The organism is Neorhizobium galegae (assembly GCF_021391675.1).
GTDB classification, from domain to species: domain Bacteria; phylum Pseudomonadota; class Alphaproteobacteria; order Rhizobiales; family Rhizobiaceae; genus Neorhizobium; species Neorhizobium galegae_B.
The window spans coordinates 3,769,213-3,882,829 of sequence record NZ_CP090095.1 but is presented as its reverse complement, the minus strand read 5'-3'; the positions used below and the strand labels follow the sequence as shown (position 1 = coordinate 3,882,829).

105 protein-coding genes and 5 pseudogenes (2 of these 110 running past the window's edge) are annotated in these 113,617 nt (G+C 61.3%); 62 read left to right on the top strand and 48 right to left on the bottom strand.

Features of this window, described 5'->3' with window-relative positions; translation table 11 throughout:
- A pseudogene (gene istA / locus LZK81_RS19030) lies at positions 1-503 on the bottom strand (IS21 family transposase); its annotated part reaches 991 nt to the left of the window's first position; the annotation flags it as partial.
- Positions 504-646: 143 nt separating this feature from the next.
- Between istA and LZK81_RS19025 the strand changes: the two are divergent.
- The gene (locus LZK81_RS19025) at positions 647-931 is read left to right on the top strand and encodes a formyltransferase family protein (RefSeq protein ID WP_233954262.1); all 285 of its coding nucleotides are present in this window, start codon (positions 647-649) and stop codon (positions 929-931) included.
- Positions 932-1,112: 181 nt separating this feature from the next.
- Here the strand turns inward: LZK81_RS19025 and LZK81_RS19020 are convergent, their stop codons facing one another.
- Complete coding sequence (locus LZK81_RS19020) at positions 1,113-2,780, bottom strand: PAS-domain containing protein (protein WP_233954261.1); 1,668 nt, start codon at positions 2,778-2,780, stop codon at positions 1,113-1,115.
- Positions 2,781-3,098: 318 nt separating this feature from the next.
- Positions 3,099-3,347: pseudogene (locus LZK81_RS19015) on the bottom strand (winged helix-turn-helix transcriptional regulator); the annotation flags it as partial.
- Positions 3,348-3,393: 46 nt separating this feature from the next.
- On the opposite strand from LZK81_RS19015, the gene LZK81_RS19010 reads away from it, so the two are divergent.
- Positions 3,394-4,104, top strand: coding sequence for an IS6 family transposase (locus LZK81_RS19010; protein ID WP_233956621.1), 711 nt, complete (start codon positions 3,394-3,396; stop codon positions 4,102-4,104).
- Between the two features lie 52 nt (positions 4,105-4,156).
- Here the strand turns inward: LZK81_RS19010 and LZK81_RS19005 are convergent.
- Positions 4,157-5,146 (bottom strand): annotated as a pseudogene (locus tag LZK81_RS19005) (IS256 family transposase); the annotation flags it as partial.
- A gap of 98 nt (positions 5,147-5,244) precedes the next feature.
- On the opposite strand from LZK81_RS19005, the pseudogene LZK81_RS19000 reads away from it, so the two are divergent.
- Positions 5,245-5,789: pseudogene (locus LZK81_RS19000) on the top strand (IS6 family transposase).
- 131 nt (positions 5,790-5,920) lie between these two features.
- On the top strand, positions 5,921-6,553 hold the full coding sequence (locus LZK81_RS18995) for an alpha/beta hydrolase (protein WP_233954260.1): 633 nt from the start codon (positions 5,921-5,923) through the stop codon (positions 6,551-6,553).
- 51 nt (positions 6,554-6,604) lie between these two features.
- On the opposite strand, the gene LZK81_RS18990 is transcribed toward LZK81_RS18995, so the two are convergent.
- The gene (locus tag LZK81_RS18990; protein ID WP_233954259.1) at positions 6,605-7,489 is read right to left on the bottom strand and encodes a LysR family transcriptional regulator; all 885 of its coding nucleotides are present in this window, start codon (positions 7,487-7,489) and stop codon (positions 6,605-6,607) included.
- Positions 7,490-7,644: 155 nt separating this feature from the next.
- Here LZK81_RS18990 and LZK81_RS18985 point away from each other — a divergent pair, with 155 nt between their 5' ends.
- The 7 genes from LZK81_RS18985 (at position 7,645) to LZK81_RS18955 (ending at position 14,176) form a co-directional block, all read left to right on the top strand.
- Positions 7,645-8,295: a hydrolase gene (locus LZK81_RS18985; RefSeq protein ID WP_233954258.1), complete on the top strand. Its 651-nt coding sequence runs from the start codon at positions 7,645-7,647 to the stop codon at positions 8,293-8,295.
- A gap of 80 nt (positions 8,296-8,375) precedes the next feature.
- Positions 8,376-9,119, top strand: a complete 744-nt coding sequence (locus tag LZK81_RS18980; protein ID WP_233954257.1) for a MoaF-related domain-containing protein — start codon at positions 8,376-8,378, stop codon at positions 9,117-9,119.
- A gap of 135 nt (positions 9,120-9,254) precedes the next feature.
- Positions 9,255-10,295, top strand: a complete 1,041-nt coding sequence (locus LZK81_RS18975; protein ID WP_233954256.1) for an LLM class flavin-dependent oxidoreductase — start codon at positions 9,255-9,257, stop codon at positions 10,293-10,295.
- Positions 10,296-10,322: 27 nt separating this feature from the next.
- Entirely contained in the window at positions 10,323-11,204 is an 882-nt protein-coding gene (locus LZK81_RS18970) for an SDR family NAD(P)-dependent oxidoreductase (protein ID WP_233954255.1), read from the top strand.
- A gap of 72 nt (positions 11,205-11,276) precedes the next feature.
- Positions 11,277-12,212 carry a pirin family protein gene (locus tag LZK81_RS18965; RefSeq protein ID WP_233954254.1) on the top strand — a complete coding sequence of 312 codons (936 nt, stop codon included), beginning with the start codon at positions 11,277-11,279 and terminating at the stop codon, positions 12,210-12,212.
- A gap of 91 nt (positions 12,213-12,303) precedes the next feature.
- The gene (locus tag LZK81_RS18960; RefSeq protein ID WP_233956620.1) at positions 12,304-13,554 is read left to right on the top strand and encodes a DUF5996 family protein; all 1,251 of its coding nucleotides are present in this window, start codon (positions 12,304-12,306) and stop codon (positions 13,552-13,554) included.
- A gap of 43 nt (positions 13,555-13,597) precedes the next feature.
- Positions 13,598-14,176 (top strand): hypothetical protein, encoded by a 579-nt coding sequence (locus LZK81_RS18955; RefSeq protein ID WP_233954253.1) that lies wholly within the window; start codon positions 13,598-13,600, stop codon positions 14,174-14,176.
- A 238-nt stretch (positions 14,177-14,414) separates the two neighbouring features.
- Here the strand turns inward: LZK81_RS18955 and LZK81_RS18950 are convergent, their stop codons facing one another.
- A complete protein-coding gene (locus LZK81_RS18950) occupies positions 14,415-14,603 on the bottom strand; it encodes a hypothetical protein (RefSeq protein WP_046607897.1) in 189 nt (62 codons plus the stop codon).
- On the opposite strand from LZK81_RS18950, the gene LZK81_RS18945 reads away from it, so the two are divergent.
- Positions 14,596-14,964: a hypothetical protein gene (locus LZK81_RS18945; protein ID WP_418936454.1), complete on the top strand. Its 369-nt coding sequence runs from the start codon at positions 14,596-14,598 to the stop codon at positions 14,962-14,964. The genes LZK81_RS18950 and LZK81_RS18945 overlap by 8 nt on opposite strands.
- Positions 14,965-15,175: 211 nt before the next feature.
- Positions 15,176-16,000, top strand: coding sequence for a DUF2189 domain-containing protein (locus LZK81_RS18940; protein ID WP_046607898.1), 825 nt, complete (start codon positions 15,176-15,178; stop codon positions 15,998-16,000).
- A gap of 28 nt (positions 16,001-16,028) precedes the next feature.
- Here LZK81_RS18940 and LZK81_RS18935 read toward each other — a convergent pair whose 3' ends face one another.
- The 6 genes from LZK81_RS18935 to LZK81_RS18910 form a co-directional block, all read right to left on the bottom strand.
- The gene (locus LZK81_RS18935) at positions 16,029-16,391 is read right to left on the bottom strand and encodes a cytochrome C oxidase subunit IV family protein (protein ID WP_046607899.1); all 363 of its coding nucleotides are present in this window, start codon (positions 16,389-16,391) and stop codon (positions 16,029-16,031) included.
- A gap of 7 nt (positions 16,392-16,398) precedes the next feature.
- Positions 16,399-17,118, bottom strand: a complete 720-nt coding sequence (locus LZK81_RS18930; RefSeq protein WP_233954252.1) for a heme-copper oxidase subunit III family protein — start codon at positions 17,116-17,118, stop codon at positions 16,399-16,401.
- A 37-nt stretch (positions 17,119-17,155) separates the two neighbouring features.
- Complete coding sequence (locus LZK81_RS18925) at positions 17,156-17,875, bottom strand: cytochrome c oxidase subunit 3 (RefSeq protein ID WP_233954251.1); 720 nt, start codon at positions 17,873-17,875, stop codon at positions 17,156-17,158.
- Complete coding sequence (locus LZK81_RS18920) at positions 17,872-19,650, bottom strand: cytochrome c oxidase subunit I (RefSeq protein ID WP_233954250.1); 1,779 nt, start codon at positions 19,648-19,650, stop codon at positions 17,872-17,874. The genes LZK81_RS18925 and LZK81_RS18920 overlap by 4 nt, the downstream gene beginning before the upstream one ends.
- A 49-nt stretch (positions 19,651-19,699) precedes the next feature.
- Positions 19,700-20,515 (bottom strand): cytochrome c oxidase subunit II, encoded by an 816-nt coding sequence (locus tag LZK81_RS18915; RefSeq protein WP_037082541.1) that lies wholly within the window; start codon positions 20,513-20,515, stop codon positions 19,700-19,702.
- A gap of 132 nt (positions 20,516-20,647) precedes the next feature.
- Positions 20,648-21,037, bottom strand: coding sequence for a c-type cytochrome (locus LZK81_RS18910; RefSeq protein WP_233954249.1), 390 nt, complete (start codon positions 21,035-21,037; stop codon positions 20,648-20,650).
- A 173-nt stretch (positions 21,038-21,210) separates the two neighbouring features.
- On the opposite strand from LZK81_RS18910, the gene LZK81_RS18905 reads away from it, so the two are divergent.
- The 5 genes from LZK81_RS18905 to LZK81_RS18885 all read left to right on the top strand — a co-directional run bounded on the left by LZK81_RS18905 (position 21,211) and on the right by LZK81_RS18885 (position 25,005).
- Positions 21,211-21,912: an IS6 family transposase gene (locus tag LZK81_RS18905; RefSeq protein ID WP_233954248.1), complete on the top strand. Its 702-nt coding sequence runs from the start codon at positions 21,211-21,213 to the stop codon at positions 21,910-21,912.
- 61 nt (positions 21,913-21,973) lie between these two features.
- Positions 21,974-22,789, top strand: coding sequence for a transporter substrate-binding domain-containing protein (locus tag LZK81_RS18900; protein ID WP_233956619.1), 816 nt, complete (start codon positions 21,974-21,976; stop codon positions 22,787-22,789).
- Between the two features lie 170 nt (positions 22,790-22,959).
- Positions 22,960-23,622 (top strand): amino acid ABC transporter permease, encoded by a 663-nt coding sequence (locus LZK81_RS18895; RefSeq protein WP_233954247.1) that lies wholly within the window; start codon positions 22,960-22,962, stop codon positions 23,620-23,622.
- 10 nt (positions 23,623-23,632) lie between these two features.
- The gene (locus LZK81_RS18890) at positions 23,633-24,286 is read left to right on the top strand and encodes an amino acid ABC transporter permease (RefSeq protein WP_233954246.1); all 654 of its coding nucleotides are present in this window, start codon (positions 23,633-23,635) and stop codon (positions 24,284-24,286) included.
- Positions 24,283-25,005, top strand: a complete 723-nt coding sequence (locus LZK81_RS18885; RefSeq protein ID WP_233954245.1) for an amino acid ABC transporter ATP-binding protein — start codon at positions 24,283-24,285, stop codon at positions 25,003-25,005. The genes LZK81_RS18890 and LZK81_RS18885 overlap by 4 nt, the downstream gene beginning before the upstream one ends.
- A gap of 372 nt (positions 25,006-25,377) precedes the next feature.
- Here LZK81_RS18885 and LZK81_RS18880 read toward each other — a convergent pair whose 3' ends face one another.
- The 3 genes from LZK81_RS18880 to LZK81_RS18870 are packed head-to-tail and all read right to left on the bottom strand — an operon-like array spanning position 25,378 to position 27,679.
- Entirely contained in the window at positions 25,378-26,277 is a 900-nt protein-coding gene (locus LZK81_RS18880; protein ID WP_233954244.1) for a dihydrodipicolinate synthase family protein, read from the bottom strand.
- A 16-nt stretch (positions 26,278-26,293) separates the two neighbouring features.
- Positions 26,294-26,932, bottom strand: coding sequence for a LysE family translocator (locus LZK81_RS18875; RefSeq protein WP_233954243.1), 639 nt, complete (start codon positions 26,930-26,932; stop codon positions 26,294-26,296).
- A 57-nt stretch (positions 26,933-26,989) separates the two neighbouring features.
- Positions 26,990-27,679 (bottom strand): B3/4 domain-containing protein, encoded by a 690-nt coding sequence (locus LZK81_RS18870; RefSeq protein WP_233954242.1) that lies wholly within the window; start codon positions 27,677-27,679, stop codon positions 26,990-26,992.
- A 128-nt stretch (positions 27,680-27,807) separates the two neighbouring features.
- Here LZK81_RS18870 and LZK81_RS18865 point away from each other — a divergent pair.
- Positions 27,808-29,282, top strand: a pseudogene (locus LZK81_RS18865) (PLP-dependent aminotransferase family protein).
- A gap of 141 nt (positions 29,283-29,423) precedes the next feature.
- Here LZK81_RS18865 and LZK81_RS18860 read toward each other — a convergent pair.
- Positions 29,424-30,041: a TetR/AcrR family transcriptional regulator gene (locus tag LZK81_RS18860; protein ID WP_233954241.1), complete on the bottom strand. Its 618-nt coding sequence runs from the start codon at positions 30,039-30,041 to the stop codon at positions 29,424-29,426.
- A 111-nt stretch (positions 30,042-30,152) separates the two neighbouring features.
- Here LZK81_RS18860 and LZK81_RS18855 point away from each other — a divergent pair, with 111 nt between their 5' ends.
- Genes LZK81_RS18855 through LZK81_RS18840 form a run of 4 tightly spaced genes read left to right on the top strand, consistent with a single transcriptional unit; the run spans position 30,153 to position 36,564 of the window.
- Complete coding sequence (locus LZK81_RS18855; protein WP_233954240.1) at positions 30,153-31,226, top strand: efflux RND transporter periplasmic adaptor subunit; 1,074 nt, start codon at positions 30,153-30,155, stop codon at positions 31,224-31,226.
- The gene (locus tag LZK81_RS18850; protein ID WP_233954239.1) at positions 31,223-32,308 is read left to right on the top strand and encodes an efflux RND transporter periplasmic adaptor subunit; all 1,086 of its coding nucleotides are present in this window, start codon (positions 31,223-31,225) and stop codon (positions 32,306-32,308) included. The genes LZK81_RS18855 and LZK81_RS18850 overlap by 4 nt, the downstream gene beginning before the upstream one ends.
- A complete protein-coding gene (locus tag LZK81_RS18845; protein WP_233954238.1) occupies positions 32,305-35,376 on the top strand; it encodes an efflux RND transporter permease subunit in 3,072 nt (1,023 codons plus the stop codon). Before LZK81_RS18850 ends, LZK81_RS18845 begins: the two co-directional genes overlap by 4 nt.
- Positions 35,377-35,430: 54 nt before the next feature.
- The gene (locus LZK81_RS18840) at positions 35,431-36,564 is read left to right on the top strand and encodes an alpha/beta hydrolase (protein ID WP_418936453.1); all 1,134 of its coding nucleotides are present in this window, start codon (positions 35,431-35,433) and stop codon (positions 36,562-36,564) included.
- Between the two features lie 263 nt (positions 36,565-36,827).
- Here LZK81_RS18840 and LZK81_RS18835 read toward each other — a convergent pair whose 3' ends face one another.
- The 7 genes from LZK81_RS18835 to LZK81_RS18805 all read right to left on the bottom strand — a co-directional run bounded on the left by LZK81_RS18835 (position 36,828) and on the right by LZK81_RS18805 (position 44,082).
- Positions 36,828-37,133 (bottom strand): hypothetical protein, encoded by a 306-nt coding sequence (locus tag LZK81_RS18835; protein WP_046604592.1) that lies wholly within the window; start codon positions 37,131-37,133, stop codon positions 36,828-36,830.
- Positions 37,134-37,324: 191 nt separating this feature from the next.
- A complete protein-coding gene (gene purU / locus LZK81_RS18830) occupies positions 37,325-38,209 on the bottom strand; it encodes a formyltetrahydrofolate deformylase (RefSeq protein WP_046628827.1) in 885 nt (294 codons plus the stop codon).
- A gap of 114 nt (positions 38,210-38,323) precedes the next feature.
- On the bottom strand, positions 38,324-39,406 hold the full coding sequence (locus tag LZK81_RS18825; protein WP_080954461.1) for an ABC transporter permease: 1,083 nt from the start codon (positions 39,404-39,406) through the stop codon (positions 38,324-38,326).
- A gap of 21 nt (positions 39,407-39,427) precedes the next feature.
- Positions 39,428-40,981, bottom strand: coding sequence for a sugar ABC transporter ATP-binding protein (locus LZK81_RS18820; RefSeq protein ID WP_233954236.1), 1,554 nt, complete (start codon positions 40,979-40,981; stop codon positions 39,428-39,430).
- A gap of 63 nt (positions 40,982-41,044) precedes the next feature.
- Positions 41,045-41,968 carry a sugar ABC transporter substrate-binding protein gene (locus LZK81_RS18815; protein ID WP_233954235.1) on the bottom strand — a complete coding sequence of 308 codons (924 nt, stop codon included), beginning with the start codon at positions 41,966-41,968 and terminating at the stop codon, positions 41,045-41,047.
- Positions 41,969-42,080: 112 nt separating this feature from the next.
- On the bottom strand, positions 42,081-42,893 hold the full coding sequence (locus LZK81_RS18810; RefSeq protein ID WP_233954234.1) for a TIM barrel protein: 813 nt from the start codon (positions 42,891-42,893) through the stop codon (positions 42,081-42,083).
- Between the two features lie 157 nt (positions 42,894-43,050).
- Positions 43,051-44,082 carry a LacI family DNA-binding transcriptional regulator gene (locus LZK81_RS18805; protein WP_046604187.1) on the bottom strand — a complete coding sequence of 344 codons (1,032 nt, stop codon included), beginning with the start codon at positions 44,080-44,082 and terminating at the stop codon, positions 43,051-43,053.
- A gap of 172 nt (positions 44,083-44,254) precedes the next feature.
- On the opposite strand from LZK81_RS18805, the gene LZK81_RS18800 reads away from it, so the two are divergent.
- From LZK81_RS18800 to hemN, 12 genes are all read left to right on the top strand, one after another.
- The gene (locus tag LZK81_RS18800; RefSeq protein ID WP_233954233.1) at positions 44,255-45,346 is read left to right on the top strand and encodes a fatty acid desaturase family protein; all 1,092 of its coding nucleotides are present in this window, start codon (positions 44,255-44,257) and stop codon (positions 45,344-45,346) included.
- A 44-nt stretch (positions 45,347-45,390) separates the two neighbouring features.
- Positions 45,391-45,717, top strand: a complete 327-nt coding sequence (locus tag LZK81_RS18795; protein WP_233954232.1) for a MocE family 2Fe-2S type ferredoxin — start codon at positions 45,391-45,393, stop codon at positions 45,715-45,717.
- On the top strand, positions 45,707-46,927 hold the full coding sequence (locus LZK81_RS18790) for an NAD(P)/FAD-dependent oxidoreductase (RefSeq protein ID WP_233954231.1): 1,221 nt from the start codon (positions 45,707-45,709) through the stop codon (positions 46,925-46,927). The genes LZK81_RS18795 and LZK81_RS18790 overlap by 11 nt, the downstream gene beginning before the upstream one ends.
- Positions 46,928-46,952: 25 nt before the next feature.
- Positions 46,953-47,747, top strand: a complete 795-nt coding sequence (locus LZK81_RS18785; RefSeq protein ID WP_233954230.1) for a 3-methyl-2-oxobutanoate hydroxymethyltransferase — start codon at positions 46,953-46,955, stop codon at positions 47,745-47,747.
- 337 nt (positions 47,748-48,084) lie between these two features.
- Positions 48,085-48,963, top strand: a complete 879-nt coding sequence (locus LZK81_RS18780) for a metal ABC transporter substrate-binding protein (protein ID WP_233956618.1) — start codon at positions 48,085-48,087, stop codon at positions 48,961-48,963.
- Positions 48,964-49,035: 72 nt separating this feature from the next.
- Complete coding sequence (locus LZK81_RS18775; RefSeq protein WP_046604192.1) at positions 49,036-49,935, top strand: manganese/iron ABC transporter ATP-binding protein; 900 nt, start codon at positions 49,036-49,038, stop codon at positions 49,933-49,935.
- On the top strand, positions 49,932-50,792 hold the full coding sequence (locus LZK81_RS18770) for a metal ABC transporter permease (protein ID WP_233954229.1): 861 nt from the start codon (positions 49,932-49,934) through the stop codon (positions 50,790-50,792). Before LZK81_RS18775 ends, LZK81_RS18770 begins: the two co-directional genes overlap by 4 nt.
- The gene (locus tag LZK81_RS18765) at positions 50,789-51,634 is read left to right on the top strand and encodes a metal ABC transporter permease (protein WP_233954228.1); all 846 of its coding nucleotides are present in this window, start codon (positions 50,789-50,791) and stop codon (positions 51,632-51,634) included. The genes LZK81_RS18770 and LZK81_RS18765 overlap by 4 nt, the downstream gene beginning before the upstream one ends.
- Positions 51,635-51,809: 175 nt before the next feature.
- On the top strand, positions 51,810-52,196 hold the full coding sequence (locus LZK81_RS18760; protein WP_233954227.1) for a hypothetical protein: 387 nt from the start codon (positions 51,810-51,812) through the stop codon (positions 52,194-52,196).
- Between the two features lie 306 nt (positions 52,197-52,502).
- A complete protein-coding gene (locus tag LZK81_RS18755) occupies positions 52,503-53,030 on the top strand; it encodes a YcnI family protein (protein WP_233954226.1) in 528 nt (175 codons plus the stop codon).
- 31 nt (positions 53,031-53,061) lie between these two features.
- Positions 53,062-54,678 carry a copper resistance CopC/CopD family protein gene (locus tag LZK81_RS18750; protein WP_233954225.1) on the top strand — a complete coding sequence of 539 codons (1,617 nt, stop codon included), beginning with the start codon at positions 53,062-53,064 and terminating at the stop codon, positions 54,676-54,678.
- 239 nt (positions 54,679-54,917) lie between these two features.
- The gene (gene hemN / locus LZK81_RS18745; RefSeq protein ID WP_046611212.1) at positions 54,918-56,270 is read left to right on the top strand and encodes an oxygen-independent coproporphyrinogen III oxidase; all 1,353 of its coding nucleotides are present in this window, start codon (positions 54,918-54,920) and stop codon (positions 56,268-56,270) included.
- Positions 56,271-56,313: 43 nt separating this feature from the next.
- Here the strand turns inward: hemN and LZK81_RS18740 are convergent, their stop codons facing one another.
- From LZK81_RS18740 to LZK81_RS18705, 8 genes are all read right to left on the bottom strand, one after another.
- Complete coding sequence (locus LZK81_RS18740; protein ID WP_046611213.1) at positions 56,314-56,589, bottom strand: DUF6522 family protein; 276 nt, start codon at positions 56,587-56,589, stop codon at positions 56,314-56,316.
- Between the two features lie 146 nt (positions 56,590-56,735).
- Positions 56,736-57,794, bottom strand: coding sequence for an ABC transporter ATP-binding protein (locus LZK81_RS18735; RefSeq protein ID WP_233954224.1), 1,059 nt, complete (start codon positions 57,792-57,794; stop codon positions 56,736-56,738).
- 27 nt (positions 57,795-57,821) lie between these two features.
- On the bottom strand, positions 57,822-58,673 hold the full coding sequence (locus LZK81_RS18730) for a carbohydrate ABC transporter permease (protein ID WP_046611215.1): 852 nt from the start codon (positions 58,671-58,673) through the stop codon (positions 57,822-57,824).
- On the bottom strand, positions 58,673-59,608 hold the full coding sequence (locus tag LZK81_RS18725; RefSeq protein ID WP_233954223.1) for a carbohydrate ABC transporter permease: 936 nt from the start codon (positions 59,606-59,608) through the stop codon (positions 58,673-58,675). Before LZK81_RS18725 ends, LZK81_RS18730 begins: the two co-directional genes overlap by 1 nt.
- Positions 59,608-60,939 carry an ABC transporter substrate-binding protein gene (locus tag LZK81_RS18720; protein WP_233954222.1) on the bottom strand — a complete coding sequence of 444 codons (1,332 nt, stop codon included), beginning with the start codon at positions 60,937-60,939 and terminating at the stop codon, positions 59,608-59,610. Before LZK81_RS18720 ends, LZK81_RS18725 begins: the two co-directional genes overlap by 1 nt.
- 51 nt (positions 60,940-60,990) lie before the next feature.
- On the bottom strand, positions 60,991-61,671 hold the full coding sequence (locus LZK81_RS18715) for a GntR family transcriptional regulator (protein WP_233954221.1): 681 nt from the start codon (positions 61,669-61,671) through the stop codon (positions 60,991-60,993).
- A gap of 5 nt (positions 61,672-61,676) precedes the next feature.
- A complete protein-coding gene (locus LZK81_RS18710; RefSeq protein WP_233954220.1) occupies positions 61,677-62,555 on the bottom strand; it encodes a dihydrodipicolinate synthase family protein in 879 nt (292 codons plus the stop codon).
- A gap of 267 nt (positions 62,556-62,822) precedes the next feature.
- Positions 62,823-63,563, bottom strand: coding sequence for a hypothetical protein (locus LZK81_RS18705; protein WP_052756893.1), 741 nt, complete (start codon positions 63,561-63,563; stop codon positions 62,823-62,825).
- Between the two features lie 252 nt (positions 63,564-63,815).
- Here LZK81_RS18705 and LZK81_RS18700 point away from each other — a divergent pair, with 252 nt between their 5' ends.
- The 14 genes from LZK81_RS18700 (at position 63,816) to LZK81_RS18635 (ending at position 78,507) form a co-directional block, all read left to right on the top strand.
- Positions 63,816-64,715, top strand: coding sequence for a dihydrodipicolinate synthase family protein (locus LZK81_RS18700; protein WP_233954219.1), 900 nt, complete (start codon positions 63,816-63,818; stop codon positions 64,713-64,715).
- 32 nt (positions 64,716-64,747) lie between these two features.
- Positions 64,748-65,431 (top strand): GntR family transcriptional regulator, encoded by a 684-nt coding sequence (locus LZK81_RS18695; protein WP_233954218.1) that lies wholly within the window; start codon positions 64,748-64,750, stop codon positions 65,429-65,431.
- Between the two features lie 218 nt (positions 65,432-65,649).
- Entirely contained in the window at positions 65,650-66,744 is a 1,095-nt protein-coding gene (locus tag LZK81_RS18690; protein ID WP_233954217.1) for an ABC transporter ATP-binding protein, read from the top strand.
- A 30-nt stretch (positions 66,745-66,774) separates the two neighbouring features.
- Positions 66,775-68,076, top strand: coding sequence for an extracellular solute-binding protein (locus tag LZK81_RS18685; RefSeq protein WP_233954216.1), 1,302 nt, complete (start codon positions 66,775-66,777; stop codon positions 68,074-68,076).
- Positions 68,077-68,086: 10 nt separating this feature from the next.
- On the top strand, positions 68,087-68,989 hold the full coding sequence (locus LZK81_RS18680) for a carbohydrate ABC transporter permease (RefSeq protein ID WP_233954215.1): 903 nt from the start codon (positions 68,087-68,089) through the stop codon (positions 68,987-68,989).
- A complete protein-coding gene (locus LZK81_RS18675) occupies positions 68,986-69,918 on the top strand; it encodes a carbohydrate ABC transporter permease (RefSeq protein WP_233954214.1) in 933 nt (310 codons plus the stop codon). The genes LZK81_RS18680 and LZK81_RS18675 overlap by 4 nt, the downstream gene beginning before the upstream one ends.
- A gap of 43 nt (positions 69,919-69,961) precedes the next feature.
- Positions 69,962-71,080: a sialidase family protein gene (locus LZK81_RS18670; protein ID WP_418936452.1), complete on the top strand. Its 1,119-nt coding sequence runs from the start codon at positions 69,962-69,964 to the stop codon at positions 71,078-71,080.
- Positions 71,081-71,460: 380 nt separating this feature from the next.
- Positions 71,461-73,065 carry an ABC transporter substrate-binding protein gene (locus LZK81_RS18665; RefSeq protein WP_418936451.1) on the top strand — a complete coding sequence of 535 codons (1,605 nt, stop codon included), beginning with the start codon at positions 71,461-71,463 and terminating at the stop codon, positions 73,063-73,065.
- Between the two features lie 73 nt (positions 73,066-73,138).
- A complete protein-coding gene (locus tag LZK81_RS18660; RefSeq protein WP_046611227.1) occupies positions 73,139-74,155 on the top strand; it encodes an ABC transporter permease in 1,017 nt (338 codons plus the stop codon).
- 22 nt (positions 74,156-74,177) lie between these two features.
- Complete coding sequence (locus LZK81_RS18655; protein ID WP_370649435.1) at positions 74,178-75,062, top strand: ABC transporter permease; 885 nt, start codon at positions 74,178-74,180, stop codon at positions 75,060-75,062.
- Positions 75,063-75,073: 11 nt separating this feature from the next.
- A complete protein-coding gene (locus LZK81_RS18650) occupies positions 75,074-75,931 on the top strand; it encodes an ABC transporter ATP-binding protein (RefSeq protein WP_233954211.1) in 858 nt (285 codons plus the stop codon).
- A complete protein-coding gene (locus tag LZK81_RS18645) occupies positions 75,928-76,686 on the top strand; it encodes an ABC transporter ATP-binding protein (protein ID WP_037085688.1) in 759 nt (252 codons plus the stop codon). Before LZK81_RS18650 ends, LZK81_RS18645 begins: the two co-directional genes overlap by 4 nt.
- Before the next feature lie 31 nt (positions 76,687-76,717).
- Positions 76,718-77,452 (top strand): FadR/GntR family transcriptional regulator, encoded by a 735-nt coding sequence (locus LZK81_RS18640; RefSeq protein WP_046604214.1) that lies wholly within the window; start codon positions 76,718-76,720, stop codon positions 77,450-77,452.
- A complete protein-coding gene (locus LZK81_RS18635; RefSeq protein ID WP_233954210.1) occupies positions 77,449-78,507 on the top strand; it encodes a dienelactone hydrolase family protein in 1,059 nt (352 codons plus the stop codon). The genes LZK81_RS18640 and LZK81_RS18635 overlap by 4 nt, the downstream gene beginning before the upstream one ends.
- Positions 78,508-79,473: 966 nt before the next feature.
- On the opposite strand, the gene LZK81_RS18630 is transcribed toward LZK81_RS18635, so the two are convergent.
- Together LZK81_RS18630 and LZK81_RS18625 are read right to left on the bottom strand one after the other, a co-directional pair.
- Positions 79,474-80,622: a mandelate racemase family protein gene (locus tag LZK81_RS18630; protein ID WP_233954209.1), complete on the bottom strand. Its 1,149-nt coding sequence runs from the start codon at positions 80,620-80,622 to the stop codon at positions 79,474-79,476.
- Positions 80,623-80,727: 105 nt separating this feature from the next.
- On the bottom strand, positions 80,728-81,528 hold the full coding sequence (locus tag LZK81_RS18625; RefSeq protein ID WP_233954208.1) for an NAD-dependent epimerase/dehydratase family protein: 801 nt from the start codon (positions 81,526-81,528) through the stop codon (positions 80,728-80,730).
- Positions 81,529-81,792: 264 nt separating this feature from the next.
- On the opposite strand from LZK81_RS18625, the gene LZK81_RS18620 reads away from it, so the two are divergent.
- Positions 81,793-82,452 (top strand): FadR/GntR family transcriptional regulator, encoded by a 660-nt coding sequence (locus tag LZK81_RS18620; RefSeq protein WP_046604598.1) that lies wholly within the window; start codon positions 81,793-81,795, stop codon positions 82,450-82,452.
- A gap of 88 nt (positions 82,453-82,540) precedes the next feature.
- Positions 82,541-83,473 carry a 5-dehydro-4-deoxyglucarate dehydratase gene (gene kdgD, locus LZK81_RS18615; RefSeq protein ID WP_046611233.1) on the top strand — a complete coding sequence of 311 codons (933 nt, stop codon included), beginning with the start codon at positions 82,541-82,543 and terminating at the stop codon, positions 83,471-83,473.
- A 156-nt stretch (positions 83,474-83,629) separates the two neighbouring features.
- Here the strand turns inward: kdgD and LZK81_RS18610 are convergent, their stop codons facing one another.
- Positions 83,630-85,213: an ABC transporter substrate-binding protein gene (locus LZK81_RS18610; RefSeq protein ID WP_418936507.1), complete on the bottom strand. Its 1,584-nt coding sequence runs from the start codon at positions 85,211-85,213 to the stop codon at positions 83,630-83,632.
- A 259-nt stretch (positions 85,214-85,472) separates the two neighbouring features.
- Between LZK81_RS18610 and LZK81_RS18605 the strand changes: the two genes are divergently transcribed.
- The 5 genes from LZK81_RS18605 (at position 85,473) to LZK81_RS18585 (ending at position 90,289) form a co-directional block, all read left to right on the top strand.
- Positions 85,473-86,288, top strand: coding sequence for an NAD-dependent epimerase/dehydratase family protein (locus tag LZK81_RS18605; protein ID WP_233954206.1), 816 nt, complete (start codon positions 85,473-85,475; stop codon positions 86,286-86,288).
- A 7-nt stretch (positions 86,289-86,295) separates the two neighbouring features.
- The gene (locus LZK81_RS18600; RefSeq protein WP_233954205.1) at positions 86,296-87,375 is read left to right on the top strand and encodes a mandelate racemase/muconate lactonizing enzyme family protein; all 1,080 of its coding nucleotides are present in this window, start codon (positions 86,296-86,298) and stop codon (positions 87,373-87,375) included.
- Between the two features lie 204 nt (positions 87,376-87,579).
- Positions 87,580-88,713 (top strand): copper-containing nitrite reductase, encoded by a 1,134-nt coding sequence (nirK, locus tag LZK81_RS18595; protein WP_233954204.1) that lies wholly within the window; start codon positions 87,580-87,582, stop codon positions 88,711-88,713.
- A gap of 84 nt (positions 88,714-88,797) precedes the next feature.
- Complete coding sequence (locus LZK81_RS18590) at positions 88,798-89,703, top strand: SUMF1/EgtB/PvdO family nonheme iron enzyme (protein ID WP_233954203.1); 906 nt, start codon at positions 88,798-88,800, stop codon at positions 89,701-89,703.
- Positions 89,704-89,842: 139 nt separating this feature from the next.
- Positions 89,843-90,289, top strand: a complete 447-nt coding sequence (locus LZK81_RS18585; RefSeq protein ID WP_233954202.1) for a pseudoazurin — start codon at positions 89,843-89,845, stop codon at positions 90,287-90,289.
- Between the two features lie 67 nt (positions 90,290-90,356).
- Here LZK81_RS18585 and LZK81_RS18580 read toward each other — a convergent pair whose 3' ends face one another.
- The 6 genes from LZK81_RS18580 to LZK81_RS18555 form a co-directional block, all read right to left on the bottom strand.
- The gene (locus LZK81_RS18580; RefSeq protein WP_233954201.1) at positions 90,357-91,439 is read right to left on the bottom strand and encodes an alpha/beta hydrolase family esterase; all 1,083 of its coding nucleotides are present in this window, start codon (positions 91,437-91,439) and stop codon (positions 90,357-90,359) included.
- A 113-nt stretch (positions 91,440-91,552) separates the two neighbouring features.
- Positions 91,553-93,211, bottom strand: a complete 1,659-nt coding sequence (locus LZK81_RS18575) for an ABC transporter ATP-binding protein (RefSeq protein WP_233954200.1) — start codon at positions 93,209-93,211, stop codon at positions 91,553-91,555.
- A complete protein-coding gene (locus tag LZK81_RS18570; RefSeq protein WP_046604226.1) occupies positions 93,208-94,119 on the bottom strand; it encodes an ABC transporter permease in 912 nt (303 codons plus the stop codon). Before LZK81_RS18570 ends, LZK81_RS18575 begins: the two co-directional genes overlap by 4 nt.
- The gene (locus tag LZK81_RS18565) at positions 94,119-95,126 is read right to left on the bottom strand and encodes an ABC transporter permease (protein ID WP_233954199.1); all 1,008 of its coding nucleotides are present in this window, start codon (positions 95,124-95,126) and stop codon (positions 94,119-94,121) included. The genes LZK81_RS18570 and LZK81_RS18565 overlap by 1 nt, the downstream gene beginning before the upstream one ends.
- Before the next feature lie 106 nt (positions 95,127-95,232).
- Entirely contained in the window at positions 95,233-96,825 is a 1,593-nt protein-coding gene (locus tag LZK81_RS18560) for an ABC transporter substrate-binding protein (RefSeq protein ID WP_233954198.1), read from the bottom strand.
- Positions 96,826-96,858: 33 nt separating this feature from the next.
- The gene (locus LZK81_RS18555) at positions 96,859-97,539 is read right to left on the bottom strand and encodes an AroM family protein (RefSeq protein ID WP_233954197.1); all 681 of its coding nucleotides are present in this window, start codon (positions 97,537-97,539) and stop codon (positions 96,859-96,861) included.
- Positions 97,540-97,700: 161 nt separating this feature from the next.
- On the opposite strand from LZK81_RS18555, the gene LZK81_RS18550 reads away from it, so the two are divergent.
- A protein-coding gene (locus LZK81_RS18550; RefSeq protein WP_233954196.1) for an IS630 family transposase occupies positions 97,701-98,652 on the top strand; the annotation gives its coding sequence in 2 pieces (ribosomal slippage) (positions 97,701-98,036 and positions 98,038-98,652; 951 coding nt in all).
- 108 nt (positions 98,653-98,760) lie between these two features.
- Here the strand turns inward: LZK81_RS18550 and LZK81_RS18545 are convergent.
- Positions 98,761-99,717, bottom strand: coding sequence for an AroM family protein (locus LZK81_RS18545; protein ID WP_080725036.1), 957 nt, complete (start codon positions 99,715-99,717; stop codon positions 98,761-98,763).
- Positions 99,718-99,862: 145 nt separating this feature from the next.
- Between LZK81_RS18545 and LZK81_RS18540 the strand changes: the two genes are divergently transcribed.
- The 4 genes from LZK81_RS18540 to LZK81_RS18525 all read left to right on the top strand — a co-directional run bounded on the left by LZK81_RS18540 (position 99,863) and on the right by LZK81_RS18525 (position 104,894).
- Positions 99,863-100,942, top strand: coding sequence for a DUF917 domain-containing protein (locus LZK81_RS18540; RefSeq protein WP_151044640.1), 1,080 nt, complete (start codon positions 99,863-99,865; stop codon positions 100,940-100,942).
- Positions 100,939-102,513 (top strand): hydantoinase/oxoprolinase family protein, encoded by a 1,575-nt coding sequence (locus LZK81_RS18535; protein ID WP_233954195.1) that lies wholly within the window; start codon positions 100,939-100,941, stop codon positions 102,511-102,513. The genes LZK81_RS18540 and LZK81_RS18535 overlap by 4 nt, the downstream gene beginning before the upstream one ends.
- Positions 102,514-102,714: 201 nt before the next feature.
- The gene (locus tag LZK81_RS18530; RefSeq protein ID WP_233954194.1) at positions 102,715-104,106 is read left to right on the top strand and encodes an FAD-binding oxidoreductase; all 1,392 of its coding nucleotides are present in this window, start codon (positions 102,715-102,717) and stop codon (positions 104,104-104,106) included.
- A 17-nt stretch (positions 104,107-104,123) separates the two neighbouring features.
- Positions 104,124-104,894 carry a FadR/GntR family transcriptional regulator gene (locus LZK81_RS18525; protein WP_233954193.1) on the top strand — a complete coding sequence of 257 codons (771 nt, stop codon included), beginning with the start codon at positions 104,124-104,126 and terminating at the stop codon, positions 104,892-104,894.
- On the opposite strand, the gene LZK81_RS18520 is transcribed toward LZK81_RS18525, so the two are convergent.
- From LZK81_RS18520 to LZK81_RS18490, 7 genes are all read right to left on the bottom strand, one after another.
- Positions 104,895-106,268: an FGGY-family carbohydrate kinase gene (locus LZK81_RS18520; RefSeq protein WP_233954192.1), complete on the bottom strand. Its 1,374-nt coding sequence runs from the start codon at positions 106,266-106,268 to the stop codon at positions 104,895-104,897.
- Positions 106,265-106,585 carry an L-rhamnose mutarotase gene (gene rhaM, locus LZK81_RS18515; RefSeq protein ID WP_046611249.1) on the bottom strand — a complete coding sequence of 107 codons (321 nt, stop codon included), beginning with the start codon at positions 106,583-106,585 and terminating at the stop codon, positions 106,265-106,267. Before rhaM ends, LZK81_RS18520 begins: the two co-directional genes overlap by 4 nt.
- Positions 106,585-107,583, bottom strand: coding sequence for an ABC transporter permease (locus tag LZK81_RS18510; RefSeq protein ID WP_233954191.1), 999 nt, complete (start codon positions 107,581-107,583; stop codon positions 106,585-106,587). The genes rhaM and LZK81_RS18510 overlap by 1 nt, the downstream gene beginning before the upstream one ends.
- Positions 107,580-108,569, bottom strand: coding sequence for an ABC transporter permease (locus tag LZK81_RS18505; protein WP_233954190.1), 990 nt, complete (start codon positions 108,567-108,569; stop codon positions 107,580-107,582). Before LZK81_RS18505 ends, LZK81_RS18510 begins: the two co-directional genes overlap by 4 nt.
- A 10-nt stretch (positions 108,570-108,579) precedes the next feature.
- Positions 108,580-110,064: a sugar ABC transporter ATP-binding protein gene (locus tag LZK81_RS18500; protein ID WP_233954189.1), complete on the bottom strand. Its 1,485-nt coding sequence runs from the start codon at positions 110,062-110,064 to the stop codon at positions 108,580-108,582.
- 295 nt (positions 110,065-110,359) lie between these two features.
- Positions 110,360-111,367 (bottom strand): rhamnose ABC transporter substrate-binding protein, encoded by a 1,008-nt coding sequence (rhaS, locus tag LZK81_RS18495; protein ID WP_233954188.1) that lies wholly within the window; start codon positions 111,365-111,367, stop codon positions 110,360-110,362.
- A gap of 49 nt (positions 111,368-111,416) precedes the next feature.
- Complete coding sequence (locus LZK81_RS18490) at positions 111,417-112,232, bottom strand: DeoR/GlpR family DNA-binding transcription regulator (protein WP_233954187.1); 816 nt, start codon at positions 112,230-112,232, stop codon at positions 111,417-111,419.
- A gap of 200 nt (positions 112,233-112,432) precedes the next feature.
- Here LZK81_RS18490 and LZK81_RS18485 point away from each other — a divergent pair, with 200 nt between their 5' ends.
- Positions 112,433-113,617, top strand: partial view of a bifunctional rhamnulose-1-phosphate aldolase/short-chain dehydrogenase gene (locus LZK81_RS18485; protein ID WP_233954186.1) — the 5' portion only. 912 nt of this gene lie beyond the right edge of the window; only the first 1,185 of its 2,097 coding nucleotides appear in the window; the start codon lies at positions 112,433-112,435; its stop codon lies off the right edge, out of view.

Genomic DNA, 113,617 nt, shown 5'->3' with positions numbered 1-113,617 from the left:
TAGGCTCGGGCGAACATCATCCGGCTGTGGCAGAGCCGGACGTGCGCGACCTTCACGGTCGTTGTCACCCCGTTGACCAGAATGATCTCGTGGCTCCAGTCGAACTGGTAGGCTTCTCCTGGCGCGTAATAGAGGGGCACATAGGCTTCCGCCGTCACGGCTCCCCGGTTCTTCGCCCAGGTCTTGGCGTATCGCCGGATCGCGTCATAACTGCCATCGTAGCCGAGTGCCCGAACCTCCTCGTAAATCCGGATCAGCGTTAGCCGTTCACGCGACGGCTTGCCCTCATTGGCAACCAGAAACCGCTCGATCTCGGCCTTCCAGGCTCCGACCCTCGGCAGCGGTTGTCGCTCGCGTTCATAGGCAAAATCGGTCTCGTCGGAACGCAGAATCTTGCGAACCGTGTTGCGCGACACGTGGAGTTCCCGGACAATCTTCTTCACCGACCAGCCCTGCACATGGAAGGCCCGTCGAACACGCGCAATCGTATCCACTCGCTTCAACTCCCGCTCCATCCGCCGTCAAAAGCCGGATGGTCAGATGAAATCTGAGGGGGGGCAAAATTGGACGCCGATTACCCCGCCAACGGGGTCAAATTTGCACGCCGGAACACAAGCGGACACTGGAAGCCTTTGAAGGTCGGATATTGAACGTCCATCCTGCACTCCTTCCCAAGTTCAGCGGGAAAGGCATGTATGGCCGCAGTGTTCACCAAGCCGTCTTCGATGCTGGAGAGACTATAACCGGGGCAACAGTGCATCTGGTAGATGGCGAATATGATCACGGCCGCGTCATTGCCCGTAAATCGGTCGAAATCACACCGGTCGATACTGTCGAAACCATCGAACGAAACGTCATGCAGGCCGAGTGCGCACTGTTCGTCGAAACCGTCAGCCATATCGCCGCCGAAGACCTTAGTTTGCCGCTTTGAGCAAGCCGCGCCCCCGGCTGAAGCCGCTACCGTATATCCGTGCCCCTTTAATGTTCAGGAGCCGTTGCTGGCCTGCAACGTGTTGAAGCCGGCATCCTCCAGTTCTTCCACCACGAGAGTGCGAATCGCGTCCTCGTCTTCGATGCACAGGATAGTAATCTTGCTCATGCTGAATCCCCCCTCAGGCAGGCTCTGTTTTGTGGATATCTGATGTGATCTTGTCGGCTGCAGCAAATGGAAGGGTGATGGTGAAGACCGACCCCTGATCTTTTTCACTTGTGACCGAAATCGTGCCCCGGTGAAGTTCGACGATCTGCTGCACCAAGTTGAGCCCAATGCCCGTCCCGGCTATGCCGGTGGACGTGCGTGCCCGAAAATAACGCTGGAACATCTTCGGCAGGTCGTCGGCGTCGATCCCGATGCCCTGATCCCTGACAGATACATGAACGCTGCCGTTTTCCTGCCATCCCCGAACGTCGATCTCGGGTGAGTTGGGTGCATATTTGACTGCGTTGGAGAGAAGGTTGGTAAAGACCTGCTGCAGTGCAGACCGATCAGCCGCGATCGTCGTCGGCAGATGCTCCAGATCCAGATTGAAGCGATGGCTGGGCGTGATATCGCGCTGGCTTCCGGCGCAAAGCCGGATCAGATCAGCAATGGCGCAGGGTTCCGGCCGGACGTCGACCATGCCATGGTCGAGCCGGCCGACAGCGAGGATGCTTTCCATCAGGTCGACCATGCGCGATACCGAGCTACGGATCTGACCGACCTTCTCGCCAACGAATTCGGGCGTAACTTCGCTTTTACGCCGTATCAGACGCTGGGCCGCCCCGTCTATGATGGCCAGCGGCGTGCGGAACTCATGCGATGCCATGGCCACGAACTGGCGCTGCTGTTCGTTGACATGCCGTTCTTGGTTCAGCAACCGCTCCAGCTTCTTTGCCTGCATCTCGATTTCGGCCGTGCGTTCCGTCACGATCTCCTCCAACCGGTCACGATGGTGCAGCAATTCGCGCTCGGCCATCTTGCGGGCGGTGACATCGACATAGGTCAGGACACATCCCCCGCCGGGCGACGGGGTGGAGCGAACCTCGAGCACAAGCCCGGAAGCGGTATCGCGATCGAACGCATGGTCGACAAACAATTTGACGTGGCGAATGCGCTCTTGCGCCAATTCCTCAACATCGCCCTGGCCATATTCGCCGCGAGCCGCATTGAACCGCAGAATGTCTCCGAAATTGCTGCCGGCGGGAAACAGCGCCTCGGGCAGGGTCAGAATCTCATAGAAGCGCTTATTGGTCATGGCGACCGTCAGGTCACTGGACAGGACACATATGCCGCCGGGGAAATTGTCGATTGTCATCCGTAGGAGGTCGAGGACATTGTCACCCAGATTTCCTCCATCTGTTTCATCGACAAGCCGGCGGCTTACCCCCGGCACAGGCGCCGACTTCTTGTCGGCCCTCTGCCGCTTGCCGTCAATGACGGTATAAATGTCTTGTGCCAACATGGCGAGCGCAACTGCATATTGGTAGTCACCGTCGTTGCCGGTATAGACCAACAGGGTGCCGACAGGCTCTGTAGCAGGACCTCCGATTGGAACCATTATCCGTGTGAGGTCGAGATGGGGATCGGGGCCGATCTGGACCGTGTCGCATATGGCAATAGAGTTTTCGATCTGAGACCAATGGATGTTGTAATGGCCCGCCAACATCGCCGTCTGCGCGATGTCGCCATTGAGATAAACGGCGGCCTTGGGCTCCAATTGCAATTGTCTGGTCTCAACGATGACCCGCAGAACATCGGGAATCATCTGTCCGATGATGCGATCCGAATAGCCGATCCGCAAGATTTCGCGCCCGGCGGCTGCGGCCCAGGATGCAAGGTTCGAACTGTCTGTGCACCGTCTGCTCATGGCCAACCATAACCTGAGGTTGAGAAACCGCTATAGTCACGGCGGGCGGTAAAGATATATTTAAGGACCTAAGAATGCGTAGTAGAGCTTTCGGCTCGAAAGCGGCAAAACCGGACATTGTTCGATCATTAGCTTCTATATATCAAAGATCACGAGGAGCAATTTTAGAGCGCAACAAACCCCGCAAATGACCAAATCAGGATGCGTGTGCTGAACGGCTCAGACGCGCCAGAAGCGGACACAGCGACATTGTCAGCGACGATTTCCCATGTTGTCATAGCGCAGCGCGGCTGCCTCGACCTTGTCGCCGTTGGCCGCTGCCCACGAGCACAATGCTTCAAATGGCTCCCGCAGTGAATGGCCTATTGGAGTGATTGCGTACTCTACGCCAACAGATTGCGTTGGGAGTACCGTTCTCGTAACAAGGCCATTCCGCTCAAGCCTCTTCAACGCATCAGCAAGAGCTTTGTGCGTGATCCCGTCGAGACGCCGCTTGATTTGGTATTGCCAAGTTGTTTGACTTGTCTGCGTGGGCTATTCGAGCCGGATGAATATCCCGTGCCAAATGCCGCGCCTGAAAGGCTTTCGCTTTGCCCGTGAAATCATCGCCTATGCGGTATGGGCTTATCATCGCTTCGCGCTCAGCACCGCCGACGTGGAAGACCTGCTTGCCGAACGCGGTGTCATTGTCAGCCGGGAAGCAATCCGGCTTTGGGTCAATCGCTTCGGGCGGCATTTTGCAGTTTGTGTCCGGCGAGATCGACCTGCGTCTCGCGATAAATGGCACATCGATGAGGTCGTGATCACGATCCGTGGCAAAAAGCATTGGCTATGGCGGGCCATCGACGCGGACGGCCATGTGCTCGACATTCTGGTTCAGCCACGTCGAAATGCGAAGGCCGCAAGGCGTTTCCTGCGCGGCCTGGTTGCTCGGTTCGGCATGCCAAGGGTTGTCGTTACGGACAAACTCCGCAGCGACATCAAGCCGATCCGAACCCTCGCGGCAGGCGCCGAGCATCGGGCGCACAAAGGGCTCAATAATGCGGTCGAAGTCTCGCACAGGCCGACACGAAAGCGGGAGAAGATATTCGGCCGATTCAAGTCGCCGCGGCAAGCACAGAGGTTTCTCGCTGCCCACGACCAGATCAATCTGATCTTCCGGCCCCGCCGCCACAAAATCAACGCCGCGTCTTGCCGTCACGCCAGGGCGGATGCGTTTGCCCTCTGGCATGACTACACCGCAGAAATGACCACCTGAGCTCGGTCCAGTTGCTCGCGCGCAACTTGCTTCAAACAACTTGGCGATACCGATTGGTGCTGTGGAGCTTGGCCCAGTGTTGTCTGGGAAAGGTCATATAGGCGAGCACGTCTTGCTCGGCGCCGTCCATGAGACTGGCGAGTTTCGGCACCTTCGGCCTGATCTGATCGGCGACATTGCGCCACTGGGTGCTTGCCGCCTCCGGTGTGTCTTGTGCAAATGCAGTAGCGATGAAGGCGGAGACAACGCGGCGTCCACTCTTTCCGACATGGGCCAAGGCATTGCGCATGAAGTGAACCCTGCAGCGCTGCCAGGTGGCGGACAGAACCTTCGAAACAGCCGCCTTGATGCCTTCATGGGCATCGGAGACAGCAAGCTTGACGCCACGCAGGCCCCGCCTTGTCAGCTTGCGCAGGAATTCCGTCCAGATCGCTTCGGCCTCGGATGTGCCGATCTCCATGCCGAGCACCTCACGACGTCCGTCTGTGTTGACGCCGACGGCGATGATGACCGCGACAGAGACGATCCGCCCACCGCGCCGGACCTTGAGGTAGGTGGCATCGATCCACAAGTAGGGCCATTCCCCCTCGATGGGCCTGTCGAGAAAGGCCTTCACCTTCTCGTCGATCTCTTCGCACAGCCGGGACACCTGGCTCTTGGAGATGCCGCTCATGCCCATGGCCTTGACGAGATCATCGACGGATCGGGTTGAAACGCTCTGGATATAGGCTTCCTGGATCACCGCCGTCAGGGCCTTCTCCGCCATACGTCGCGGTTCAAGGAAGCTTGGGAAATAGCTGCCTGTGCGAAGCTTCGGAATGCGCAGCTCGACGGTGCCCGCCCGTGTCTCCCAGTCCCGGTCGCGATAGCCGTTACGCTGGGCCAGTCGGAAGCCATTCTTCTCGCCATAGCCCGCGCCCGTCTTCGTGCCGACCTCCAGCGCCATCAGCTTCTCGGCAGCAAACCCGATCATCTCGCGCAGCAAATCGGCGTCAGCGCTCTTCTCAACGAGTGAGCGCAGGTTCATCATGTCGTCGGTCATCGGTGGTCTTCCATCAGGTTGGTCTTGAACAACCCGACCCTACCGGAAAACACTGGTGACCACCCCGTCACCTACACCACGCGATGGGACACGATCCCATGACAGATCGTGACCCACTCTACCGCCGCCATCGCTTTACCCCGGAGATCATCGCCCATGCTGTCTGGCTCTATTTCCGTTTTCCTCTCAGCTTGCGGATGGTCGAGGACATGCTGGCGGCGCGAGGGATTATTGTCTCGCACCAGACGGTCCGGCTGTGGGCAGAGAAATTCGGGCGGGCCTTTGCCAGCGAGATCCGCCGCCGCTCAGCCGGCTGTTGAAGGGCCAAGGCCGCGCGCCGCGAGTGATGATCACCGACAAGCTTCGATCCTACGACGCTGCAAAGCGTGAGATTATGCCAAGTGTCGAACACCGTTCGCATAAAAGCTTGAATAATCGGGCGGAAAATTCCCACCAGCCAGTCCGGCGACGGGAACGGATCATGAAACGCTTCAAGTCACAGCGCCATTTGCAGCGCTTCGTCTCCATCCATGATCCAATTGCCAACCTGTTCCAAATCCCCAGACATGACATCTCCTCCAGTGATCATCGCGAACTACGTTCAGAGGCGATGAACCTGTGGGCAAAAATCGCTCGCGCCTGAACCGCCATGGTGCAAGCGGCCTACGATTGCCTCGTGAACGTTAAGTTTACAATGCCAGCAGCGGCGAACCGCGTGATCTCGAGGACCCGGCCGCCCGCGTTGAAGACATCCGTTGTGCGGTCGATTACCTGATGACGTTGCCTTATGTGGACGAGGATAGCGTCGGCCTTCTGGGCATTTGCGCCGGCGGTGGCTACGCGATCAATGCGGCACTGACAGAGCTTCGGTTCAAGGCGGTCGGAACGGTGGTGGCGAACGACATCGGACAGGCGTTCCGCAAAATACTTCCGGACGTGGGCAAAACCCTTGTGGACGTTGGAAACCAGCGGACGGCCGAAGCACGGGGCGATGATTTGCGCCGGGATCCCTGGATCCCTGACAGCCTGGAAAAGGCGAAAGTCGCAGGCATCACCGACCCGGACTTGTTGGAGGCTGTCAACTTTTACCGGGAATCGCGATATCGCCACCCGAACTCCAGCAACCGCCTGCTCTTTGTCAGCTACGGCAACCTGCTCAGTTTCGATGCCCTCAACCTCGTGCCCGACCTGCTGACCCAACCCCTCCAGGTAATTGTTGGCGGTCGGCACGGCACGACTGGTCAATATGAGGCCGGCAAACGCCTGTTCGATCTCTCTCCATCCGCTGAGAAGGATTTTTTTGTCGTTGAAGGAGCTGGCCATTACGACATGTATTACAAGCCGGAGTACGTGGACCAAGCGGTCGACCGGCTGGCAACGTTCTACAGGCGACATCTGATCGTCTAGAGTGCCGATCAACGTACCGACGCCAATCCGCTGCGAAAGGCGAAAGCCGCCTTAAGCCTCCGAGGCCGCACCATCATCGAAGCATTCGATCAGCATTTCGGTCAGGACGCGCACTTTCCTGGCCGGATATTGAGCCGGTGGCCGCACAACATAAATCCCAGCCGTCGGTGGGGGATAGTTTGTCATTACGCAAACAAGCGCACCCGAGGCAACATGCTCTTTGATAAGCCCTTCGGGGAGATAGGCTATCCCAATACCCGCTACCGCGGCGGCCGTGAGAGCAACGGCGTTGTCAGCTTTGAAGCGCCCTCGCGGATTGACCGTAATGATCTTCTCGCCATCCAGAAACTGCCAAGCTTCCGTTCCCTGCATGAGAGCCTGATGGTTGGCGAGATCTTCCGGCGTCTCGGGAGATCCGTGTTTCTCAACATAGTCGGGGCTCGCAACAAGCTTCCCGTAGATCGGCCCGACGCGTCTCGCGATCAGATTGGAGTCCTGAAGATAGCCGAGCCGTATGGCACAGTCGTAGCCTTCTGTGATGAGATCGACCACCTGGTCACTGTAACAGGTCTGGATTTGCAGAAGCGGATGTCGGCGCGCCATCTCCGCTAAGACGTTAGCGAAGTGCGTTGGCCCGAACGACAGCGGTGCAGCGATCCGCAAGCGCCCGCGAAGCTCACCGGCAGGCAAGATCGTTTCCTTCGCCACGTCGATTTCCGCACAGACTCTTGCTGCATAATCCCGGAATGTGCTGCCCGCCTCCGTGAGCGCGGCGCCACGAGTGCTTCTCGCAAGAAGCTGCACGCCGAGTTCCTCCTCAAGCCGGACCAGCCGTCGGCTGACCATCGACTTCGAGACACCAAGTCGCAACCCGGCGGCCGTGACACCTCCAGCGTTTGCAACCTCCACAAACGTCCTCAGGTCTTCGATGTCCAATTTGTGTTCCCCGTTTCGCGACACAGCTTTGCAAGAACGAGCACTATCGCATCATTTGGTGGAATGACACTGTCCGCGCCGACGGCAGCGCCGCTGTCAGCGCATGCCGCTCAAATAGTTCAACACACCGACAAAATGACAGTAGAGGATTTATCATGACCTTTCGTAACGGCCTTTCGTCACTCCTTCGTCCCGAAGATTCGGTACTGGTTCTGATCGACCACCAGCCCTACCAGCTTGCGAACCTGAACAGCCACGAGCCGCAGATGGTAGTCAACAACACCGTGGGCCTGGCCAAGGCCGCAAAGGCTTTTGGCGTGCCCACGATCCTGACCACCGTCATCGCCGAACGGGGTGGCAACCTGTTTCCGCAGATCGCGGACGTATTCCCCGGCCAGGAAATCATCGACCGGACTTTCATCAATACTTGGCAGGACCAGAAGGTTGTGGACGCGGTCAAGGCAACGGGCCGCAAGCAGCTGGTCATCGCCGGCCTGTGGACAGAGGTATGCGTTGCGATGCCGGCGATCCAGGCGCTCGGCGAAGGCTGGGACGTGACGGTCATCACCGACGCTTCCGGCGGTGTTTCGGTCGAAGCTCATCAACTCGCCATCCAGCGCATGATCGCGGCCGGCGCGAATATGATGACCTGGCTTGCACTGGCGGCCGAATGGCAGCGTGACTGGGCCCGAGCCGAAAGCGCTGCCAAGGTCACCGATGTCATCATCCAGCATGTTGGCGGCAGCGGCATTGCCTATCTCTGGGAACAGCAGCTGCTCAACACGCCGGTTCCCAAAATAGCCTGATGATCTGACGCGGATGGCGAGGCTTCGACGATGTATTGCCGAACCTCGCCATCCCTCTCCAGCGAACATGAAAAAGGACCATGAATTTGTCGATCGATCATTTTCCCGTTGGTTTGGAGTTGGATGTTTCCTACACAAACTTCACAGCGAGCCTGTCGCTTTTATCCGACACGCAATTGAAGTTCGAGATCAAGGAGGGGCCGCTTGCTCACATCGAGATCGTCGATATTCACGTCGTGCCGCTTGGCAACAGCATGTTTGCCGTCAGCTGGCAGGAGAAGGACGGTGCCACAGTCACCAACGTCCAGGACTACGACCGTGGCCTGATCCACTCGCATGCGACATTGGCGAACGGCCAGTTCCTGCGGATGACCGGGTCGATTGCCATTACGCGTGCCCCCGATCGTATCATCGACGATCGTCCCCAGCGCAACAAGACGCTGGTGCGCGAGGCGATGACTTCGCTGTTCCAGCGTCACGAGGTGGCGGCCGTCGAGCGGCTGTACGCCCAGGATTACGTCCAGCACAATCCCAACATCCCCCAAGGCCGCGACGCCCTGCAGGCGCTGGTCAGCAACCTGCCGCAGGACGTGTACTACGAACCCGGCCTCATGCTCGCCGAGGGGAATTTCGTCGCCATCCATGGCCGCATCCGCGGCTGGGCCGAAAATACGCAAATCGTGGTCGATCTCTTCCGTGTCGAGAACGGCAAGCTCGTCGAGCACTGGGATGTGCTCCAGGATGAAGTACCGGCCGCGGCAACCCTCGGCGGCACCGCCATGTTCGACCCGAAGGAAGCAGAGATCCGCACCGAAACGGCGTAATTCGAATTTCTATATTCCGCGCAAGCAATTGCGCGGGACCGTCGTTTCAGGGGACTTTACTGTGGCTACGCGTTATTGCCCCCGGTCTCAATCGCAGGCGACATCGACTGATCAACCATATTGCGAGGGCTTTTCATGGAAATTGGCATCGACAGCTTTGCGGCCATCCTCCCGGATCCGGCGACAGGAAAGCTCCCGTCTCCGACCGAACGCATGGCCGAACTCATCGAGGAAGTGGAGACCGCAGACAGGGTCGGACTTGATGTCTTCGGTATCGGCGAGCACCATCGCGGCGAATTTCTTGATTCCGCACCTGCGGTCATTTTAGCCGCAGCAGCAGCGCGGACAAGCCGTATCAGATTGACAAGCGCAGTGACGGTTCTGAGCGCTGCCGATCCGGTGCGGGTCTTCCAGGAATTTGCAACGCTTGATCTGATTTCCAAGGGCCGCGCTGAAGTCGTCGTTGGACGAGGTTCATTTATCGAGGCCTATCCGCTGTTCGGTCTCGATACACGTGACTATGACGAACTCTTTGCGGAGAAGCTCGACCTGTTTCTCAAGCTCGGTGAGACGACCAGTATCACCTGGGATGGGCGTTTCCGCCCGGCACTGAGAGGGCAGGGCGTCTTCCCGCGTCCGCATCAGCCGCAGATTCCGCTCTGGATCGGCGTCGGCGGTACCCCGCAATCTTTTGCTCGCGCCGGCACGCTCGGCCTGCCGCTGATGGTAGCGATCATCGGCGGCAGTTTCGAACATTTTCGTCCGCTCGTCGATCTCTATCGTGAGAGTGGTGTGCGCGCTGGACATGAGCCGGCCAAGCTCAAGGTCGGTGTCCACGCCATGGGCTTTGTCGGCGAAACCTACCAGGCAGCCAGGGATGCCTTCTTCCCCGGCTGGGCACATCTGACGGCGACGATCGGTCGTGAGCGCGGTTGGTCGCCACCGACGCGCCAGCAGTTCGACGCGATGGCCGGTCCACAGGGTGCGTTCCTCGTCGGTGATCCTGCAACGGTCGCAGCCAAGATGCGTTATGCCAGTGAGACGCTTGGGGGCATCTCCCGCATCACCTTCCAGATGAGCACGGCGGCTCTTGAGCCGGCGGCGATGAAGCAATCGATCGAACTTCTGGGCATGGAAGTCGCGCCGATCATCAGAACGGTGAGAGCGAAGTCCTGAGGTCAAGCAATCCGTGAAGGAACCATCATGATCGCATCGTCGTCACGTCAGGCTCGTGCTGTCGCTATCACTGGCGCGGGCAGCGGTCTTGGCCGCGATATTGCACTCGGGTTTGCCGCAAGGGGATATATCGTCTTCGGGACGGCCGTCTCGGCAGCCGAGGCCCGCGAGCTCAAGGAGGCCTCCGGCGGGCGTGTCAGCTTGGCGGTCTGCAACGTGACCAAGGTGGATGGTCTCCTCGCCTGGGTCGGAGGAGTGACCGACGCGCTTGGCAATAGCGGCATCAATATATTGATCAACAACGCGACCGTCTTCGCGCCAGGCCCGATCGAGGTCGTCTCGCTTGATTCCATTCGAAATGTATTTGAAGTGAACGTTTTTAGCACTCTGTCCGTCATAAACGCGTTCCTGCCAGCGTTGCGCAAGGCGCACGGCCGGATCGTGCAGATCAGCGCTTGGTCCGCCAGCGTTCCTCTCCCCTTTAACGGACCGTCGCACGCATCGAGCGCTGCCATCGAAGTGTTCTCGGCAGCCTATCGTGCCGAACTGAGGCCTTTCGGGATCGACGTCGTGATCGCTTCTGTCGGCAATCTGGAACAAGGGAGCACTGAGGGGAGTGCTGCAGCTCTGAAGCGGGCGACAGAGACGATGACGCCGGGTGAACGCAAGCTGTACGGCAAGAGGTTCAGCACCTTTTCCGCCGGGCTCGAAAGCTTGCAGGCAACCGGCATGGCTCGATCCGTGGCCGCAGCACGCATAATCGAGATCGCCGAGCAGCACCCCGCTCCCCTCCGGGCGCCTATCGGCGACGATGCCGAGGCCATGCTGCGCGCAGTCCGCGAGAAATCCGACGAAGAGCTTGACGCACTTCGGCTGAAACTGGGGCTGAAACTGGTTGGCCTGGATTGAAATCGCGCTTTACGAGCGTGGACGATCGACCTTCGACATTACGGTCCACGTAGGACAGAAAAGGACGATGACATGAGCTGGAACCCCGCAATCGAACCAGGTTGCCCTGACGAGGTCGGTATTGACGCGATCGAAACCCTCATCATTCCGCGTGCCCGGGACCTAGGCGGTTTTGAAGTTCGACGCGCCTTGCCTGCGCCCAAGCGGCAAATGGTCGGACCTTTCATTTTTTTTGACCAGGCCGGCCCGGCCGAACTCCTGACAGGCCAAGGCATTGATGTCCGGCCGCACCCACATATCGGCCTCGGCACGGTCACCTATCTCTATCGCGGCGACTTTCACCATCGCGACAGCACCGGCGCCGACCAGATCATCCGTCCCGGCGAGTTGAACTGGATGGTTGCCGGCCGCGGCGTGTCGCATTCGGAGCGCACGACGGCAACGGCCCGAACCGGGCCGAACAGCTTGTTCGGAATCCAGACCTGGCTTGCTCTGCCTGACAGCCACGAAGACGTGGAGCCCACGTTCGAGCACCACGGCAAAGACGTATTGCCAGTCATCGAGGACCAGGGCGTTTCTGTGCGGCTCATCTTGGGGAACGCCTACGGCCAGATCGCCCCAGCCACCATGTTCTCCGAGACATTCTATGCCGACGTGACGCTGGCATCAGGGCGCCGACTGCCGTTGCCGGACAATCACGAGGACAGAGGCATCTATATCGTCGAAGGCTCGGTCTCGATCGCCGGCCAGGAGTTCGAAGCGCCGCAAATGATGGTGTTCCGCCCCGGCGACAAGATCACTGTCGCGGCCGGTGACAGAGGTGCAAGGCTGATGATCCTCGGTGGCGCGACACTCTCCGGACCACGTTACATCTGGTGGAACTTTGTCGCTTCGTCAAAGGAGCGTATCGAAGAAGCCAAGGCCGAATGGCGCGCAGAGAACTGGGGCAAGGGACGCTTCGATCTGCCCATCAATGACCGGGATGAGCATATCCCCCTTCCGGACTGACGGTGTGGTTCGGCGATTGCCGGCATGCCTGATCGATCAACAACGGTATGCACGAACCGACCTGTTCGTTCGACAACATGGAGAAAGCGAAATGAGCGAAAAATGGCCAAGCCTCGATTACCTGAGCTGGCGTGAGACGTGTTCCGCGCTGCATCTCTACCTCCAGGTTGCCGGCAAGTATCGGCTGGCCCATACGCCTTGGCTCAACCATTCCTGGAACGCGACCTTTTACGTGACGCCTTCCGGTTTGGCATCGTCCTCGATCCCTGATGGTCCTGGGATCGAGATCCTGTTCGACTTCCATGAGCATGCGGTCGTGGGAAAGAGCGGCGATGGCCGCCAGGCATCCTTTGCGCTGAGGACATCCACGGTCGCAGAGTTTCATGCCAGCTTCACCCGCCTGCTTACCGAGCTCGGCGGTACGCCGGACTTCCACGGCCAGCCGAATGAAGTGGCGGAGCCTGTACCGTTTACAGAAGACCATCGCGAAAGGCCTTACGATCGAGACGCCGTTTCGCGTTTTCATCAGGCGTTGATGGCAGCAGACAGGGTTTTCAAGACATTTCGGACCTCGTTTCTCGGAAAATCCAGTCCGGTTCATCTCTTCTGGGGAAGTTTCGATCTGGCCGTCACCCGCTTTTCGGGACGACGCGCGCCAATCCATCCCGGCGGCATTCCGGCGCTTCCCGACAGCGTGGCCCAGGAAGCCTATGACCGCGAGGTTTCCTCGGCAGGCTTTTGGCCGGGCGGCGGCGGCCTCGATTATCCGGCGTTCTACGCTTATGCCTATCCGGCGCCGAACGGCTTTCGCGGCGCGACGGTCCGGCCCGATGCTGCTTTCTGGCATGAGGGCCTGTCCGAGTTCATTTTGCCTTACGATGCGGTGCAATCTGCTGACGATCCAGACGAAGCCCTCCTGGCGTTTCTCGTGTCGACCTATGAAGCCGCCGCCGATCCGGGAGACTGGGACCGTGAGCTGCTCGAATGCGCTCATGGGCAGCGCGGGAACGCTCGCACGCCGGATGCAGAACGTCTGAAGAAGCCCGCCCCCTCGGTAAACGACGAGGTTGAGCGGGAGGATGGGGCGTCAAAGGGGCGCTACCGAATAGTGGTTGAGGGCGTCGAAGCGGAGATGACCTACAGTCACGCTGGCAAAGACCTTATCATCATCGACCATACCGACGTTCCTGCCGCCTTGCGGGGCCGGAAGATCGGTGAGCGCCTTGTGCGCCAGGCGGTCGAGGATGCCCGGCGTGAAGGGGTGACGATCATTCCCCTCTGCCCGTTTGCCAAAGCTCAGATTGAACGTCATCCGGAATGGCAGGACGTCCTTCGGAAGTGATAAACCTGCCGAAAAGCCCGGCTGAAAGGCATGAGAGGACGGCATGCAGAAAGAAACCAACCGATTCCAGGCGGCAGATAAGGCCCTGCTGGCGGCTGTCAATGAAGCGATGGAGAACGCCGTCAAGATCGCAGGGGATGAACTTCTCTCACTTGGCGTGGGCAGATCACCCCATGATTACTTTGCGGATGGTGTCCTTCGCCACCTGTTCCTGCGCCTGTGCGGGGCCAATCTGGAAACGAACAGTGGAGGGGATCCCGAAACCGCATGGAAAATCCTGTATGCAGGCCGAAATGTCGCCCATCATTGGGAAAGGGAGCGTGGCAGCCCCGCAGCACTCAGCAAGCGGAAAGAGCGCCGGGAGGATGTCGAAAAAGATGAAAGTGAACGGAAGCAACTCGCACTTTCAGCACAGAACTTCGCGTTGAAAACCGTCGTCCGCGCTTTGGTTGATCATGCGCGTGTCTCGGATCCGCAGATCGACGAAAGAATGGTGGCGGCGGTTGACGCCCGCCATGCAAAGCTTGAGGTCGCATCCGACACCGACCGCGAGTTTATGCGGATAGCAAAGAGCTACCTGGCGCTCCTTACCACACCACAAGCATCCGAGGTTACCGAGTAGAGAAAATTGACCTGATTTTTACTCCGACCGTACGGCACATGTAAACGTAATCGGGCGCGCAGACACGCCGGTCCTGCAACATTCTGCGCTGTGGTTGATCTAACTCAAGCGACTGAAATCGATCTCATTTCGAGTTGGAACGGCGGTTCTGATCCCTTCAAGGCGACCAGATTTTGAACACGTTGAAAAGTCCTCCGCGGTTCGCCGATCAACGGTTTGCACACGGCTCACGGCTCGTTCAAAGAAGTGCCTGTTCGTTTCTGCCCAGGAAGCGGAAGTCGATGTCGATAGCAACGCCACTGAGCCGCAGTAGAATGCTCGCCATCGCGGCGCCGAAATCTCCGTCGAGGATCAGCAGATAGATGCGCACCGGGATCGTTGCGGTGCTGCCCTGCGCGTCATCGGGAGCGGCGGGTCTGATGTTCATATTGCTCGGCTTCGTTAAAGTTTTGAATGCAATGAAAGTGGATTTCCGCACGGCAACTCATGCGCGCGCGTTTGAGGACACGTTGCGCTTTTCACTTGTCGGCAACAATCGGGCGGAGACTTCCCATCTGCTGCTGCGAAAACGAGAGCGGACAATGCAGGGGGGCCGATCAGCCGGAGGTCTGCGGCGTTCCATCTCGATTTTCTTGGTGCATCGTAATCTCTTCGTAATGCCACTGCACAGACGCTCGTCTCTCGCCACTGACATCCATCGCATCCGCGCCATGGCGCATTGTAAAGTCGTGACGGGCGCGTTGCCCGATCTCAGGCAGCAGCGGCATAGTTCGATCACCGCTCGATAACGTGACAATTCCATGCCCACTCACTGACGTATGGTTTATGTGACGACGCTTGGATGCGCAGCAATTCTGCGCCGTAGGGTGCGCCGCTGGTCAAGTTTCGACCGGGGGCGTATAATCTTCGCGCGTGCAGGTTCAGTCCTATGGCGCTGTTCCTCACGCGGGCATCCGTTGTGGTCGTTGTTGTCTGTGACAAGAATGGAGAGGAATTGTTATGGCACATTTTCACGTGATCGCGGGAGGCGCCAGGAAGGTGGCCTATCCCACCGTGCGGCGCATCAATGTGGCCGATGTCTTCACCTCGCTGCGTCAGGGGTTGGATGATTTCTGGACCAAGCCGTCGCACTACGTCTTTCTCTGCCTGATCTACCCTGTGGCCGGCGTGGTCCTCGCGTATTGGACATCCGGTGCCAATGCGCTGCCGCTGCTGTTCCCGCTCATGTCAGGCTTTGCCCTGATCGGTCCGATAGCGGCGCTTGGTCTTTATGAAATCAGTCGCCGGCGCGAGCTTGGCCTTGACACCTCCTGGCAGCATGCGCTCGAAATCAGGCATTCCCCGGCAGTCCCGGCAATCCTCGCCATCGGCCTTATGCTGGCGGTGATTTTTATTCTGTGGCTCCTGACGGCGCAGTCGCTCTATGTCAGCCTGTTCGGGCCGGGACGGCCGGAATCGCTGATGATTTTGGTCAACGAGGTGTTCGCGACGAGCAGGGGTTGGCAGCTGATCCTCTACGGGAATGCCGTCGGCTTCCTCTTTGCTCTGGCCGTGCTTTGCACCACAGTCATTGCATTTCCGCTGCTTCTTGATCGTGACACCGGTGCGGCGACAGCGGTTTATACCTCGATGAAAGCCTTCGCGGTCAATCCCATGGAATTCATGCTCTGGGGTCTGATCGTGGCGGTGCTTCTGGCGGTCGGTTTTGCGATGTTCTTTGCCGGTCTGGCTATCGTGATCCCCGTACTTGGCCACGCGACCTGGCATCTGTATCGCAAGGTCGTTGAACCGGAACCCGTCTTGGGGAGCGGCACCGGTCGGTAGGTCGGAAAACCGACTTCGGCACTGCCCCTCAGGGACCAGTGCCGAAGAAGGCGAGGCGGGTGAAGATCGTATAGTCCGCTTCCGATACCATCAGCGCGACGAAAACCAGGACCAGCAGCGGCGGCAGCATGATGGCGTAGACGAGCGCCAGCCGTTCCCAGGCCATGTGCATGAAGACGGCAACGATCAGCCCGGCCTTCGCCATCATGAACAGCAGGATCAGCGTCCATCTGAGATAGCCCTGGAGGCCGAGATAATCGACCATGTAGGAAAAGGCGCTGAGCACGAAGAGCATGCCCCAGACCACGAGGTAGAGCCGGATCGGATGCTGCTGCCCGGTTTGCGGCTGCTGTCCAGATTGGATGTGTGCATGCGCCGTTGTCTCGTTCATGACGACCTCACCACAGATAGAAGAATGCGAAGATGAAGACCCAGACCAGATCGACGAAGTGCCAGTAGAGGCCCATGATCTCGACGGCCTCGTAGCGGCCTCTCTGGCTGGTGAAGAAGCCGCGCCGTTCCTGGTCGAAATCGCCCCGCCAGACCTTGCGGGCGACGATGAGGAGGAAGATCACGCCGATCGTGACATGGGTGCCGTGAAAGCCGGTGATCATGAAGAAGGTCGATCCGAACTGTGCCGCTCCCCAGGGGTTTTCCCAGGGGCGCACGCCTTCGCTGATCAGTTTCGTCCACTCGAAGGCCTGCATGCCGACGAAGCATGCCCCGAGAACAGCCGTCAGCAGCATCAGGATCGCGGTCGTGCGGCGCTCGCGGCGATAGCCGAAATTGACCGCCATCGCCATGGTGCCGCTGCTCGAGATCAGCACGAAGGTCATGATCGCGATCAGGATCAGCGGCACGTCCTGGCCGCCGATATGCAGCGCAAAGACCTCGCTCGGATTGGGCCATGCGACCGGCGTCGACATGCGGGCGGTCATGTAGGCGATCAGGAAACAGCCGAAGACGAAGGTGTCGCTGAGGAGAAAGATCCACATCATCGCCTTGCCCCAGGAGGCGGTCTTGAAGGCGCGCTGATCCGAAGCGAAATCGGCGGCGACACCGTGCAGGCCCACCGGCCTGAGATCCGGTTCGCCATGTGTCCCGATAGTCTGTACCATCTGCAAATCTCCTCGTTGAGCTCCCTCAGTTCGGCCCCTAGTTCAGCAATGTGCGGCAGAGATCGACGAAATCATTCGCCCACCCGGCAAAGAGCGCAAAGAGCAAGAGCCAGACGGCGAGCATGAAATGCGAATAGATGGCGGAAAGATCGACGCTGAGGCGCAGCCTCTCCGGCGCGACGTCGGTTGAAAATGCCCTGACCGTCGTGTGCGCGAGCACGGCGAGCCCGCCGAGGATATGCAGGCCGTGCAGGCCGGTGAGCATGTAGAAGAAGCTGTTGGCGGGATTGTCGGCCAGCACGTAGCCGGCCGCCGTCAGTTCCCGCCATGCCTGGACCTGTCCAAAGAGAAACAACAGGGCAAGGGCAAATGCGGCAGCAAGCACCGGCCGCAGGCTTTCCATGTGGCTGTGCCCCACCTCTCTTCTTGCCCATTGCAGCGCGACACTGCTTAATGCCAGCGCTGCGGTGTTGACCCAGAGCAGCCGGGGAACCGGTGTGGCCCACCAGTCCACTGACGCCATGCGCATGAAATAGGCGCTGACGGCTAGGCTGAAGAGCGCGCCGACGACACCGAGAAACACGAAGAGGCCGATTTTCACCGCCGGCACGGGCGACTGTTGCGGATCGGCGCCGTGATGATCCGGCAGCTGCACGGACCCGGTTTCGAGCCACGGCTTCGAGGTCAGCCGTTGTCCGGCGAGCCACCAGACGATGATGGCGCCGATGACGGCAAGGAAGATCAGCGTGACGTTCATGCCGGAACCTCCCGTGTGACGCCGCCGCTTGCCGGCACCGTCTGCGGAATGAAGTCCTCAGCCGCTCCCGGCACGCTGTAGTCATAGGCCCAGCGATAGACCACCGGCAAATCCTTGCCCCAGTTGCCGTGCGCGGGCGGCGTCTGCGGCGTCTGCCATTCCAGCGTCGTTGCCCGCCATGGATTGCCGCCTGCCTCTCTGCCGCGGAAAAGGCTCCAGACCAGATTGAACAGGAAGACCATCTGCGCGGCCCCGACGATCAGCGCCATGACTGTGATAAAGATGTTCAGCGTATGGGCCGAGGGTGGAACGAAGGCCGTCTCGCCCAGCTCGTAGTAGCGGCGCGGTACGCCGAGCAGGCCGAGATAATGCATCGGGAAGAAGATCGCGTAGGTACCGAGGAAGGTGGTCCAGAAGTGGATCTGGCCGAGCGTCTCGTTCAGCATGCGTCCCGTCACTTTCGGATACCAGTGACAGATGGCCCCGAAGATGACGAGTATCGGCGCCACGCCCATGACCATGTGGAAATGCGCGACGACGAACATCGTATCCGACAGCGGCACGTCGACGACGACATTGCCGAGGAACAGACCCGTCAGGCCGCCATTGACGAAAGTGACGATGAAGGCGAGCGCAAAGAGCATCGGCAGCGTCAGGTGAATATCGCCGCGCCATAGCGTCAGCACCCAGTTGTAGACCTTGATCGCCGTCGGGATGGCGATGATCAGCGTCGTGGTGGCGAAGAAGAAGCCGAAGGCCGGGTTCATGCCGCTGACATACATGTGGTGCGCCCAGACGATGAAGCTCAGCGCGCCGATGATGACGATCGCCCAGACCATCATGCGATAGCCGAAGATGTTCTTGCGCGCATGCGTGCTGATCAGGTCCGAGACGATGCCGAAGGCCGGCAGCGCGACGATATAGACCTCCGGATGCCCGAAGAACCAGAACAGGTGCTGGAACAGGATCGGGCTGCCGCCGCCATGCTGCAGCTGCTCGCCCATTTCGACGATGGCAGGCATGAAGAAACTCGTGCCGAGCAGGCGGTCGAACAGCATCATGACGCAGGCGACGAACAGGGCAGGGAAAGCGAGCAGCGCCATCACGGTGGCAGTGAAGATGCCCCAGACGGTAAGCGGCAGGCGCATCAGCGTCATGCCGCGCGCGCGTCCCTGCAGCACCGTCACCACATAGTTCAGGCCACCCATGGTGAAACCGATGATGAAGACGATCAGCGAGGAGAGCATGAGGAGGATGCCCCAGTCCTTGCCGCCGGGCGTACCTGACAGGACGGCCTGCGGAGGATAGAGCGTCCAGCCGGCCCCTGTCGGGCCGCCGGGGGCGAAAAAGCCCGCGGCCAGGATCAGTACGGCCAGCAGATAGATCCAGTAGCTCAGCATGTTCGCATAAGGAAACACCATGTCTCGCGCGCCGACCATCAGCGGAATGAGGTAATTGCCGAAGCCGCCGAGGAACAGCGCGGTCAGGAGATAGATCACCATGATCATGCCGTGCATGGTGATGAACTGATAATAGTGATCCGCATCGATGAAGGCAAAATAGCCGGGAAAGGCAAGCTGCAGACGCATCAGCCAGGAGAGCACCAGCGCCACAAGGCCGATCGAGATGGCGGTAACCGAATATTGGACGGCGATGATCTTGGCATCCTGGCTGAACACATATTTCGTCCACCAGCTTTTCGGATGATAAAGCTCGACATCCTCGACTTCGGCGGAGGGGATGGCGCCTGCGCTGCCGGATGGAATCTCGACCATGATGTCTCTTCCCTTTCCTTCCGATGCTGCCTGAAACCGTTTCACCGGTTCAGTTTGCCGGTCGCGGCTCTCCCGATGCCATAAGCTGGGTGAATGTCTGCTGCTGTCCGAGCCAGGTCTGATAGTCCGCCGCTTCCTCGACGACGACGGTCCCGCGCATTTGCGCATGGCCGATGCCGCAGAGCTCGGCACAGAGAATCTCGAAGCTTCCCGTCCGTGTCGGCGTGAACCAGAAATAGGTGATCATGCCGGGGATCATGTCCATCTTGGCGCGGAATTCCGGCACATAGAAATCGTGGAGGACGTCGATGGAGCGCAGCAATATGCGCACCGGCTTGCCGACCGGCAGATGCAGCTCGCCGCCCTCGATGATCACGTCATCGAGGCCGCTTGCATCATTCTTGTTCAGCCCGAGCGGATTTTCGGGGCTGACGTCGCGCGTCTCCGCGCGGCCGAGCTTTCCATCCACGCCCGGCAGGCGGAAGCTCCACAGCCACTGCTGGCTGACGACCTCGACCGGTACGGCATCGTCAGGCACCGTGATGAACTGGTTCCACACCACGAGGCCGGGCGCCAGCATCGCCGCGACGCCGACTGCCGTTCCTCCTCCCAGCAGCAATTCCAGCCTGCGGTTTTCAGGCTCGTAGGCCGCCCGGTTGCCTGGCTTGTGCCGGAAGCGGAAGACGCAATAGGCCATGAACGAAACCACCGCCACGAAGACGATGCCGGTGATCCAGAAAGTGATGACGAGCGTGCTGTCGATATAGGTCCAGTTGGAGGCGATCGGCGTCCACCACCACGGGCTCAGCACATGGAACAGCACGGAGCCGACAACAATCAAGACGAGAATCAGCACAACAGCCATTTCCGCCCCTCCCTGAGCAGGTCGACCGTGAAACCGCATTCCGCAAAAAAATACCGGGTTATTATCGCACGAATGGAAAAGATGGGCAATTACTGCAATTTAGGCATGTCCAGCCGGTGGCCTCTCGGCCGGTTACTGGGAATATTGCTTGAGATAGGCGATGAGATTGGTGATCTCCTGCTCGTCCTTCACGCCGACGAAGGCCATCTTGGTGCCCTTCACCTTCGCTTTTGGATTGTGCAGATAGTCGCGCAGCGCCGCCTCGTCCCAGACAAGACCGTCGTCTCCGGCCGCCTTCATCCCGGTCGAATAGGCGAAATTGGGATGCGTTCCGGCCTTGCGCCCGAACAGCTTGTTCAGCGACGGACCGACCTTGTTTGTATCGGAATCGACGACATGACAGGTCGCGCATTTCTTGAAAACGGTGGCGCCCGCCGTCGCATCGCCTTCCTGAGCCCGGGCATCAAACGACGAAACGGCGACGATGGACGCGCCGATCAACAGAACAACACGATAGGTCATGGCAAACCCCATCCTCCTCAAGGTCGCCCAATCGCCACATCATCCATCGTCATCTTCGCGCGGATATGTTTGCGATTGCTAAAAAAATAGTCCTTCGAGTTGGTAAGTCAACCGGTCCCACAGGGGCATCGTCAACTTAACGAAACGTGGACGTCGATGTGAGATGACGGGCCATGACAGATCGTGACCCACTCTACCGCCGCCATCGCTTTGCCCCCGAGATCATCGCCCATGCTGTCTGGCTCTATTTCCGTTTTCCTCTCAGCTTGCGGATGGTCGAGGACATGCTGGCGGCGCGAGGGATTATTGTCTCGCACCAGACGGTCCGGCTGTGGGCAGAGAAATTCGGGCGGGCCTTTGCCAGCGAGATCCGCCGCCGCTCAGCCGGTCGGGTGGGTGACAAATGGCACCTCGACGAGGCCGTCGTTTCGATCCGGGGTAAGAAGCACTGGCTCTGGCGCGCCGTCGATCAGGACGGTTTCGTCCTGGAGGTTCTGGTGCAAAGCCGTCGCGATGCCAAAGCGGCCAAGCGTCTGATGCGCAAACTGTTGAAGGGCCAAGGCCGCGCGCCGCGAGTGATGATCACCGACAAGCTTCGATCCTACGACGCTGCAAAGCGTGAGATTATGCCAAGTGTCGAACACCGTTCGCATAAAAGCTTGAATAATCGGGCGGAAAATTCCCACCAGCCAGTCCGGCGACGGGAACGGATCATGAAACGCTTCAAGTCACAGCGCCATTTGCAGCGCTTCGTCTCCATCCATGATCCAATTGCCAACCTGTTCCAAATCCCCAGACATGACATCTCCTCCAGTGATCATCGCGAACTACGTTCAGAGGCGATGAACCTGTGGGCAAAAATCGCTCGCGCCTGAACCGCCATGGTGCAAGCGGCCTACGATTGCCCCACGCCCATTAAGTTTACGATGCCTGCGCATTACATCCATAGTCCTGGCAACCGCTCTTGTAGCGTCGGCGGCCTCGTTCGCCCACGCCGACCAGCTCGACGATATCATTTCGGCAGGTAAGCTCCGTTGCGCCGTGGAGTTGGACTTCCCCCCAAACGGCGCGCGGGACAAGGACAACAAGCCGATCGGCTTTGACGTAGATTACTGCAACGATCTTGCCAAGGCTCTCGGCGTCGAAGCTGAAATCGTAGATACCCCTGATCCAGATCGTATTCCTGCAGTGCTGTCCGGCCGCGCCGATATCGGCATCGCGGTGGCTTCCGACACTCTTGAGCGCGCCAAGACCATCGGGTTTTCCATCCCGTATTTCGTGTTCACGACCGTCATCCTGGCGCGCGAAGATTCCGGCATCAAGAGCGCGGCCGACATCAAGGGACATACGGTTGGCGGACCGGCAGGTGCCTACGAGACACTTGCTCTCGGCGACACTGTCAAATCGTTCAATGACCCGGCGACCAAGCTCTTGACCTTCCAGTCCCAGTCCGACGCTTTCCTGGCGCTCGGCCAGAAGAAGATCGATGCGACCTACACGACGTCGACCATCGCAACGCATCTTATTCAGTCCGGCAAATACCCGGGCCTGAAGATCGTCGGCGATGCGCCAGTTGATGCCGACTACTGCGCCATCCTCGTGCAGCGTCAGGAACAGGGACTTCTCAATTACGTCAATCTGTTCCTGAACCGACAGGTCCGCTCCGGTCGCTACGCAGAGCTCTACGCGAAGTGGGTCGGCACAGAAGGCGGTCCTGCCCCGGACCTGACCGTCGCGAAGACCTACCGCTAACTTTAGTCGATGGGCACTCGTCTTCCACGTGGCTCATGAAGCAGAGCGCGCGAGGGCGGTTTGATTGCGCCCCTGCCCGGATCCTGGAGGCGGCTCCCCGCATCCAGGGTCCGAGCAGAACGTGACCGAGCGCGGCTAAACCCCAATCCCATTGCATAAAGGGACAATCAATGTCTTACACCTTCCAGTGGCGCCCGGTTTTTCGGGCGCTTCCAGAAATGCTCTGGGGAGCACTGGTTACCCTTGAGATTGCGATTTTCGCAATGGTGATCGGGACCGCGCTGGCGGTTGTCCTGGCGCTAGCGAAAAGATCCGGGAACAGGACGTTTTCCGGTCTTGCTGACGTATGGATCGAGACCGCGCGGAACACGCCCGCACTGTTCCAGATCTACATGATCTATTTCGGCCTGGGCTCGTTGGGAATTCGTGTCGATTCCTACACCGCTCTGCTCGTGGGGATCACGTTCAACAATGCCGGCTACCTCGCCGAAACTTTCCGCGGCGGCTTTTCGGCCGTGCCCGAAACACAGATCCGTGCCGCTCGGTCGCTTGGCATGGGGGCGGGGCAGACGATGTGGCATATCGTATTGCCGCAAATGTTGCGCGCCGTCTTCCATGCCATGACGAACCAGATGGTGTGGTCGATATTGATGACGTCCCTCGGCACGATTGTCGGTCTGACCAGCGACCTGACAGGCGTGACGCAGCAGCAAAACGTCCTGACTTACCGGACCTTCGAGTTCTTTCTGGTCGCGGCCGTTCTCTACTACCTGATCTCCAAGACATTCACCGTCGGTGCGCGTCTGCTCGCCTGGCGTCTGTTCCGCTACTGAGGAGTGCCCGATGTTTTTTGACGCCTCATTGTCGTGGAGCGATATCGTCTACCTCTTGCAAGGTGCTTTGGTGACGATCGCCATCACTGCCGCCTCTGTCGCCATCGGCACGGTACTGGGGGTGCTGTTCGGCCTCATCCGCGCCGGCGCGCCGTGGTGGATCAGCGGCCCGATTGGTGGAGTTCTCGACATCTTTCGCTCGGTTCCACTTCTGATCCAGCTGGTGCTGTTCAACTCGTTCAACAGCATGTTTCGGCTGCACTGGCCGAGCTATGCTGTGGCATGCCTGTGCCTGGGCATCTATGCGGCCGCCTTCTGCACCGAAATCGTTCGAAGCGGGGTTTTTGCCGTGCCGACGACGACGCGCAGAGCTGCGCGGTCGCTCGGACTGAGCTGGGGCCAAGAGGTGATCTCGATCACCTTGCCGATGGCGACCAGGATCGTGTTTCCCAGCTGGATCGGTCTGGCGCTCGGCGTGATGAAGGACACGTCGCTGGTTCTGTGGATCGGCATCATCGAGCTCCTTCGCAGTTCCCAGATCGTCACGACCCGCGTTCAGGAGCCGCTTCTGATCCTGACCATCACAGGTCTCATTTATTTCCTGATGAGCTTCCCCATCGCGAGGCTCGGCGCCCGACTTGAAAAAAGGTGGCAGATCCAATGATTGAAATCGAAAACGTCCATAAACATTTCAGCACGCTTCATGTCCTCAAGGGTGTCAGCCTTACCGTCAACAAAGGCGAAGTCCTCTCGATGATCGGTGGCTCCGGTTCGGGGAAATCGACGATGCTGATGTGCATCAATGGGCTTGAGCCGATTCAGGATGGCTGCATTAGCGTTGACAACGTCGATGTCCATGCGAAGGCGACGAACCTTAACAAGCTGCGCCAACGGATCGGCATTGTGTTCCAGCAGTGGAATGCCTTTCCGCATCTCACGGTGCTGGAAAATGTTATGCTGGCGCCAAGAAAAGTGCTGGGCAAGTCCAAGCAGGAAGCCGAGGCGATTGCGGTCGAACAGCTCAAGCATGTGGGACTTGGTGAAAAGCTGAAAGCTTTTCCGTCGCGCCTGTCCGGTGGGCAACAGCAGAGAATGGCGATCGCCCGCGCACTCGCCATGTCGCCGGACTACATGCTGTTTGATGAGGTCACATCCGCTCTCGATCCTCAACTGGTTGGTGAAGTGTTGGATACGCTGCGCATGCTGTCGCAGGAAGGCATGACCATGATCGTGGTGACGCACGAAATGCGATTTGCCCGCGAGGTCTCCGATCGGGTGGCGTTTTTCCGCGAAGGGCTCATTCATGAGCTTGGAACGCCCGAGCAGATATTCGACAGCCCGCAACGTCCCGAAACGGCGGACTTCCTACGCTCAGTGCCTTGAAATCCTAAGCGCCTAAATTCTTTGGGTCGAATTCCTATTCGAATGGTGGGTCGGTCGGCAGTGCGATTCCCTTCAAGGCGATACGATGATGGACAGTTACGCCGCGAGCTTTGAAATGTGCTGCTCGACCAAACGCAGGAATCGTTTGTTGTGAGCCCCTGCAACCGAACCCAATCACACCCATACATAACAAAATCCCCTCAGGGGGATCTTTGCGGGCCAGAAGCCACAACGCACCAGCCCCGCGATCGCGCAAAAGCCGGAGTTAACACCCGGCTTGGTCCGTCGAATTGACTTGGCTCCGAACCGGGGCTGGGCAAAGGCAGATATGGAATAAGATATCCCCGAACCGCGTCCGGCACATCAAAACCTCTACGGGGCCGCGACCTCGAGGATATCCAATGCCAGCCTGACCTCATCTCCGGCGTCTTTCGGCAACGGCAAAACCGGGCGCGGCGGCTGGACGTGCGCCAGGCCCAGGAGGTCCGCAATGGCGAACATAACGCGGAAGCTGCCGTAGCGCTTGAACAGCGTCCAGAGCGGTTCGAAAGCCTTGTTCAACCGCGCGGTCTCGACAGTGTCGCCGGCCCGCGCAGCACGCGTCAGGGCAAGCGCGGGGCCTGGCAGCAGGCCTGCCGCAACGCTGTACCAGGTGTCGCATCCGGCAAGCAAGGCATCGGCCGCCCCCCAATCGCCGCTATATCCGATCGTGAACCTGTCAGGGGTGATCTGTCGCAGGCGTGCGAGTTCCCCCGCGCAATCGTCACCTGCCGCCAGAGGCATTTTCACGGCGACCACGTTGGACACCGTCGACAACCGGGCGATCAGCGCATCGCTGAACGTGAAGCGTGTGGTGCTGGGATTGTTGTAGATGCATAAAGGCAATTCCCCCGCCTCGGCCACAGCGACGAAGTGCTGAAAGACTTCGTCCTCGTTCAGGGGAACGTATGACATGGGCGCCAGGAGCAGGCCGTCGGCGCCGGCGGCTTTGGCATCGCGCGCCAAAGCCTGAGCTTCGTCGGTGCGCAATGCTCCTACACCCACCACAAGAGGAGTCTTGCCGCCAATACATTCAACGGCAACCGCGACGGCACGCCTGCGCTCTTCCCTCGTGAGATACGCATAGCCACCGGTGCTGCCGAGCAGCCCGATGGAATCTGCTCCCGCGTGATGAATACGCTCGAGGAAACGGGCCAGCACCTCGGCGTCAACGCGCCCTTCAGCATCCGTTGGGGTCAGAGGGAACGCAGACAGGCCATTGAACAAAGTCATGATCCAACCTTCCAAACTAAATACGGGAGAGCAGCATGCGCAACCCGGCGAACGCAAAGAACAGCGACAGCAGGCTTTCGATCCAACGGCGGCAGCGGCGGTACAGAGCCACCATCGGCGCTGTGGAGAAGACAATGGCGTAGCCACAGAAGATCGCGACGCTCAGGACGGCGCAGCCGCCCAATATAGCGGCGACGCTTTCCCACGAAGAACCGGGGCCGATACCCAACGTGACCAGCGCGATCCATGCCAGCACCGATTTCGGGTTCGCCAAATGCATCAAGAGGCCCCGCCGGTAGAGCGCAGCCCGGGAAAGAGCGACATCATCCGCCGACACGCGCGCCGCCAGCTTCTCGTTCGACATCAGCGCCGAACGTCCCGCCTTGAAGGCGAGGAACAGCAGATACAAGCCCCCGAAAATCTGGAGAGCGATCAGGGCCTGGGCGTACCTGGCCAACAAGGCGGAGATGCCCGTCGAGGCCATCAGACCCCAGAAGATCGAGCCGCTGACAACGCCGGAGGCAAGCATGAGCGCGGCACCTCTGCCGCGAGCCATCGCCACGCCCATGATGCGCATGTTGCTCGGGCCGGGGCTACCAGCGGCGATGACATATGCCCCATAGACTATGAGCAACTGATGCAGGTTGGAATTCATTCCTTGACGCCTTTAAACCTTATACAGCATCGAAAGATGCAATCACTCTACCGAAAGTTATTCCGCGGCGTGGATCGTTTGACTGACGATCATGCAGCCCGGCATCAGCGCCTTCAGGCCCTCGACCAGGGCGTCGGTTGCCTCGGCCAGCGCTACGTCCGGCATAGTTTCCAGGGCCTCCAATACGAACCACATCCGGCCTTTGGCGGCCGCCAGGCGGGTTCGAGATCCTTGTCGCCAATTCCAGCGTCTGCAAGTGACGCCGACGTCGTCTCGCCAGATGACCTCGCCCAACAGAGGAGGATCGTTGATTTCCTCCCCGTTCATGACGGTGTCGAACGTTTCCGTCCCGTCTGCGATCGTCAAAAAGGGTCGCCCGGCATAGGCGTCATAGTTCTCTCCGCCGACCGGGATCGCGTATTTCAAGCTGATGGCGTTGTAGAGATCGACGATAGGGTTGATCGGCGGAATGGCGCCGTCCTTGAGAACCCGCTTTCTAAGGGCCTGGGCTGAGCAGGGGGTGCGGTTCGGCTTGGCGCCAAAGCGGACGTAGGCGTCGGACCAACTTGCGAGATGCGTTTCCGCCCAAGCCGGGCCGCCGGCCAACAAGCAAGTACAGGCTTCCGCCAGCAATGGACGATCCAGAATTCCTTCTCCGGCCGAAGTGGCATCGACGTGGACGCTCACTGCTCTGAAACCCGGTGCAATACCGCGAATTCGACCGTCGACGACGGGTGTCTCAAACATCCAGGCGACTCCATCAGTTCAAAGCAGAAGCGATCCAGACACAGCGGACCGGTGACGATTGTCTTGACTGCGAGCGACCTATTGCAGTTCATTGGCACAAACTAAACTGCCAGTTTTGGAGATTTTCATTGGTCCAGTACAGACAAGGGTCTCGCAGGACTGGAGCGACGCGCCGGATCTATCATTCCCTGCTCAACCAGATCGAGGCTGGTGTCTATGGTGTCGGTGACGCTCTGCCTTCAAGTCGTTCGCTTGCGGAAGAACTGGGTGTTTCGAGGACGACGGTGACCGCCGCATTCGACCAGCTTGTTTCGGAGGGGTATGTCCGGGTACAGCAGGGACGGAAAGCGTGTGTTGCTTCAGCAGGGCGGCTGAGCCAGGTTGCGCCGCCCGACTGTTCGGCGATCCCCGCTCGCCGGCTTTCCGCCTATGCCACTCGTGCGATGGCGCTGCCGCCGAACAGCACCGCCGGGAGGCTGCCGCTCAAATTCGATTTCCGCTACGGCGATATTGCGGCAGAGGACTTTCCCAAGGCCCCCTGGCGAAAAGCGCTGAATACGGCCTTCCTCAGGCATCGCGACAGGTTGGGATACGATGATCCAGCAGGAAGCCGATCCCTGCGGGAGGCGTTACAGGGCTATGTCTGGCGGTCAAGGGGCATCAACTGCGATCTCGGCCAGATCATCGTTGTAAACGGGTCGCAGCAGGCGCTGGACCTCTGTGCTCGGGTCCTTGTCAATCCCGGCGACCATATCGTGGTCGAAGACCCGTGCTATGCCATGGCCAAGAACGTGATGCATGCCGTCGGAGCAAACATCGTTGCCGTACCTTGTGGTGCCCATGGCATAGACACCGCGAAGCTTCCCGGGGTTGGCGACATCGCCGTGGCGTATGTGACGCCGAGCCACCAGTTTCCTCTGGGGGAGTCTTACCTGCTGCGCATCGCCAAGCCTTGATGGAGTGGTCCATGTCGGCGAACGCCTATGTCATCGAGGACGACTACGACAGCGAGTATCGGTACGATGTCAGCCCCATTCCGCCCCTTTATCTCTCTGGGCAAGGCCGCGTCATCTATGTCGGAACGGTCTCAAAGACCCTGTCGCCGACGCTCAGGCTCGGATTCGTCATACTTCCGCATCCACTTGTTGAGGCCTTCATCGAATGCAAGCGGATTGCCGATCGGCACACATCCACGTTCGAGCAGGAGGCTCTCGCCGGGCTGATCGAGACCGGCGCTTACGAGCGACATGTCCGCAGGATGCGGAGGTTTAACGCAGAGCGGCGCGCCGTATTCCTGGTGTCGATGACGAGCGCTTTTGTGGACGACATCGAGATCGTCGGCACGACTGCGGGACTTCACGTCGTCGTGTGGTTCAACACCATTTCCTGCCGACAAGAGGCGCGTTTCGCGGATATCGCCCGAAGCCACGACATTGGGATCTATCCCATCGCTCGCCTGTTCTCATCGCCGACGGATGAGCGAGCCGGATATATCTTTGGTTATGCGTCCATGTCTGCCGATCAACTCGCCAAAGGAGTGGAAAAGTTGCATCGCGCATACCTCGGCTTCATCGGCGAAGGGTCGCTCCAGGCGGGAGCGTGAGCCAAAACGGGAAGTCTTCGACCGTCACATAGTTTTCACCGGCGGCTACGTGGCGCATCCGCTGTTTCCGTGACTTCGAGAAGAAACGTTTTCCGGTAGAGCGGCCGATTTTCAGATCATCCAAGCACCCGTTTCACCTGATCAACTGCGAGCGGCTGCGAGACCGTGCAAGACCAGATCAAGATGCGCCTCGATATATCTCGGCGTTTCAAGATCGAGACGACCGTCGTGGATCAGTGCTTCGACAATCAAGGCCAACGCGGGCGCAAGTATGACGCGTGCAACCGTTGCAGGCCCGTCCCGAAACTCGCCCTGACGGACACCTTCGTCGATCAGCGCCTGCCCCGTGACGAGGATCGGCACGACGAGTTCCGCGTAGTGGTCATCAACGAGCTGGGGGAACCGCACACCCTCAGAGATAGCGAAGCGAAGCAGCTCCCGGGTTCTGCGGTCTTCCATAACGCGCTCGTAAAAAAGCAGGATCAAGGATCTCAGCCGCTCCGCGCAACTTCCAGTGAGTTCCCTGGCGTCGGCTAGAACGTCCTCGAACGGTACCGCGATATGCCGTGCCATGGCGGAAAATAGAACCTCCTTCGTGGGGAAGTAGACGTAGACCGTCCCTTTCGTCACTCCTATGCGGGCGGCGATATCTTCCACCCGCGCCGCCGTGTAGCCGTGTTCGATGAACTCCTCAAACGCAGCGTCGAGAATCTGCGCAGGCCGGAGAGCCTTCTGTTCAGCGCGCGTCAGCTTTTTCATGTTCACATTCCTCACCAACAGGTCCTGCGGCTTCAACATGTCAGCATTATTTCATTGACTTTCTGGTTAGTCAATTATAATCGGCTTCAAAAGCGACTTGAGAGGCGGCTTATGGGACAGTTAACAACAGGCATTTTATTGGGGGTTTCCATCGCATGCCTTACGGCTTGCGCTCCTCAGGAAGAAGCTCGACAGAAGAACGGGCGACACGTGGAGACGGTGACTGTTCAAGCGGTACCGGTGTCGGAAACCATTTCGACGACGGGCGAGATCAGCGCCAGGGTCCAATCCGACCTTTCATTCCGCGTCAGCGGTCGCATTATCGCGCGGCTGGTCGATGTCGGCGATCACGTCAAGGCTGGCCAGGTTCTCGCACGTCTCGATACTCAGGAGCAGACGGCTGACCTCCAGGTGGCGCTTGCCAATCTCCAATCTGCGGAGGCGCAGCAGACGCAGGCCCGGCAGGCATTCGACAGACAGCAGAGCCTGTTCACCACAGGCGTCACCACGCTGGCCGCCCTCGATAACGCACGCGAAGCCCTTTTAACCACGCAGGCCACGGTTCAGTCAGCGCAGGCCCAGCTGGATACGGCCCGCGATACGCTTGGCCAGACGGACCTCAAGGCGGATGCCAACGGAATCATTACCGCCAGGAATGCCGAAGTCGGTCAGGTGGCGCAGGCCGCCCAGCTTATTTTCACACTCGCCCATGACGGCCCCCGAGACGCGGTGATCAATGCCAACGAGTCCGCTCTTCTCGGACGCGCGCTTGAGGACGTTGCCGAGGTCAGGCTCCTGTCGGGCAGCGACAGGTTTCGGGCCAAGGTCCGCGAGGTCTCGCCCACCATCGACACCACGACGGGGACGATCCGGGTGAAGCTCGCTCTCGAAGATGCGCCGGACGCTCCCCTGGGGAGCGCCGTGGTTGCAACCGCGCGCTACAAGCCTGAGACCGTCATCGAGTTGCCCTGGTCGGCAATGGCCTCCCGTGCGGGGCGGACGGCCGTCTGGCTCGTTGATCCGAAGACGACCGCCGTCTCCCTCCATCCCGTGGGGGTCGCGGCCTATGCCAGCGGCCGCTTCTCCGTCGAATCCGGCCTGTCTGCCGGCGACATTGTCGTTTCCAACGGCACGAAGTTTCTGAGCGAGGGCGACCTTGTGTCTTATGAAGGAGCTGCAAGATGAAAATCGATCCCCGCCTGACGGCGCTTCTGGCAGCGGCCGCGATGCTGTCGGCTTGCCAGAAGGAAGAGGACGCAGCATCGCTGCCTCCCCGCCCGGTCCTATCTCAGTTAGCCGAACCGGTCCCGCAGGCGGCGTTCACTCTGCCTGGCACTGTCCAAGCCCGTATCGAGACCGAGTTCAGCTTCCGCATTCTTGGCCGGGTCATCGCCCGCAACGTCCAAGTGGGCGACCTCGTCAAAAAGGGCGACGTCCTGGCAGCCATCGATCCGGTGGCTCTCGAGCTGGCTGTCAAAAGCGCGCGGTCCGACCTTGCCAACAGCCAGGCGCAACTTGCCAACGCCCGCATCACAGAAGACCGGCAGAGAACTCTGCTCGAGAGACAGAGCGGGGCCAGGGCCACCTTTGAAACTGCCGAACTGGAGCGCAAAACCGCCGAAGCTGCGGTCGCCAAGGCCCAGGCAAATCTGGACAAGGCGAGCGAACAGCTGAGCTATTCGCGTCTGCTCGCCGAATTCGACGGTGTGGTCACCGCGACCGCCGCCGAGGTGGGCCTTGTCGTTTCGCCGGGGCAAAGTGTTGCGACCGTGGCGCGACCGGAGGAGCGCGACGCAGTGGTCGACGTGCCCGAAGCTGCCGGCGCCCATTTGAAGCCAGGCGCATCCTTCGACGTCGCCTTGCAACTTGATCCCCGCATTCACGCCAGGGGCGTGGTCCGCGAGATCGCGCCCGAAGCGGACGACGCGACGCGTACGCGACGCACGCGGTTGACGCTGATCGACCCGCCTGAGGCACTCAGGCTCGGCTCGGTCATAACGGCCAGTTCCATGGGTGAGGCGAAGACCTCGATCCGGCTGCCCTCCTCCGCGATCCGGACAGAGGGATCGAAGGCATTCGTCTGGATCGTCGACAGCGCGACAGGGAAGGTCACCTCTGCCCCGGTCACGCTTGCTGAACAAACCATCGCAAGTGGCCCCGTCACGGTAAGCGACGGGATCAAACCCGGTGACAGGATCGTCACCGCTGGCGTCAACACCCTCGTAAACGGCCAGACCGTTCGTATCGATCAGGAGACCATCAAGTGAAATCCTTCAACCTCTCGGACTGGGCGCTCGAGCATCGTTCGCTCGTCTGGTATTTCATGATCGTCTTCATCCTTGCCGGCACGTTTTCCTACTTCAACCTCGGCCGTGAAGAAGATCCCGCGTTTACCATCAAGACGATGATCATCAATGCGCAGTGGCCGGGTGCGTCCGCTGAAGAAATGACCCGTCAGGTGACGGACAGGATCGAGAAGAAGCTGGAGGAACTTGACGCGCTGGACTACACGCGAAGCGAAACGGTCGCCGGGCAGACTACGGTCTACGTCGAATTGCTTGCGACCACCAAAGCAAGGGACGTGACGGGAAACTGGCTTCGCGTCCGCAACATGATCAACGACATCAAGGGCGAATTTCCCAGTGGCGTCGTCGGCCCATTCTTCAATGACACTTTCGGCGACGTCTATGGCAACATCTACGCCTTCAAATCCGACGGCCTGACGCAGCGCCAACTCCGCGACCTGGTGGAGGACGCGAGAGCGAAGCTGCTGACGGTTCCGAATGCCGGCAAGATCGACGTTATCGGGGCACAGGACGAAGCCGTCTATCTTGAATTTTCGACCCGCAAGATCGCGGCGCTCGGCATCGACCGCCAGGCCGTTATCGAAACGCTTCAAGCCCAGAATGCGGTAGCGCAGTCCGGCTTCGTGGATGCGGGACCCGAGCGGATCGCGTTGCGCGTCGGTGGCCAGTTTACGACCGAAGAGAGTTTGCGGGCCATCAATCTCAGGGTGAATGATCGCTTTTTCCCGCTCACCGACGTCGCGACGATCAAGCGAGGGTATGTCGACCCGCCGTCCTCGCTCTTCCGCTTCAACGGACAACCCGCGATAGGCCTGGCAATCGGGATGACGACGGGTGCCAATCTGACAAACTTCGGCCATGCGCTGGACGAGGAAATGAAGCGCGTCGTGGCCGATCTTCCGATCGGCGTGAACGTGGAGCGGGTTTCCGACCAGCCGGCTGTCGTGGAAGAAGCCGTGTCCGGTTTTACGAAAGCGTTGTTTGAGGCAATCGCTATCGTCTTGGCGATCAGCTTCATCAGCCTCGGACTGCGCGCCGGGCTGGTGGTCGCGATCTCGATCCCGCTTGTCCTGGCGATCACGTTCGTCGTCATGGAATATAGCGGCATCTCGCTGCAGCGCATTTCGCTTGGCGCCTTGATCATCGCGTTGGGGCTCCTCGTCGACGATGCCATGATCGCCGTCGAGATGATGGTGGCGCGCCTCGAGTCAGGCGACGATCTGCGCAAGGCCGCCACCTATGTCTATACGTCGACCGCCTTTCCGATGCTGACGGGCACGCTTGTCACCGTCGCCGGTTTTATCCCGATCGGCCTCAACAACAGCGCGGCGGGCGAATTCACCTTTACCCTGTTCGTGGTGATTGCAGTTTCGCTCGTGGTTTCCTGGGTTGTGGCCGTCCTCTTCACGCCATTGCTGGGCGTGGCGATCCTGCCGAAGACGATGAAGTCCCACCACGAGCGCAAGGGACGCGCCGCGCGGGGATTTGCCTGGCTCCTGGCCGCTGCCATGCGTTGGCGCTGGGTCACGATCACCGCCACCATTGCTGCTTTCGGTCTCTCGCTTGGCGGTCTTGGTCTCGTGCAGCAGCAGTTCTTCCCGGCGTCCGACCGCGTTGAACTGATCGTCGACTGGAGCATGCCGCAAAACAGCACGATAGCGGAAACGAACCGCCAGATGACGCAGTTCGAACAGGAGAAACTCGTCGGCAACCCCGATGTCGACCATTGGGCCACACATGTCGGGGAAGGGGCGCCGCGTTTCATCCTGTCCTACGACGTGCAGACCCCAGCTGCCTGGTTCGGGCAGATCGTCATCGTCGCCAAGGACCTCGAAGCCCGGGATAGGCTGCGCGCAGACTTGCAGGCCTATGTCGCAAAGACCTTTCCCGGTACCGACGCTTTCGTCAAACTCCTGGATATCGGTCCGCCGGTGGGCAAGCCAGTCCAGTACCGCGTCAGCGGCCCGGACATCCAGACGGTGCGCGAGCTGTCGCATCGCTTTGGAGCTATCGTCAACCGGCATCCTCTTATCGCCAACATGACCTATGACTGGAATGAGCCTTCGCGCGTCGTGAAGGTGGATGTGCTCCAGGACAAGGCTCGCCAGCTTGGCGTCTCCTCGGAGGATATCGCGAACGTGCTCAACAGCATTGTCGAAGGGTCTTCGGCAACGCAGATCCGCGACAGCATCTACCTGATCAACGTGATCGGCAGGGCGCAGGACGCCGAGCGAGGTTCGATCGAAACGCTGCGAGACCTTCAGCTTCCCGGATCGAATGGCAAGTCCGTCCCGCTTTCCGCAGTTGCCAAGTTCCGCTACGAGCTCGAACAGCCCATGATCGCGCGAAGGGACCGGATCCCTACGGTCACAGTGAAGGCCGCGGTCACCGGGTCGACGCAGCCCGCTACAATCGTGGAACAGCTCAAGCCCGAGGTCGAAAAGTTCACGAAAACCCTTCCTGCGGGATACAAGGTTGAGGTCGGGGGCTCGGTGGAATCGAGCGCCGATGCGCAGGGGCCGATCGCCGCAGTCGCCCCGCTCATGCTGTTCGCCATGGCGACGATCCTGATGATCCAGCTCCAGAGCTTCAGCCGCCTGTTCCTGGTTTTCGCGGTCGCTCCCCTTGCTCTTATCGGCGTCGTGGCGGCACTTCTTCTCAGCAACGCTCCGATGGGCTTCGTCGCGATCCTCGGGGTGCTCGCACTGATCGGCATCCTGATCCGCAATTCGGTCATCCTCGTGGTCCAGATCGAACATCTGCGCAGCGAGGGAATGCCGCCGTGGCGTGCGGTGGTCGAGGCGACGGAACACCGCATGCGCCCGATCTTGCTGACCGCGGCGGCCGCGACGCTCGCCCTCATCCCCATCTCCCGGGAAGTCTTCTGGGGACCAATGGCCTATGCCATGATGGGCGGGATCGTAGTCGGTACGGTGCTGACGCTTCTCTTCCTGCCGGCCCTTTATGTGGCCTGGTTCCGGATACCGCGCGAAGAGCCGAATATCTCCCCGGAAGCTGCACAGGCTTGATCCACGAAAGGGCGCTTGCGAGCGCCCTTCTTTCTCCAGATTCAGGGCACGTCGATGCACTTCTTCCTCTCGATCTATGCTTGCAGGGCACGCTACAGCCTTGTCGTTCTTGCCGTCATGGTCAGCCTGACCGGATGCGCCTCCCGCCCATCAGCCGAGGTGCTTCAGCCCGCGGCGATCCAGCAGGTCGAAAGCGAGAAGGTCACCCTGCTTTCTGTCACCAACCGCAACAAGGTCAAGGAAGACGGCGGTTTTGGAAGCCAATGGGCCAGCGACCTGACCTACGAACGGTACGCCTTTTCAATTCCCAGCGATCGTAAGGGAAGCACCATCATCTATCCGTCGGGAAGGCCGGATCCGCGCCGCCAGTTCGTCGTGACCAGTCGCGATCAACTGACACGCAAATCCTGGATCGACGACGCGACCCGTTCGGCAAACTTCGACGGGACCGTGGCGGTCTTCGTCCACGGCTACAACACCAACTATCAGGAGGCGCTGTTCAGGGCTGCGCAGATGGCAGCGGACGCCAAAACGCTCAGCCCACCGATCCTGTTTTCCTGGCCTTCCGCGGCAAGCGTGACCGGGTATGTCACTGACCGAGACGCAGCTCTTTATTCCAGAAGCGAACTCGAAAGCGTCTTGAAGGCGCTGGCCGAAACTCCGAAGATCAAGCGCGTCGTGCTGTTCGGGCATAGCATGGGCGGTTTCTTGTCCATGGAGGCGGCAAGGCAGCTGAAGCTTCAAGGGCGTGACGACGTCGTCGGCAAGCTGCAGATCATTCTCGCTGCGCCGGACATAGACGTCGACGTGTTCAGGTCCCAGTTGCGTGACATCGGCATGCTGCGGAACCCGATTGCGTTGCTCGTGTCAAAAAACGACCGAGCTCTGGCGGTGTCCAGCATCCTTGGCGGCGAACGTCCACGCGTCGGCCGCATTGATATCGATGATCCCCTGGTTCGCAGTGAAATAAAGGCCGCCCATGTCAGCGTCATCGACATATCGTCCCTCAGTTCATCCGACGGTCTTGGTCACGATCGCTATGCTGCGCTTGCCCGGTTTGGTGGCGAGCTTGTCAAGGCGGAAGCGCGTGCGCGAAGCAGCGGAGACGTTGGGGTGCTGGTTTTCGATGCGGCGGGCGCGGCTGCCGCAAGTCCTTTCAGGCTGGCCGGGCAAATTGTGGGGCGTTGACTGTTGGGAAGGCTCCCACGCGAGAGTGCTGGCCACCCGGACCATAGTCGCGCCCTGCCGGTGCACGGAACCCCCATCGGATGCGCTGCATCCAGATTTATCGAAAGCACCTGTATAACCCGGGATCGCAAGCCAACAAGCAAGCCGTCTTGCGGAAAGTCGGCCGTCTCATCGCCGGAGCAAATCAAGAAGTCGCCAGCCGACGGGACTAAGTCCGCATCGTATGTCACCTTCGACAAGAGGTTGTCATTCGGCGGGATTTCCTAAATCCCTGACCCGTCGAACTGCTGTGTGTCGCGGCCTTCCCAGGGTGAGGGCAGCGAAAGGCGATTGAGGCTGGCCGAGGGCATCGGCATCCAACACTTCAATTCCGGCTCGGCATATTCGATGATGTGGCCGGGGGAGGAATCAGAGGCGCGCCAGCCTTCTCCACCGAACTGATCGCCATTCGACCAATACGCGAGATCAACTTCTGCCGGCCCCTGTTCAGACGGCCGGATGGTGACCAAGATCCGACTACCATCCTTCGGTGCGCTTGCCATATGGCGCCAGCGATCTGTCTCGTCCATCGTTTTTCCTCCTGCCTTGCTGCAGGTTGCAACTGTCGTCTCGCCATCGAAAACGGTCAACTCAAACTTTGCAGAACCATCCTCCGTCGATCGACGCGGGTTCGCCGGAAGCCATAGGCCTTGTGACTGCCGAGGTTTCCGCTTCGATCACGGCAGCAGCGGTGGTCTTTGTCTCGATGACAATGTCATGTTTACCCCATGCGCTCGGAGGCATAGGAACCCGGGCTTGCCGGGAAAACGACGGTGCGATGTCCGTTGATGAAGGTGCGGTGATGGATATGGGCGTGGATGGCGCGCGCCAGCACCTGGCTTTCGACGTCGCGGCCGAGAGAGACATAGTCTTCCGGAGACTGCGCATGGGTGACGCGCACCGTGTCCTGCTCGATGATCGGGCCTTCGTCGAGATCGGCGGTGACGTAATGGGCCGTCGCGCCGATCAGCTTCACGCCGCGTTCGAAAGCCTGCTTGTAGGGATTGGCTCCCTTGAACGACGGCAGGAAGGAATGGTGGATGTTGATGATCCGGCCGGACATCTTCTGGCACATCTGATCGGACAGGATCTGCATGTAGCGGGCCAGCACGATGAGTTCGGTGCCGGTCTGTCTGACGAGGTCCATGATGCGCGCTTCGGCCTCAGGCTTGTTGGCCTCGGTCACCGGAATATGATGGAAGGGGATGTCGTGATTGACCACGACCTTCTGGTAGTCGAAGTGGTTGGAGACGACGCCGACGATCTCGATCGGCAGTGCGCCGATCTTCCAGCGGTAGAGCAGGTCGTTCAGGCAATGGCCGAAGCGCGATACCATCAGCAGGACCTTCTCCCGCTTGGCGGCATCATGCAGGCTCCAGTTCATGCCGAAACGCTCGGCGATAGCGGGGAAGCCCTGTGCGAGCGTCGCTTCATTGGCCTCTTCCTCGGAGATGAAGGAGACGCGCATGAAGAACCGACAGGTGCCGAGGTCGTCGAACTGGGATGAATCCACGATGTTGCAGCCCTGATCGGCGAGATAGCCGGAGACTGCAGCGACGATGCCGCGGGTCGACTGACAGGAAATGGTCAAAACATAGGTCTTCATGGTCATCTCGTGAATGGCCTGTGACGGCGTCATCTCAATTGTAAGACGGGTGCATAGGGGGAGGTGGTGCAGGTTGCTCGGAACCAGCACCGCCCCGGCGCCTGGGGAGGTTTTTCAGGCGCGGGATTTCTTGCGTTGGCGGTGCACGTCAATGACGACTGCCGCGACGATGATCGCGCCCTTGACGATCTCCTGGTAATAGGCGCCGACCTTGAGGAAGGTGAAGCCAGAGGTCACCACACCGAGAATAATCGTACCGATTACCGTCCCGGTGATCCGGCCCACCCCGCCGGAGAGCGAAGCGCCGCCGATGACGGCGGCCGCGATGGCGTCGAGTTCGAAGGAGACGCCCATGTTCGGCTGGCCGGACTGGGCGCGGGCAGCGAGCATAACGCCGGCGAGGCCGGAGAGAAGGCCGGCGACCGCATAGACCTTGATCAGGTGCTTGCCGATATCGATCCCCGAGACGCGTGCAGCCTGGCTGTTGGCCCCGATGGCATAGGTGAACTTGCCGTAGCGGGTATAGGACAATGCGATGTGGAAGATGATCGCCACGACGAAGAAGACGATGACCGTTCGCGGGACGGGAAAGCCCCAGAGATTGAAGCTCTGGCCGAGCCAGGCGAAGTTTTCATTGAGCAAAGCGACGGGCTGGCCTTCGGTATACCATTTGGCCAGGCCGCGGACTGAAACCATCATGCCAAGAGTGGCAATGAAGGGTGGAATGCCCGTCTTGGCGATGAGAAGGCCGTTCAGAAAACCCAGGAATGCGCCGAGCAGCACGCCGACCAGAAGCGGCCAGAACGGGCTTGAATCGATGAACCAGTCCAGGCCGAAAGCCGCGTATTCGGGTTGCAGGAAGACGGCGCGGGCATTCAGCGAGGTCTGGGCGAAGCTCGCAGCCACCATGGCGATAAACCCGACCATGGAGCCGGACGAGAGATCGACACCACCGGTGATGATGACCTGCGTTACGCCGACGGCGATGATCCCCGTGACAGCGACCTGCAGGACGATGATGGACAGGCGCTGCTTGTTCGCCAGAAAGCTTTCGCCCACGACGTACCAGCCGATCACTTCGAAGATAAGGGCGATCCCGATCAAGACGGCGAGGATCGAGAATTCCGGCGGAAGTCGCCGAACCTTCTTCAAGCCTGTCTTGGAGGTCTCCCCCAGTTCGTTGATGGCATCAGACATGATATCCTCCCGGCTGTGTCGTCAGCGCGACGCCAGCTCCATTATCTTGACTTGATCGGCTTCGGCCCTGTCCAGGATGCCTGTGACCCGCCCCTCATGCAGCACGACGATGCGATCGCTCATGCCGAGCACCTCCGGCATCTCCGACGAGATCATGATGATCGCCACACCTTGGCCCGCGAGCTGCGAGATCAGCCGGTGGATTTCGGCCTTGGCGCCGACATCTATGCCGCGGGTGGGTTCGTCGAGGATCAGGATCTTCGGATCGGTCATCAGCCAGCGACAGATCAGCACCTTCTGCTGGTTGCCACCCGACAGGTTGATGATCGGCTCCCGCATGTCGGGCGTGCGGACCCTGAGGCGGTTGGCCATGTCGGCGGCCGCCTTCCGCAGCTTGTCCTGCTGTACGAAACCGAGCTGCACATAGCGCTGTTGCAGCACCGCCATCTGCGCGTTTTCCTGGATGTCGAGCAGCAGGAAACAGCCGGTCTCCTTTCGATCCTCCGTCAGAAACGCCACGCCATGCGCCATGGCGACAGACGGCGAGGAGACGGTCAATTGCCTGCCGAAGAGCTCGATCGTCCCGGAATTGGCAGGCGTCACGCCGAAGATTGTCTCCGCGACGTTGGACCGGCCCGAGCCGACGAGGCCGGCAAATCCGAGGATCTCGCCGGCCCGGAGATCGAAGGACACGTCGCGGAAGACGCCGTTCAGCGTCAGCCCTTTTACCGACAGCACGACGTCGCCGATCTGCGCCGGTTCTTTTGGGAACATCTGAGTGATCTCGCGCCCGACCATCATGCGGATGATGTCTTCGCGGGTCACCTCCGAGGAATTGCAGGTTGCAACGTACTTGCCGTCGCGAAAGACGGAGAACTCGTCAGCGATCTCGAAGAGTTCGTTCATCTTGTGCGTGATGTAGATGATGCCCTTTCCTTCCTCGCGAAGGGAGCGGATGATCCGGAAGAGGTGGTTCACCTCCCTCTCGGTGAGGGCCGATGTCGGTTCGTCCATGATGAGGACATCGGAATCGAAGGATACGGCCTTGGCGATCTCGACCATCTGGCGGTTGGCCACGCTGAGCTTGCCGACCTTGATTTCTGGATCGATCTCGATCCCGAGGCGCTCAAACAGCGCGTCCGTTCGACGGTTCATTTCGGCATGGTCCACGATACCAAAACGCCTGAGCGGCTCGCGACCGATCCAGATGTTTTCCGACACGGTCATGGGCGCCATCAGATTCAGTTCCTGATGGATCATCGCGATTCCGTTCTGGAGCGCGTCGAGCGGGTTCTTGAGGCGGATGTCGACGCCACGCAGTTTGAATGAGCCGCTGTCGGGCGTGTAGATGCCGGCGAGGATCTTCATCAGCGTGGACTTGCCGGCGCCGTTCTCGCCCATGAGGGCATGTACCGTCCCGCGTTTCAGCTTCAGCTGCACATTGTCCAGAGCAACGACACCTGGAAACTCCTTGCGCACGTCCTCCACTTCCAGAAGATATTTGCTGCCCGGGACAGCGCCGCTCCTGCGAACAGCTTCCATGGTCTGCGGACTGATGATGCGTTCAGCCGACATGGTCGTCCTCCTCCACGAGAGTGATCCGCTGCCTTGCAAGGCAGCGGATCGGCCCGTCTCCGGTCAATTCTTCGTTGTGAACTTGGCCATGTTTTCAGGCGTCACGAGCTGGAACGGGATCCAGACCTTGGCGTCCACTTTCTCACCCTTGGCGAGCTTTATGGCAGCGGCGACCGCACCCGAGCCCTGACCGAAGGCATCCTGGAAGACGGATACATCCAGATTGCCCGCCTTCATGTAGGCGAGTGCTTCCTGGGTGGCATCGATGCCGGCAACGACCACATCCTTCATATTCCAGCCGGCAGATTTCATGGCGTTGATCGCACCAATTGCCATGTTATCGTTGTTGGCGATGACAGCTACCGGCTTGTGACCGGCCGCGATCCAGTTGGTCATCAGGTCCTGAGCCTTGACCGGATCCCACACGGCGGTCTGCTGGTCGAGGATCTTGATGCCCTTGCAGTCCGGCGTCGCGATCACGTCGTGGATGTCCTTGGTGCGCTGGACGGCAGCTTGGTTGGCAAGATCGCCGACCATGACAAGGATATCGCCCTTGCCGCCCAGGATGCGACATACTTCCTTGGTCTGCAGCGTGCCGGACTGAACTTCGTCGGAGGCGACGAATGCCCCCTTTGGGCCAAGCTTGTCCACGTCTGCCGGCATCCGGTTGACGTAGACGATCGGGATGCCGGCATCGTTCGCCAGCTTCGTCATCGGCGCCGTTGCCGTGGTGTCGACGGCATTGACGATGATCGCATCGACCTTCGAGGCGATGAAGTTCTGGATCTGGGAAAGCTGCTTCTGAACGTCATCATCCGCGATTTCGATCTGGACCGGCTGTTTTGCATCGGCCGCGGACTTCTCGATACCCTTGCGCAGAACGGTCAGGAACGTGTCGGAATTGGCCATGGACACGCCAATATTGCCTGCATAGGCGCTCGATGCCATCAGAACGCCGAGCACGGCACTCGCCAAAAATGTCTTCATCTCTTCCTCCTCTGAAACGGTGCCCGGCGAACACCTCAAAAAGCCGGTCGCCTCCTCCCCGAAGGCAATCTCAAGAACCGGTCCGGTCACCATCGCCGGATCGGTGAAGACGTCAAAGTCTGTCCCGGATCAGCTCCATGCTGTTGCGGATCATCGCTTGCGGATCGCTCGATGCGTGAACGGATGACGCGAACGGTTCGAACGAGAACGGGCCGGGATAACCAGCGTCGATAAGCGCACGGATTTGGCCGACATTGTCCAGCCGGTCCCGTGCCGTCACCATCACCCGATGCGGATCGCGCATGGCGTCGATGCTGACTTCCTGATCATCGACCCCTGAAATGTGGACCAGCCCCGTTAAATCCGGAAATATATCCGGCTCGCCAGCGAGCACGTGGTGGAAAGTGTCATGAACCAGCTTGAAGCTCTCGCTGCCATCGATCGCGGCAATCGCTTCCGCGGCTTCTTTCTTGGAGCGAAGCGAGCAGATCTGGAAACCGAGCGGCTCCACGAGGCCGATGAGGTTATTGGCCTGCAGGACAGGTTTCAGTGCCTTGAGCGCAACGCGCAAATTCCCCTGACGCTCTCCCTCCAGCCTGCCGCTTCCATCGTTGACGGGCACGAGAACCAGAGCTTTGGCGCCGCAGGCAGCGGCATAAGCGGCCAGTTCCTTGGCTTCCGCTTCCCGTTCCGGCGTCCATTCGTTGAAGCGTTGCAGGGCATTGATCGAAATGATCTCGGTTCCGTGCGCCTTTGCCAGGTCGCGGACCGTCTCAGGTGAAGTCCCGTCGAGTATGGCATTACCCGCAAGATCGTTGCGGATTTCGAATTGCCGAACACGGAGCGATATGCCCAGCTCGAAAAAAGCGCCGAGCGGCATGTGTGGCGCAACCATGTGGTTGAGCGCGAAGGTAAGCGCGGCCATGAGTTCTCCCGAAGTTTGTCGCGGCCGGCTTTCCTCCTCCGTCCCGCTGAACGAAGTCATCAGGTTTCGTGGCGTTGGTCAAAGAAGAAATAGCAATATTCTATTTCATTTATGAAAGAATTTGCAGATCGTTATGATGGTTTTTCATCATCACGGTTCAGATGTTTTCCGGCACGTAAATTTCGAGCGGGAGGAAAGTCTGGCCGGGCGCCGTCGCGGGACCGGTATCCACAGCCTCGACCATCAACTGGACCAGTTCGCGGCACAGATTGGCAAGCGGTGTCGCAATCGCCAGGGTCACGATCTCATCGGCCAGCGCTGCGCGGGAAATTGGCGTCAGTTCGTTGACGACGATAACATGCTTGCCGCCGAGCTTTTCTTCCCGGATGGCGGAGATGGCGCCTTCCATTCCGCCGCCGGCAACATAGAAACCCACGAGATCCGGATGGCGGTGCAGCAGATCCAGCGTTGCTTCGTGGGTAATTTCAACCGTTTCGAGGTTCACCAGCGTGTCCAGAACCTCGAAGTCGGGAGCGTGTTCGCGGAAGTAGGACCGAAAGCCGATCTCGCGTAATTCGTGACCGTGAAAGCGGTGACTACCGACGAAAACCGCCACCTTCCCCGGTTTTTTCGCGGCCTTCGCGATCATCCAGGCTGCCGTTCGACCGGCCTTGCGGTTATTGAGCCCGACATAGCCCTCGCGGATGCCGGAGGCGAAATCAGACAGGAGTGAGAATACCGGGATGCCCCTTGCCTTCAGTTCCTCCGCTGTCACCGTCACGGCCGGATAGTCCGGGGATGTCATCGCGACCGCCTGATTCCTGGCGCCTACCTCTCTCAGCTTGTCGGCCAGTTCGCTCGGTGTTTGGTTGGTGCAGAATTCGATCTGCGCAACGCCGCGAATGCCGGGATGATTCTGGACGGCGATCTCCAGCTCCCGCTTGAAACTCTGGTAGAAATGGTGGTTGGGCTTCTGCAGGATGAAGCCCAACCGGTATTGCGGCAGGCCCTCGAACACTCGCTGCCGGAGCAATCCGACGGCATGGAAGCCAATCTCGTTTGCCGCGTCATAGACGCGCCGCGCCGTGTCCTCGCGCACCTTGTGCCGTCCGTTCAACACGCGGTCTACGGTTGCGACACTCACTCCCGCAGCCTTGGCCAGGTCCGCGATCGTCGGTCTTGATCCCATCTGTTCCTCCATCAGGTGAGATGTTTCTATCATGGAATAAATCAAGAATGATAGACTTTGATAGAATATATCATGCGTGGATTGTGATCTGTCAGAACAACGATAATCCTCAAGCTCAGATGCCGTGCGGCGCCTTCGATGGCGACCGCATCGAAACCGACGGAGGAGATCGATGGCGAGGACAGCGGCAAAGCGTGACTACAGCCTGCTTGGGCGCGATGCGCAGGTGGCGGTGGCCAATGGGCTCGCGGCGGCGCAGTGGTACCATACCGAGATTCCGCGCAAGCAGATGAAGGAATTGATGAAGCGGGAGGATGGGCCGGCCCTCCGGGATACGGCGATCTGGCTCGGCTGCATGGTCGTATTTGCAGGGCTTGGCATCTATTTCTGGGGAAGCCTCTGGGCGATCCTTTTCTTCCTCGCCTATGGCGTGTTCTACGGGTCGGCCTCGGACAGCCGCTGGCATGAATGCGGTCATGGCACGGCGTTCAAGACGATGTGGATGAACAACCTTGTCTACCAGATCGCCTGTTTCATGATCATACGCAATCCGGTGACCTGGCGCTGGAGCCATACCCGGCACCACACCGATACGGTCATTGTCGGCCGGGATCCGGAAATCGCGGTGATGCGTCCGCCGGATCTCCTGCGGCTGATCCTCAATTTGTTCGGCCTGTTGGATGCCTGGCATGCGGTGATCGACATGGTCCGCAACGCGTTTGGTGTCATCAGCGCCGAAGAGAAGGTCATCATTCCCGAGACGGAGCAGCCGAAGGCGATCCGCGTCGCGCGCATCTGGCTTGCGATCTATGTGGCGACCGTCGCGCTCGCGGTCGGCCTGAATTCGATCCTGCCTCTGATGCTGATCGGCATGCCGCGCCTTTATGGTGCCTGGCACCATGTCATGACCGGCCTGTTGCAGCATGGCGGCCTTGCCGACAACGTCACCGACCACCGGCTAAACAGCCGCACGGTCTACATGAACCCGATCAGCCGCTTCATCTACTGGAACATGAACTATCACGTGGAGCATCACATGTTCCCGATGGTGCCCTATCACGCGCTGCCGAAGCTGCATGCGATGATCAAGGACGATCTGCCGGTACCGAACCGGTCGATCCTCGACGGTTATCGCGAGATGATCCCGGCCTTCCTGCGCCAGCTCCGGAACGAGGATTACTTCCTGAAGCGCGAGTTGCCGCCGACGGCAAAGCCTTATCGCGAAGACTTCCACAATGACGCCATGGCGCCGGCGGCGGAGTGACGCCGGCGTCCGACAAAACAAGCCTTTATGGGGAGGAGAGCCCGATGAGCACCTGGATCGACGTCTGCGACACGGACGAGATCGACGAAGAGGATGTCATCCGCTTCGATCACGACGGCAAGAGCTACGCTGTCTATCGCAGCCTGGAAGACAGTTTCCACGCGACCGACGGACATTGCACGCACGAGAATGTCCATCTGGCCGATGGCCTGGTGATGGACGACATCATCGAATGTCCGAAGCACAACGGCCGCTTCAACTACAAGACCGGCCAAGCCAAGGGCGCGCCCGTCTGCGTCAACCTCAGGACTTATGCAGTCAAGGTCGATGGTGGCCGCGTCTTCATCCAGGTCGGCCGAGATGGGCGATAAAGGCATGGTGATCGTCGGCGCCGGCGAGGCGGGCGTGCGGGCGGCCTTTGCCCTGCGGGAGCGGGGTTACCAGGGGACCGTCACGCTGATCGGCGACGAACCGCATCTCCCTTACGAGCGTCCGCCCTTGTCGAAGGCGGGCAAGGAAGCCGAGACCGTTCGGGCGATCGTCGCAAACGAACGTTTTGCCGAGGCGGGGATCTCCTTTCTGCGAGGACAGCGGGCTATCTCGCTCGACCCGGCGCGCCATGCGCTGCTACTGGAAACCGGCGAAACGCTGTCCTACGAACGGCTGCTGCTCGCAACCGGCGCCGTGCCGCGCCAGTTCCCAGGCATTGCCACGAGTGATCGCATCCATGTGCTGCGGACCGTCGAGGACGCATCCGCCATTCGTCGCCATATGCGGGAGGATGGCCGCCTGGCCATTCTTGGCGGTGGCTTCATCGGGCTCGAACTGGCCGCGATGGGCCGGAAACTCGGCACGGCCGTCACCTTGTTTGAGGCGCAACCGCGCGTGTTGATGCGTGGCGTTCCCGAAAAGCTCGCGCTCGCCTTGCAGGCGCGGCATGCGGCAGAAGGCGTGGAACTCCTCTGCGGCGTGGCGATCGAGACCATCGCCGATGGCGAGAGCGGCGTTGCCATCGGGTTCGCCGATGGTCGCAGGATCAAGGTCGATGCGCTTGTGGTCGGGATCGGCGCCCAGCCCAACACCCGTCTTGCCGCAGAAGCAGGGCTTGCGATCGACAACGGCATCGCCGTCGACCGCCATCTGGCGACCAGCGATCCGCACATCTTCGCCGCCGGCGACTGCTGCTCCTTTCCCGTCACCGCCTATGGCGGCCGGCGCGTCAGGCTCGAATCCTGGCGCAACGCGCAGGAACAGGGCAGCGTCGCGGCGGCCAACATGCTGGGAGAGGCCGAACCCTTCGATGCGCTGCCCTGGTTCTGGTCGGACCAATACGACCTGACGCTGCAGGTAGCCGGCCTGGCCGACGGCGCAACATCGACCGTCGGCCGGACGCTGTCGCCGGAGGCCGAAATCCTGTTTCACCTCGATGCGGATGGGCGATTGCTGGCAGCCAGCGGACTTGGCCCCGGCGGTGCCGTTGCCCGCGACATTCGGCTTGCCGAGATGCTGATCGCCAGGGGCGCGCGCCCCGATCCCGCTGCACTCGCCGATCCTTCCGTCAAACTGAAATCCCTTCTGTGAGCGCCTGGCGCCAAAGGATGCACCGATGAAATCCAACCGTCCCACCGTTGCCGATATCCTGGCGCTCAAGGGCAAGCGCCAGCTCAGCATGCTTCGTGTCGTCACGCTCGAGGAGGCGGAAGCCGCCGAGAAGGCCGGGATTGAAATGGTTTCCGTGCCGCCGGCGCTCCTCGGGCCTGCATTCCGGGAGGCGGCGCCAAGTGTGTTTGCCGTGCCGGGGCTCGAATATGGCGACTTCGTCACGACGGAGGAATATCTGCGGGCGGCCTTCAAGGCGATGCGCGCCGGTGGCGACGCCGTCTATTGCGCGGCGAGCCTCCGGATCATCCGAGGGCTCAGGGACGAGGGCATTCCCGTCTGCAGCCATGTCGGCCTCATTCCCTCGAAGGCAACCTGGACCGGTGGCTTCAAGGCGGTCGGCAAGACGGCCGACAGCGCGATGACGATCTGGAATGCCGTCAAGGCCCTCGAGGAGGCTGGTGCCTTCGCCGCCGAAATCGAGGTGGTTCCCGCCGAAGTTGCCTCGCTGATCAGCGCCCGGACATCTCTTTTCATGATCTCGATGGGGGCGGGCGCCGGTTGCGACGCGCAATATCTCTTTGCCGATGACGTGCTCGGACAGAACCGCGGGCATGTGCCGCGACATGCGAAGACCTATCGCAACTTCAACGCTGAATTCGACCGCCTGCAGCACGAGCGCATCGCAGCCTTCCGGGAATTCCGCCAGGACGTCGAGAGCGGAGCCTATCCGGCGGAGCCCCACAAAGTCGGCGTGTCGAGCGGGGAACTCGCCCGCTTCCGGAATATGATCGACGGCTGATCGGGCCACCGGAGACCAACCACGACAGTGAACCTTGCCCTTCTCGGTGCGGGCCGCATCGACTGGGGGAGAGCGTTCCCTTGAATATCCATGGATGGTTTTGCCCTCGCCCTAACAACGAGGGAAGGCAAGGCTGCAATCATTTTGTCCTCCCGCTGCGAATCCTTGTTGCAAATCATTCGCAATTGCAGAATATGAATATAACGAGAGTGCCCATCGTTGTTGCAGACGATTCCCAGCTGCGACGAGGCCATTCCGAACACTGACTGCAATTAAGTCCTATTCGCAAAAGGAGGCGTGCATGCTTGACAAGATACGATGGCTGGTCTTGACCGGAATGGTGGGAACGGCGTTCGCCGCCGTTCTGGCGGTCATGCCGGCATCGGCTCAGGACAAGTTCAAGGCGGTGACGACTTTCACGGTGATCGCCGACATCGCGAAAAACGTCGCCGGCGACGCCGCGGTCGTCGAATCCATCACCAAGCCCGGTGCGGAAATCCACAACTATCAGCCGACACCCGGCGACATCCAGCGGGCGCAGGGCGCCAAGCTCGTCTTCTGGAACGGGCTCAATCTCGAGCTCTGGTTCGAGAAGTTCTTTCAGAACCTGAAGGACGTGCCGGGCGTCGTGGTCTCGACAGGCGTCGAGCCGATGGGCATCGTCGAAGGCCCGTATGTGGGCAAGCCCAACCCGCATGCCTGGATGTCTCCCACCGCGGCGCTGATCTATGTCGACAACATCCGCGATGCCTTCGTGAAGTACGATCCGAAGAATGCCGCGATCTACAAGGCCAATGCCGAAGCCTACAAGGAGAAGATCAAGGCGGCCATAGATCCCATCAAGGCCGAACTCGCCAAGGTGCCGGAAGACAAGCGGTGGCTTGTGACGAGCGAAGGCGCCTTCTCCTATCTCGCCCGCGATTTCGGCTTGAAGGAGTTTTATCTGTGGCCGATCAATGCCGACCAGCAGGGCACGCCGCAGCAGGTTCGCAAGGTGATCGACGCCGTTCGCAAGAACCGGATCGGTGTCGTTTTCTCTGAAAGTACGATTTCGCCGAAACCAGCCGAACAGGTGGCGCGGGAAACCGGCGCCAAATACGGCGGCGTTCTTTATGTGGACTCGCTGAGCGAGGCCGATGGCCCGGTTCCGACCTATCTCGATCTTCTGAAGGTGACTTCGGATACCATCGCCAAGGGCCTTGCCGCCTCGCCCTGATATCTGTCGTGCGCCCATTCGCGATCCGGCGGGTGGGCTCGTGAATTTGCCGTTTTCAAGAGGATGTTTCCCATGAATGCTCAACCCCGTTGGCCGAACCATGCACCTTCCGGCTCTGACGGAATCATGGTCGACGGCGCGACCGTGACCTACCGCAACGGCCATACGGCCCTGCGGGATGCGAGCTTCCGCATCCCGCAGGGAACGATCACCGCTCTGGTGGGGGTCAACGGTTCCGGCAAGTCCACGCTTTTCAAGGCGATCATGGGTTTTGTGCGCCTGGCGAAAGGCGACATCCGGGTGCTCGGCATGTCGGTCAAGGAGGCGCTGCGCAAGAACCTCGTCGCCTATGTGCCGCAGTCGGAAGACGTCGACTGGGACTTTCCGGTGCTGGTCGAGGATGTCGTCATGATGGGCCGCTACGGCCATATGGGCATGATGCGCATTCCAAAAGCCGCCGATCACGAGGCCGTGGCGACGGCGCTGGCCCGTGTCAGCATGAGCGAATTCCGCAAGCGCCAGATCGGAGAGTTGTCGGGCGGGCAGAAGAAGCGGATTTTCCTGGCGCGCGCACTGGCGCAGGACGGCCGCGTCATCATGCTCGACGAGCCCTTCACCGGCGTCGACGTCAAGACGGAGGACCAGATCATCACCTTGCTTCGCGAGTTGCGCGACGAGGGCCGGGTCATGCTGGTCTCCACGCACAATCTGGGCTCGGTGCCGGAATTCTGCGACCGGACCATCCTGATCAAGGGCACGGTGCTCGCCTACGGGCCGACTGTCGAGACCTTCACCCAGGAAAACCTGGAAAAGACTTTTGGGGGCGTGCTGCGTCATTTTGTGCTCCACGACGCGCAGAACGGAAGATCGACGTCGATCGGCCTGATCAGCGACGATGAGCGGCCCCTAGTGCTCCGAGGCGGGAAGGCGACCAACCGTGCATCGGACGAGGAAGGCGGAGGCCGCGAATGATCGCCGTTCTGATCGAGCCCTTCACCTACAATTATATGCTGAATGCCATGTGGGTCTCGGCCCTTGTCGGCGGCGTCTGCGCCTTCCTTTCCTGTTACCTGATGCTGAAAGGCTGGTCGCTGATCGGCGATGCGCTCTCGCATGCGATCGTTCCCGGCGTGGCCGGCGCCTATATGCTCGGACTTCCGTTTTCGATAGGCGCCTTTTTCTCCGGAGGGCTCGCCGCGGCCACGATGCTTTTCCTCAACCAGCGCACCAAGCTGAAGGAAGATGCCATCATCGGCCTGATCTTCTCCTCCTTTTTCGGGCTGGGGCTGTTCATGATCTCGCTGAAGCCCATGGCGGTGAATATCCAGACGATCGTGCTCGGCAACATCCTCGCCATCACGCCCGAGGACACGCTGCAACTCGCGATCATCGGCTTCGTGTCGCTGGCTGTTCTGCTCGTCAAATGGAAGGATCTGATGGTAACCTTCTTCGACGAGAGCCACGCCCGATCGATCGGCCTCAATCCGACCGCGCTCAAGATCGTCTTCTTCACTCTGCTGTCGGCTTCGACGGTCGCCGCGCTCCAGACGGTCGGGGCCTTCCTGGTCGTCTGCATGGTGGTCACGCCGGGGGCGACCGCCTACCTCCTGACCGACCGTTTCCCGCGCCTCCTTGTTCTGGCGGTGATCATCGGGTCGATCACCAGCTTTGTCGGCGCCTATGCGAGTTATTTCCTCGACGGGGCGACCGGCGGCATCATCGTGGTGCTGCAGACGGCAATCTTCCTGATCGCATTCGTCCTGGCGCCGAAGCACGGGATACTGGCGGCGCGCAGGCGGGCAGCCCAGGCGCTGGAGGCGACCCCATGATCGTTGTCGATACGCTTCTTTTGCCCTTCCAGTTCGGCTTCATGGTCAATGCGCTGCTGATCTCGGTGCTGATTGCCGTGCCGATGGCGCTTCTGTCCTGCTTCCTTGTCCTGAAGGGCTGGTCGCTGATGGGCGATGCAATCAGCCATGCCGTGTTTCCCGGCGTGGTGATCGCCTATATCGTCGGCATGCCTCTTGCGATCGGCGCTTTCGCAGCCGGCATGTTCTGCGCCATCGCCACCGGCTTCCTGAAGGAAAACAGCCGCATCAAGCAGGACACGGTGATGGGCATCGTGTTCGCCGGCATGTTCGGGCTCGGCCTCGTCCTTTACGTGAAGATCCAGTCCGACGTGCATCTCGACCATATCCTGTTCGGCGACATGCTCGGCGTCTCCTGGCGTGACATCGGCGAGGCGGCCGTCATCGCGGCGATCACGGCCGGCATTCTCGGCGTGAAATGGAAGGACTTCCTGCTGCACGCCTTCGATCCGGCGCAGGCAAGGGCGGTGGGACTGAGGGTCAATTTCCTGCACTACGGTCTTCTCGCTCTCATTTCGCTGACGATCGTCGGTGCCCTGCAGGCGGTCGGCATCATCCTTTCGATCGCCATGCTGATCGCGCCGGGAGCCATCGCCTTCCTGCTGACCCGCAAGTTCAGCACCATGCTGATCCTGTCGATTGCCATTGCCGTGACCGGTGCGTTCGCCGGCGTCTACCTGTCCTTCTTCATCGACAGCGCCCCGGCCCCGACCATCGTGCTCCTGCTGGCAATCGGTTTCGTGCTCGCCTTCATCCACGCTACGCGTAAGGCCGCCCGGGTCCAGACGACCGAAACGATCTAGCAAGAGGAGGGGAGCGCCTAGTCTTGGCGTTACCCTTGATCGCGACAGGCTGGCGAGTTGACGCGCATCAAAGAACGCTGTGGCGGAAGGGCGCATAGACAGACCTGACTGTGCCGTGCCAATAACGGATGTCCAGGCCGGACATCGGCGTCTGGCCGCAACTGATGAGGGGACCGTGAAGAACCGCAGAGCGCCCGCCTGGAGTGTCGTGTTCGCGTCGATCGCGGCCTACGCGCTCGTCGTGCAGATGGTGCTTGGCTCCGTCCTTCTCGGCTCAGCGGTTGCAGCTCCTGTCATCGATGATTTTGGAAACCCGCTTTGCATTACCCATGCCGGCGGTAGCGGCCAATCCGATCACAAGGACGGCCCAAAACTGCCCGAGTGCTGCACCCAGGCATGCAGCGTTCTCGCTCCGGTACTCGCACCGCAGTTTTCCGACAATTTTCTGAGCAACCGGCTGGAGGCCACCGCCACGCCGGTTCCGGCCGAAGCGGATACAGGTCCCTTCGAACGGCCCGAGACTTCTCCCGGAAATCCCCGCGCCCCGCCCCGGGCAGCCTGAAAGCTTGCCGCGCAAAACGTACACCATCTTGCGACACGGCATGCGAACCAAAGACTTGAAGCGCGGCTGGTGAATCCCAAGGATCGCAAGGCGCTCCAAGTCGGGCAGCCCTTTTTTCCGCAACTCGCTTCGGCCAAACGGCAATGACGCGGCAAAAGCCGTGTATCGCATCCCCGGCGGCCGGCGGGATCGGCGCAAGGGCGGGACACCGTTTCAAACCATCAATCCACCCCGGACCGGCGCCTTCCCGGCTGCTCGGCCCTGAAAATCAGGCCGTCCAACGCGCGGCCAAGCATGGAGATTCACATGTTGAAGACAATCACGACAACCGCCGCCATCCTCGTGGCCGGCAGCACCGCCGCTCTGGCGCATGTCACCCTGGAAGGAAAGGAAGCCCCCGTAGGTTCGACCTATAAGGCGGTGCTGCGCGTGCCGCATGGTTGCGAGGGCAAGCCGACGAATACCGTGCGCGTCCAGGTTCCGGAGGGCTTCTACGGCGTCAAGCCGCAGCCGAAGGCCGGCTGGACGCTCGACAAGGTCAAGGGTGCCTATGCCAAGGCCTATGACAACCACGGTTCTCCCGTCACCGAAGGGGTCAGGGAAGTGATCTGGAGCGGCGGCAGCCTCGGCGACGACGAATATGACGAGTTCGTCCTGCGGGGCACGATTGCGACTGATCTCAAAGCCGGCGACATGCTCTATTTCCCGGTGATCCAGGCGTGCCCTGAAGGCCTCAAGGAGCGCTGGATCGAAGTACCGGCCGCAGGTCAGAAGGCTTCGGACCTCGAACTTCCGGCTCCGGGCATCAAGCTTCTTCAGAAGACGGGCAACTAAACGATCCATGCACCTGGGAGCATGAAGGCCGATGACGCCGTTCCGCCGCAAGGCAATTTCACTGGCTGGCACTCTGCAGCGGTTCGTGTCTGCGATCCTGCTGTGGTCGGTCATGACGGCGGCGGCATCCGCCCATGCGTCCCTCAACACGACCGAGCCGCGCGACGGCTCGGTCGTGCCCATTGCGCCGCGCGTGATCGCTCTGACGTTCAGCGAGCCTGTCTCGCCGACCAGCCTCAAGCTCACGCGGCCGGACCGCAGTTCAGTCACTCTCAAAAGCTTCGTCCTGAAGGACAGGACGGTCGAGATTACCCCGCCGGACGACCTTTCGGACGGCAGCTATCTCCTATCCTGGCGGGTCGTTTCGGAAGATGGCCACCCGATCGGCGGCTCGGTCGTCTTCTCGATCGGGCAGCCAAACGCCAGCGCTCGGGGCGCTGCTGCCGATGTCGACTGGCCGGTCCGCGCCGGCCTCTGGATCGGCAAGGTCGCGCTTTATGTCGGTCTCTTCCTGGGCGTCGGCGGGGTGTTTGCCATCCACTGGTTCGCGGACGGCTCCGGGAAGGCGTTGAGGCCGGTGCTTGCCGCCCTCGGCGCCGGCTTTGCGGGCGCCCTGCTTTCGGCAGGCTTCCAGGGCCTCGATACGGTGGGCGAGCCTGTTTCGCGGCTCTTCGTGCCGACTGTCTGGAAGGCGGGAATGGTCACTAGCTTCTGGCCGACGGTCATTTTTGCGATCGCGGCCCTGGCGCTTGCAGGGCTCGCTCTGGCCAGCGGTCGGGGCAGGGACGCCCGCTGGATATCCATCTCGGCCCTCATAACGGCGGCATTTGCCCTCTGCCTCAGCGGGCACGCGAGTGCGGCAGACCCGCAATGGCTGATGCGACCGGCCGTTTTCCTGCATGTCGCGGCCATAGCGGTCTGGGCCGGCGCGCTGCTGCCGATCCTTGCCGAGTTCAGAAAAGGCGGAGAAGCGGCCGGCTCGGCATTGCACCGCTTCTCCCGCTTCATTCCATGGGCCGTCCTGGTCCTTGTCGTCGCCGGATGCGTGCTTGCCGTCGTCCAGGTCCGCACTCTCGCTGGGCTGGTTACCACGGCATACGGGATCGTATTCCTCGTCAAGCTCGGGCTGCTCGTCCTGCTGTTTGTCCTGGCAGCCGTCAACCGGTGGAAACTCACCTCCGGTTCGGAAAAAGGGGAGTCTGTAGCGATCCGCCAGCTGGTTCGTTCGATCGCTGCAGAGACCGTCATCCTGCTCCTCATCTTCGCGGTGGCTGCGATGTGGCGCTTCACGCCGCCTCCGCGCACCTTGATCGCCGACGTCCAGAGGAGTGCCGTGGTTCGCCTGCAGACCAGCAAGGTCGTGGCTGACGTCAAGATCACGCCGGACAGGGTCGGGGAGGTCGCGATATCCGCGGTCATCGCCAAAAGCGACCGGTCGCCGCTCGATCCTCAGGAGGTGACGGTCGTGCTGTCGAACCCCGGGGCGGAGATCGAGCCGATAAGGCGGAAGGCCGAGAAAGGCAAGGATGGCTGGACGGTGCCCGATATCGCGCTTCCCGTACCCGGGCGGTGGCGACTTCGCGTTGATGTAATCATCAGCGATTTTGAGATCACCAGGATGGAGGGCGAGATCGAAATCGCGCCTTGACCCCGCGCCAGCCGGATTTCCACGCACCCGAAATGCCGAAAACCTTCGGTTGGTGTTCGGCGGGAGCGAGTGGCCTGGCCGATCCCGGCCGCCTCGATGATTTAGCAGCTGCGCTTCGGAGGAAATTTGCGTCGGGACGAATATTTTGCAGAAAGAGGACGCTGTCGTTGATTTTGCACAAAGAGAGGCGGTCACCGGGCCGCTAATGCTTTCCGAAGAAAACTGGAAAGGAGCCCGACATGTCCGCAGCGATAATCGAGAAATATGGCGATGCACGGCTGCCGCGCTACACGAGCTATCCGACGGCTCCGAACTTCAGCGCGGATTTCGACGCCCTCGACTATCCGGCCTGGCTGAAGGCGTTGCCCCAAGGGCAGCCAACCTCGCTCTACATCCACATCCCCTTCTGTCGGTCGATGTGCTGGTATTGCGGCTGTCACACGACGATCACCGAGCGCGACAGGCCCATTCTCGACTATATCGAGATACTGCACCGGGAGATCGAGCTTCTGGCGTCCGCCAGGGACGACAGCTTCAGCGTCGGGGAAATCCACTTCGGCGGCGGCACGCCGACCATCATCAGGCCGGAGGAATTTATCGCGCTGATGAATGCGTTTCGCAACCGTCTCGGTTTCGCGGGCGTCGTCAATGCGGCGGTCGAAATCGATCCGCGAACCTTGACCGGCGAGATGGCGATGGCGCTCGGGGAGTCGGGCGTCACCCGCGCAAGCCTTGGCGTCCAGAGCTTCGATCCGAAGGTCCAGAAGGCGATCAACCGCGTTCAGAGCGTCGAGACGACGATGGATGCGGTCGGGCATCTTCGCGACAACGACATCAACGCGATCAACTTCGATCTCATCTACGGGCTGCCGTTTCAGACGGTCGAATCCTGTGTCGAGACCGTCGAAGCGGCCGTCAGCATGCGGCCGGACCGTCTTGCCGTCTTCGGTTACGCGCATATCCCGAGCTTCAAAAAGCACCAACGGCTCATCGACGAGGCGGCGCTTCCCGACGCGCGGGAGCGCGCGCTTCAGGCATCCGCGATATCGGACGCCCTGGTGGCGGCCGGTTATGTCAGAATCGGTCTCGATCATTTCGCGCTGCCCGGCGACGACCTCTCGCTTGCGCAGACCGAAGGTCGGCTGCACCGGAATTTCCAGGGGTACACGACGGATGCCTGCGAGGCGCTGATCGGGCTCGGCGCGTCCTCGATCGGCAGGTTGCCGCAGGGATATATCCAGAACGAGGTTCCCCCCGGCCTCTATGCGACCCGGGTGTCGAAAGGCGAACTGCCGGTCGCCAAGGGCTACCGCCTCACACCGGAGGATCGTTTGCGCGGCGACGTGATCGAAAGGCTGATGTGCGACTTTGCGGTAGACATCGCGGCGCTTGCCGCGGCGCACGGCTTCGATGCCGACCTTCTGCTGCGGGGCAACGATCGGCTCGATGAGCTTGAACGAGACGGCCTGATCGAGCGCCGGGGCGGGCATATCCGCGTCTCGGAGGATCACCGGTTCATCGTCAGAGCCGCAGCCTCTGCCTTCGATGCCTATCTGAACAAGAGCGGCAGGTCCTTCAGCAAGGCGGCATAGGGGGCATTCAGCCCGTTCGATCGCCGCATGGGCGGTATCGGCGTCACGATCCGCTAGATCGGCCTCTCCCACGAACGAAGGTCACGGCTTCGTTTTGAACCTCGCCTTCGTTGTTCAGGACGGCGCGCCACAGGCGGTTTCCGAGACGAACGCTCAGGCGGGACGTTCCGATGTCCTCAGCTTCGCCGCGCTCCACGGTACTCGTCACGAGACCTTGGCGGATTCTCTGCCGGAACTCATCGCGAGACAGCCCGAACCGACCGGCGATCTCGCCGGATTCCAGGATAAAGTCGCCGTTCGGGTCGCGTTCGATATGCATCGCTCTTCCTCAGGTCGATGACGTGGAGGCGAGGTTCGCTGTTCAACGCTTTCTACGTTCTACGACACTGATTGAAGTTGTGGAACGGTCTGACCGACAACGATTTCGTCGCAAGTGTGCCGGCGGTCATGGCGAGCCAGCCTTGCTCAGAGCCGGTGGCCCGTTGTTTTGTCGAAGAGGTGAACCTGTTTCGCGTCGATCGAAATGCCCACGGTGTCGCCGAACCTGACATCGATGCGCTCGCGGAAAAGGCAGGAGAGCTGCTCGCCACCGCAATCGAGCTTTGCAAAGATTTCCGAGCCGGTGCCTTCGACGATGGTCGCGCGGCCCTGGATGCCCTGGTCGCTGGCGCGGATGTGCTCCGGCCTGATGCCGTAGACGAGCGGGCGGCCACCCGCCTTGGCCGGAGACAAGTCGGCCGGGAGCGGCAGGATCAGCCCCTTGTCGGTGCGGAAAACGCCTTCCTCGATCTTGCCGTCCAGAAAGTTCATGGCCGGCGAGCCGATGAAGCCGGCAACGAAGAGGTTGGCTGGCCGGTCGTAGAGTTCCAGCGGAGCGCCGACCTGCTCGATATTGCCGTCATGCAATACGACGATCTTGTCGGCCATGGTCATGGCTTCGATCTGGTCGTGCGTCACGTAGATTGTCGTCGTGCCGATGCGCTGGTGCATGGCCTTGATCTCGCTGCGCATCACCACGCGCAGTTTCGCGTCGAGGTTCGAGAGGGGTTCGTCGAAAAGAAATACCTGCGGATTGCGGACGATCGCCCGGCCCATGGCGACGCGCTGGCGCTGGCCGCCGGAGAGCTGGCGCGGGTACCGGTCGAGCAGTTTTTCCAGGCCAAGGATCGCGGCCGCCTTCTTCACCCGCTCTGCGGTATCGGCGGGGTTCGCCCTCTTGAGCTTCAGCGCGAAGCCCATGTTGTCCTCCACCGTCATATGCGGATAGAGCGCGTAGTTCTGGAACACCATGGCAATGTCGCGGTCGCGGGCCGGCAGATTGCTGACCTCGCGTGCGCCGATGCGGATCTCGCCGCCGCTGACCTCTTCGAGCCCGGCGACCATGCGCAGCAGCGTGGATTTGCCGCAGCCCGAAGGGCCGACGAGAACGACGAATTCCCCGTCGGCGATATCGACGCTCAGGTCCTGGATGACGTTGACCGCGCCAAAGCGCTTCTGGATATTCTGGAGAGTGACGGTTGCCATGAAATTCGATCCTGTTTGTGAGCCTGCTCAGCCGCCCTTGACCGCGCCGGCCGTCAGGCCTGCGACGATCTGCTTCTGGGCGAACAGGGTGAGTACCAGCACGGGGAGGGTGACGATCAGCGCAGCCGCTGCGAGCGGCCCCCAGCTGACCTGTTCGAAGGAAAGCATGTTGTAGACGGCGACCGGCAGCGTTCGCGTCGTGCGGCTTGCGAGCACGATGCCGAAGACGAAGTTGTTCCAGGAGAAGATGAGCGCCAGGATGAAGGCGACCACGATGCCGGGCTTGGCGATCGGCAGCGCCACGAGGCGGAACACCTGCCAGGGCGTCGCACCGTCGATGCTGGCGGCCTCCTCGAGCTCCATCGGCGTCGTCTCGAAATAACCGATCATGATCCACACGACGATCGGCACGGTGACGACGAGATGGATGATGATCTGCGGCCAGAGCGTGCCGAGCAGGTTCAGCCACTGGAACAGCAGGAAGAGCGGAATGAGGAAGGAAAGGCCGGGCGTCATGCGGGCGATCATGATGACGATCGCTGCCTTCTCCGCCTTCAACCGGGCGATGCCGTATCCAGCCGGCACGCCGATGATGAGTGCCAGCAGCGTCGCGGCTCCCGTCACCAGCACGGAGTTCCAGAAGTACAGGAAGAAATTGTTCTCGCGGAACACCTGCACATAGTTCGACCAGGCGAAGTTTTCCGGGATGAGGATCGGCGGATAGGCGCCGTTGTCGATCTCGTATTTGAGCGACAGCGAGATCATCCAGAGGAAGAACAGCACGACCGGCGACACCATGACGAGGGCCGCGAACAGCAGGCCGATGCGATCGAGCGTCTTGCGTTTGACGAGCGGGCGTTTGAAGAGGGGGCGTTCCATCAGCGCGTCTCCATGTCCGACCAGTTCGTCCGTGCGCGGACCATCATCAGCACGAGGGAGAGTGCGACGATGATGACGAAGAAGACGACCGCCATCGCCGAGCCGTAGCCGATGTCGTAATAGGAGAAGGCGGTGTTGTAGAGGTAGATGTTGATCGTCTCGGACGCCGTGCCGGGCCCGCCTTGCGTCATCGCGTAGATGATGTCGAAGCTCTTGATCGCGTCGATCGCGCGGATGATGACGCCGATCATCAGGAAGGGCGCGATCATCGGAAGCGTCAGGTAGCGGAATTTCTGCCAGGGGTTGGCGCCGTCGATCTCCGCGCTTTCATAGGGTTCGCGTGGAAGCGAGGCGAGGCCGCCGAGCACGATCAGCATGATCAGCGGCGTCCATTGCCAGGTTTCGACGAGGACCAGCGAGGGGATGACGCTGTAACGGTTATAGATCCATTCCTGCGGGCCGATGCCGACCAGCGACAGTAGATAGTTGAGCACGCCGAGCTGCGGATGGAACATCATGGTCCAGACGAGTGCGATGGCGACCGGGGTCGCCATCATCGGCATGACGAAGACGCCGCGCAGGAAACCCCTCAGCGGAAATTGAGCATCGAAGATAAGTGCTGCGAGCGTGCCGAGAAACAGCGGCGCCACGACCGCCAGCACCGTGAAGATCAGCGTGTGCCAGAGCGATTCCCAGAAGCGGAAATCGGTCGCCAGCCGGATGTAGTTGTCCAGCCCGGCGAAGGTCTGCTCCTGTCCCAGCGTCCAGCTGTTCACGCTCATCCAGAGGGTGAACACCCACGGGAAGACGATGACCGCGCCGATGACGATGAGGGCGGGAACCACGAAAGGCCAATAATTGGGAGCAAGCCGGCTCGGCTTGCTCCTCTTATTATCGGTTTCCGTCCGTGCTGTTTCGATGCTCACGGAGGCCATTATCCCTCGCTCTTGGCAAGTACCGGTTCGAACTGTGCCGTTGCCGTCTTGAGTTCCGTTGCCGGGTCGGCACCGCCGATCATGTTGGTCAGGCCGACGCCGTAGATGTCGCGGAATTCCGTGACCGGGATGATGACCGGCAGTGCAAGCTGCGACACTTTGCCGGAAGCGGCAACCGCATCAACCCATGCGCTCGGCATGGTGACACCCTTGCGGACTTCCGCATCGGCGAGGATCGACTGGCGGAAGGGAACGCCGGCACCGGCCTGCAGCAGGCGTGCGCCCATCTCCTTCGAGATGACCCACTGGCAGAACAGGTAGGCCGCTTCCTTCTTCTGGCTGGCTGCGGTGACGCCGATGCCATCGCCGAAGGTGGCGGCCGCCTGCGCCTTCGGTCCCTTCGGCATGACGCCGTAGCCGACCTTGCCGACGACACGGGACTTCTGCGGGTCTTCGAGCGGCGGAGCAAAGCCGACGCCGTCCAGCCACATGCCGATCTTGCCCTGCAGGAAGGCAGACTGGGCTTCCGCCCAGTTGAAGCCGGAGACCCCGACGGGGGCCGCCTTGGTCATCAGGCGCTGGTAGAGTTTGGCTGCCTCGACCGCCTCGTCGGAGGTCGTGCGCAGCTTGCCGTCAGGCCCAAGCGCCGTCGCGCCATAGCCGAGCATCAGCGCCGTCCACACCGGAACGTTGGCGTTCTTCAAGCCGCGGGCGACGAAGCCGTAGGTATTGGTGGTCTTGTCGGTCAGCGCTTCCGCTGCCGCTGCCATTTCATCGAAGGTCTTCGGGTAGGCGAGGCCCTTCTTCTCGAAGAGTTCCTTGTTCCAGTAGACGATCCAGTAGTCGACCGAGAAGGGCAGGGAGCGCAGCTTGCCGTCCTTGTCCTTGGCAAAGGTGAGGCCGGCTTCGGCGAAATCGCTTTCGCTCAGCGACGGGTCGGTGAGCGTCGGATCCTTCAGGAAGCCGCTGATATCGGCAAGCCAGCCGCCTTTTTCGAACTGGCGCTTCTGGACGTGGTAGCTCAGGTGGATGACGTCGAAGCTCGGCTTGCCGGAGGAGAGCTCGATCGTCGCCTTCTGGCGCTGCTGCTGTTCCGGGGTCGCTTCGGCATTGACCTTGATACCGGTCAGGGCCTCGAACTCGGCCAGGTACTTGATGATGGTGTCGCTGCGCGGGCTTTTGACGAGGTTCACTTCCAGCGTGGTGCCGGCGAAGCGCTTCCAGTCGACGGCGGCCGAGGCCGGGCGCGAACCGACCAAACCGGCTGCGCCGAGCGCGGCCGAGCCGGCCAGGAAGCTGCGGCGGGTGGGCTTCCAGAACGAAGATGACATGCTATTTCCTCCTCCTAATGCGCCGGATACCCTTGTCTCCGGCTGCTTTTTTTAAAGTCTGATCGCGCGATCCCTCGCGTGATTGATATGGGCGACGAGTGCTGCGACCGCTTCCTCCACGGAGCGTCGCTCGATCGCTTCGAGCACTTTCAGATGCTCGTTCATGACGGGGCCGACCCGGCCGTCGATGCGGAACCGCTCCTGCCTGATCAGCCGCATCTTGATGGAATTCACCCGGTAGACGTTCGAAATGATCGTGTTGCCGAGCGCATCGATGAAGGCGTCGTGCATGCCCCAGTCGACCGCCTGCGCATGGAGTTCCAGCTCGCGGCTGTCATTGCCGCCCTGGATCGCCTGGACGATCTCGCGATGCTCCTTCAAAAGCCTGGCGACCGCCTGATCGGAGGCCGAGCGGGTGAACAGTGCAACGGCTTCCTTTTCCAGGAACAGGCGAAGCTGGAAGGCTTCACGGATGAGGTTGAGGTCGATATGGGCGATCTGCAGGCCGCGTTGCGGTACGGTCTTGATCAGCCCCTCGGCCTCGAGTCTCGGCACGAGTTCACGGATGGCGCCCAGCGTCAGGCCCGTCAATTCCACCAGCCTGCGTTGTGAGACGAACTGACCCGGGCGAACGTCACGCGCCAGAAGGTGGCGCGTGAAGCTCTCGTAGGCCTTCTCCCTCAGCGTCGGCTGCTCCTCGACCGAACTTTCCGTGGGGCGCGCCTGATCCATGGTCTTCAGGCCGCCTTCGAACGGAACAGGGTGTCGAAGGCCGACGCCAACAGGCGCTGACCCTCGTCAGTGATCGAAAGAAGCGGCGGCCGCACCGTCAGCCACGACGGGTCGTTCGAAAGATGGGCGATCATCGCCTTCACGGCCGGAGTCACGGGATAGTTCAGCAATTCGACGACGAGATCGACAATCCGCTGATCGTCCTCGCCATCGACCGCCATGCGCCGAACTTCGCGCGGGGCGAAATTGGCGACGCCGGAGATCGCGCCCTGTCCGCCGAGGCGTACGCCCTGGGCCAGATGCCGCTCGTCGCCGATCAGGATGATGAGGTCGCCATGTTCCTTGAGCAGCTTCTCGGTGAAGGCCCATTCGCCACCGGAATCCTTCACCCCGGTAACAATGCCGGGAAATGCCTGGCGAAGCCGGCCAATCAGCGCGTCGCTCAGCGGCACCATCGTGACCGACGGGATGTGGTAGACGATGATGTCACGGGCCTTGTCGCCCAGAAGCGCGAATACGGTGGAGAACCAGCCGAACAGGCCTTCGTCGCTGACATTCTTGAAATAGGAGGGCGGGGCCAGAAGAATGTTGCGCACACCCGCCGATAGGGCGTGTGCGGCCTGTTCAGCGGCGTCCCCGGCCGCATCGACGAGAACACCCGCAACGATCTGATGCGGCGCGACGCCGCCCGAAATCATGGAGGCGAGGACCCTTTCCCGTTCGCCATCATCGATCGAGGCGCCTTCACCGGTCGTGCCGAAAACCGTGACGCTGTCGCAGCCGGCATCGAGGCTGCGGCGAGCTTGGGCGACCATCGCGTCGAGCACGATCTTGCCGTCTTCGTCAAAAGGGGTCGCGAGTGCGACGGAGAGCCCGAAACGCATATTGGTTTATTTATCCTCCCAGTATTGTTCCAACATTTGCATACTGACATGTTAGAAATCAAGTAAGTAATTTGATTGGAGTTGAGGTGTGATTGGCTACTGTTCGTTGATGGATCCCAGCGGCGTTCGGTCTCTTCCCCGGAAAGGAGGTGGCTTGGCAGCGAGCCCTGCACCCCCCCGGCCGCGTCGAACACGCCTGCTTGCGCACCTCCCGTCCCGACATCGACGCCGACGAATTACGTCATCGCCAAATCCCTCGAGGTCGCGTCAGCTCAGGTCGAGGACGAACCGCTGTCCGCCCATGTTCACTTCGATCTTGCCCGGCTCGGCGACCGGGATCAGTCCGCACAACGTGCCCGTCGTCATCACCTGTCCGGCTTTGAGCATGGCGAAGGAGGAGAGCTGGTTCTGGTTCGCCAGCACGACCATCGTCTTCAGCGGGTCGCCATCGGCATGCGCCGCGGGCTTGTCGAAACCGACCTGTCCGTTGATGATAACCGACAACTGACCGATCGATGCGCCCTCATCCAGCAGGCTCCGGTCCAGCGGCGGGCCGAGGACATAACCGATATTGCTCATCATGTCGGCGGCGGCGAGGGCCGGATCGCCCCGGGAGCCGCCTTGGTAACGGCTGCGGAGAAGCTCCACGCCGATCCGCACCGAACCGATCGCGTCGACGATATCCTGGCGGGTCACCTTGCCCTCGCGGGCCACGACATCCTTGGTAAGCACGAAGGCCAGTTCCACTTCCAGCGAGATGCCCGGCTGGTGGGCATGGCCGGTTTCCTCATTGACAAACAGAAGCGGCGCGCTCTGGCAGAAATCGCCCTTCAGGGTGAGCTTTGCACCCTTGAACGGCTGTCCGAGCGCGCGAAACACTTCTGTCTGCACGGCATAGGCATCCGCCAGCGGCAGTCCGAGAAAGGGCTCCGGATCAAGCACGGTCCTCGACTGGATAGAATTGCGGATGGCACTCGCGAGGCGGGCGGGGAGGGTGTCGGCGGGCATGGCGTCAGTTTCCTTGATTTGAGGTGGAAGCCTTAGGGGCATTCACAATCAGTACCAATAGCCGAGCTTTCAGGCATCCCAATAAAATCAATCGATTTGGCACGCTTCAAAATATCCCGCCGGAAGTCGCACATCGGTTCCTCCATAGCCAATCCCGGGTCCAGCATGCCGCAGCCGGCGGCTGATGTAAATATATATTTGACGACTGATACCTACACTGATTATATCAGTCCTATAACGAGGAACCAGTTTATGTCGAATGCAGCGCTGAAGGGCATTGTCGCCGCCTCCGTCACGCCGGTGACGGCCGATTTTCGTATCGATACCCCCCGGCTGAAGGCGCATATCGACCGTCTCCTAGCAAATGGCTGCAGCTTCATTTCGACGTTCGGTACGACGGGCGAAGGCGCATCTTTTTCGACCGCTCAGAAGCTCGAAGCTCTTGGAATGCTGAAGGCGGGCGGTGTGGATATGGGCCGTCAGATGCCGGCGATCATGACAGCGAGTTTCGACGACGCGGTAACCTCGCTGATCGCCTATGGAGAGCTCGGCTGTCGCGCCGCGCTCGTCCTGCCGCCCTTCTATTACGGAGCGAGCGAGGACGGTATCGCGGCATTCTTCGATGCGCTGATCGAGCGGACCAAGGCGCATACGGCAATCGATCTCGTGCTCTACAACATCCCGCAGCTCAGCCGGGTCCGCTTCACGCAGTCGCTGATTGCGGCCCTTATGCTCAAGCATGGCAGCCGCATCGCCGGGATCAAGGATTCGACCGGGGATCTCGACAACGGCCTGATGCTGGTGAAGTCCTTCCCGGAACTTGCCGTCTTCACGGGCGACGACCGGGTTCTACCCACGCTCGTCAGGGCTGGAGGCGCCGGCATGATCGGCGGCATGCCGAACCTCTTTGCCAGCGACCTGAAGGCGCTTTACGACAATCCCGACGATGCCGGCATTCTGGAGAAGCAGTCGCGGCGCATTGAGGCAGTGGATGCTTACGGATCGCTCGTTGCCCTCAAGGCTGCCCTTGCTCATTATCGGAAAGACGAAAGTCTAGCATATGCGGTGCCGCCGCTGGTTGCTCTCAACCAGCGCGATCGTGCTATGCTCATTGAATTGTTTGAGCGGACGGGTTATCGCGCCGCTGCTTGACCCGCCCGGTGCATGCCGGCGATAGGAGACAGATGAGCGCACGTACTGCACCGCCCGGCACCGAACAGCCAGAACTTCGCTCGGTCAAGCAGATCGCCTACGAGCGGTTTCGCGAGGCGCTGTTCGATGGCCGGCTGCGGCCGGGTCAGTTCGTGTCCCAGCGGGAGCTGGTCGCTCTGCTCGGTCTTTCGATCGGCGCCCTGCGCGAACTCCTGCCGCGCCTGCAATATGAAGGCCTGCTGGTGGTCATGCCGCAGCGGGGCATCCAGATCACCCAGATCGACCTCTCGATCATCCGCCAGGCTTTCCAGGTGCGCATGGCGCTTGAACGTGAGGCCGTGCTGACCGCCGTCAGGCGGATGCCCGACGCTATCCTCGACGAGCAGGCCAAGCTTCACCAGTCGATCCTCGACGAGGTCCGCACTGCTCCCTCGCGAGATGTCTTCGAGCGCGGCCAGAAGGTCGACGACGGATTTCACAACCTTCTCATCGAGGCGACCCAGAACGACCTGCTGATCCAGGCCTATGCCGTCAACGCGATCCGCATGCGGCTCATCAAACTCGACAGAATCAGCCTTTCCGAGCAGGTCCTGCCGCCGGCCTTCGCCGATCATCTGGCGATCATCGACGCCATCAAATCCCGCGATCCGCATGCGGCGGGCGATGCCATCGACCGTCACATCATGCATGCCCGCGAGCGGGCGATCGAGCTCTGACGGTCCCACGTTTTATGTCTGACGGCCTGCCGGTTCGGCTGCGCCTGCTTCCGTAGGCGTAGGTCCCCAGGCGGGTCGTCGCTCTTGATGTATAACTGATCATATCAGTTTTCATAGAAGTTGTCGAACAACATGTTTACAGGTTCGAATTTTTGTTGCATGGTGAAGCTGTCAGGCATCTGGCGCTTTGGGAGAGGCAATTCAGGGGAGGACCGAGCTTGGCGCGTCTGGAGCTATCCAACGTTTCGAAAAGCTACGGGGCATTCGATGCCATCACGGACGTATCGCTTGCCATCGAGGACGGAGAGTTCGCGGTTTTCGTCGGCCCGTCCGGCTGCGGCAAGTCCACGCTGCTGCGTCTGATTGCGGGGCTTGACCCGATCAGCGACGGCGCGATCAGGATAGGCACGGATGACGTGACCCGCCGTCCGGCCGGCACGCGCAGCGTCGCCATGGTCTTTCAGTCCTACGCGCTCTACCCGCATATGACCGTTTACGACAACATTGCCTTTCCGCTGCAGATGGAGCGCCGTTCGAAGGGCGACATCCGGCAGCAGGTCGAGAAGGCTGCCAACACCGTACACCTCTCCACGCGGCTCAAGGACAAGCCGTCGAAGCTCTCCGGCGGCCAGCGGCAGCGCGTCGCGATCGCCCGGGCCATCGTCCGCAAGCCGAAAATCTTTCTGATGGACGAGCCGCTTTCCAATCTCGACGCCGCGCTGCGCATCGAGATGCGGACCGAACTCACCCAGCTCCACAAGGAGCTTGGCGCCACCATGGTTTATGTCACCCACGACCAGCTCGAGGCCATGACCATGGCCGACCGGATCGTGGTGCTGAACGGCGGACGGGTCGAGCAGGTCGGCAGGCCGATGGACCTCTATCATAAGCCGGTAAACCGTTTCGTCGCGGGCTTCATCGGCAGTCCGCCGATGAACATGCTGCGCGGCAAGGTGAAGGCGATCGAAAGCGAATACTATTCCTTTGAAGCCCCCGGTATCGGGACGATCGTCATCGACGGGCTGGCGCAGCGTCTCAAGGTCGGCGAGGAGGTCGTCCTTGGCATTCGTCCGGAATTCCTGGCGCCGCATCCGGCCGGCAGCGAGCCGCTGGTGAAGATCGGCACCGTGCCGCGATCGGTCGAGAGGCTGGGTGCCCAGACGATCGTCCACAGCGTCATCGAAGCCCAGAATTTCACCTGCATCTTCGCCGGCGACCAGATCGTCGAGCCGGGCCGGGAGCTGAACGTCTATTGCGATGCGGCGAACATCCACGTCTTCGATGCCGCCGGGACTACAGTCAGTCGGAAATAATCGTCGTCGATAAATCGGGAGGAGTTTACGATGAAAAACGATGTCATGCATGCCATGAAGCCCACACGCCGCGCATTTCTGTCAGGCACCGCTGCCGGCCTCGCCAGTCTGCCGATCCTGATGTCGGCTTCCGGCCGGGCGCTCGCGGCCGAGCAGCAGCTGGTTTTCTGGTCGCAGCTCGCAGGCAGCAAGAAAGCCGCCGGCGAAGCGCTCGAAGCCGCTTTCAAGACCGCACGTCCGGAAGTGGCGCTACAGTCCAGCCTCTATGCCGAACCGTCGCAGCTCAATGAAAAGATGCTGACGGCGATCAACGGCAATACCGGCCCGGACCTGATCGTTCAGCATTGGGACTACAACCTCACCTATGCTTCCGGCAAAAAGCTTGTCGAACTCGGCAAGGCGCTGCCAAACGTCAAGACGGCAGATCTCGACCCGTCGCTGCTCGCCTACGGCCGCGTCGATGGGGGCCAATATTCGATGCCGCTCTACGGCACCTCGCGCGGCCTTGGCATCAATCGCAAGCTCATCAGCGAAGCGGGCCTCAATCCGGACAAAGGGCCGCAGAACTGGGCCGAACTTCGCGAATGGGCAAAGGCTGTTACGAAGCGCCCGGGCGGCGGCATGCTGCAGGTCTCCGGCATCCAGCTCTACCAGAACGACCTCGAGGCCTTCGAACTCTTCACACTGCTGCTGCAGGGGGCGGGCGGATCGCTGCTGACGGCGGATCTGTCGGCGCCGGGCTTTGCCGGTCCGGAAGGCGTCAAGGCGCTGACCTTCCTGCAAGACCTCGTCGTCACGGACAAGATTACCGATGCGGGCTTCGGCGTCGGGCCCGGCGGCATGGCGAACCCGTTCAACCAGCAACGCGCTGCGATGCTGGTCGCGGGCAACTATTCGACCAACAACGCGCTGAAGGCCGGCGTCGAGTTCGACGTCGTTCCCTTCCCGAAGGAGAGCGGTGGGTTCACATCGCTTGTCGACCCCTTCTGCTTCGCCGTCCGGGCAGGGGCGCCGAACCAGGAAGCGGCCCTCAAGCTCGTCGAGTTTGCGATGTCGCCGGAACAGCAGGTCGCCTTCGCGGTCGCCAGCAAGAACGTGCCAGCCCTGAAGTCCGCCCAGCAGAACAAGGATGTGCAGGCCGACCCCTACCTCTCCAAGTTCATCAAGACCGCGAGCTACGCCCCGCCGACCGCGCCGGCAACGCCGGTATTCCCCCGCATGATGTCGCTCGTTGCGCGTGGCGTTCAGGAAGTCATCTTCCAGAAGAACACGCCCGACAAGGCGCTGAAGGCGGCCGCGGACGAAGTGCAGACATTGCTGAAAAAGGGCTGAGGACCAGGGTATGGCGCTTCGGAACTCGACATCCGGACCGATCAAAACGGTCAGTTTCCATCAGAACTGGAGCGCCTACGCATTTCTCGCACCCGCGCTCGTCATTCTGTTCCTGTCGCTTCTCCTGCCGGCGGTGGCGACGCTTTTGATGAGCTTTACCGACGTCTCGTTCCTGAAGCCGACGAGTTTCGTCGGCTTCGACAACTATATCAAGCTGTTCAATGACACGCGCTTCCAGCAGGCGGTCGGCAATACGATCCATTATACGGTCGGCGTGACCTTCCCGACCATGGTGCTCGGCCTGCTGGCCGCGGTCGCCCTCAATCAAAAAGTGCCGGGACGGATGGCTTTCCGGACGATCTTCTACCTGCCGGTTCTGACCTCGCTGATCGCGGCCGCCGTCGTCTGGGCCTATGTCTACGAGCCCTATGCCGGGCCGCTGAACGGTGTCCTGACCCGGGTCGGCCTGCCGCCGCAGCCGTGGCTTCAGAACCCCAGCCTTGCAATGAATTCGCTGATCATCATGGCGATCTGGCGCGATTTCGGCACCGCGATGATCATCTATCTGGCGGGCCTTCAGGATATCCCGAACGACCTCTACGAGGCGGCGCGTCTCGATGGGGCCAAGGGCAAGGACATCTTCCTGCGCATCACCGTGCCGATGCTGAGTTCCGTCACCTTCTACCTGCTGATCATCCTGATCGTGCAGACCTTCCAGGTGTTCGGCGCGATCTACGTGATGACGCAGGGCGGGCCGCTCGGCTCGACGGAAACGGTCGTCTACCAGATGTACCAGACGGCCTTCGGCTATACCGAGTTCGGTTATAGCGCGGCCATGTCGACCATACTCTTCCTGACCATCCTGGCATTCTCGATCATCGGGACCCGGATCATGCGGAGGAAAGACGCGTGACCGATCTTGCACAACCCGCAGCGATGGAACGACAGATCGCGTCCCGCGGTCGGAGACGGGAATTCCCGCGCTTCGACGTGATGAACGTCATCGGTTACCTGCTGCTGCTGTTTGCAGCGCTCGCCACCGTGATGCCCTTCCTCTGGATGGTCTCGACCTCGTTCAAGGGCGACCAGGAAATCTTCCGGTTTCCGCCGAGTTTCGTTCCGGACGGTCTGCGATGGCAGAACTACCTTGATGCCATGGCCTCGCCGGATGCCGGCCGGCAGCTGGTGAACAGCCTGATCTACGCGCTGGGCTCGACGGTTTCGAACCTCATCTTCTGCTCGCTGGCGGGTTACGCGCTTGCCCGCATGCAGTTTTCCGGCCGCAACCTGATCTTCGCGCTGGTCGTCGGCCTGCTGATGGTGCCGGCGCAGAGCCAGATCGTGCCGGTCTTCCTGATCGTCCAGAAGATCCCGTTTGCCGGCGGCAACGACTGGCTCGGCAATGGCGGCACCGGCCTGCTCAACACCTATTGGGGCATGATCCTGCCGACCGCCGCAACCCCGTTCGGCATCTTCATGATGCGGCAGTTCTTCACCCGCATCCCGATGGAATACGAGGAGTCCGCCAAGCTGGACGGCGCTTCGCCGTTCACGATCTTCCGGCGCATCCTGCTGCCGCTGGCCCGGCCGTCGCTCGCCGTGCTGGGCGTGCTCAGCTTCCAGAGCGCCTGGAACGACTTCGTCTGGCCGCTGATCCTCAACTCGCACCGGGAGATGGCCACCCTGCAGATCGGCCTGCAGCTCCTGCAGAGCGGACCGGATGCGCGCTGGAACGTCGTCATGGCGATGGCGACCCTCATCACCCTGCCGGTCATCATCGTCTACCTTCTGGCGCAGCGACACGTGATCGACGGCGCCGTGACCAGCGGCGTCAAGGGCTGATCATCGATAGTGAAATGAATGAGCCGCCTCGGCGGCAAGGAGGATGCCTGTGATCACGTCAGATGCGATCAAGAATGTCGAAGTCTACCGCAAACCCGACGAATTTGCTGCATGGCCGGCCAATTACGGCCTCTGGCTCTGGGGTGGTGAGGCGGTGACGATCTTTGTCCAGGGGTTTCGCGGCGAGGCGGAGAACCTGCATGCGCGCGACAAGACCAGGCCGTTCATTCCGGTGCAGGCCCGTAGCATGGATGGCGGCGAGACCTGGACGATCGAGCGGTTCAACGCCTTCGTACCCGGCAGCCAGACGCTTTCGGGTGACGAACATGTGCTTCCGGAACTCGAGGCCCAGCCGAAGATCGACATCGAACGGGACCTTCGCCCGCTCGACCAGCCGATCGATTTCACCGATCCTGAAACCATCGTCATGTGCGCCCGCACCGGCCTGCTGGGCGGTGCGATCAGCTGGTTCTATGTCAGCAACGACCGGGCGAGGACGTGGCGCGGTCCCTACCGGCTCGGCGATTTCGGCCTGCCTGGCATTTCGGCGCGCACCGACATCGTGCCGCTCGGCAAGCATGACGCGCTCTTCCTGCTGAGTGCCGCCAAGCCGAACGGCAAGGAAGGCCAGGTCTTCTGCGTTCGCACCCGCGATGGCGGCAAGAGCTTCAGTTTCGAGAGCTTCGTCGGGGAGGAGCCGGAAGGTTTTGCGATCATGCCGGCGTCGATCCGGCTCAAGGACGGCAAGGTGCTGACGCTGGCGCGATGCTCGACGGCAAGTCGCGGCCCGGACCGCAAGGCCTGGATCGAGGCCTATACCTCCGGCGACGAGGGAAAGAGCTGGGAATTGATCGGCCGGCCGGTGCCGAATACCGGTTACGCCGGCAATCCGCCGACGATCAACCGGTTGAAGGACGGTCGGCTGGCGCTGGTGTTCGGTTATCGCGATGCGCCCTATGGCCTGCGTGCCCGGGTCAGTTCCGACGAGGGCAAGACCTGGAGCGAGGACATCATCATCCGCGACGACGGCGGCATGTCCGATCTCGGCTATCCACGCACGGTCGTGCGGCCGGATGGGAAACTGCTGAGCGTCTACTATTACAATTACGGCAGCGATCAGGAACGCTTCATCGGCGCATCGATTTTCGACATGGCCGGCTGATCAGCCGCGCGGCTCAGGCCGGCGACTGGCTGGGCAATCGCATATGGGATGCGCGGCGGCGCAGCATTCTTAACCCTCCCCCTTGTGGGGAGGGTGGCCGGCAGGCGGGAGGGGGTTTGATCCGGGGCGAAGATCCCCTCCCCAACCCCTCCCCACAAGGGGGAGGGGCTCCACGCGCCGCCATACATCCTCATATGCGATTATCCTCCTGTGCTTCAGAAATCAGATTCCGAAACATGTCTGGTGCTTGTTCGCGGCGACTTCGCAAGGAGTCGGTGAAGGCGGCATTTCGGATTGACAGGTGTCGTAAGACATCATATCTCTTGGATCGCAATTATCTATCTGCCGGGAGGAGACCGGCAATCCAAGGGAGGACGGCCATGACGCCGCTATCGAGAATAATGGGACCTGTATTGCTCGGTTCCACTCTGTTTTTCCAGCCTGCCTATGCCGAAACCCCGCCCAATATGCTGGTCGTCGGCTTCTCGATGACCAATATCCTGACGCTCGATCCCGCTGCCATCACTGGCAAGGAGACCGTACAGGTTCTCACAAACATATATGATAACCTTGTGGCGCTCGATGCCGTCAATCGCGCCCAGGTCAATCCGCAGCTGGCGGAAAGCTGGACGGTCGCCGACGACAACGGCTCGATCACCTTCAAGCTGCGCAAGGGGGCGACCTTCGCTTCCGGAAACCCGGTCACTTCGGCGGACGTGGTCTGGTCCTTCAAGCGGTTGATGAAGCTCAACCTGGCGCAGGCCTCATTCCTGAAGACCCACGGCTTCTCCGCCGCCAATGCCGATGCAAGCTTCACCGCTCCGGACGACGGCACTGTTGTCATCAAGCTGCCGAAGAAGGTCGACCCGCAGGTCATCGTGCAGACGCTCGGCATTGTCGGCCCAGGCTCCATCCTCGACATGAAGGCGGTCACGGAGCACGACAAGAACGGCGACATGGGCGCCGCCTGGCTCACCAACAATTCCGCCGGCTCCGGTCCGTTCACGCTCGGCCAGTGGCAGTCGAACGAGCGCGTCACGCTCGAGCAGAACCCGAAATACTGGGGCGAGAAGCCGGCCATGCGCCGGATCATGATGCGCCATCTGGCGGAATCGCAGAGCCAGCGGCTGATGCTCGAAAAGGGCGATATCGACATCGCCTTTTCCATGTCGGCGGCTGACCTGAAGGCGCTCGAGAGCAGCAAGGATGTCAAGATCCAGACGAATGGCGGCAGCGGCTTCTATTATCTGGCCGTTTCCATGAAGGATGAGAAGTTCCAGAAGCCGAAGGTTCGCGAGGCGCTGCGTTATCTCATCGACTACCAGGGCTTGAACGACAGCGTGCTGCCCTATTTCGGCAAGCTGCGCGATCGTCCCGTTCCGGCGGGCATTTTCGGCGCCTTGCCGAATGCGGGCTACAAGCTCGACATCGCAAAGGCCAAGGCACTCCTTGCCGAAGCCGGTTATCCGAACGGCTTTTCGACCACGCTGCGCGCCATTTCCGACGTGCCGTTCATGAGCCTTGCGACCGCCATCCAGGCGACGCTGGCGCAGGCCGGCATCAAGGCCGAGATCGTCACCGGTTCCGGCGACCAGATCTACGGCGCGATGCGCGAACGCAAATATGAGCTTCTGGTCGGTCGCGGCGGCGGCGGCCAGTTGCCGCATCCGGACTCGAACTTCCGCGCCATCGTCTACAATCCCAACAATGCGGATGAGGCGAAGCTGACGAATTTCCAGGGCTGGCGCACGTCCTTCTATGATGAGAAGATCAACAAGATGATCGATGACGCTCTCGTCGAAGGCAACAAGGACAAGCAGATCAAGGAATATCAGGATATCCAGACCTATTATGCGGATATGGTGCCGCCGATTCAGCCATTCTCCGAAGTGGTCGATAGCGTCGGCTTCCGGGCCGACATCAAGGGTCTCGAGCTGAACCCGTCCTGGTCCACCCAGCTTCGCACCGTCAAGAAAGAACGATAATCCTCGGCTGCCGCGGCGTGGGCCTCGTGGTCTGGCCGCGCCGCGGCATCCGGTACGGTTCTGAGGAAGTCCCATGAACAACGAGCGTCTCACCGCTTTCACGCGGCAGGCCGGCACCATATTGGCAACCCTTCTCGGCTTGCTGATCCTGACCTTCTGCATCGGACGGCTGATGCCCGTCGATCCGGTCCGCGCCATTGTCGGCGAAGAGGCCGACCAGGCCACATACGACACGGTCGCGGAACGGATCGGCGCGAACCTTCCTCTCTACCAGCAGTTCTTTCGTTATGTGAGCGATCTGCTGCACGGCGATTTCGGGACGTCGATCCGGACAGGGCAGCCGGTCATCAACGACATCCTGCATGTCATGCCGGCGACGATCGAGCTTGCGACCTTCGCGATCATCGTCGGGGCGGGCCTGGGCATTCCGCTCGGCATTCTGGCAGCCGTGCGCCGCAACCGTCCGGTCGACCACATCATCCGGTTCCTCACCCTGATCGGCCATTCCATGCCGATCTTCTGGACCGGCATGATCGGCCTGATCATCTTTTATGCGGCGCTGGATCTGGTTGGCGGCGGCGGCCGTCTGTCGGATTATTATATCGGCCTCGTACCGGAAACGACGGGCTTCCTGCTGATCGACTCGATCATCGCCGGCGACTGGGAGGTCTTGCGGGATGCGGTCAACCATCTGCTGCTGCCGGCGAGCATCCTCGGTTATTCGTCGATGGCCTATATCACCCGCATGACCCGCAGTTTCATGCTGGACCAGCTGAACCAGGAATACGTTACCACGGCGCGGGTGAAGGGGCTCTCGAAGGGCCGCACCATCTGGCACCACGCATTCGCGAATATCCGGGTGCAGCTGGTGACGATCGTGGCGCTTGCCTATGGCAGCCTGCTGGAAGGGGCGGTGCTCATCGAGACCGTGTTCTCCTGGCCGGGCTTCGGCCAATACATCACCAACAACATGCTGATCGGCGACATGAACGCGGTGATGACCTGCGTGCTGCTGGTCGGTATCATCTTCATTGCGCTCAACCTGCTTTCCGACGCGCTTTACAAGATCTTCGATCCGAGGACGCGGTGACATGGCAGCTCAATCTCTCGACATGCAGGACGTGGCCATGAACGGTACTCGCTCAAACCCAAATTCGGCCTTCCGCCGATTGCTCGCCGTCATCCGCGAGCTTCTCGGCAACCCGTCTTCGGGTTTCGGCCTCATTGTCATCACCATCCTGGTCCTGACGGCGATCGTCGCGCCGCTGATCGCGCCCTATGACCCGAATGTCATCAATCTTGGCAATACGCTGAAGCCGCCGAGCGCCGAGCACTGGTTCGGAACCGACGAGCTCGGCCGAGACATCATGAGCCGCATCATCTATGGCACGCGCATCAGCCTGACGATCATCACCATCGTCTCGGTGATCGTCGGTCCGATCGGGCTGCTGGTCGGCACGACGGCCGGCTATTTCGGCGGCTGGTACGATACGATCATGATGCGGATCACCGATATCTTCCTGTCCTTCCCGAGCCTCATCCTGTCGCTTGCCTTCGTGGCGGCCCTCGGTGCCGGCCTTGAAAATGCGATCATCGCCATCGGTCTCACCACCTGGCCGCCGATCGCCCGCCTCGCACGTGCAGAAACGCTGACCTTCCGAGGCGCCGACTATATCTCGGCCTCGCGCATGCAGGGCGCGTCGTCACTGCGCATCATCATCAAGTCGATCATGCCGATGTGCCTGCCTTCGGTCCTGGTGCGCATCACGCTTTCGATGGCGACCGTCATCCTGACTGCCGCGGGCCTCGGTTTCCTGGGTCTCGGTGCCCAGCCGCCGCTTCCCGAATGGGGCGCGATGATCGCCACCGGCCGGCGCTACATGCTGGACAACTGGTGGCTGGTCGCCTTCCCGGGCGGCGCCATCCTGCTCGTCAGCCTTGCCTTCAACCTTCTCGGCGACGGCCTGCGCGACGCGCTCGATCCGAAACAGCGTTAGGATTTTCCCCCATGGATAACAGCCAGGCACTCCTGAAGGTCGAAAATCTCCGCGTCAGCTATCGCAGCGGCAAGACCTACAACACCGTCGTCAAGGGCGTCTCCTTCGATCTCGGCCGCGAGCGGCTCGGCATTGTCGGCGAATCCGGTTCCGGCAAGTCGACGATCGGCCGCGCGCTGCTGAAGCTCCTGCCGACCGCGAAGATCGAAGCCGACCGCATGGATTTCGGCGGCATCGACCTCATCTCCGCCAACGAAAAGCAGATGCTGACGATCCGCGGTCGACGCATTTCGATGATCCTCCAGGATCCGAAATTCTCGCTCAACCCGGTGCATCGCGTCGGAGACCAGATCGCCGAGGCCTATCGTGTTCACTACAAGGCCTCGGCGCAGGTCGCCCGGCAGAAGACGCTGGAAATGCTGGAAGCGGTGAAGATCCGCGATCCGGAACGGGTGTTCGGCCTTTATCCGCATGAAGTCTCGGGCGGCATGGGCCAGCGCATCATGATCGCCATGATGCTGATCCCCGAGCCGCAGATCATCATCGCCGACGAGCCGACCTCCGCGCTCGACGTCACGGTGCGCATGCAGGTCCTCAACATCCTGAACGAACTGGTGACCAACAAGGGCATCGGCCTCATCATGATCAGTCACGACCTCAACCTGGTGCGCAATTTCTGCGACCGCGTTCTGGTCATGCGCCATGGCGAGGTCGTCGAGGAGCGGGCGGCCCGGGACATGCGCAACTGCACGCATCCCTATACCCAAGGGTTGCTTGCCGCGCAGCCGCATATCGGCGGCAGCCGCAAGCCGCTTCCGGTCCTGAACCGCCAAACCATCTCCCAAGAGACCAAAGAGGTGCGCGCATGACCGCCATCGACGTTCGCAACCTCTCGATCGATCTGGGTTACAGCTCGGCGAAGAAGCGCATTCTCGGCGATGTCTGCTTTTCGGTCGAGGCCGGCGAATCCTTCGGGCTTGTCGGCGAGTCCGGTTCTGGCAAGTCGACCATCCTGCGCTGCATCGCCCGTCTCCTGAATCTCTGGGAGGGCGACATCCAGCTTGAGGGACGGTCGGTCAACGACATGCCCTTCGTCGAATATTGCCGTGCGGTCCAGATGGTCTTCCAGGATCCCTACGGTTCGCTGCATCCGCGCCAGTCGATCCGCACCGCGCTTCAGGAGCCACTCCGCATCCATCGCATGGACCGCCAGGTCGAACGCATGGAGCGGGCTCTGATCGATGTCGGCCTCGATCCGGCCTTCCTGTCGCGCTTTCCGCACGAGCTTTCCGGCGGCCAGCGCCAGCGCGTGGCGATCGCACGCGCGCTCATTCTCGAGCCGCGCATCCTGCTCCTCGACGAGCCAACCTCGGCGCTCGACGTCTCGGTGCAGGCGGAAGTGCTCAATCTGCTCGCCGATCTGCGTGCAAAACGCAACTTGACCTATCTCTTCGTTTCCCATGATCTTGCGGTGATCGATCATATGTGCGAGCGGCTGGCGGTAATGCAGCATGGTCGCGTGGTCGAGGTGATGAGCCGAGACGTGCTGGCGACAGGTCAGGCCAAGGATCCCTATGCCCGCGAACTGATCCAGGCGAGCCTCGAATACGACCACGCTGTCTGAGTTTCACATCCGAGACGCCATGGAGTGCCCGATGACAGCCGAAGCCCCATCCTCTACCTGGCGCCGCAGGGAGACCCTGAGTTCGCAGGTCGTGCGCACGATCGCCGAGCGGATCAAGCTTGGGGACTATCCGCGCGGATCGAAGCTTCCGACGGAAAAGGCGCTGATCGACGAGCTGGGCGTCAGCCGGACGGTTGTCCGGGAGGCGATCGCCAATCTTCGGGCAAGCGGCCTCGTCTCGATCCATCATGGTATCGGCGTCTTCGTTCGCCAGGACGCGGGTGTCACGCCTTTCCGCCTTGGCGACGAAAACCTGATGCTGGTCGAAAACCTGGTAAAGGGCCTCGAATTGCGTATAGGCATCGAATCGGAAGCGGCGGCACTTGCCGCCGACCGGCGGACCCAGGGGGATATCCAGGCCATGACCGCGGCCTGCAAGGCGATGGATGTTGCCGTCCGCCGTGCGAGCCGGGACACGCAGGCGGATTTCGATTTCCACCGCGCCGTAGCCACCGCCAGCCACAACGAGCATTTTTTCCGTATTTTCAACTATCTCGGCGAAACCCTGATGCCGCGCATGCGGCTTTCGACCCATGCGGTCGATGACGCGAGCCTCTCCGTGCATCTCACCCGCGTCAATGAAGAACACCGTGCCATTCTCAAGGCAATCGAAGCCCGTGACGTGGAAGGCGCGCGCGGGGCGATGCGCAAGCACCTGGGCGACAGCCGCGACCGGATGCTCGAACGGTTGCGGCAGGAGCCATGATCGACAGCGAGAACATGTCGAGCCTCGCAGCGAGGCTGCGCGACAATCTCTCGTTCGACTGGAATTTCCACCCGGCCGCGGAAAGCTTTCCAGACTGGAAGGACCGCACACGAAACAAGGTGCGGCAGGCACTCGGTGTCGGGCGGATCGCGCCCGCAAGCGCGTCGGTCATCAAGGAGTGGACCGAAGACGGACGCATGGGCCAGGAGCTCGAACTTGGCTTTTCGAACGGCGAAACGACGAGAGCCTATCTCCTTCGTCCTGATACGAATGACGTTACGCCTGCCGTGCTGCTGCTGCACGACCACGGCTCGTTCTTCTCGATCGGCAAGGAGAAGATGATCCGCCGCTCCGGCGAGGCTTCCGAGGTCGCAGCGGACACGGATCGATGGGCGGCCAGACTTTACGGCGGCCGGCATGTCGGCAACGAACTCGCCCGGCGCGGTTATACCGTGCTCTGCGCCGACGCGCTCGGCTGGGGTAGCCGGAAAGGCAACGGTTACGAAGCGCAGCAGGCGCTGGCGGCCAACCTCATGCAGTTCGGGGTTTCCTACGCCTCCGTCATCCTGCTCGAGGACCTCGAGGCGATGGCATGGCTTCGCGCACTGCCCGGCGTCGATGGAAACCGTGTGGCGAGCTTCGGGTATTCGCTGGGCGGCTCGCGCGCGTGGCAGGTGGCGGCACTTTCGGACGACGCCAAGGCCTGCGTCGCCGGCGGCTGGATGGGGACGCTGCAGGGCCTCATGCAGCCGGGCAACAACCAGCTTCGTGGACAGTCGGCCTTTTCCCTGCTGCATCCGCCGATCGCCGGAAAGCTCGACTACCCGCATTTTGCAGGGCTCGCCGCGCCGAAACCCGCGCTGATTTTCAGCGGCGCCGAAGACCGGCATTTTCCGGAGCCTGCCGCCGTGGCAGCGCAGGAGCAACTTCATGCGATCTGGACGGCCGCGGATGCGGAACATAGCCTCGAAACGCGGCTTTGGCCCGGCGCGGCCCATGCATTCCCGGTTGACCAGCAGGATCATGCGATGGATTGGCTCGATCGGGTGATGTGAGGTGGGCTGGAGGGCGAGTCCTTCGCGGATGCGGGCTGCTTCTGTTTACTGGTGATCGCATATGAATGCATGGGGCGGTGCGAGGAGCCCCTCCCCCTTGTGGGGAAGGGTTGGGGAGGGGACTCATCCAGCATCAAAACCCCTCCCGCCTGCCGGCCACCCTCCCCACAAGGGGGAGGGTTAAGAATGCCGCGCTGCCTCACCCTACCCCTCAAGGGGGGAGATGTCCGGCAGGACAGAGGGGGGTATGGCGGGATGCACCTTCCAATGCTGTCTTTCGGTGTTCGCCCCGTGGACAATTTATCGCAGCCTTCCAGCATCCCCAATGACTTAACCGCGTCATCATCCACGGCCTCCAGCTTTCCGCCTACAATTCTCCCGCTTCCGTCGCCGGAGTGTTTCGCGAGACGTTCGCGGGCAGGCGGAGGCCGGCGCCCTCATTCGATCCGTAACGTGCGGGGAAGGTGAGGGAGGTGAAAGCCATGGACGGTGCGCTGAAAGGCAAGCCTTCCTATCAAGCCTCCCCCTGGCCACCGGGCCGGGTTCGGATTAGCCGTGCAAGTGGCAGGCCTGTCTCGAAAGGACGGGCGCGAACGAAGCCACGCAGCGAGGCGAGGTGATCACCTGTAGAGGCCGGAAGCCTCGACAAGACGCCGAAGGCCACGCGAATGCGGAGCCACTACTAAAAAATCAATCGAGGTTCCGCATTCGTGTGGGCTCTCCGATCTTTGACAGAGCCACGGCAGGAAACTGCGCGGGGCTCCAGAGTGTTGGCCGAAGGCCGGAAATCAACGGGTTTGATTCCATCGACGGAGGCGAGCATGTCCCGCGCGAAGGTTTTCCATCATCCGTCATTGGATACTCGGGTCATCCACGGGCGACAGGTTTGTATGACTGCAAAAACAAGAAACCCGGCCACAACGGGACCGGGCTTCTCTTTCCTGCTTGGGAGGCAGAATAAACGGTTCACTCAACCAGATTGGCGTTGATGAAGTCGAAGTTGATGTCTTCGCCCATGCCCGGCTTGTCGGAAATATGAACAAAACCGTCTTCGTCCATCGGGTCGACGAGGGCGTTCAGGTATTCGAAGCCGTCGTCATATTCGAGGAACGGGTGCAGCAGACCGCGCTCGTACCATTTCGCGTTCTTGGTGCAGGCCGCGACGATCAGGTTCGGAGCGCCATTGCCGTGGATCTCGCAGTTCATGCCGAAGGATTCGGCCAGATGCATGGTCTTCATCGCCGGGCTGATGCCACCGACGTCGTGGACGCCGGTGCGCAGGATGTCGCAGGCTTTGCTGGTGATCCATTCCGCGCGGCTGAAATGCTTGCCGCCGGCGCTTTCCGGACCAAGGACCGGAATGTCGAGGTTTTCGGCAAGCCAGGCGTAGGACGCCGAGCTCTGCTCGTCCATCGGCTCCTCGATCCAGTCGAAGCCGAGCTTTTCGAGGCCCCTGCCGAGTTCCAGAGCTTCCGTGCGGGTATACCAGTGGAAGGCATCGATCATCAGGTGGATATCCGGGCCGACCGCCTCGCGGACCGCGGCGCAGGCCTTGAGGTCCATCTTGACATCAGGCGCCCAGGAAACCGGCGGCATCCAGGTGTGCAGCTTGATGCCCTTGTAACCGCGCTTGACGAGCTTTTCGCCGAACCGGCCGTAATCTTCCGGGGTTGCGAGGCCGTTTTCCAGCTCGTCGCCGCACATGATCGAGCCATAGGCCGGGATCTTTTCGCGGTAGGTGCCGATCAGTTTGTGAACCGGCATGTTCAGCTTGCGGCCGGCAAGGTCCCACAGGGCGCAATCGATGATCGCGAGCGTCCGGTCGGTCAGCTGCATGGCGCTGCCGCGCTGCCAGTGTGCGAGATCCTGCCACAGCCTTTCGCGCGCGAACGGATCTTCGCCGATCAGCACCTTCTTGACGAACTTGTCGATCACATGCGGGCGAACGATTTCCGGCGGAGCGAAGCAATAGCCTTCGGCACCGTCGTCATCGACGATGGTCAGCAGCGCCAGGTTGACTTTGTGCGGCGGGCCCGGATGGGCATGGCCGGCGGTATCCTGGTGACGGCGCGTGGTATGGGAGAATACGCGCACATTGACGTCTACGATCTTCACGAAATTCCTCCTGTCAGAAGCAGAGGGACGAACCTCCGCCATTTCATGTCGGGACCCGGCGAGGGCCGGATCGGAGCCGCCCGTCGGGCGGCGGAAGTCTGTCTTTCACGCATCGTCCGGATGGCCGGCCGAGGCGAAGGCGCCACCTTGATAGATGATGGCGGGATCGGTCGGGTCCTGCCTGCCGGCTGCCGTTTCCACTTCGACGCGCCACCTTGCGGAACTGTCCTCGGGTTTCCAGCCGAGGAAGGCGGCATTGCGATTGTCCCACCACTGCTCGTCGTTGGCAGAGGCGCCGTAGACGATGGTGTGTGCGATCCGCGGCGCAGCAAAGGCGCGCCGGCAGAGGGAAAAGAAATCACGGTAGCTGAGCCAGGTCGCCAGCATGCGCGTGTTGGCCGGTTTTTCGAAGCACGAACCGATACGGACGGACAAAGTCTCCTGTCCGAATTTTTCGAAATAGAGGCTGGCAATCGCCTCTCCGAAAACCTTCGAAGCCCCGTAGAGCGAGTCCGGCTTCGGCACGACCGTGTTGTCGAGCCGTTCATCGCACCGATAGTAGCCGATCACATGGTTGGAGCTTGCAAAGACGATGCGCGGCAGGCCGTTGTGCCGGGCGGCTTCGTAGATATTGTAGAGGCCGACGATATTGCCCTGGACGATGAGGTCGAACGTCTTTTCGAGGGAAATGCCGCCGAGATGGATGATCCCGTCGACGCCCTCGACCAGCTTTGCGACACCTGCGGCATCCGCCAGATCGCATTGAACGAAGGTTTCGCCCGCGCCCGTATCGGCGATCTCACCGATGTCCGACAGCACGACGTGCTCGGCGATCTCCCTCAGCATCGGCCGGATTGCCCGGCCGACACCCCCCGCGGCGCCGGTTAAAAGCAGTCTCTTGAGCATTCTTCCCTCGTGGACGGGCCGTCGGTGGATATGCGCCGGTCCGCCATGTCATCATACCTCATAGGTCATCTCATACTATAGGTCCATGGCCGGACGTCAATAAATTTCTTGACCTGCGCTTGACAATGCCGTGGGGTTTTACCCCTCTAAGTGACTGAAATGCCAAAGCGAGGGAGCGGGCAGACGTTGAAGAGAGCAGATAACATCACCGGGGAGGCACCCTCGCGAAAAGGCCGCAATCTGGTCGAGACGGTTGGCCGGCGGATGCGGGATGCGATCGCGAGCGGCGCGTTGAAGCCCGGTGACAAACTGCCCACGGAGAGCGGGCTGACGTTGCAATACGAGGTCAGCCGGACGGTCATCCGCGAGGCGATCGCTTCGTTGCGGGCCGACAATCTCGTCGAGGTCCGCCACGGCGTCGGCGTCTTCGTTCTGGCGCCGCAAGGCGGGCTGCAGGCGGGCTTCCGCACCGTGGATGCCAACCGCGTTTCCTCCATCATCGAAATGCTGGAAGTTCGCGCTGCGATCGAGATAGAGGCTGCGGGTCTTGCTGCGGTCCGTTCGTCACCGGCGCAGCAGGAGCTGATCTTCGAATGTCTCGAGACGATCAAGCGGCAGATCGCCGCCGGTGCGGCAACGATTGAAAGCGATCGGGCTTTCCATTTGGCCATTGCGGACGCGACCAACAACCCGCGTTTCCGGGAGCTGTTGGAGGCGATCGGCAAGCAGATGATCCCGCGATCGCTGCTGCAGGAGGGCGAGGTCGAGATTTCGCCGCCTGAATACCTGGCGCAGATCCAGGATGAACATGCCCGTATCGCCCGCGCAATCACAGATGGCGATGATTCGGCTGCTCGCGACGCCATGCGCATGCATCTCAAGGGGAGCCAGCAACGCTATCGATCTCTGATACGGCGTCCTTGAGTCGCCCATAAAGATAATACAACTATTGACAGTCATAATATGACTTGGTAGCCTTCTGGAAATCAACCAGGAAGGGACTGTCATGTCTATGGATCCAAATGAACTGAAGCATGCGCTCGGCGCCGGCCTCCTGTCGTTCCCCGTCACGCCGTTCGGCAAGGATGGCCTCTTCAACCGCAAGGCCTACGAGCAGCATGTCGGCTGGCTGGCCGGCTTCGATGCTTCGGTGCTTTTTGCCGCCGGCGGCACGGGCGAGTTCTTTTCACTGGAGCCCTCCGAAATTCCGGAGATCATCGTCGCCGCCAAGGCTTCGGCCGGCAGCACGCCGATCGTTGCCGGTTGCGGTTATGGGACGCGTATCGCCGTCTCGATCGCCAAGTCTGCCGAAAAGGCCGGCGCCGACGGCATCCTGCTGCTGCCGCATTACCTGATGGATGCCAGCCAGGAAGGCCTTTACCAGCATATCAAGACCGTCTGCCAGTCGGTCGGCATCGGCGTGATGGTCTATAACCGCGACAATTCGATCCTGACGGCGGAAACGCTGGCTCGCCTTTGCGAGGCCTGCCCCAACCTGGTCGGCTTCAAGGACGGTTCCGGGGATATCGGCCTGGTGCGCAAGATCACCGCGGTCATGGGCGACCGCCTGACCTATCTCGGCGGCATGCCGACGGCCGAGCTTTTTGCGGACGCCTATCTCGGTGCCGGCGTCACCACCTATTCGTCGGCCGTCTTCAACTTCGTCCCGGCGCTGGCCCAGAAGTTCTACAAGTCGCTCCGGGCCGGGGATACGGCCGCCACCAACCAGATCCTCATCGACTTCTTCTATCCGTTCATGGAGATTCGCAACCGCCAGAAGGGTTACGCGGTTTCCGCCATCAAGGCCGGCGTGCGGCTGATGGGCTTCGATACGGGTCCGGTTCGCGCGCCGCTGACCGACCTGACCGCCGAAGAAGTCAAGATGATGGAGGCTCTCTGCGAGCCCTATCGCAATAACGCTCTCGGGACGCAGGCGGCTGAATAAGCCACCTTCCTCCACACCTCCCTCCCGAGTGCATCAGCCGGCAGGTCCACCCTGCCGGCTTTTTCGTTTCCGCGGCCCGAGCGTTCGCGGAAAATAAAAAACGCCCGCAACCGAAGTTGCGAGCGCCGTCCTGGGAGGGACTGATAGCTTGATTGGTCAGCGCTGCTTGGACACGCTGCGCAGACGAACCGTCCAGCCGTAGTGGTTCACATAACCCTTGACGTCGGCGCGATAGACGACGCTGTCGATGACCGCCGAGATCGGCTGCAGCGCGGGAACGAGTTCCTCGTATCGCTTCTGGATGTCTTCATAGGCCGTCTTCTGCTTTGCCTGGTCGCGTTCCACCAGTGCCTTGGCCGACATGTCGTTCAGCTGCTGGTCGAAGAAGGACGTGCGCCAGCCGATGATGCCGCTGAGCTTGGCGTCGTCGGCGTTGTTCGGGTTGATGACGAGGGCGCGCAGGTTGGAATGCGGATGCGGCTCCTGGCCGCCGCCGCCGCGACCGACGAGCATTTCGAACTTGCGCTCGCGCATCGGGCCATAGATCTGGTCGCCGGCGCCCTGGACGATCTCGGCCTTGATGCCGGCCTGGGCGAGGGTTGCCTGGATGGCGGTGGCGGTGTCCGTGAAAGGCGGCTCGTTGAGCGTCAGCAGCCTGACCGGGAAACCGTCGGGATAACCCGCCTTGGCGAGCAGTTCCTTTGCCTTGGCGACATCGAGCTTGTAGTCCGGATCGGCCAAGCTGCCGACGACACCTTCGGCGACCGGGCGAAGACGCTTCGTGCCGTAGTTCGGCATGATCGACTTGTTGATGCCGTCATAGTCGATCAGGTGGCGGATCGCGAGGCGCACATCCGGGTTCTTGAAGCGCTCGTCCTTCATGCTCACGGCGAGGAAGTAGAAGCCTGAGCTCGGCGTGCTCTGCACTTCGACGTCCTTGTTCTTGCCAAGTGCGGCGATATCGGGAACCGAAAGGCCGATCGCGACGTCCACGTCGCCCTTTTCCAGCATCAGCCGCTTGGTCTGGGACTCCGGCATGTGCCGGAAGATCACCCGCTTCATCTTCGGCTTTTCGCCCCAGTAATCGTCGAAGCGCGTCAGGATGAGCATTTCGTTGGAGGCCCAGCGCGTCAGGCTGAAGGCGCCGGAACCGGCAATATTGATCTTCAGCCAGGCCGCGCCCTTGTCGCCGTTCGCCTCGTGGCTCATGGCGGTCTTCATGTCGATGACCGCGCTGGCATCCGGTTTGCCAAAAATGTCGAGCGTGAGCTGCGGATCGGTCGGCTGAGCCGGCTTGAGGGTGATCTTGTTGCCGTCGGCCGTCAGCAGCTGGTCGATATTGTTGGCCTTGTAACCGAAGGACGACCAGACGCCCGCGCCGACCAGGCCGAGGCTGATATTGCGCTTGATCGACCAGATGACGTCTTCGGCTCTGACCGGGTTGCCGGACGTGAACTTCGCGCCATCCCTCAGCGTGAAGGTGATCGAGCCGTCATCCGCAACCGTCCAGGCGCTGGCGAGACCCGGATTGACGGTCTTCTTGTCCGGCGCGAGTTCCACCAGCGTATCATAGAGATTGGCGATGACGCCTGTCGCCTCGCGGCCTGAAATCGCTGCCGGGTCGAGGGTCAGGATATTGTTCATGCTGAGGCCGACGATCAATTGGTCGGCGGGGGTATCTGCGTATGCGCCGACCGGCGCAGACAGCGTCAGAGCCGTGGCCAGAGCCACATGCTTCATCCATTTCATCTGGGGTTCCTCCATTCCAGGCACTCAAGTGAGTATGACGTCACATGACTGCTGCGTTGTATGAAGACGGAAAAGATAATCCTCGTCAACTGATATTGGCCTAGAAAATAATGCGTCTCGCGCTCTTTTGACTTCGGGGGCGCGCGGCCGTTGCCTTGATATCCTATTTCGATCTTCGGGTCATATTATGAGTTGACGTGCATTCTAGGCACCTTCTAAATTGCAGGCAGCATGTCGAGGAGGAACGGGGATGAAGCGGCTTCTGATCACGGGGGCGGCCGGCAACATGGGCAAGGCCATGCGCCAGCGGCTCGGGCACCTCGCGGAGGTCATCCGCATTTCCGATATCTCCCCTCTGGACGATGTTGCGGCCAACGAGGAACCTTTTGCCTGCGACCTGGCGGATTCCGATGCCGTCCTGCGCACGGTGGAGGGTTGCGACGGCATCCTGCATTTCGGCGGCATTCCTTCCGAGAACACCTTTGCCAGCATTCTCGACAGCAATATCCGCGGCCTGCACAATCTCTACGAAGCGGCGCGAAAGCACGGAAAACCGCGCATCCTGTTTGCTAGCAGCAACCATACGGTCGGCTTCTATCGGCAGGACCAGTTCATCGGGGTCGATCAGCCCACCAAGCCGGACGGCCTTTATGGCGTCTCGAAATGCTTCGGCGAGGGTTTGGCGCAGATGTATTTTCACAAATTCGGCCAGGAGACGGCGATCGTCCGCATCGGCGCCTGCTGGCCGAAGCCGACGACGGTGCGGATGCTGTCGATCTGGCTGAGCTTCGACGACATGGCGTCGCTCGCGGAGAGGGTCTTCAAGGCTCCCTATCTAGGCTGCCCGACGATCTGGGGCGTTTCGGACAATCAGCCGAAATGGTGGGACAACTCCGCTTCCGCCTATCTGGGCTGGGTTCCGAAGGACAGTTCGGAGATCTATCGTTCGGAACTGGAACGCAATCCGGGCATTCCGGACAAGGGGTCGTCACAAGCCAAGTGGCAGGGGGGCGGTTTCGTCGACGATCCCATCTACACCGAACCTCCGCGCTCCGCGAACCGGTAACGATCCCATGAAAATCACCGATCTCACCACCACCGCCGTCACCCTGCCGCTTACAGAGCCGCTCGGCAATGCCACGGCGACCATTCATCAATTCTCCTGCATCGTGGTCGATCTCGTCACCGACGAAGGATTGCAGGGCGAAAACCTGATCTTCACCATCCGACCGGAACAGCTGAAGCTTCTGGACAGCATGGTGCATGTGCTGCGGGATGCGGTGATCGGGCGCGACCCGGACGATACGGGCGCCTTCTGGCAGGACGCCTGGCGGCGTATCAATTTCATCGGTTTCACCGGCGTCTCGATCATGGGCATTTCGGCGATCGATGGTGCCATGTGGGATCTGAGAGCCAAGCGCTCCGGGCTTTCGATCTCGCGGATGCTGGGCCGGTGCCGGGAAACCATTCCGGCCTATGCGAGCGGCGGCCTCTGGCTGACCCAGGATATTCCTTCGCTTGTCCGGCAGGCGGAAGGGTTTGTCGCAGCCGGCTTCAAGGCGATGAAGCTGCGGCTTGCGGGGCGGGTCGATGTCGACCTGCCGCGCGTGAAGGCAGTTCGGGCGGCGATCGGCAGCGATATCGGGTTGATGATCGATGCCAACCAGGTGCTCGGCGTCGATGCGGCGATCAGGCTCGGCGACGCGCTGGCGCCGTTTGACATCGTCTGGTTCGAGGAGCCGGTGCCGGCCCACGCATTGGAGGATTCGGCCAAGGTGGCAAAAGCCCTGCGCATGCCGATCGCGTCCGGTGAGAATGAATATACGCGTTACGGTTTCCGGCGGATGATCGAGACGGGTGCCGCTTCCATTCTCATGCCGGATCTCCAGCGGGTTGGCGGCGTCACCGAATTTTCCCGCGTCGGCGCTCTGGCGGCAAGCTTTGATCTGCCGATCTCGTCGCATCTTTTCCCCGAAATGAGCCTGCAGCTGCTGGCGCATGTCCCGACCGCCCATTCCCTGGAATACGTGGAATGGTTCACGCCGCTCTACGAGGAGAAGATAAAGCTCGTCGATGGGACGGCCCAGATCCCGGACGCCCCTGGCTGGGGCATGCACTTGGACCGGGATTCGATCCACCGCCACGCTCTTTAGGCTGAAGAACACGAAGCTCGAATCTGCCGGCGATACTTTCACAGCCAGCCGCGCATAGGAAATTCCCCCGTTTTCTTGTGAAAGCGCAAGCAAATGCCCATCGCCTGTTTGTTTCACGTCAAAGAGAAGAGGTCGGTGTAGACATAAATTCTATTTCCAGAGGACGGCGATTTACTCCGCCCCTTGTTCCGAAGGAAAGAAACCATGACCGACAAGATTCAGATGACCAGACGCTCGATCCTTGCGGGGGCAGCCTTCGTTGGCGCGATCGCACCTGTCGTGCAGGCTTCCTTTGCCCACGCGGACGAAGCGCCTCCCGCAAAGATGAAACCGGGCGACCTCTCGCGCCTCCGCCGCGAGAAGATCGAGCTCGTAAATCCGCCTTTCGTCCATGCCCATGCTCAGAAAGCCGATGGCCCGCCGAAGGTCGTCGAATTTACGCTGACCATCCAGGAGAAGAAGCTCGTCATCGACAAGGAAGGCACCGAAATCAATGCGATGACCTTCGATGGGTCGGTTCCGGGTCCGCTCATGGTTGTCCATCAGGACGACTATGTCGAGCTCACCCTCATCAACCCCGACACGAACGAACTCCAGCACAATATCGACTTCCACTCGGCCACCGGCGCCCTGGGCGGCGGAGCGCTGACGGTGGTGAACCCCGGCGAGAAGACTATTCTCAGGTTCAAGGCAACCAAGGCCGGCGTCTTCGTTTACCACTGCGCGCCTCCCGGAATGGTGCCGTGGCACGTTACCTCGGGCATGAACGGTGCCATCATGGTGCTCCCGCGCGATGGCCTCAAGGACGGCAACGGGAAACCGCTGACCTACGACAAGATCTACTACGTGGGTGAACAGGATTTCTACGTCCCGCGCGACGAGAACGGCAAGTTCAAGAAATACGACAGCGCCGGCGAAGCCTATGAAGACACGCTCAAGGTGATGCGGACGCTGACCCCGACGCATATCGTCTTCAACGGGGCGGTCGGCGCCTTGACGGGCCAGGACGCCATGACGGCCGCCGTCAACGAGAAGGTGCTCATCGTCCATTCGCAGGCAAACCGCGACACGCGGCCTCACCTTATAGGCGGGCACGGCGACTATGTCTGGGCTACGGGCAAGTTCGCCAACCCTCCGGAACTCGACCAGGAAACATGGTTCATTCCGGGCGGAGCAGCAGGCGCTGCGTTCTACACCTTCCAGCAGCCCGGCATATACGCCTACGTCAACCACAACCTGATCGAGGCCTTCGAACTGGGCGCTGCGGCACATTTCAAGGTCACCGGTGATTGGAACGACGACTTGATGACGTCGGTCCTGGCGCCGAGCGGCACCTGATCGGAAACGGCCGGGCGCATGAATGTGCATGCCCCCGGCCGGCCTTCATCCCCTGCAAGCCAGATTTCGCCTCGGGAGGCGAACATGCGATGGACATACGACAGGCCAAAGCTCTCGCTCCTCCATACCGGGCTTCCGATCACGCTGATCGCCGTGCTGGCGGCGGGTATCTTCCACCAGGTGGGTTTCATGAAGCCCGCGCCCCCAGAGGGCGCGGTTTATGAGCCGGCAACCGTCGTTGTTCCTCCTCGCAGCTACAGTTACAGGAGCGATGGAGAGTTTCTGAAGGGCACGGCGCCTATCGATCCGCCGATGAAGACGGTGGTAACGGCGTCGAGCCTTACTATCATGAAAAACCACGTCACCGCCTCGGAATACCGGGAGTGCGTCGCCGCGGGCGCCTGCAAATCCTCTGAAGCGATCTCGTCGAGGCCGGACGTTCCCGCCACTGGCGTGAGCTTCGACGATGCCACGGCTTACACCCGCTGGCTCTCGGAGGTAACCGGCGAATACTGGACCCTGCCAACCGACGAACAACTGGCTCAGGCCGCGGGCAAGAGGTTCCCGGACGATGCTCTCGGCCTCGATACGGACAGCAAGAACCCCGCGCTGCGGTGGCTTGCCGACTACGAGCGCGAAGCGCGCGAGCGGGCCACCGGCGATCCCGTGCCCCGGCCGACGGGAAGCTTCGGGGAGAACGAATATGGCCTGGCTGACTTTGGCGGCAACATCTGGGAATGGACCTCCACCTGCCATCGCAGGGTCCATCTTTACGTGAACGGGTCCGTTCGCGCCTCCGAGGAGATCTGCGGCGTCTACGTGACCGTGGGCCCGCATCGCTCGCCGATGAGTTCCTTCATCCGCGATCCGAAAGGCGGTGGCTGCGCGGTCGGGACGCCGCCGGACAATCTGGGCTTCCGCCTGGTCAAGTCCACCCGGTGGTATGCGCCACTTCTCAAGACGCTTCGCCAGGCGGGTTGGACAACGTGATCGTGATCCGCGCCCAGCCCGACGTCAAAGCGGGCCGCGAGCAAACTCCGAACCGTTTGTCGCAGGTCAAAGAGGACCGGTTTTTTTGCTCTAGTGTGAATTCAACGAAGCCGACGGCTTCCAGAAAAGGAGTATGAAAATGAAGAAGATTTTGGCATCCCTGGTCGGCGCGGTGATCGCTGCGGCTGTCTGTGCGACGGTGGCTTCGGCTGCCGATTTCGAAGTGCAAATGCTCAACAAGGGCAAGGACGGCGCGATGGTATTCGAGCCGAGTTCCCTCAAGGTCGCCAAGGGCGACACCGTCACCTTCATCCCGACCGACAAGTCCCACAACGCTGAAACCATCGACGGGCTGATCCCGCAAGGCGCAAAGCCTTTCAAGGGCCAGATGAACGAAAGCGTGAAGATCACGTTCGACGTCGAGGGCGCTTATGCCGTGAAATGCGCGCCGCATGTCGGCATGGGCATGATCGGCCTCATCGTTGTCGGCAACGCTCCTGCCAACCTGGAGGCCATCAAAACCGCGAAACTGCCCAAAAAGGCTCGCGAACGTCTCGACGCGGATATCGCTGCTTCCGGCGTTTAAGCCGGAGCATCCGGCGGCGGCCATTCCCTCTACCCTGGCCGCCGCCGCGCTTATTTTTCCGGCCTTGTCAGCGCATCAGGCCAGCCATGCGAAGTGCATTCTCGATGATCTGCTGGATACCTTCAGGCTCTTTTGCTTCCTGGGAAGAAGCCGATGCCCGCTTGGGGCCGCCGGTCTTTGCCCGCAACGGCTCTACGCCTTCGCGAAGCAGGCCCCAGCTTTTTGCCGAATGAAGCGTCGACGATATGCCGACATCCAGCAGATAAGGCGCGGCGTTCTCGTCGCCGAGCGCCGGATCGATCGGCGTTCCGTGGCCCATTCCGGCAATGCTGTAATATTCGATGGCTTGCCTGCCGCGGGCATCCTTCCAGACGGCATGCGACTGACCGTCCACCGTTTCTTCCAGGTCCGGCCGCGAGCCCACGCCATGAACAGCTCGCCACTGGTCGATGATCGCCGCCGCGTTCGCGACTGCCACCGTGTTGTCCTGGGTGCCGTGCCACACGGAGATGGTCGGCCAAGGTCCTTGATGGGAGGAAGCGGTTTTCAACCGCGACTGCAGCGTCGATGGGGCGGGCAAGCCTTGTCCCCGCATCCGGTCGAATGCTTCGGGAACGGTGGCGGCGACGCCATAGGGCAGTCCTGCGATGATTGCGCCACCTGCGAATATCTCAGGATATGTGGCGAGCATGACGTTGGCCATCCCGCCACCTGCTGACAAGCCGCTCACATAGATGCGCGAGGTGTCGATCCCGTGCCGGGAGACCACGGCATCGATCATCTGGCGGATCGAGTGCGCTTCGCCCTGGCCGCGGTGCGTGTCGCCCGGAACGAACCAGTTGAAGCAGAGATTGCCGTTGTTGGCCCGCACCTGTTCGGGCAGGAGGACCGCGAAGCCGTGGCGTTCGGCGAGTTTCGACCATCCGGCGCCGTGGTCATAACCGGAGGCGGTCTGCGTGCATCCGTGGAGAACGACGACGAGGGCCGGGCGTTTGGGAAGCAGGGAGGGGATATATATCCTGGCGGCCAGTGCTCCGGGATTGGATCCGAAAGTGCTCAGTTCCTCTAGATTGCTGGGCGTGTCGGTGTGCTCGCGATCCAGTGATTTCAAGCGAGCAAGCCGCTCCAGCGTATCCGACAACGATCTCATAATGGCTCCTGGCAATCATTACCGGGATGGCAGTGATCAGTGACAACGTCCCCTATATGGGTCACGTTGCTGCACTGCACAATTATTTTTTCGGACTAATCGAACACGTTTCCTCACAAACCGGCGGGAGCCGACAAATTTGCCGCCCGCGAGGTTTTGCGTCCGCTTTCGATCAGCGCCCTCGTGTATTCGTGCTGCGGCGACAGGAAGAGACGTTCGGTCTCGCCCTGTTCGACGATCTCGCCGCGTTTCATCACGATGGTCCGGTCGCAGATCTGCCGGATGACGGCGAGGTTGTGCGAGATGAAGACGTAGGTGAGGTCGAGCTCGGCGCGCAGTTCCTGCAGGAAATCGAGCACTTGCGCCTGTACCGAGATGTCGAGCGCGGAGGTGGGCTCGTCGAGGATCAGCAGGCGCGGATTGAGGGCGATGGCGCGGGCGATGCAGATGCGCTGCTTCTGGCCGCCGGACAGTTCGTGCGGATAACGGTATTTGAACATTTTCGGCAGCTGGACGATGTCGAGCAGCGCTTCGACGCGCGCCTCGATATCGCGGCGGCCCATGCTTGTCTGGATGCGCAGCGGCTCGCCGATCGCATCGCCGATCGTGTGGCGGCCGTTGAGCGCCGAATGCGGGTTCTGGAAAACGAACTGCATGTGCCGGCGCATCAACCGCAGGGGTTCGCCGGTCAGGCCGGAAATGTTCCTGCCGTCGAAGATGATGTCGCCGGAGGTGGGCTCGATCAGCCGCAGCAGCATGCGCGCCAGCGTCGACTTGCCGGAACCGGATTCACCGACCACGCCGAAGATCTCGCCGGTTGCGACAGACAGGTTGATACCGTCGACCGCCGTCACCTCGCTCCCCGATTGGCTGCGATAGACTTTTCTGAGGTCGATCGCTTCCAGAAGCGCGCCGGGTTTCGCAGGTTTGTCGCCCGCCGGTTCGGCGGCAACCTTTGCGGCGGTGTCGATGTCCGGCACGGCGGCGAGCAGGCGCCTGGTGTATTCGTGCTTGGGGGCGCTGAGGATATCCGCCGTCAGGCCCTGTTCGACGATCTCGCCCTTGTACATGACCGCGCAACGCTTCGCGATCGTGGCGATCGCGCCGATATCGTGGCTGATCATGATGACGGTGAGGTTGAGTTTTGCGACCAGCGAATTGATGAGGTCGAGCACCTGCGCCTGGACCGTCACGTCGAGCGCCGTCGTCGGTTCGTCGGCGATCAGCAGATCCGGCTTGCCGGACAGCGCCATGGCGATCAGCACCCGCTGGCGCATGCCGCCGGAAAGCTGGTGCGGATACTGGTCGAACAACATCGCCGGGTTCGGCAGGCCGACCTGGTCAAGCAGGTCCTCGGTGCGGGCGCGGCGGGCAGCCTTCGAGGATACGCCGTGACGGGCCGCCTTTTCATGCGCCGCGATCACGTCGGAAATCTGCTGCCCGATGGTGAAGAGCGGGTTCAGGTAGGTCATCGGGTCCTGGAAGATCATCGAGATGCGGATGCCGCGGATCTTCGTCCAGTCCTTTTCGGGGAGCGCGGTGATGTCCTGTCCGTCGAAGGCGATGCTGCCTTCGACAACCCTGGAGGCCTTCGGGCCGATGCCGAGCACCGAGCGCACCAGCACCGTCTTGCCGGAACCGCTTTCGCCGACGATGCCGAGCGTATCGCCGCGGTTGACGGTCAGGTTGATGTCCTTCAGCACATGCACCGGGCCGTCGAACGTGGCGATGTCGAGCCGGTAGTTCTGGATATCGAGAAGAGGTCCGGTCATCGGTCGCGGCTCCGGGGATCGAGAATGTCGCGCAGGCCGTCGCCGAGAAGGTTGAAGCCGAGCACGGTCAGGAAGATCGCGGCACCGGGGAAGAGTGAATACCACCACCAGTCCGGCATGTAGGTGCGGGCGACCGAGATCATCGCGCCCCATTCGGGTGCCGGCGGCTGAGCGCCGAGGCCGATGAAGCCGAGGCTTGCCGCGGACAGGATCGCCATGCCCATGTCCATGCTCATCTTGACGATGATCGGCGACATGCAGTTCGGCAGGATATGGTGCCAGAGGATCCAGGGCGTCCTGGCGCCGATCGAGCGGGCCGATTCCACGAACAGCTCTTCCTTGACGGACAGCGTCTTCGCCTCCACCAGCCGCACATAACCCGGCCACCAGACGAGCGACAAGGCGACCACGCAATTGGTGATGCCGGGACCAAGCGCCGCGACGATCGCCAGGGCAAGCGCAAGCCCCGGCACGGCGAGGAAGAGTTCGGTGATGCGCATGATGACGGCGCGCACCCAGCCGCCGCGATAACCGGCGATGATGCCGAGCGGCACGCCGATCACGGCACCGACGCCGGTGATGATCAGGCCGATCCACAGCGAGGTGCGGGCGCCGATGATGACGCGCGAAAGGATGTCGCTGCCCATCTCGTCGGTGCCGAACCAGTGGGCGGCGCTCGGCCCCATCAGCTTGTTGGCCATGTTGAAGGCACCGACCGTATCTTCCGGATAGGGCGCGAGCCATGGTCCGAGGGCGGCAAGCAGGAGGAAGAGCACGACCAGGCCGAGGCCGAGCATGGAGGAGAAGCTCTTGCCGAACATGTGGGCATAGAGCCGCCACTGGCGGATCTTGCTTTCATGCCGTTCGCGGAAGGTGAGGGGTCGGGAGAGTTCCACGGGCGTCGTCATCAGGCGCTCCTGAGGCGGGGATCGATCCACGCGTAGGCGAGATCGACAAGGGTGTTGGCGACGATGAAGAAGAAGCCGATCACCAGCGTGACGCCGATGACGGGCTTGAAATCCGATGAAAGCGCCGAGGAGACGGCATAAAGCCCAATGCCGGGCCAATCGAAGACGGTTTCGACCAGCACGGTCGAGCCGAGCATCCAACCGAAGCGCAGACCGATCATCGCCAGCGTCGGCAGCAGCGCATTCTTCAGCGCGTAGATGGCGACGATGCGGAACGAGCCGATGCCGTGGGCGCGGGCCGCGACGATGTAGTCGGACTGCAGCACTTCGATCATCTCGGCGCGGTTGACGCGAAGGATCGAGGCGAGGCAGGGGAAGGAGAGCACGATCGCCGGAAGGATGATGTGCCGCAGCGACGTCCAGAACGTATCCAGCCGGCCGGCGAGCAGGCTATCGACGAGCAGCAGGCCGGTCACGGTCTGCGGCGGGCGGGTAACCAGCGGCAGACGGCCGGAGACCGGCAGCCAGCCGAGATCGACCGCGAATGTCAGCTGCAGGATGATGCCGAACCAGAAGGCCGGCAGCGCGACGCCCGAGATCGAGAAGATGCGGGTCGCATGGTCGATCGGCCCGTCCTTGTAGACGGCCGACAGCATTCCCATCGGCACGCCGACGACGATGCCGAGCGCCATGGCGACGAAGACCAGTTCGAGCGTTGCCGGCGCATAACGCAGCACTTCTTCCAGCACCGGCCTGGTGGTGACGATCGACTTGCCGAGATCGCCGGTGACGAGGTCGCCCATATAGACGACGAACTGCTCGGGCAGCGACTTGTCGAGGCCGTATTCGGTGCGGATCGTCGTCACCATGTCCTCGGTCGCGTTGGGGCCGGCGACCAGACGTGCCGGATCGCCCGGAGCGACATTGGTGATGACGAAGGTGAGTGCCGCAATGCCGATCATGGTTCCGACCAGCGTCAGCACTTTGCGGAAGGCGAATGTCAACATCGTCTTCTCCGGTGGCTATCTTCTAAAAACTGCGCATGGCCCGGCCGGTTGGGATGGCCTGGCAATGCGCATCATGCTGGCTGCAAGAGGGGACGCAAGCCAGTTTCTATTCGGCCTTCACCCACATCGGGTAGAGGTCGACCTCACCGGTGAAGCGGACCGGGCTGAACTTGAAGCCCTGCAGATAGTCGCGATGCGCCCAGCGGCGGTTCTGCAGCGTGCCGAAGACTTCCGGCTGGTCGGCGACGATCTGCTTCTGGATGTCGGCATAGAGCTTGGCGCGGTCATCCCAGCTGGTGGCGGCGCGGGCCTGGTCGATCATCTCCGAGACCTTCGGATTGTCGTAGAACATCATCGCGTAATACTGGCCCCAGCTCGCCTTGTGATACTGGTAGGCGACGGCGTCGGGGTCGGTCGAGACCGGTGTGGTGAAGACCGAGGTCATGGCCGGCGAGGTCTCGACCTTGGAGCCGGCGGCGACCATGTTCGGCCACTGTTCCGGCTTGACCTCGACGGTGATGCCGAGTTCCTTCAGGTTATCGAGCAGAACGAGGCCGATGCGGCGGGCTTCTTCAAGGCCTGCGACATGGACGTAGGGAAGCGTGATGCCGCCGTTCGGATATGCCGATTTCGCCAGGTATTCCTTGGCCTTGGCAAGATCCTTGCGCGGCATCCCGGGAACGGCGACATGGCCCTTCATGGCGTCCGGCAGCGGGCTGGTCTCGAGCGAGGCGGCGCCGTTGTAGATCTGGATCAGCGCATCGTAGTCGAGTGCATAGGCGATCGCCTTGCGCAGGTTGATGTCGGCGGTCGGACCCTTCTGGGTGTTGAACTTGATGCCGAAGGTGGTCATGCCCTTGTGGTCCTGGATGACCACGCCCGGCACGCGCTTGATCTGCATGTAGTCGTCCGGCGTCAGTCCTTCGACGATGTCGGCTTCGCCGCGCTGCAGGGCGGCCTTCTGGGCGGCCGGTTCGCGGATGATCTTGTAGATGACGCCAGCCGGGCGGTTCTTCTCGCCCTGCGGCCAGCCTTTCCAGTAGCCGGCATTGGCTTCGATCTCATAAAGGACGTTGGGTTCCCAGCGGCCGAGCTTGAACGGACCGGAGCCGGCGGCATGATCGGTCAGCCACTTCTGGCCGTAGTCGCCATCCACTTCGTGGGCCTTCACCTCAGCCGGGTTGACGACGAACCACCAGGGCAGGAAGGACAGGAAAGGTGCGTAGGGCGCCTTGAGGTCGAAGCGCACGGTGTTGGCATCAACAGCGACGATGTTTTCCGGCGCCAGGAAGTCCTTGAGCATCCAGGCGACGCCCTTGTTGAGCTTCAGGCCGCGCTCGAAGGAGTAGCGCACGGCTTCGGCGGTCACCGGATCGCCGTTGTGGAACTTGGCGTTCTTGGCGAGGTGGAAGGTCCAGCTCTTGCCGTCGGCGCTGGTTTCCCACTTCTCGGCGAGCCAGGGCTTCATCTCTGCCGGATCGCCTTCATACTTCAGCAGCGCATCGTAGACCGACTGCTGGATCATGCGTGTCGACCAGTCGTAGCGGATGTGCGGATCGAGGACAGGGATGGCCTGGCGGCCGCCGAAGACGATGACATTGCCCTTGTCGGTACGTTCGAAGGCGCCGGCGGGCGCGGCGAGGATCGAGGAGGCGAGCAGCCCCGCGACCGCGACGTTTTTCAGGATTTTTCCGAACATGTGGTTCCCTCTGTTTTTAACGTGGCTCGGTAATCAGATCATCTGGCGGACGACGCCCGCGACGACGCGGCGCGACAACAGGACCGGGGCATCGACGGCGCGGCGCACCTCGTCCAGCATTCCGGCGGAATAACCCATGCAATGCATGACGATGAGGTCGCAGCCTTCGAGCGTCTTCGCCCGTTCACCGATATCGTCGCCGGCATAGGGCGAGGCGGCCACGAATTTGGGCTCGCCGCTGAAGACGTGGCGATCGGCGAAATCCTTCACCTGCCGTTCGAGCGGCAGGATGACGCCGAGCCTGCGGGAGGAGGCGGCGAGCGCCTCGACGGTCGAATCGACGATCCGCTGGGCTTCGACGACCAGCGTGTTTTCGAGCGGATCGATCGTGGTGCCTGTGCAGAGAAGAACGACAAGGTCGAAGCCCTGCGCATCGATCCGGCTTAGAAGCCCATTGAGCTTCTCTTCGGTACGGGCCTTGGAGGTGACGATCTCCTGGCCGCTCTTCAGACGCGTCGCGAAGGAATGTTCGCCATCCACGGCGCGCATCGCATCCAGTTCGGTCGGGCCCATGCCATCGAGTACGCCGAATTCACGGAACTCGACGCGACCTTCCGGCAGGCCGATGCCGATCTCAGCCATCATTTCCGGGACGACGTCGATACGCGGCGTCTGGCCGATGGTCACGAAGGCGATCTTGGATGTGGAAGGCATGCTCTCATCGTTCCCTGCATGGCATTATGGGAACGGAGCCTAACGCTCGGAAGCGCGGCTTCACTATAGGGTAATGCCCCTAAAGCGTGTCGCTGTTTTTGCGATTCATGGTTCTCAAATCAGTCCATCCGTGATTCCCTTTGATGTGAAGGGAGATCGCCATGGGCAAGTCACATCCGATTGCGTTGCGTGAGCGTGTCGTAGCGTTAGTGGAAGAAGGCCATGGGCATCGGGAGGCCGCCCGGCATTTTCGGGTGTCGCCGCGTTTCGTGAACGATCTGGTGATCCTGAAGCGCGAGACAGGTTCGCTTTCGCCGCGCCGGCAGGGGCACCTTGGCGGCGGTAAGCTTTCGGCACAGCACGCGTGGGTTGGAGAGCGGCTGGCACAGAATGGCGAACTGACGCTGGACGAGCTTTGCGTGGAACTTTGCGGACGTGGCGTCATCGTCCATCGCTCCAGTGTCGGACGGCTTCTGCATCGGCTTGGGTTGAGCCATAAAAAAAAGCCTGCAGGCCGCCGAGCAGTTGCGCCCGGAGATCGCGCGGGCGCGTGAACTGTGGACCGCACGGCGCAAGCCTTTCTTCAACAAAGGATTGGCCCGGCTGGTTTTTATCGACGAGACATCGACGAACACAAAGCTGACGAAGCGGTCGGGATGGTCTGCGCGAGGGCAGCGCTATCGAACGCATTCACCCTTCGGTTCGTGGAAATCCCAAACCTTCATCGCCGGGCTGCGATCCCATGGCATGGTTGCCCCCTGGATCGTTGACAGGCCGATGAACGCCCGCATCTTCGAGGCGTGGATAGAGACCCAACTCGCGCCGAACCTGTCGCCTGGAGACGTCGTCATTCTCGACAATGTCGCCTTTCATAAGAGCGAACGGGCCGAAGAACTGGTCAGGGCAAAGGGAGCCTGGCTGCTGTTTCTGCCGCCCTATAGTCCCGACCTCAATCCCATAGAGATGGCCTTCTCAAAACTCAAGACGCTGCTGCGAAAGCGGGCTGCCCGCAGCTTCGATGCCATCACGCAAGCCCTCGGCGAAATCTGCAATCTCTTCTCCGTCACAGAATGCAGAAACTACTTCAAAGCCGCAGGATACGAGGCAGATTAAACGCGACACGCTTTAGAACGACATGATTCTGACATGGTCAAGGCGACCAATTTTTAGGCAAACAGGTCATTTGGCGCAATTTTCTTGCGCGAGCGCACTTATTTTCGATCAGGGATGGCCGGCGGAGATAACCATGCGGATGAGCGCATTGGACGAGGTCACCTCCATTTTGCTCATGACGTTCGAGCGGTGGATCTCGACGGTCTTCGGGCTGATGCCGAGCTGGCGGGCAATCGCCTTGTTGGAAAGACCTTCGGCGACAAGCGACAGGACCTGCCGCTCGCGCGGCGTCAGACGCAGAAGCTTTTCGGCAAATTCCGGCGAAACGCCCGGCAGCGTCACGGGCTGCGACCGATGCAGGAGAAGCCGGATGGCGCTTGCGACGATGCGGCGGGCGAGAACGACAGGCTTGCCGCTCGCCTTGGCCACCATTTGCCGGTCGGCCTCCGTGAAACTCACGGAATTCAGGACGATGATTTCCGCATCGGCGAGATCGACGAGCGCGCCGGCAAGCAGTTTCCTGTCGCCATCGGCGGCGTAGCTGGCGCAGATCTTGTAGGGCGCCAGCGCCGGGATATCGAGTTCGGCTATCTGCTGCTGCAGCGGCTGGATGAGGCCGACGGAAGCGCCGTGCGCGGCAAGCGAAATCACTGCGGATTCCATGGCGCGCTGGGCGTTGACCGTCGGGCAGGTGCTTTCGAAATCGCGAAACAGGCCGGTCGAGAGGATGACGACCAGATCGAATTCATTGGGGTGGAAGGCGGCGGCGATCTTCGCCATGCGCTCGGCGATACGCGGTTTGGACACGACGATATCGGTATTGTCGGCAAGCCGGGTGATGATGCTCTGTTCGCCCGGCCGCACTTTCAGATCGTCGATTTCTGCCTTGGAAAGCCCGTCCAGCGCGCCGATTTCGAGCGCTTCGATGGACACGTCGAGATTGGTCAGCATGTCCCCGATGAGATCGGCACGCGGCGTCTGGCCGACGCTCAGAAACATTACCCGATGGTGCGGTTCCGCACCTTCCGGCGAGGTCGGGGCCAGCGCATATGGGCTCTTCGACATGTGCAGGGAATCGGTCCTTTCGATCGTCAAACCATGATGGCGCCGGGCATGCCTAAAATCAAGGCAAGCTCATTCTAGGGGCAGTCCCCTATAGGCATCCTTCGTCACTCATGGCTAGGTTCTAGCACATTCTTCGGAGGTAAACATGATCCGTGATTTCGAAGCGGGCGAGATCGACCCGCTTGCCGTTGGCGCCTGGATTCTCGGCACCGGCGGCGGCGGCAGCCCCTATCTGGCGCAGCTCAACCTGAAAAAGCTCTACAAGGACGGCAAGCGCGTCAAGCTCATCGATCCCCAGGCGCTCGATGACGGCGATGCCGTCGCTGTCGTCTCCAAGATGGGCGCGCCGCTGGTCGGCCAGGAGCGCCTCGTCGATCCCGCGCATCTCGCCCGTGCCATGCAGTTGATGGAAGAATATACCGGCCGCAAGTTCCGCGCCGTGATGAGCGTCGAGATCGGTGGCGGCAATGCGCTGTCGCCGTTCCTTGCCGGTGCCATGCTGGACATCCCGGTCGTCGATGCGGACGCGATGGGCCGCGCCTATCCGGAAGCGCAGATGACGAGCTTTGCGATCGGCGACCTGCCGATGTATCCGCTGACGCTGGTCGATTGCCGCGACAACGAGGCGATCGTCGCCAAGGCCGCGTCCTGGAAGTGGATGGAGCGGATCTCCCGCAAGATCTGCACCGAAGTCGGCTCGACGGCGGCAACCTGCAAGGCGCCGCGCACCGGCCGTGAGGTCAAGGACTGGGGCGTGCTTTATACGGTCACCAAGGCCGTCAGCCTGGGCCGCGCCGTGCTCGAGGCCCGCGCCGCCCACACGGATCCGGTCGAAGCCGTGCTTGCCCATGAAGGCGGCAAGGTGCTGTTCAAGGGCAAGATCGCCGATGTCGACCGCACCACGACGGGCGGCTTCCTGCGCGGCTCTGCGATGATCGAAGGCCTTGACGACGATCGCGGCTCGAAGGTGGAGCTCGCTTTTCAGAACGAATGGGCGGTCGCCTTCCGTGACGGCCAGCCGATCGCCATGACGCCGGACCTGATCTGCCTGCTCGACACCGTGTCGGGCGAGGCGATCGGCACGGAGACGGTGCGGTACGGCCAGCGCGTCACGGTCGTCGCGCTGCCGGCGCCGGAGGTGCTGACCAGCGCCAAGGGCCTCGAACATGTCGGCCCGCGCGCCTTCGGATATGACCTGGATTTCAAATCGGTGTTTGCAGCATGAAGCGGATCGGAATTGACGTCGGCGGCACCAATACGGATGCCGTGCTCATCGATGGCGAGAAGGTTCTCTCGGCCATCAAGTTTCCCACCACGTCGGACGTGATGCAGGGCGTGGTCAATGCGATCGGCCATGTGGTCTCCTCGCAGGCGCCGGGTTCGGCACCGGTCGACGCGGTGATGATCGGCACGACGCATTTCACCAATGCGGTTGTCGAACGCGCCCGTCTCGATCGCGTCGCGGCGATCCGCATCGCCATGCCGGCCGGCGCCTCGCTGCCGCCGATGGTCGACTGGCCGGATGAACTGCGCGATGCCGTCGATCCGCTCTCCTTCATGGTGCATGGCGGCCATGAATACGACGGCCGTCCGCTGGTGCCGCTTGCAAAGGATGAAATCCGCGACGCGGCAATGAAGATCCGTGATGCGGGCGTCGATTCGATCGGCATCACGGCGCTCTTTTCGCCGCTGACGGCGGAATGCGAGCTGGAAGCGGCGGAGATCGTCCGTTCGGTGATCCCGAATGCCCGCATCACGCTTTCCCATACGCTCGGCCGCATCGGCCTTCTGGAACGCGAGAACGTCACGCTGCTGAACGCGGCGCTGCAGGGTCTCGGTCGCAAGACGATCGACGCGTTCAAGGATGCGCTGAAACAGGCCGGCATCGATGCGCCGTTCTATCTGACCCAGAACGACGGTACGGTGGTGCTGGCCGATGTCGCTGCCGCCAACCCGGTCTACAGTTTTGCCTCCGGCCCGACCAATTCGATGCGCGGCGCGGCGTTTCTGACCGGCCTCAAGGAGGCCATGGTCATCGACGTCGGCGGCACGACTTCGGATGTCGGCTGCCTAGTCGGCGGTTTTCCGCGCGAGGCGAACAATGTCGTGGAAGTCGGCGGCGTGCGCACGCTCTTCCGCATGCCGGACCTGCTGCCGATGGCGCTCGGCGGCGGCACGATCATCGATCCGGAAACCCGCAAGATCGGCCCGCGTTCGGTCGGCTACCGGATCACCGAAAAGGCGCTGGTCTTCGGCGGGGATACGCTGACGACGACGGACGTGGCGGTCGCCGCCGGCCTCGTCGAGATCGGCGACCGCGACCGGGTCAAGCATCTCGACAAGGCGCTGGTTGCCGACCTTCTGAAGCGCGTCGAGGCGATGGTGGAAGACGGCGTCGACCGGATGAAGACTTCGGCCGAGGGTGTCCAACTGATCGCTGTCGGCGGTGGCGCCTTCCTGATCCCGGAAAAGCTCAAAGGTGCGAGCGAAGTGCTGCGCGTCGAGCATGCCGGTGTCGCGAACGCGCTTGGTGCTGCGATGGCGCAGGTGTCCGGCGAAGTCGACCAGGTGTTTTCCGGCATGTCGCGCGAAAAGGCGATTGCCGAGGCCGAGCGCATTGCCCGCGCTCGTGCGGTCGAAGCGGGTGCCAGCCCCGATACGATCGTGACGCTCGACACCGAGGATATCCCGATCGCCTATCTGCCGGGTGACGCGCGGCGGGTGCGCGTCCGGGTCGTCGGCGACATCGCCTTCATGAAGGACGAACAGAAGCGCGCGGCCGGGGCCTTGCACTGAACCCCAACTCTCCTCCCAGGGAGAATCGGCGGGCTGGCTTGTTGCCAGTCCGCCGATTTCATTTTGAGCTGCCGGACATCGTGTAGATCTTGGCATCGATGGTGGCTGCGCGCAGATAAAATTCTGGAGGTATATTTATTTTACCGAAGATGGCAGTTAAACTTACCATCTATCGATGGCATTTCGAGGTGACCGCTTTTCATGACGCATGAATTCATCCAGGCGCTCCAGCGCGAACTCGCTCCCGATGTTTTTTTCGGTGAGGATATTCCTGTCCGCTTCCACAACGATTGGGGCGGCCTTTCTCCGGTCGTGCCGCTGGCTTTGGTTCGGCCGCGCACGACGGAGCAGGTCTCCGTAACGCTGCGCCTTTGCAACGAGTTCAAGGTGCCGGTCGTGCCGCAGGGCGGGTTGACCGGTCTTGCCGGTGGGGCGCGGCCGATCGAGAATGGCGTGGCGCTGTCGCTCGATCGGATGAACGGTATCGAGGAAGTCGATACGGTGATGGCGACGATGACCGTTCTGGCGGGCACGCCGCTCAGCGTCATCCAGACGAAGGCGGAAGAGGCGGGGCTGTTCTTCGGGCTCGATCTCGGAGCCCGCGATTCCTGCGTCATCGGCGGCAATCTCGCCACCAATGCCGGCGGCAATCGCGTCATCCGGTTCGGCATGGCGCGCGAACACGTGCTGGGCCTCGAAGTGGTGCTGCCGGACGGCACGATCGTCAAATCGCTGAACAAGATGCTGAAGAACAATGCGGGCTACGACCTCAAGCAGCTTTTCATCGGTTCGGAAGGTACGCTTGGCGTGATCACCCGTGCCGTGCTGCGGCTGCAGGCGAAGCCCGCGGAGCTTGCCAGCGCCTTCTGCGGCTGCCCGGATTTCCCCTCGCTTCTGGAGCTCCTGAAGAGCGCCCGCCAGGGTATGGGGTCGGCGCTGACCTCGTTCGAGGTGATGTGGCCGAGCTTTTACGACTTCATGACAGGTAAGCTGCCCGACCTGCGCCGCGCCTTCAAGGAGCCGCACGGGATCTATGTGCTGATCGAAACCGGCGGGCGCAATGCCGAAGAAAACCGGGCGCTGCTGGAGCAGGTGCTGTCGGATGCGCTGGAAGCCGGCTGGGTTTCCGATGCGGTTCTACCATCCTCGGAGCGCGAGACCAAGGACCTCTGGGCGGTGCGCGAAAGCGTATCGGAATACGGCAAGCTGATGGGGCCGCTGACCGCCTTCGACGTCGGCCTGCCGACCAGCGCCGCCGGCCGGGTGGTCGACGAGATCGAGGCCGCGATGAAGGTCCGCTGGCCGGACGCGATTGCGCTCAGCTACGGCCATATCGGCGACAGCAACCTGCATCTCGTCTGCAACATTCCGTCGGCCGGCAACGACCAGCCGCATAAGGAGATCACCGAACTCGTCTTCGGCTCGATTGCGCGCGAAGGCGGCACGATTTCCGCCGAACACGGGATCGGCCTCCTGAAGAAGCCCTATCTCAAGCTGTCGCGCACGCCGGAAGAATTGGCGCTGATGGCACGTATCAAGCTGGCGCTCGATCCCAACAACATTCTGAATACCGGCAAAGTGCTTTCCGTTTGAGCGGATAGGAGGTGCCGGTGAATCGACATTTTCAGCCCGTCAAAGTGCTGCTCCCGAACGAGGAGGTCGCGCGCCGGCTTGCCGATGCCATCAGGACCGGACTTTTCCGGCTCGGTTCCCGCCTTCCCTCCGAACGCAGCATCGCCGAACAGATGCAGGTCAGCCGCCCGACCGTGCGCGAGGCGGTGAAGCTGCTGGTCGAGGCCAATATTCTGACCGTCAGGCCGGGCGCCGGTGGCGGCACGTTCGTCAGCAGCGAGATCGTGCCGCTCGACCTGATCGTGTCGAGGCCGGACATGCGGCCGGGCGATATCGACGAGGCGATTGAAGTGCGGCGACTGATACTGCCATGGGTGGCGCAGATCGCCTCGCAATATGCCGAGGATGTCGATTTCGACCGGATGGGGCAAGCGATCCAGTTCGGCCGGGATTCACTGCCGCCGCCGGAGGTGACTAAGAGCAGCCCGGAACATATCAACTCGATCATCATCGCGACGATGCGGTTTGACCTAGCGCTGGCGCAGGCGACCCGCAACAGCCTTGTCCTGGAACTGATGGAACTGCTGCTGCAATGGGTGGAGCCGATGCGGCGCCGGACGCTGCATAGGCGTGCCGATCTCGCGCTGTCGCTCGAACTGATCGAGATCATGATGCAGGCGATCGAATCCGGCGATCCGGCACAGATCACCGAGATCACCGAACGGCGGCTCGGCATTCTGGAAAATGCGCTTGAGGAACAGACCGGGCGGCGCCTTCGCCGCAACCGGCGGCCGGTCAATACGGGCTGATCAGCGCCCCAGCCTTTCGTGCCAGGCAGCGCGATAGGCTGCAACGTCCCAGGGAGGCGCGGGCACGGCGCGGCCAGGCTTGGTGTTCGGCGAAATGCCGGCCAGAAGCGCTGCGCCCTGGCTGGTGCCGGTCGAGCCGGGCAGGGAGACCACCTGGCGGCCGAGCAGCGCGCTCAACGCCTGAAGATAGGCCGGGTTGGCGGAGAAGGGGCCTTCGACCAGAACCGGCCCCTTGGCGCCGATGAGGTCGAGACAGGTCTCCGTCATCAACGCGAGATAGAGGCAGGCGGCCGCCCAGCGCTGGTCGGTCGAGGCGTTGGTGTCGTTGATCCATTGCCGCTCGCGGCCGGGGAAGGGACCGGAACCGGAGGCAATGTTCGGCAAGAGCATCAGGCCACTTTCGATGACATCTGGCATGACTGCAAGCGCCGCTTCCGGCGAGAGTGAGTCGAGTTCCGCTGTCAGCCTCTCGAACTCGCGGCCGCCCATAAAACGGCTTGATGGCACGGAGCGGCCATAGGCGTCGACATTGGCAAGTGCGTCGCGCTGGGGATCGAGATGATCGAGATCGCCGCCGACCGCGAAATTGATGACCCAGGTGCCGGTGGAGACGACCGCGAATGGCGGTTCGCGTCCCACCAGATGGGGCAGCAGCGAGGCATTGGAATCGTGGATGCCGCAATGGACCGGGATCGGTTTCGTCGTTCCGATCTGCGCTGCAACGTGTGGCAGGAGCGAACCGAGCGTGTCGAAGGCCGAACGGACCGGTGCCATCAGGTCGCGGATGCCGAGTGCATCGACCAATGACGAATAGGTGCCTTCACGTGGCCGCCAGAGATCGGTGTGGCAGCCGAGCGAGGTGACTTCGTTCGCTGTCACGCCGGTCAGCCGGAACGCCCAATATTGCGGGTAGGTGAGGATGGTGCGGGTACGGGCAAAGGCTTTCGGGAACGCAGCTTTCTGGTAGTGAAGTTGCGCGCCGACATTCAGGCCGCCGGACAGGGACGGGGAAAAGGTTTCTGAAAAGGGCGGGCGGATCGACTGATAGGCTCTGTGGATGTCTTCCGGATATTCGTGCTCGTAATCGAGCACTGGGAGTGCCAATTCGCCCGCGGCATCCAGAAGCACCGCCGATGCACCGTGGGTGGTGATCGAGATCGCATCGAAACCGGTTTGCTTGGCAAAGGCATCCAATGCCTCGAGCACAAAGGTCCAGAGCGCTTCGATATCGTAATGCGGATAGGGCGGCCCCGGCAGAACCCGGTTTGGTGCGCGCCTTTCCGCGATCTCCTCGCCGGTTGCGCAATCGAGCACGACGACCTTGGCATTGGTCTTGCCGATATCGAGGACTGCGATCTTTTCGGGCATGGTCATGGCAGGTGGAAGACCGTTACCAGATCGCTCTGAACCGGCGAATTGTCCGGATTGGTTTCCATGATGTCGGCCATATGCGCCCACCATTTCTTCATCACCGGATGGTCCGGCAGGCTGGCCATCGTGTGGTCCGCTCGCCGTGTCAGAACGCCGAACAGCGTGTTGGTGTCGCGATCGAGATGGATGGAATAATCGCTGGCGCCCGCCTGGTGGAGGAGATCCACGAGTTCCGGCCAGATCTCGTCATGGCGCTTGCAGTATTCCGCTTCCATGCCGGGATAAAGTTTCATCTTGAAGGCGTGTTTTTCGAGCGTCATCAGCTCATTTCCTTGATGCGGCGGGCGATGATCGGGATGGCGATGGTGATGATCAGGAGCAGGCCGACGAAGATCGACATGACGATGCCGGGCACGTTGAGCAACCCCAGCCCGAAGGTGACGAGGCCCATGACGAAGGCGGCGATGACGACGCCGGCAATCGTGCCTGCGCCGCCGAGGATGGAGACGCCGCCGAGCACGACCATGGTGACAACCTCAAGCTCCCACCCTTGGGCGATCGAAGGGCGGGTCGAGCCGAGGCGCGAAGTGAGGCAGACGGACGCGACACCCGCCATTACGCCGGTCAACAGGAAGAGGATGAACTTCACCCGCTCCACCGGAATGCCGGAAAAGCGTGCCGCGAACTCGTTGTTGCCGATCACATAGATCTGCCGGCCGAAATTCGTCGCGTGCAGGAGAATGCCGAAAAGGATGGCGAGGATGATGAACAGTACGAATTCAAAGGAAAAGACCCAGGCGACATAGCCCTGGCCAAAGTAGGCAAAACTTGCCGGGTATTTGCCATAGGCCTGATCGCCCAGCACGATATAGGAAATGCCACGGAAGAGGCTCATCGTGCCGATGGTCACCACGATCGAGGGCAATTTGAGGCCGGCGACGAGCAGGCCGTTGAACGCGCCGCAGAGAAGGCCGGTGCCGATGCCGATCGCCACCAGCCCCGGCGTACCGATACCGGCCTGGGCTGCCGCACCCATGGCGGTCGAGGCGAGCGCGATGATCGCCGCCACCGACAGGTCGATCTCGCCGGCGATGACGAGCAGCGCCATGGCAAAGGCGATCATCGCCTTTTCGGTGAAGTTGAAAGTGGCGTCGGAGAGGTTCCAGGCGTTCAGAAAGTAAGGCGAGGCGAACGAATTGAAGATGAAGATCATTACCGCCACGCCGAAGAGCAGCACTTCCCAGCTCGCGAGGATGCGCGAGCTTTTGGTGCCGAGCCGGTCGGGGATGGTCTTCCTGGGAGAGACAACATCGCTCATGCGGACACCTCTTTCGCGCCGCGATCGCGCAGGATGATGCGGCCGGCCTTGCGCTCGGCGCGGGCGTTGAAGACGACGGCGAGCACGATGACGATGCCGGAGATCGCCATCTGCGCAAAGGGCGAGATGCCGATGACAGGAAGTGCGTTCTTGATGACGCCGAGGAAAAGCGCGCCGAGCACAGCGCCGCCGACCGAGCCGATGCCGCCGGCGATCGAGATGCCGCCGATGACACAGGCGGCGACCGTATCCAGCTCGAAGCCGGCGGCGATATCCACATAGGCGACCGCATATCGCGATACCCAGAGATAACCGGAGAGGCCGGCGAGCGCGCCCGACACCACGAAGGCGATGAACTTGGTCCAGCCGATATCGATGCCGGCATAGATCGCCGCCGTCGGGTTGCCGCCGGATGCGTAGGCGGCCCGTCCGAAGGGCAGGCGGGTCAGCACGAACCAGGCGCCGAGCACGATGAGGATCGCGATCCAGGAGAGGATCGGCAGGCCGAGCACCGGCATTCGGGGGACGTTGAGGAAGGAGGGTGCCATCTGGTGGGCGTTCACCCAGCCGCCGCCTGACAGCACGAAGGCCATGCCGCGATAGATGGTCAGCGTTCCGAGCGTGACGACGATCGGCGGGATCCGCAGCGCCCAGACGAGGTAGCCGTTGATCGCGCCGAGAAAGGCGCCGATGCCGATTGCCATGACGATGAGCAGGGCCAGCGGCAGGTCGGGATAGGCGGCATTGGTCATGGCGACCGCCATGCCGGTGAAGGCAAGGTTGGCGGCGACCGAGAGGTCGATCGATTTGGTCAGGATCACCGTCATCTGGCCGAGCGCCAGGATGATCAGGATCGAGGTGTCGTTGAAGATGTTGGCGAGGTTGCCGGGGGCCGCAAACCCTTGAGCTCGGGTGGAGAAGCCGGCGATCATCGCGGCGATGATGACGGTGAGCAGGATTTCGCGGTTCTTCAGGAGGCGGTTCATGGGTTTCTCCTCACTGATTGCCGGTCGCGGCGCGCACCAGAGCTTCGGCGCTCAAGGTTTCACGCTCGAACATGCCGGCGGCCAAGCCCTCGCGCATCACCATCACCCGGTCGGACATGCCGAGGATTTCCGGAAGCTCGGACGAGACCATGATGATCGACAGGCCTTCGGCGGCGAGTTCGCCGATGAAGGCGTGCACGGCGGCCTTGGAGCCGATGTCGATGCCCTTGGTCGGTTCGTCGAGAATGATCACCTTCGGCTGTGTCGCCAGCCACTTGCCGATGACGACTTTCTGCTGGTTGCCGCCGGACAGGGTGCCGACCGGCACGGAAAGGGCAGCGGCGCGCAGGTCCAGCCGTTCGGCATATTTTCGCGCGAGCGCCAGTTCGTTGGCGGCTTTCAGGAACCCGGAGCGCGATGTCTTGCCGAGCGATGGCAGCGACATGTTCTGAAAGATCGGCATGGGCAGCGCCAGTCCGTGGCGGCCGCGCTCCTCCGGCACGTAGACGATGCCGGCGCGGATCGCATCGCCCGAGGAGCGGATGTCGAGCGGCTTGCCTTCCAGAACCAGCCGGCCGGATGAGGGCCGGGTGACGCCGAACAGCGACTGGCAGAGTTCCGAGCGCCCAGCGCCGATCAAGCCGTAGATACCGAGGATTTCGCCGCGGCGAAGCTCGAAGGAAATGTCGCGGAATTCGGTCGGGTGGCAGTAGTTCTCGACGCGGAAGACCGGGGCGCCGATCCTGACCTCAACCTTGGGAAAAACGTCCTTGACGTCGCGGCCGACCATCAGCCGGACGATCTCGTCCTGGGGGGTCTCCTTCAACCGGCCCTGGCCGACGGCGCGGCCGTCGCGGAAAACCACGAAATTCTCGGCGATCTCATAGACCTCGTCGAACTTGTGGCTGATGAAAAGGATCGCCTTGCCCTGCCGCTTCAGGCCTTCGACGATGCGGAAGAGGTCGTCGATCTCCTTGCGGGAAAGGGCGGCCGTCGGCTCGTCCATGATGACGATGCGGGCCTCGACGGAGAGCGCCCGGGCGATCGCCACGAGATGGCGCTGGGCGATCGAGAGGTCGCGCAGCCGGATCGTCGGGTCGATCTCGCTTTCGAGCTGCAGCATAAGCGCCTTGGCGCCGGAATTGATCCTGCGCCAGTCGATCGTGCCGAACCGGGTGCGCGGCGCATGTCCGAGAAAGATGTTTTCCGCGACGCTCAGCTCGTCGAAGAGCACGGTTTCCTGATGGATGGCGGTGACGCCTGCATCGATCGCTGCCTGCGCGCTCGCGAACGTCGTGGGCACGCCGTCGATCAGGATCTCGCCCTCGTTCGGGCGGTAGATGCCGGTCAGGATCTTGACGAGCGTCGACTTGCCGGCGCCGTTTTCGCCGATCAGGGCCGTTACCTGGCCGGGGTAAAGCTTGATGCTGACGCCATCGAGGGCTTTGACGCCCGGAAAGATCTGGCTGATGCCGCGCATTTCCAGGATCGGCATTGCTTCCGTCGTCGGTGCCGGTTGGGGCGATCGGTCTTGAATTTTCGTAACGCCGTTCATCAGGGACATTTTCCGACGAGTCTTTGAGATTACGTCTGGTTATTTTTCGCGCGCAAAAAGTCGATGGTTGCGAGTTTGGAGCAGCCCTCACCCGGCCTCCGCTCCGCCACCCGCTCGCCGAGGAGAGAGGAGGGAATAGCGAAGGCGCGACATATTTCTTCTCCCCGACGGGGAGAAAGTGCCGGCAGGCGGTCGAGGGGGCGCTCGCGCCTGCCGGCAAGTGGAGTTCTCCAGATCAGAAGATCTTGGAGAACTCGTCGATGTTCTTGGCATTATAGACGAAGGGGTCGGCCATGGCGGCTTCGCCATTGTCGCCCACCTTGATCGAGCCCATGCGGCCGGCCTTGATCGCCGAGCCGGGCTTGGCGTCGGTATCGCCCTTGACGAGGTGATAGGCGATCTGGGTGGCCGAGTAACCAAGGTCGATCGGGTTCCAGATGGCGAATTCCTTGGTGGCGCCGGACTTGATGGCGCCGGCCATTTCGGACGGCAGGCCGAGACCGGTCACGTAGACCTGGCCGATCTTGCCGGCATCCTTGACGGCCTGCGAGGCGGCGAGCACACCGACCGTGGTCGGAGCGACGATGACCTTGACGTTCGGCTGCGAGGTCAAGAGACCTTGCGCTTCGCGATAGGACTTGTCGGCGAGGTCGTCACCATAGACTGTCGTGACGAGGTTCAGGCCAGGGAAATCCTTGAGCTGCTTCTTCATCTCGGCAATCCAGGTGTTCTGGTTCGTCGAGGTGGTGGTCGCCGAAAGGATGGCGAAACCGCCCTTGCCACCTTCCAGGTGGTCCTTGGCGAGCGTCAGGCACATCTTACCGATCAGCTCGTTGGAAGACGGGTTCAGGTGCATGATACGGCCTTCCTTGGCCACCGCCGAATCCCAGGAGATCACCTTGATGCCGCGCTGGGCGGCCTTCTTCAGTGCCGGGATGACGGCATCCGGATCGTTGGCGGAGATGGCAATCGCATCGACGCCTTGTGCGATCAACGAGTTGATCACTTCGATCTGGCCTTCGGCCGTCGTGGAGGTCGGGCCGGTATAGATGACCTGGACGCCGCCGAGTTCCTTGGCAGCTTCCTGTGCGCCCTTGTTGGCCGCCTCGAAGAAGCCGTTGCCGAGCGATTTGACGACCAGCGCGATCTTCATGTCGGCGGCACTTGCCGCCGTCGTCATTGCGGCGAAGGCAAGTGCCACGCCGAGAGCGAGTTTCCCAGTCAGTTTTTGGGCAAGTTTCATGGTTGGTCCTCCCAGTTGATAGTTCAATCGTCCTCCCGTCGGTCGCTCCTCACGCGGCCGACGAAGAATCCTCCTTGGCCATGTCCGCTGCGGCGGCACCGGCGACAATCAGTTTGACGCCCGCGTCCTCGATCATCCGTGCGGCGTCGTCGGTCACGCCATCATCGGTGATGACGGTCGTCACCCGGTCGAGCGGGCACAGGATGAGGCTCGATCGGCGCGAAAACTTTGACGAATCCACCATCACGATCAGTTCCTCGGCCTGGTGCATCAGCTTCTGCTCGCTCTGGATCACCAGCGCATCTGCTTCCATCACGCCGAGCGGGCCGACCCCCTGCGCCCCGATGAACATGCGCCGTGCATAAAAATTGCGGATCGCGTCATTGTCGAAGGGCGACAGGATCAGGCTCTGCTCGCGGTAGATCGCGCCGCCCGGTATCGTCACCGTGTTCTTCGAATGCTTGACCAGATGTTCGGCGATCGCAAACGAATTGGTCATCACCTGCAGGCGGCGGGCCGACATGAAATGCACCATCTGGAACGTCGTCGTGCCGCCGTTGATGATGACGCTGTCGCCCTCGTCGCAAAGTTCGACCGCGCGCCTCGCAATTGCGCGCTTCTTGTCGATATTGACCGATTCCGACACCCGGAAAGAGCGGGCGGCAAGCTGGCCGATCTGCGGCGGATGCACCGCTTCCGCGCCGCCCCGGACGCGCCGGAGCTTGCCCTGAACGTGCAGCGAAGCGATGTCGCGCCGGATCGTCGCTTCCGAAGCCTCGGTCAATTCGGCGATATCCTGCACCGTGATGACGGGCTTTTCCTGGATGGCGCTCAAGATGATGCGATGGCGTTCACGTTCGTGCATGGGCTCCTCCTGAGCGACAACTATTGCTGGAAAATTTATGATGTCAATCAGAAACGATCAAATTCGCTTTTATTGCGTTGCACAATGAAAGTTTATGATCGTTTATGATTGACAGAAGGCGCGGCAATGCGCGATACCCACAACAGGGAGATGGCGGCCGCCTCGTCGCCGTGAGCCGAAACACGTTGGGAGGACAAGCGATGTCGGGCCAAACCCGCCTTCTCGAAAACCGTTGGGATGATGTTCAAGCTGCCAAGCTCGATGAGCCCGGCAAGCTGCTCTATCGCTCCAATCTTCTCGGTGCCGACAAGCGCATCACCAATTACGGCGGCGGCAATACCTCGGCCAAGGTGATGGAAACCGATCCGCTGACCGGCGAAAAAGTGAAGGTCATGTGGGTGAAGGGGTCGGGCGGCGATGTCGGCACGATTAAGCTCGATGGTTTCGCCACCCTCTACATGGACAAGCTGGAAGCGCTGAAGGGGCTCTACAAGGGTGTCGAGGATGAGGACCGGATGGTCGGTTTCCTGCCGCACTGCACCTTCAACCTCAATCCGCGCGCCGCTTCCATCGATACCCCGCTGCACGGTTTCGTGCCGTTCACGCATGTGGACCACATGCACCCGGATGCGATCATCGCGATTGCGGCTTCCAGGAATTCGAAGGAGCTGACGCAGCAGGTCTTCGGTTCCGAAATCGGCTGGCTGCCTTGGCGGCGGCCGGGTTTCCAGCTCGGGCTCGATCTCGAAGCGTTCGTCAAGGCTAACCCGAATGCCAAGGGCGTCGTGCTGGAAAGCCACGGCCTGTTCACCTGGGCCGATGACGCCAAGGCCTGCTACGAGCTGACGCTCGACATCATCAACAAGGCGATCGAATGGTTCGCCAAGGAGACCGAAGGCAAGACGATCTTCGGTGGCGCCGCGACCAAGAGCCTGCCCGCGCCGGAGCGCCGGGCGATCGTCGCGAAACTGATGCCGGAGATCCGCGGCCGGATCGGCAAGGCGGAGCGCAAGCTCGGCCATTTCGACGATCAGGACGCGGTGCTGGAATTCGTCAATTCCAAGGACCTGAAGCCGCTCGGCGCGCTCGGCACTTCCTGCCCGGACCATTTCCTGCGAACGAAAATCCGTCCGCTGATCGTCGATTTCGATCCCGCGAAGCCGGATGTCGATGCGGTCATCACTGCGCTTGACAAGGCGCTCGAAGATTATCGCGCCGATTACAGCCGCTATTACGAGACCTGCAAACACGACAATTCGCCCGCCATGCGCGACCCCAACCCGGTGATCTTCCTGGTTCCGGGCGTCGGCCTGCTGTCGTTTGCGCGTGACAAGGCGACGGCCCGTATTGCCGGCGAGTTCTACGTCAACGCCATCAACGTGATG

What these genes read in the sequence shown, in the direction of transcription:
- LZK81_RS18545 (WP_080725036.1), bottom strand. Translation starts at nt 99,717, where the DNA reads ATGTCGAAGAGCCCATATGCGCTGGCCCCGACCTCGCCGGAAGGTGCG.
- LZK81_RS18985 (WP_233954258.1), top strand. Translation starts at nt 7,645, where the DNA reads ATGACCTTTCGTAACGGCCTTTCGTCACTCCTTCGTCCCGAAGATTCG.
- LZK81_RS18750 (WP_233954225.1), top strand. Translation starts at nt 53,062, where the DNA reads ATGACGCCGTTCCGCCGCAAGGCAATTTCACTGGCTGGCACTCTGCAG.
- LZK81_RS18565 (WP_233954199.1), bottom strand. Translation starts at nt 95,126, where the DNA reads ATGTTGACATTCGCCTTCCGCAAAGTGCTGACGCTGGTCGGAACCATG.
- LZK81_RS18635 (WP_233954210.1), top strand. Translation starts at nt 77,449, where the DNA reads ATGATCGACAGCGAGAACATGTCGAGCCTCGCAGCGAGGCTGCGCGAC.
- LZK81_RS18720 (WP_233954222.1), bottom strand. Translation starts at nt 60,939, where the DNA reads ATGTCATCTTCGTTCTGGAAGCCCACCCGCCGCAGCTTCCTGGCCGGC.
- LZK81_RS18640 (WP_046604214.1), top strand. Translation starts at nt 76,718, where the DNA reads ATGACAGCCGAAGCCCCATCCTCTACCTGGCGCCGCAGGGAGACCCTG.
- LZK81_RS18535 (WP_233954195.1), top strand. Translation starts at nt 100,939, where the DNA reads ATGAAGCGGATCGGAATTGACGTCGGCGGCACCAATACGGATGCCGTG.
- LZK81_RS18610 (WP_418936507.1), bottom strand. Translation starts at nt 85,213, where the DNA reads ATGAAGCATGTGGCTCTGGCCACGGCTCTGACGCTGTCTGCGCCGGTC.
- LZK81_RS18965 (WP_233954254.1), top strand. Translation starts at nt 11,277, where the DNA reads ATGAGCTGGAACCCCGCAATCGAACCAGGTTGCCCTGACGAGGTCGGT.
- LZK81_RS18715 (WP_233954221.1), bottom strand. Translation starts at nt 61,671, where the DNA reads ATGGATCAGGCGCGCCCCACGGAAAGTTCGGTCGAGGAGCAGCCGACG.
- LZK81_RS18805 (WP_046604187.1), bottom strand. Translation starts at nt 44,082, where the DNA reads ATGGGATCAAGACCGACGATCGCGGACCTGGCCAAGGCTGCGGGAGTG.
- LZK81_RS18815 (WP_233954235.1), bottom strand. Translation starts at nt 41,968, where the DNA reads ATGAAGACATTTTTGGCGAGTGCCGTGCTCGGCGTTCTGATGGCATCG.
- LZK81_RS18955 (WP_233954253.1), top strand. Translation starts at nt 13,598, where the DNA reads ATGCAGAAAGAAACCAACCGATTCCAGGCGGCAGATAAGGCCCTGCTG.
- LZK81_RS18920 (WP_233954250.1), bottom strand. Translation starts at nt 19,650, where the DNA reads ATGGTCGAGATTCCATCCGGCAGCGCAGGCGCCATCCCCTCCGCCGAA.
- LZK81_RS18575 (WP_233954200.1), bottom strand. Translation starts at nt 93,211, where the DNA reads ATGACCGGACCTCTTCTCGATATCCAGAACTACCGGCTCGACATCGCC.
- LZK81_RS18735 (WP_233954224.1), bottom strand. Translation starts at nt 57,794, where the DNA reads ATGGCAACCGTCACTCTCCAGAATATCCAGAAGCGCTTTGGCGCGGTC.
- LZK81_RS18700 (WP_233954219.1), top strand. Translation starts at nt 63,816, where the DNA reads ATGTCGAATGCAGCGCTGAAGGGCATTGTCGCCGCCTCCGTCACGCCG.
- LZK81_RS18820 (WP_233954236.1), bottom strand. Translation starts at nt 40,981, where the DNA reads ATGTCGGCTGAACGCATCATCAGTCCGCAGACCATGGAAGCTGTTCGC.
- LZK81_RS18625 (WP_233954208.1), bottom strand. Translation starts at nt 81,528, where the DNA reads ATGCTCAAGAGACTGCTTTTAACCGGCGCCGCGGGGGGTGTCGGCCGG.
- LZK81_RS18975 (WP_233954256.1), top strand. Translation starts at nt 9,255, where the DNA reads ATGGAAATTGGCATCGACAGCTTTGCGGCCATCCTCCCGGATCCGGCG.
- nirK (WP_233954204.1), top strand. Translation starts at nt 87,580, where the DNA reads ATGACCGACAAGATTCAGATGACCAGACGCTCGATCCTTGCGGGGGCA.
- LZK81_RS18945 (WP_418936454.1), top strand. Translation starts at nt 14,596, where the DNA reads ATGTTCATATTGCTCGGCTTCGTTAAAGTTTTGAATGCAATGAAAGTG.
- LZK81_RS18740 (WP_046611213.1), bottom strand. Translation starts at nt 56,589, where the DNA reads ATGCATATCGAACGCGACCCGAACGGCGACTTTATCCTGGAATCCGGC.
- LZK81_RS18950 (WP_046607897.1), bottom strand. Translation starts at nt 14,603, where the DNA reads ATGAACATCAGACCCGCCGCTCCCGATGACGCGCAGGGCAGCACCGCA.
- LZK81_RS18730 (WP_046611215.1), bottom strand. Translation starts at nt 58,673, where the DNA reads ATGGAACGCCCCCTCTTCAAACGCCCGCTCGTCAAACGCAAGACGCTC.
- LZK81_RS18670 (WP_418936452.1), top strand. Translation starts at nt 69,962, where the DNA reads ATGCCTGTGATCACGTCAGATGCGATCAAGAATGTCGAAGTCTACCGC.
- LZK81_RS18835 (WP_046604592.1), bottom strand. Translation starts at nt 37,133, where the DNA reads ATGGACGAGACAGATCGCTGGCGCCATATGGCAAGCGCACCGAAGGAT.
- LZK81_RS18580 (WP_233954201.1), bottom strand. Translation starts at nt 91,439, where the DNA reads ATGAGATCGTTGTCGGATACGCTGGAGCGGCTTGCTCGCTTGAAATCA.
- LZK81_RS18650 (WP_233954211.1), top strand. Translation starts at nt 75,074, where the DNA reads ATGGATAACAGCCAGGCACTCCTGAAGGTCGAAAATCTCCGCGTCAGC.
- LZK81_RS18680 (WP_233954215.1), top strand. Translation starts at nt 68,087, where the DNA reads ATGGCGCTTCGGAACTCGACATCCGGACCGATCAAAACGGTCAGTTTC.
- rhaM (WP_046611249.1), bottom strand. Translation starts at nt 106,585, where the DNA reads ATGACGCTCGAAAAACACGCCTTCAAGATGAAACTTTATCCCGGCATG.
- LZK81_RS18755 (WP_233954226.1), top strand. Translation starts at nt 52,503, where the DNA reads ATGTTGAAGACAATCACGACAACCGCCGCCATCCTCGTGGCCGGCAGC.
- LZK81_RS18665 (WP_418936451.1), top strand. Translation starts at nt 71,461, where the DNA reads ATGACGCCGCTATCGAGAATAATGGGACCTGTATTGCTCGGTTCCACT.
- LZK81_RS18500 (WP_233954189.1), bottom strand. Translation starts at nt 110,064, where the DNA reads ATGCCGATCCTGGAAATGCGCGGCATCAGCCAGATCTTTCCGGGCGTC.
- LZK81_RS18995 (WP_233954260.1), top strand. Translation starts at nt 5,921, where the DNA reads ATGACGTTGCCTTATGTGGACGAGGATAGCGTCGGCCTTCTGGGCATT.
- purU (WP_046628827.1), bottom strand. Translation starts at nt 38,209, where the DNA reads ATGAAGACCTATGTTTTGACCATTTCCTGTCAGTCGACCCGCGGCATC.
- LZK81_RS18605 (WP_233954206.1), top strand. Translation starts at nt 85,473, where the DNA reads ATGAAGCGGCTTCTGATCACGGGGGCGGCCGGCAACATGGGCAAGGCC.
- LZK81_RS18645 (WP_037085688.1), top strand. Translation starts at nt 75,928, where the DNA reads ATGACCGCCATCGACGTTCGCAACCTCTCGATCGATCTGGGTTACAGC.
- LZK81_RS18855 (WP_233954240.1), top strand. Translation starts at nt 30,153, where the DNA reads ATGGGACAGTTAACAACAGGCATTTTATTGGGGGTTTCCATCGCATGC.
- LZK81_RS18585 (WP_233954202.1), top strand. Translation starts at nt 89,843, where the DNA reads ATGAAGAAGATTTTGGCATCCCTGGTCGGCGCGGTGATCGCTGCGGCT.
- LZK81_RS18655 (WP_370649435.1), top strand. Translation starts at nt 74,178, where the DNA reads ATGCAGGACGTGGCCATGAACGGTACTCGCTCAAACCCAAATTCGGCC.
- LZK81_RS18685 (WP_233954216.1), top strand. Translation starts at nt 66,775, where the DNA reads ATGAAAAACGATGTCATGCATGCCATGAAGCCCACACGCCGCGCATTT.
- LZK81_RS18885 (WP_233954245.1), top strand. Translation starts at nt 24,283, where the DNA reads ATGATTGAAATCGAAAACGTCCATAAACATTTCAGCACGCTTCATGTC.
- LZK81_RS18795 (WP_233954232.1), top strand. Translation starts at nt 45,391, where the DNA reads ATGAGCACCTGGATCGACGTCTGCGACACGGACGAGATCGACGAAGAG.
- LZK81_RS18490 (WP_233954187.1), bottom strand. Translation starts at nt 112,232, where the DNA reads ATGCACGAACGTGAACGCCATCGCATCATCTTGAGCGCCATCCAGGAA.
- LZK81_RS18840 (WP_418936453.1), top strand. Translation starts at nt 35,431, where the DNA reads ATGCACTTCTTCCTCTCGATCTATGCTTGCAGGGCACGCTACAGCCTT.
- LZK81_RS18870 (WP_233954242.1), bottom strand. Translation starts at nt 27,679, where the DNA reads ATGTTTGAGACACCCGTCGTCGACGGTCGAATTCGCGGTATTGCACCG.
- LZK81_RS18800 (WP_233954233.1), top strand. Translation starts at nt 44,255, where the DNA reads ATGGCGAGGACAGCGGCAAAGCGTGACTACAGCCTGCTTGGGCGCGAT.
- LZK81_RS18570 (WP_046604226.1), bottom strand. Translation starts at nt 94,119, where the DNA reads ATGACGACGCCCGTGGAACTCTCCCGACCCCTCACCTTCCGCGAACGG.
- LZK81_RS18895 (WP_233954247.1), top strand. Translation starts at nt 22,960, where the DNA reads ATGTCTTACACCTTCCAGTGGCGCCCGGTTTTTCGGGCGCTTCCAGAA.
- LZK81_RS18980 (WP_233954257.1), top strand. Translation starts at nt 8,376, where the DNA reads ATGAATTTGTCGATCGATCATTTTCCCGTTGGTTTGGAGTTGGATGTT.
- hemN (WP_046611212.1), top strand. Translation starts at nt 54,918, where the DNA reads ATGTCCGCAGCGATAATCGAGAAATATGGCGATGCACGGCTGCCGCGC.
- LZK81_RS18790 (WP_233954231.1), top strand. Translation starts at nt 45,707, where the DNA reads ATGGGCGATAAAGGCATGGTGATCGTCGGCGCCGGCGAGGCGGGCGTG.
- LZK81_RS18860 (WP_233954241.1), bottom strand. Translation starts at nt 30,041, where the DNA reads ATGAAAAAGCTGACGCGCGCTGAACAGAAGGCTCTCCGGCCTGCGCAG.
- LZK81_RS18505 (WP_233954190.1), bottom strand. Translation starts at nt 108,569, where the DNA reads ATGAACCGCCTCCTGAAGAACCGCGAAATCCTGCTCACCGTCATCATC.
- LZK81_RS18780 (WP_233956618.1), top strand. Translation starts at nt 48,085, where the DNA reads ATGGTGGGAACGGCGTTCGCCGCCGTTCTGGCGGTCATGCCGGCATCG.
- LZK81_RS18775 (WP_046604192.1), top strand. Translation starts at nt 49,036, where the DNA reads ATGAATGCTCAACCCCGTTGGCCGAACCATGCACCTTCCGGCTCTGAC.
- LZK81_RS18555 (WP_233954197.1), bottom strand. Translation starts at nt 97,539, where the DNA reads ATGCCTTCCACATCCAAGATCGCCTTCGTGACCATCGGCCAGACGCCG.
- LZK81_RS18810 (WP_233954234.1), bottom strand. Translation starts at nt 42,893, where the DNA reads ATGGCCGCGCTTACCTTCGCGCTCAACCACATGGTTGCGCCACACATG.
- LZK81_RS18770 (WP_233954229.1), top strand. Translation starts at nt 49,932, where the DNA reads ATGATCGCCGTTCTGATCGAGCCCTTCACCTACAATTATATGCTGAAT.
- LZK81_RS18560 (WP_233954198.1), bottom strand. Translation starts at nt 96,825, where the DNA reads ATGTTCGGAAAAATCCTGAAAAACGTCGCGGTCGCGGGGCTGCTCGCC.
- kdgD (WP_046611233.1), top strand. Translation starts at nt 82,541, where the DNA reads ATGGATCCAAATGAACTGAAGCATGCGCTCGGCGCCGGCCTCCTGTCG.
- LZK81_RS18930 (WP_233954252.1), bottom strand. Translation starts at nt 17,118, where the DNA reads ATGGTACAGACTATCGGGACACATGGCGAACCGGATCTCAGGCCGGTG.
- LZK81_RS18915 (WP_037082541.1), bottom strand. Translation starts at nt 20,515, where the DNA reads ATGGCTGTTGTGCTGATTCTCGTCTTGATTGTTGTCGGCTCCGTGCTG.
- LZK81_RS18705 (WP_052756893.1), bottom strand. Translation starts at nt 63,563, where the DNA reads ATGCCCGCCGACACCCTCCCCGCCCGCCTCGCGAGTGCCATCCGCAAT.
- LZK81_RS18710 (WP_233954220.1), bottom strand. Translation starts at nt 62,555, where the DNA reads ATGCGTTTCGGGCTCTCCGTCGCACTCGCGACCCCTTTTGACGAAGAC.
- LZK81_RS18520 (WP_233954192.1), bottom strand. Translation starts at nt 106,268, where the DNA reads ATGACCATGCCCGAAAAGATCGCAGTCCTCGATATCGGCAAGACCAAT.
- LZK81_RS18960 (WP_233956620.1), top strand. Translation starts at nt 12,304, where the DNA reads ATGAGCGAAAAATGGCCAAGCCTCGATTACCTGAGCTGGCGTGAGACG.
- LZK81_RS18890 (WP_233954246.1), top strand. Translation starts at nt 23,633, where the DNA reads ATGTTTTTTGACGCCTCATTGTCGTGGAGCGATATCGTCTACCTCTTG.
- LZK81_RS18875 (WP_233954243.1), bottom strand. Translation starts at nt 26,932, where the DNA reads ATGAATTCCAACCTGCATCAGTTGCTCATAGTCTATGGGGCATATGTC.
- LZK81_RS18765 (WP_233954228.1), top strand. Translation starts at nt 50,789, where the DNA reads ATGATCGTTGTCGATACGCTTCTTTTGCCCTTCCAGTTCGGCTTCATG.
- LZK81_RS18620 (WP_046604598.1), top strand. Translation starts at nt 81,793, where the DNA reads ATGCGGGATGCGATCGCGAGCGGCGCGTTGAAGCCCGGTGACAAACTG.
- LZK81_RS18925 (WP_233954251.1), bottom strand. Translation starts at nt 17,875, where the DNA reads ATGAACGTCACGCTGATCTTCCTTGCCGTCATCGGCGCCATCATCGTC.
- LZK81_RS18935 (WP_046607899.1), bottom strand. Translation starts at nt 16,391, where the DNA reads ATGAACGAGACAACGGCGCATGCACACATCCAATCTGGACAGCAGCCG.
- LZK81_RS18725 (WP_233954223.1), bottom strand. Translation starts at nt 59,608, where the DNA reads ATGGCCTCCGTGAGCATCGAAACAGCACGGACGGAAACCGATAATAAG.
- LZK81_RS18785 (WP_233954230.1), top strand. Translation starts at nt 46,953, where the DNA reads ATGAAATCCAACCGTCCCACCGTTGCCGATATCCTGGCGCTCAAGGGC.
- LZK81_RS18540 (WP_151044640.1), top strand. Translation starts at nt 99,863, where the DNA reads ATGATCCGTGATTTCGAAGCGGGCGAGATCGACCCGCTTGCCGTTGGC.
- LZK81_RS19010 (WP_233956621.1), top strand. Translation starts at nt 3,394, where the DNA reads ATGAATATCCCGTGCCAAATGCCGCGCCTGAAAGGCTTTCGCTTTGCC.
- LZK81_RS18600 (WP_233954205.1), top strand. Translation starts at nt 86,296, where the DNA reads ATGAAAATCACCGATCTCACCACCACCGCCGTCACCCTGCCGCTTACA.
- LZK81_RS18850 (WP_233954239.1), top strand. Translation starts at nt 31,223, where the DNA reads ATGAAAATCGATCCCCGCCTGACGGCGCTTCTGGCAGCGGCCGCGATG.
- LZK81_RS18695 (WP_233954218.1), top strand. Translation starts at nt 64,748, where the DNA reads ATGAGCGCACGTACTGCACCGCCCGGCACCGAACAGCCAGAACTTCGC.
- LZK81_RS18510 (WP_233954191.1), bottom strand. Translation starts at nt 107,583, where the DNA reads ATGAGCGATGTTGTCTCTCCCAGGAAGACCATCCCCGACCGGCTCGGC.
- LZK81_RS18940 (WP_046607898.1), top strand. Translation starts at nt 15,176, where the DNA reads ATGGCACATTTTCACGTGATCGCGGGAGGCGCCAGGAAGGTGGCCTAT.
- LZK81_RS18590 (WP_233954203.1), top strand. Translation starts at nt 88,798, where the DNA reads ATGCGATGGACATACGACAGGCCAAAGCTCTCGCTCCTCCATACCGGG.
- LZK81_RS18905 (WP_233954248.1), top strand. Translation starts at nt 21,211, where the DNA reads ATGACAGATCGTGACCCACTCTACCGCCGCCATCGCTTTGCCCCCGAG.
- LZK81_RS18880 (WP_233954244.1), bottom strand. Translation starts at nt 26,277, where the DNA reads ATGACTTTGTTCAATGGCCTGTCTGCGTTCCCTCTGACCCCAACGGAT.
- LZK81_RS18530 (WP_233954194.1), top strand. Translation starts at nt 102,715, where the DNA reads ATGACGCATGAATTCATCCAGGCGCTCCAGCGCGAACTCGCTCCCGAT.
- LZK81_RS18910 (WP_233954249.1), bottom strand. Translation starts at nt 21,037, where the DNA reads ATGACCTATCGTGTTGTTCTGTTGATCGGCGCGTCCATCGTCGCCGTT.
- rhaS (WP_233954188.1), bottom strand. Translation starts at nt 111,367, where the DNA reads ATGAAACTTGCCCAAAAACTGACTGGGAAACTCGCTCTCGGCGTGGCA.
- LZK81_RS18825 (WP_080954461.1), bottom strand. Translation starts at nt 39,406, where the DNA reads ATGTCTGATGCCATCAACGAACTGGGGGAGACCTCCAAGACAGGCTTG.
- LZK81_RS18660 (WP_046611227.1), top strand. Translation starts at nt 73,139, where the DNA reads ATGAACAACGAGCGTCTCACCGCTTTCACGCGGCAGGCCGGCACCATA.
- LZK81_RS18970 (WP_233954255.1), top strand. Translation starts at nt 10,323, where the DNA reads ATGATCGCATCGTCGTCACGTCAGGCTCGTGCTGTCGCTATCACTGGC.